The organism is Methylophaga sp. UBA3603 (assembly GCF_002375335.1).
Classification (GTDB): domain Bacteria; phylum Pseudomonadota; class Gammaproteobacteria; order Nitrosococcales; family Methylophagaceae; genus Methylophaga.
The window spans coordinates 484,543-599,885 of the sequence record NZ_DFMC01000010.1 but is presented as its reverse complement, the minus strand read 5'-3'; the positions used below and the strand labels follow the sequence as shown (position 1 = coordinate 599,885).

Sequence of the window (115,343 nt, the reverse complement as noted above, 5' to 3'; positions counted from 1 at the left end):
AATCTACCGGATGTCCGACTCATTATTGTGCGTGCCTCAGATGTTCCTACTTATGTTGAATATGGTGGTGCTGATCTGGGCGTGGCAGGTAAAGATGTCTTGATGGAACATCCGGAAGCCGAGCTTTACGAGCCGGTTGATTTGAATATCGCACGCTGCAAACTGATGACGGCCGGCAAAAAAGATGCTGAAGAACCACAGGGCCGTTTAAAAGTGGCAACCAAGTTCGTGGAAAGCACCAAGCGTTTTTATGCCGAGCAGGGCCAGCAAGTAGAGATTATCAAGCTTTATGGCTCCATGGAACTGGCACCGCTTGTGGGTATGGCGGATCGGATTGTCGATGTGGTGGATACGGGTAATACGTTACGAGCTAATGGTTTGATACCAATGGAACATATCGCGGATATTAGTTCGCGATTGGTGGTCAATAAGGCATCCATGAAAACCAAACATGCGCGGATCCAGCAATTTATTGAGCAGATCCGCAAAGCAGTAAAAGAGCAGGCAAATGATTGAAATAAGTGAATTGAATTTCCAGCAGGCTGATTTCTGGCCAATGCTTTCCGAGTTGTTGGCCTGGGAAGGTGTTTCTGATGCGGCAATAACCGACACAGTTAGAAATATTCTGGCAGATGTTAAACAGCGTGGTGATCAGGCAGTAGTTGAATACAGCCAACGATTTGATCGGGTAAAAGCAACTGCTATGGCGGAACTGGAAATTCCATTGGAACGGGCTGCAGCGGCATTGGAATCTATCCCTGCTGCACAACGTCAGGCGTTGGAAAAAGCTGCAGAACGTGTACGTCAGTACCATGAACACCAGAAACAGGAATCCTGGCATTACGTAGAGGCTGATGGCACCTTATTAGGTCAACAAGTTACGCCATTGGATCGGGCTGGGCTGTATGTGCCTGGTGGTAAAGCTGCCTATCCTTCATCTGTGTTGATGAATGCTATTCCAGCCAAAGTCGCAGGGGTTCAGGAATTAATCATGGTGGTACCTACACCGGATGATGAAGTAAATGATCTGGTTTTAGCGGCTGCAGCGATTGCTGGTGTTGATCGCATTTTTGCAATTGGTGGTGCGCAGGCTGTTGCGGCATTGGCTTATGGTACAGAAACGATTCCACAGGTCGATAAAATTGTCGGCCCGGGCAATATCTTTGTGGCGACAGCAAAAGGCATGGTGTTCGGTACTGTTGGCATCGATATGATTGCCGGACCATCAGAAATTCTGGTGATTTGTGATGGCAAGACCGATCCTGACTGGATTGCCATGGATCTGTTTTCTCAAGCTGAACATGACGAAGATGCTCAATCGATACTGATTTCTCCTGATGCAGCGTTTCTACAGAAGGTGAAAGAATCCATTGCACGTTTGCTACCTACCATGGAACGCAAGGCCATTATTGAAACGTCACTGAATAACCGTGGTGCAATGATTCTGGTCGAGGATATGCAGCAGGCGATAGAAGTCTGCAATTATATTGCGCCAGAACATTTGGAATTGTCTGTTGATGAACCGATGGAAATGGCCAAAAAAATACGTCATGCCGGTGCAATTTTTATGGGACGTTATACGCCTGAAGCATTAGGTGATTACTGTGCCGGACCAAACCATGTATTGCCGACATCCCGAACTGCCCGTTTCAGTTCTCCCCTGGGCGTCTATGACTTTCAAAAACGTTCCAGCCTGATTCAGGTCTCACCACAAGGCGCTCAAAGCCTGGGGCAAGTTGCATCGGTGCTGGCGCGCGGTGAAAGTCTGACAGCACATGCTCGCAGTGCTGAGTATCGGTTACAGGAAAAATAATGAGCCGTTTCTGGAGTGATTTTGTTCATTCATTAGAACCTTATGTGCCGGGTGAACAACCGCGCGGCCATAATCTGGTTAAGCTCAATACCAATGAAAACCCGTTTGGTCCTTCACCCAAAGTACTGGAAGCCATTCGCATGGCTACAACCGAGCGTTTACGTTTGTATCCTGTTCCTGATGGTGGCCCGTTAAAACAGGCAATTGCTGATTACCATAAGGTGCCAGCTGAAAGTGTGTTTGTTGGCAATGGTTCGGATGAAGTCTTGGCACATGTGTTTAATGCTTTTTTCAAGCATGGAAAGCCGATTTTATTTCCGGATATCACTTATAGTTTCTATCCGGTGTATTGTCAGTTATATGAGATTGATTCGGAGTTAGTGCCGTTGAATGCTGACTTTGCAATCGATATCACTGATTACGAACGAGATAACGGCGGTATTATACTGCCCAATCCCAATGCCCCGACCGGCTGTTTATTATCACTGGACGATATTCGTCGGCTGGTGGAAATGAACCGCGACACGGTGGTGGTCATTGATGAGGCGTACATCGATTTTGGTGGAGAAACAGCTATTCCGCTAACTCAGCGTTTCCCTAATCTGCTGGTCACACAAACTCTATCTAAGTCACGTTCCTTGGCAGGTATGCGTATTGGCTTTGCGGTAGGTCATCCAGAGTTGATTGAAGCACTGGTTAGGATAAAGGATAGCTTTAATTCCTATCCGCTAGATAGTCTGGCGATTGCAGCGGGCGTTGCAGCCTATCAGGATGAAACCTACTTTAAACAATGTCAGCAACAGGTTATTACCGAGCGAGAATGGCTAACCCAGTCTATGACAGAATTGGGTTTTGAGGTTTTGCCTTCGGCAGCGAATTTTGTGTTTGCCAGACATCCACAACACGATGCTGCAACAGTAGCGGCGGGCTTGCGGGAAAAAGGGGTGATTGTTCGCCACTTTAACAAGCCGAGAATTGATCAGTTTTTACGAATCAGTATTGGCAATCACACTGAAAATCAATTATTGATGAGCCAACTGGATTTGCTGGTTTAATCTTCTGCCGCGGTTCCCAACAGCTCACCCAGGCGCTGACGATCCAGTTCATATTGCATATTAAGCGTATCAATTTCAGTTTGTAACTGTTGAATGCTGGACTGATTATTATCAAGTTCCTGTTGCGCAGCTTGCAGGCGACTTTGCAGATTGGCACTGAGACCCATACCACTTAATTCATTATCGGCAGCTTGCTGTTGCACCTGCTGTAATCGTTGCTGTAAACCCTTACGCTTCTTTTTTAATATTTCGATACGTTTTTCTCGGTATTGCAGGTCTTTGTTACGTTCATTAAGCAAATCCTGTTCGGATTGATAGGCAGAAAGCAGGTTACGATCATAAATAGCCTGTTTACGCCGTTTTTCGGCTTCTATTCTGGCGGCTTCTTCAGCCTGTTTTTGTTGCTCGAGCTCCAGTTTTTTCTGTATTTCCCGCTCAGCTATTTCCGCTTCAGTCGGTGCAGGGGGAACCCGTTCAATCACCCGCATCGTTTTCTCATCCAGAATATCGTAACCTTGTTGAGCAACTTCTGCCGGTAACGTTTTGCTTATTGTGGGGATACCGTTTTCGTCAGTAAAACGGTACAGTTGAGCCGCTGATACGGTTGTGGCAATTAATAATGTTGCGCTGAGCATCGAAGCCGCTACAAAGCGTATTGAAATCATTATGTTTTCCCAGAGAGCCTTATTAAATTGAGCTTTATTGAACATTTTATTCTGTTTGTCATTTCTTTGCTGGCAAATACTTTTTCGGCATTAAGTGGTGGCGGTGCAGGATTAATCCAGTTCCCGGTTTTGATATTCCTTGGCTTGACCTTTTCTGTGGCTTTAGCCACCCATAAAGTGGCCAGTGTAGCGTTAGGGGTAGGCGCAGCGTTGCGTTACATCTCTACCAGCCGACTTGAACGTCAGTTTGTGATATTGCTCTTGGTGGCCGGCCTGCCGGGGGTAGTGATCGGCGGCAGTGTGATATTAATGGTACCAGATCGAATCGCAGAGATTGCCCTGGGCGTATTAACCGGATCATTAGGCATATATTCTTTATTTAAACCGGCTTTAGGTCAGTTATATACGCCGTTAAATCGTGAGCGCCATGGTTACCTGATTGGTGCAGTTGTATTGTTTTTTCTGGGCATTCTCAATGGCTCGCTCACTTCGGGAACCGGGCTGTTTGTGACCATATGGCTGATATTATGGTTTGGCATGGATTACCAGCGGGCCGTTGCTTACACGCTGATTCTGGTTGGATTATTTTGGAATGGTGCAGGCGCGATTACATTGGGTATTCTAGGCGAAATACAATGGGACTGGCTTCCTGCGTTACTGTTAGGATCGTTATTGGGTGGTTATCTGGGATCCCATTTGGCGTTGCGTTGGGGCAACCGCTGGATAAAACGCAGCTTTGAAATTGTGACCTTATTAATTGCTATCAGATTAATTTGGGGGCCCTAGGGTCTGTTGATCTTTCAAAGCCACCACTGCTGGAGGCTATTTTTTTTGTATCACAAGGCGGAAGGAAATGATGCGATGTAGTTGTTCTACATAAGTCATTTCCAACGCTGTGGGGCGGAAAAATAGTCCCAGCCCTTCGGGTTGTGGCTGAAAATGCACCACTCAGCGTTACTCGTTATTTATTTAGAACAACTACAAAAACGTCAGGAACGTTTTTGAGCGTAAGCCCCTTAGGGGTGAGATACATGGATGTATCTCACAAACTGCATTCCTCGCGCCTTGATTGGTGCATTTTCAGTCACAACAGAGGCGGCTATGAAAGATCAACAGACCCTAGACCCCATATCGTTCCCGATAGGCTTTTACCGCAGCTAAATGTCGTTGCAAGTCGGGATGATCCTGCAGATAGCTGAGTAAGTCATTGAGACAGATAATACTGACGACGGGGATCTTATGCGTTTGCTCTACCTGTTGAATAGCGGATAATTCGCCCTGACCACGTTCCTGACGATCGAGTGCAATAATGACACCTGCTGGTTCAGCGCCTGCTGCGCGAATGATATCGACAGATTCTCCTACGGAGGTCCCGGCGGAAATTACATCATCAATTATTAGTACCTTACCGTTAAGAGCGGCGCCGACCAGCTGTCCGCCTTCACCATGATCTTTTTTCTCTTTGCGGTTAAATACATAAGGTACATCGCGATCATGCTGATCGGCCAGTGCGATAACTGCAGTGGATGCTAACGGAATACCTTTATAGGCTGGGCCAAACAACACATCAAAATCAAGCGCGGATTCGGTTATCGCCTGTGCGTAAAAACGTCCCAGCCGGGCCAGTGTGGCACCGCTGTTAAACAAACCACTGTTAAAAAAATAAGGACTGATGCGTCCGGATTTGAGGGTAAATTCACCAAAGCGTAAAACGCCGGTTGCTAAGGCGAATTCGATAAAGTCGCGTTGATAATCTTTCATGAGTTTCCGTTATGAATCAAATAAACAGCTATCTGGCCGAACAGGTTAGGTAATAAGCGAATACCAAGCGTATCTTTATGTTCGTGATTAACGACACTGCGGCTCACCACACTAAAACCATATTGGTCACAGAGCTTTTCAAAATCTTTCAACGTACATAAATGAATATTGGGTGTATCAAACCAGGCATTTGGCAGGTTTTTGGATACCGGCATTTTACCTCGTAACCCTAGTTGAAAACGGCATTGCCAATGTCCGAAATTAGGAAAACCGATAATTCCCTGCTTGCCAACCCGCATGATTTCTCTCAGTAAAAAGTCGGGACGTTTAACGGCCTGAAGGGTTTGTGACAAAATAACAAAATCAAAGCTCTGATCACCGAACTGACTGAGACCTTCATCCAAGTCTGCTTGTATAACGTTGACACCACCGGCAATACATTCGGAAAATTTGCTGTTATCTATTTCCAGCCCATAACCGGTAACATTGCGTTGCTGCAGATGTTTTAACAAAGATCCATTGCCGCAACCCAGATCGAGCACGTGGGCATTGTCTGGGATCCAGTCACTGATAATTTGTAAATCAACCCGTAAAGTCATCAGCTATTCACCTCTTTTGCAACTTGCTGCATATAGCTGGCAAAGATTTCCATATAGCGGGGGATCGGCATTAAAAAAGCATCATGACCCTGCGTGGCTTCAATTTCGGCATAACTTACTGACTTGCCAGCACTGAGCAGGGCATCAACAATTTCCAGAGAGCGTAAAGGTGAAAACCGCCAATCACTGGTAAACGAAATAATCAACGATTTGGCCTGAATGGCTTTGACTGCTTGAGTCAGATCGTCATCAAACTCCTTGGCCGGATCAAAATAATCCAGTGCTTTGGTCATTAATAAATAAGTATTGGCATCAAAGCGTTCTACAAAGCTGGAGCTTTGATAACGTAAATAACTCTCGATCTGGAACTCAACATCATAGCCATACTGAATTTTGCCACTGCGCAGTTCACGACCGAATTTTTCGCCCATGGCTTCATCGGAAAGATAGGTGATATGGCCCAACATTCTGGCCAGTCCCAGCCCCTGTCGTGGAACAGTATCGAATTCCTGATAGCGGCCCTCATGAAATTCAGGATCAGACTTAATGGCAGTTCGGGCCACTTCATTAAACGCAATATTCTGTGCAGATAACTTTGGCGCTGCGGCGATGACCAGTGCATGACCGACCCTCTCGGGCAACGTAATTGCCCAATCCAGGGCTTGCATACCACCCAGACTTCCGCCCACCACCGCAGCCCATTTATGAATACCTAATGAGTCTGCCAGGATCGCCTGACTTTTTACCCAGTCAGCTACCGTCACAATGGGAAAGTCCGGACCATATAATTTGCCGGTTTCAGGATTAATAGTATTAGGACCTGTGGAACCTTTACAACCGCCAAGATTATTCGGACAAACGACAAAAAAATGATTGGTATCAATGGCTTTTCCTGGACCTATCGCCGTATCCCACCAGCCGGGTTTACGTTCTTCCAGAGAATTAAACCCTGCAGCATGATGATCGCCAGACAAAGCGTGGCAGATAAGAACAGCGTTGCTCTTATCGGCATTTAATGTGCCGTAGGTTTCATAAATCAAATCGAACTGTGGCAGCATCCGCCCACAATCCAGCGCCAGCGGCGTATCAATATGCAAATGTGAAGGTGTTACCAATCCGACTGAGTCAGCTGGCAGGGAGTCCGACATAATGTACTGTGTCCTATAAAATTAATACTGGGGGTACGCTGAACCGAGCAGTAAAGGCATCACCAGCATCGACAGAACCTGCAGCCCTAATATGACGACTAATGGCGATAAATCAATGCCACCCATTAACGGCATTCTTTTACGTACTGGATCCAGCAAAGGGGCATTTATTGCCTGAATCAGACTGGCGACCGGATTATATCCTTGAGGAGCCAGCCAGCTAAGCAGTACTTCGATAATAATCGTCACTGTAAACAGGCTGATAAACAGGGAAAATAATTCTGCAGCCGTCAGTAGAACCAGGCCAATAAGGGCGGGCCATGCCCCAGCCAGACTCAGTAGCAACGTCAGTTTGACTAAAGTGACCAGAATCAATAGCAGCAAAACGGCAGAATCAAATTTTCGAGTGCTAGGCATAAAACTGCGTAACGGAGCACAAAGTGGCTCGGTAATTCGGATAATGGTCTGAATCAAAGGATGGGTAAATGAAGTCCTTATCAGCGGTAACAATAACCGTATGGCAACGATATACATATAAAGCTGAAAAAGTGTTTCAATCAGAAACATCAATGGATTTGAAAAATAGCTATTAGGCATGGTCTTGTCCCAGTTCATTGGCCAGCTCTCTTGCGCGCAAAGCCGCCGCCACTAATGCGTTTTCAAATAAGCCATGTAAACCACCATCTTCCAGTTCATGAATAGCTCTTTCAGTCGTGCCGCCGGGAGAGGTGACCTGTTTACGCAAAGTGCTGGCAGATTCGCCACTTTCAAGGGCCATTTTAGCGGCTCCGAATGCGGTTTCCAAACATAACAGTCGCGCGGTTTCCTGGGGTAAGCCAAGTTCAATAGCCGCATTTTCCATCGCTTCCATCACCAGAAAGAAATAGGCCGGGCCGCTGCCGGAAACGGCAGTAACAGCATCCATGTGTTTTTCTTCTTTCAGCCAGATTGCCAAACCACAGGCACGCAAGATGGATTCCGCCAATTCATGCTGCTGGTGGCTAACATATTCATTTGCAAACAGCGCGGTAGCGCCGGCTTCCACCAACGCTGGCGTATTGGGCATTGCACGCACAATCGCAGCCTGTGGTTTATCCAGCCAACGGCTAATATCTTCAATACGGATGCCGGCGGCAATTGAAATCAGTAATTGCTTTTCTTGCCAGGAAGAATGAAGCGCTTTAACAACCTCTTGCAGTTGCTGAGGTTTGACAGCAATAATAATGACATCAGCACCTTCGATAGCATGTTGGTTGCTGGTAAACGTCTGCACAGGATATTGACGGTTAAGTGACTCAAGTGTTGCGGCATTTTTATCAGCAACGTGGATATCTTCAGCTGACATGCCATTGGCGATTAAGCCACCAATTAAACTGCGCGCCATATTTCCACCGCCGATAAAGGCGAGCTTGCAAGGTATCATTTAAACTTTCTCCATTGGGACGGACTCTTCAACACTGTAGTGTACTGGTTATTGTTTATTGGGTGTATGTCTCTCACCAAACAGCGCCGTCCCAATCCGGACCATGGTGCTGCCTTGCGAGATAGCTGGCTGCATATCAGCTGACATCCCCATTGATAAAGTATCAACGGTAGCGTGGTTGGTTTTAAGTTGAGAAAAAAGTTGCTGCGCCCGGGCAAAGGCATCGAGCTGTTGTTCAACCGTTTCTGCAATTGCCGGAATGATCATTAAACCCCGCAACCGAATATTTTTCAGTTGGCTTACTGCAGCAGCGAGTTCCATTAAACCGTCGGCATGAACACCTGCCTTGCTGGCTTCATCATCAATATTGACTTGCAGACAAATATTCAAAGGCGGTTTTTCAGTAGGTCGCTGGTCAGATAACCGTTGCGCAATTTTAAGCCTGTCCACACTCTCGACCCAATCAAAGTTGGCAGCAATGTCACGGGTTTTGTTGGATTGAACTGGGCCGATAAAATGCCATTCCAGTTGTAAATCTGCTAATTCTGCGATTTTTTGTAAGGCTTCCTGCAGGTAGTTTTCACCAAAGCGTATCTGTCCTGCTTCAGCTAGCTCACGTAGCCGGGATGCCGGCCAGGTTTTGCTTACAGCAAGCAATTTCACTGAGCCTGGGGAGCGATTAGCCTGTTGTTCTGCCAATTTGATGAAGTTCATCACAGATTGCAGACGTGTTTTTGAATTTGTCATGTTGCAAGCCAGTCTGGAGCGCGCTACCTTTAACAGTATTCGCTATGTTGTCATCGACATGTAGCCATCATTATCGAATTAAGGAATGTGCATGGATATTACTGAATTGCTGACCTTTAGTGCAAAAAACAATGCATCCGATTTGCACATCTCTTCTGGTGAGCCGCCAATGATTCGGGTTGATGGCGATATAAAACGCATCAATTTGCCTGCTATGGAACACAAAGAAGTGCATGCCATGATATATGACATCATGAATGACCGTCAGCGTAAGGATTTTGAAGAGTTTCTGGAGGCAGACTTTTCGTTTGAGATTCCCAATCTGGCGCGTTTCCGGGTCAATGTGTTTAATCAGAACCGGGGGGCAGCCGCGGTTTTCCGGACCATACCTTCAACGGTGCTGACACTGGAAGAATTGGGTGCCCCCGAGATTTTCAAACAGATTTCCGACAATAATCGCGGTATTGTGCTGGTCACTGGACCGACTGGTTCCGGTAAGTCGACCACGTTGGCTGCAATGATTAATTATCGTAATGAAAAAGATAACGAACATATACTAACCATTGAAGACCCGATTGAATTTGTACACCGCAGTAAGAAATGTCTAATCAATCAACGTGAAGTGCATCGTGACACCCATGGCTTCAGTGAGGCATTACGCAGTGCTTTGCGGGAAGATCCTGACATAATTCTGGTCGGGGAATTACGTGATCTGGAAACCATTCGTCTGGCACTGACTGCCGCGGAAACCGGTCACCTGGTATTTGGCACCCTGCATACCTCATCAGCGGCAAAAACCATAGACCGTATTATTGATGTGTTTCCGGCGGCGGAAAAGGATATGGTACGTTCCATGTTGTCAGAATCCTTACGTGCGGTTATTTCCCAGACGCTATTGAAGAAAGTCGGAGGGGGGCGCATTGCGGCACATGAAATTATGATTGGTACGCCGGCTATCCGTAATCTGATTCGTGAAGATAAAGTCCCGCAAATGTATTCTTCAATTCAAACAGGTGGTGCCTTAGGAATGCAGACATTGGATCAGTGTTTACAGGATTTGGTACGTCGTCAGCAAATTACCAAGCATGAAGCATTACCCCGTGCCGTGAACAAGGATCTGTTCCGTTAGGAGATCATGATGGAAATAGTCACTATTCTTAAAGCTGCGGTAAAACACGAAGCCTCAGATATTTTTATTACTTCAGGCCGTCCAGCCACCTTGAAAGTAAATGGCCGTATGGCAACACTTTCGCAGGAACCTTTAACTGAAGAAGAAGCCCGTGAATTGGTGTTGAGCACCATGAACGATGAACAAAAACGTACTTTTGAACGCGATAAGGAATGTAATTACGCTATCGATACCAAAGGTGCCGGCCGTTTTCGGGTCAGTGCACTGTATCAGCGCAGTCGAATCGCTATGGTCTTGCGTCTGGTAAAAGGGGAAATCCCCACCATTGAAGAACTTCATGTTCCTGAAATCATTAAAGAACTTGCAATGACCAAGCGTGGCCTGGTGATGTTTGTGGGGGCCACCGGAAGTGGTAAGTCAACCACACTGGCGGCGATGATTGGTTATCGTAATCAAAACAGTACCGGTCACATTTTAACGATTGAAGACCCGATTGAATTTGATCATAAACACGCAGGATGTGTCGTCACGCAGCGAGAAGTGGGGGTGGATACCGACTCCTACGAAGTGGCATTGAAAAATTCATTGCGACAGGCACCAGATGTCATTATGATTGGTGAAATCAGAAGTCGTGATACTATGGATTACGGTATTTCATTTGCTGAAACCGGTCACCTGTGTTTATCAACCCTTCACGCCAATAATGCCAATCAGGCGATGGAAAGGGTTATTAACTTTTTTCCGGAAGACCGGCACCAGCAATTATTTCTTGATTTGTCTCTCAACCTTAAAGCTGTTGTGGCACAACGGCTGATTCCAAAAAAAGATGGTTCAGGACGGGCGGTGGCAGTTGAAGTCCTGCTCAATACGCCATTAATTGGAGATTTGCTCGAAAAGGGTAAGGTTGCGGAAATCAAGGATGTTATGAAACGTTCTCGGGAATTGGGGATGCAAACGTTCGATCAGTCTTTATATGATTTGTATAAAGCTGGAGAAATCTCATATGAAGACGCATTGCGAAATGCTGATTCAAGTAATGAAGTAAGGTTGATGATCAAGTTAGGCTCGGAAACTGGTGAACTCCCTGTGGACGCTGGTGCCCAAGCTTTATCCCTAGAAATGGAAAGCGACCCAATGGATAGCCGCTTTTAATTTTCAGGGACATAACTAAGATTAAATATGCCTTTTTTTTAATATGTTACACTCCAAATGTAAATCGTATTATTATGATACCTGAATCTGAACACATGGATTAACCACCGTGTCAGCCAAGATATCAAGAAACGATTACCAACTAAGCAATAAATCTAAAGGAACTAAAACTATGAATATTACAGTTAAATTAACGGCAGCATTGCTGACGATTGGTTTGCTGGCTGGTTGTGCAGGTCCAAACCAGCGTGCGTATCAAGATTATACTTTGTGTTCTGCTCTTGGCGGTGCCGTTGGTGGCGCAGCAGTCGGTGCAGCGGCAAGTGGTGGCTCTGGTGCTGTAGGTGGCGCAGCAGTCGGTGCAATGTTGGCATTATTACTTTGCCCAACTGATGAAGCCCAGGCAGAAGAAGTAGCAGCAGAAAAAATGATGTGTGAGCATGAGCCAGTTCCAGGTGCATTGCTTGATGCCAATGGTTGTGCAATGGATTCAGACAATGATGGTGTTGTCGATGGTATCGATATGTGTGCTAACACACCAGCTGGTGTAACAGTTGATGATGTTGGTTGCCCAATTGATTCAGACAGAGATGGCGTAGCGGATTACAAAGATCTTTGCCCAAATACGCCAGAAGGTGTAATCGTTGACCAGGATGGATGTCCAATCGCCGGTGAAACCATTCTGTCATTGAATGACGTTCACTTTGAATTTGATAAAGCAACACTAACTCCTGAAGCTCAATCAACTCTTGATGAAGCAGTAGATGCTTTGTTGAACAGTGATGAAGTGGTTGAAGTACGTGTTGAAGGTCATACAGATAGTATTGGTACTGAAGCATATAACCAAAACTTATCACAACGTCGTGCAGAGTCAGTGGTTGACTATCTCACGTCAAGAGGTGTTAACGGCAACAACCTGATTCCAGTTGGTATGGGTGAAAATCATCCAATCGCTAACAATGAAACTGATGCAGGTCGTGCTCTTAACCGTCGTGTTGATTTTGTTGTTAACCCATAATAACTAGAACTTTAGTTGAAATGAAAAAGGCCCTTAACCGGGCCTTTTTTGTGTCTGCTGTTTTGAGTGAAGTGGTAAAGAACGTAATTTGAGTTGCAACTAAATGATTAGTTTTAAAACGCTGAAGCGTTGAAAATTTTACATTTCACCATGTTATTTCTACCACGGTTTAGTGCCTCTTTTTATTAATTCCCCAAGATTTAATAACGAAAACAAATAGATATCGTATTGGCATGATTTCTGTAACTTTCAAAGAGACTGATGTTTTGCTGAATCTGTATTGAGCTTTAGTGCATTTATTTAATGCTGAGTTCAGCAAGAGCCTTTGGTATTAAAAGACCTTAGGTGTCAGACTTTTTGAGCTATAAGGAGAAAAAAATGAATATTGATATTGCAGAAGGTAAATGGACTCAAGTTAAAGGTAAACTTCGTGAAAACTGGGGTGACTTAACGGATGATGAAATTGAACAAACAAAAGGTAATGCCCAGCAATTGGTTGGTCTCCTGCAGGAGCGATATGGCCTGGCAAAAGATCAGGCAGAAAAGGAAGTTGAAGCGCTTACCAAATAGAACGCTTTTTGCTGGATTCCACTAGCTCCAAAGACGCCGAAAGGCGTCTTTTTTGTTAAACATGAATATTTTCCTGATAAAGCTTGTAATTTATTCATGATTATTAATGTATTTAAAGTGGGGGAGTTGAGTAACCCCATGAATTTATTTGGTTTATATACTTGGCATGGTTATAGCACCTGTCTAGTGAGTGACATTAAATCAATTAGGAGATAAATGATGAAAATTAAAATGAACCATTTAGCAATTTTGACCGCAGCTACCTTAGTTACTACCCCTGTGCTAGCAAATGACTGGCAAGGTGAGGCTAATGATGCTTGGCTGGATGGCAAATTAGAAACATCATTATTGCTGAACACCGAACTGAATAATTTTAAAATTGATACGGATATTGAAAGTGGGGTTGCAGTTTTAAGTGGTGAAGTGAACAACCAGACGCAAAAAGAGCTGGCTGGTGAAATTGCAAAAAATATTGAAGGTATCTCTGAGGTTAAAAATAACCTGACGGTTGATAAAAACTATCGTAATGAAGATAACGACGATGATAAATCTTTTAGCCGTGCATGGCATGATATGACTGTAACTGCCGGACTTAAGATGGAGCTTGCTGCTCATGATGAGCTTGAAGCCACTGCCATTGAAGTCTCAACCGACAATGGCGTTGTCACATTGAAAGGTAACGTGAAAAATGAGGCCGAAAAAGATCTGGCGGTCGAAATGGCGAAAGGTTATGACAAGGTTGTTGAAGTCAAAGATGAACTCGTTGTAACAAACTGAATGTCACATGTTGAATAACAGAGATCAGCAACTTATTCAGGAGTTGAAGAGTATCTGTGCAGATGGACGCAACTTCTACGATATGACCGCAAGGAAAGTGGTCAGCAGTGAAATAAGAATGTTGTTGCGTGAAATGGCTCTGGTACGGGCTGAAATTGTTGACGATATTAACAAGCGTTTTGCCGGGCTCAAGGATACTCAGCCTTCCAGTAGTGAGTTAGCGTTAACAATGCGGGCAATCTACAAAGTTGCATATGGAACATGTGAGGATGTAATTGATAAAGATTGTCTTGCTGATTTGGAATCAATGGAAATGCATTCATTGGAAATTTTTAAAATTTATGTAAGAAGAATGCACGATCGGCAAATGTCATCTTATCTTGCAGGCCATCTGGCGAATATACAATTAAGTCAGGATCGTTTGCTAAGATTAAAAAGTGATAAACGACATCATCGCCGCATAGGTTGACTAATCAGCTATTCCATAAAAGAGGTTGAAACATTAAGTTTCAACCTCTTTATCTATGTTAAGAAATCTATAAAATCCGCATGTTAGACTCGAATTTAATTATTATTTAAAAACGGGTCTTATGCCAAAATTACTGTTAATCACAACTGATGAAATCTTATCAGCGAAATTGAGCAAACTGCTTTCTGCCTGTAACTTTAGTTTAGTTCAGGTTGCAGACTTGAGTGAGCAAGATTATCAAGCAGATTTGGTTATCTATGCCCCCCAAAAAGCCACTGAGTCTGACTATAAATTATTCGAAACACATCCTTTGCAAACTACTGCTGACTGGATTTTATTAAGTGACGGTTTACCCAATAAATGGTTGGACTTAATGATGAGTAAAGGGGGGGCTTATCATTTTCGACAGATGAGCGACTTCACCCCCCTCATTGAAGTGGCCCAGGAATTTGCTACAGAATTCAAACAGCTGAAAAAAAACCGTCAGACTGCCACACTTACCTCCACACTTGATCAATATGGCTCGCTTCTGGGCTCCTCTGCTGCTATGCATAAGCTTTATCGTTTGATACGACGTGTCAGCCAGACAGATGCCAGTGTATTTCTGATAGGCGAAAGTGGCTGTGGTAAAGAAGTTGCTGCCAGAACAATTCATGAACAAAGTGAAAGAGCTAACGAACCGATGGTTTCAGTCAATTGTGCGGCGTTGGCTGCAGATCTTATTGAAAGCGAATTATTTGGTCATGAGAAAGGTGCGTTTACCGGGGCAGTAAACCAACATATCGGCTTTTTTGAACAAGGCGGCAACGGCACGTTATTACTGGATGAAATCACTGAGATGCCTCTGGCATTACAAAGTAAACTGCTGAGAGTATTGGAAAGTGGTGAGTTTCGTCGAGTAGGAAGTGATGTGGTGCGGCAATCCAAAGTAAGGATTATTGCCGCGACCAATCGTGAACCAGAAGAAGCGATTGAAGCCGGTTTTCTGCGTGAGGATCTCTATTTTCGTCTGGCACATTTTCCCATCAAACTTCCTCCGTTACGGCAGCGGGACAATGATGTCATTGAGCTGGCCAAACATTTCCTCGCTTACCGAAATGAAGCGACAAATTCAGGCAAAGTATTTTCCGATGATGTACTGGATATTTTTGCTCAATATAGTTGGCCGGGAAATGTCAGAGAGCTTAAACATTGTGTTGAACGGGCGCATATATTGGCAGAAGATGTAATAACCGTTGATGATCTACCTGATTTTGGCAACGGCCACTCTGCAATAGAAAATGATATCGGGCCCGGTACTTCGATTAAAGATGCTGAAAAAAGCCTGATTCTGTCGACATTAGAAGCCTGTCAGCAAAATAAAACCAAGGCAGCCAAGCAGCTTGGCATTACCGTTAAGACTTTATATAACAAACTTGATCAATATGGCCAATTAGAACCCAATATTCATGCAGGGGCTGAATCAAACTGATAACGCGTGGCCAGAGAAGAGAGTTAAGTAAAAATTGGTGCGCCTGACAGGAATTGAACCTGTGACCTTCGGCTTCGGAAACCGACACTCTATCCAACTGAGCTACAGGCGCTTTGTGTGATTGCTGACAGCGCGAATTATACGGACTTTGCTTGTCTTAAACCACAGGAAAAATAGAAACCCACTGCCAATACACCTATATGGTTAATGACAGTGGGGTTTTTCTATCCGGTATCAGCTATCTGGATGTGGCGCAATTTTTTCCAGCTTCCAGATACCCTGATTGTATTCTTCCATGGTTCTGTCAGTTGAAAATTTACCGCTGTTAGCTGCATTGATAATACTCATAGCTGTCCAGCGCTCTTTATCCAGATAAGCCTGTCCGGCCTGTTTCTGAGCATCTATATAACTGCGGAAATCTGCTACGGTCATCCAGGGGTCATTTGAACTGGTAAAGGCATTAATAATGTTATCGAAGCAGCCCGGCTCAAACTGATTGAAATGGCCGCCGGTTAATAAGTCCACCACGCGTTTCAAATCAGCATCATTCTCAATAATAGACTGTGGATTATAATGCCCTCGATTTTCTGCAACTTCTTCTTCAGATAAACCAAACAGGAAAAAGTTATCATCACCAACTTCTTCGCGAATTTCGATATTTGCCCCATCCAGCGTACCAATGGTAATAGCACCATTCATCATAAATTTCATATTGCCGGTACCGGAAGCCTCTTTACCGGCTGTAGAAATCTGTTCCGATAAATCTGCTGCGGGGCAGATAACTTCCATTACAGAAACCTGATAGTTGGGGAAAAAAACAACTTTCAGCCAATCGCCCACATCTGGATCATTGTTTACAACATCAGCAACATTATTAATCAGCTTGATGATTTGTTTTGCCATGACATAACCTGGGGCTGCCTTACCACCAAATAAAACACAGCGTTTGGGTAATCCATCAGTTTTACCGCGTTTAATCTGATCGTAAAGATGAATGACATGCAAAACATTTAATAGTTGGCGTTTATATTCATGAATGCGTTTCACCTGAATATCAAACATGGCTTCCGGGTTAAACACCACGCCACATTGTTTTTCGACTAATGCCGCTAAACGTTTTTTATTCTCATATTTGGCTTCGTGCCAGGCTTTCTGAAAATCTTTGTCATGCGCCAGTGGAGCGAGGTTTTCCAGCTCAGTAAGGCGGGTAATCCATTTATCCCCAATGGTTTCGCTAATCAGTTGACTTAACACCGGATTACACCAGGCCATCCAGCGGCGTTGGGTCACACCGTTAGTTTTGTTGTTAAATTTGTCCGGCCATAACTGATAGAAGTCTGCAAACAAGCCTTTTTTCAGTAATTCAGAATGTAAGGCTGCAACACCATTGACGGAAAAACTGCCGATAATGGCCAAATGAGCCATTCGGACCTGTTGCTGGGCACCTTCTTCAATAATAGACATACGTGCCAGCCGCTCTTTATCGCCAGGCCAATGATTAGCCACTTCCCTGAGGAATCGGGCATTGATTTCGTAAATTATTTCCAGAATGCGAGGCAGTAGACGACCAAACAGGTTTGCCGGCCATCGTTCCAGTGCTTCGGGTAACAAAGTATGGTTGGTGTAGGCCATAGTTTTGGTAGTGATTTGCCAGGCTTTATCCCAGCCTAATTGATGTTCATCCATAAGCAGGCGCATCAGTTCTGCAACGGCAACAGTAGGATGAGTATCGTTCAGTTGAAAGACGTTTTTATCGGCAAAATTTTCAAAGTTGCCATCATGAGTCGTCACCCAGTAATCCAGAATATCCTGCAGACTGGCTGAGGCCAGGAAATACTGTTGGCGTAAACGTAACTCTTTACCATTTTCACTGGCATCGTTTGGGTACAAAACCATGCTGATATTTTCAGCTTCATTTTTCGCTGCAACCGCTTCTGTATACGAACCGGCATTAAAATCTTCTAGGTTAAACTCATCGGTAGCCGCTGCTTTCCACAACCGCAAACGATTGACGGTGCCATTCTGATAGCCGGGAATAGGTAAGTCATATGGAACAGCCAGTACATCATTGGTATCAACCCACTGAATTTCCATTTGACCACTACTGTTACGATGTAACTCGGTATGTCCACCAAATTTGACACGTTGAGTGTATTCAGGCCGTTCCAATTCCCATGGATTACCATCACGCAACCAGTGATCCGGCATTTCCTGTTGGCGGCCATTTTCAATTTTTTGTTGGAACATGCCGTATTCATAACGCAAGCCATATCCCGTAACCGGTAGTTGCAGGGTGGCACAGCTATCAATAAAACATGCAGCCAGACGACCTAGCCCCCCATTACCCAAACCGGCATCATGTTCAAATTCGGCAAGTTCTTCATATTCGAGTCCCAGATTGACCAGCGCTTTTTTCAACGGTTCTTCAATGCCAAGGTTTAAAGCGGCATTGCCGGTGGCGCGGCCCATTAAAAATTCCATGGACAGGTAATAAGCCTGTTTGCAGCGCGAATCGGCATAGGTGTGTTTGGTATTTTTCATTCTTTCAAACAGCCGGTCACGCAGTGTATGGGCCATAGCTGCATACAGGTAATGACCTGAAGCACAGCCCTTGTCCTGACCAAGGTAAATACCGAAATAGCGTTTGAAATCCTCAGTTAATGCAAGCGTATTCATCCCCAGTTTTGATGTCTGATAAAGTTCAGGCAGCGGGGTGGTAATCGGAGTATATCTTGGCGTCATAGCGGAATCCTTGAATGGGCATCGTTATGGAAAAAATCGGGGATAGGGAACCAGCTCTGGCAACATTGCCATTAAGCGGCAGGTTCAGCATTGAACTGGAAATGTTATGTTAGCACTGCATGTCCCAATGCCGTAAACGTTAGCAGAGAGTGATGACATCTGCCATCACCTGAAGCATAAATTTTCAGCGAACAGAAAGAAAAATATTCTATTGCTGTTCGGCGGTCGATAATTCAAACCAATTATCAAGTACCTGAATCGCTTCATCACGTCCCTGATGATTTAAAGAAGAGAATAATTGTACCGATGCTTCCAACCCAGCATCTTTTAATTCTTTACGAACCTGTTGCAGGGCATTACCCCCAGCACCGCGTCCCAATTTATCCGACTTGGTGAGTAAAATATGAATCGGCAGTTCAGCCTGTTTTGCCCAGTCCAGCATTTGTAGGTCAAAGTTTTTTAATGGATGTCGAATATCCATCATCAGCATTAATCCGCGCAACGATTGGCGCGTTTCCAGATATTTGCTCAGGGTGGCTTGCCATTTAAGCTTCATCTTTTCCGGGACTTTGGCATAACCATAACCGGGAAGATCTACCATGGCTCTTTCATCGTCCAGATGAAAAAAATTGATCATTTGTGTTCTTCCTGGTGTCTTACTTATTCGCGCCAGAGCTTTGATTCCTGTGATGGTGTTGATTGCGCTGGATTTTCCGGCATTTGAGCGGCCCGCAAAAGCTACTTCGAAACCTGAGTCAGGTGGCAGTTGAGACAATTGTGTGGCGCTGACAGTATAATGTGCGCTTCGGTATAACTCTGACATGTCAGTCTTTCCAGGTGCAAAAAAGTGCCAATAAGAGTAGCATACCGAAAGTTTTGTATCCGAAAGTTAGTAGCCAGGAACGACAATGAAAAAATTTATTTTTGCAGTGGTGTTTGGGGTGGGTGTATCGAGTTCACCACTTGTTTTTGCCACAGGAGACATTTCCGCTGGCAAAACAAAATCAGCTGTGTGCGCTGCCTGTCATGGTGCTGATGGTAACAGTCCTTCTGATATGTACCCAAAACTGGCTGGACAACATGCCAGTTACCTCTACAAACAGCTAGTCGAATTCAAAAGTGGTAAACGTAAAAACGCCATAATGGCGCCGATGGTGGCCAACCTGTCGGAACAGGATATGGCTGATTTGGCGGCTTATTTTGCCAGCAAAGAAACTGCGCCGGGCGCCGTGAGCGAAGACTTGCTGGAACTGGGAAAACAGATTTATCGTGGCGGCAATAGCGAATCCGGGGTGCCTGCCTGCATGGCATGCCATGGTCCCAATGGCAGTGGTATGCCCGCGGCGAAATGGCCGAAACTATCTGCTCAATATCGTGCCTATACAGAATCGCAATTACACGCTTTTGCAAATGGTGAACGTCATAACGATCCTAATGGAATGATGCGTGATATTGCTTCCAAGTTGACTGAGGAAGAAATTAAAGCGGTTTCCGCTTATGTATCCGGTCTGCATTAATTGCTGATAAGCTCCGGTGACAATGATTCTGATTGCACCGGAGTAACTCATCGGCTCATGTTTGAGCAATTTCATGTCTGAAGTTACCCCGAAAGATAACTCCCACAACAGCTACTCTCGCCGATTATTTTTATTTCTTGGCTCTATGGAGTTGGCAATTACGTTATTGCTGACACTTGCCATTGCCTCTGTTATCGGCACTGTTCTACAGCAAAACCAGCCCTATGCTGATTATGTCATTAAATTTGGTCCTTTCTGGTTTGAAGTATTTGAACAGCTTGGGCTTTATGATGTTTACAGTTCTATCTGGTTTATCGCCATACTTGCATTGCTTGTCATTTCCACATCGGTTTGTGTAATTCGTCATTTTCCGGCGATGGCTAAAGAAATGTGGCAGTTACGCACTAATGTGCAGAAAAAATCCTTAAAAGCTATGCATCACAGTGCTCAGTGGCAATCAAATGCAACCATGCCTTCAGTAGCAAATGATTTGCAGCAGGAATTCAAAAAACTGGGGTTCCGCAGTAGACAAACGGTTAAACAAGATGATGCTGTATTAATTTCTGCAATGCGTGGCGGTATGAACCGTCTCGGCTACCTGTTTACCCATATTGCCATTGTGGTGATCTGTGTTGGTGGTCTGTTTGATAGCAACATGCCATTAAAATTTGCCGAATGGCGCGGTGAAATCAAAATTGAGACCCGCGATCTTTCGATCCGTGAAATACCTGCAGAAAGTCGTCTTGCAGTTGGTAGTCAGGGTTTTAGGGGGAGTGTAAGTATCCCGGAAGGCAAGGCGGCAGAAGTAGTTTTTTTACCGGTTCGTGACGGTTATTTGTTGCAAGCCCTGCCTTTTCGTATTGAAGTAAAAGATTTCCGAATCGAACATTATCCCAATGGTCAGCCAAAATCTTTTGAATCGGATTTAGTGATTCACGACGATCAACTGGCGGAACCCTTTGAATCTACTATTGCGGTAAACCACCCATTAATTTATCGAGGCCACTCGATCTATCAATCCAGTTTCAGTGACGGTGGTTCTTCGCTTAGTATCGATGCATGGCCTCTTGATAGCCGTGCCGGGACTGAGCCTGTTTCTATCCAAACCAAAGTATTTGAAAATCGTCAAATGCTGTGGGGAGAAGAAACCATGCAGCTGGAAATGACCAGTTTCCGGCCGTTTAATATCAACCCTGATCCGACAGAAGAAGATGAGCGAAATTTACGTGATTTTGGTCCGAATTTTACGTTTAAGTTACGTACAGAGACTGGTGAAGCCAGAGAATACGAAAACTATATGTTTCCGGTTGAGCGTGATGGTCGCGAATACTATTTAAGTGGTGTTCGTAACAGTCCTGCAGAATCCTTTGCCTACCTCTATTTACCTGTAGATGAAGATGGAAGCTTGCAGCAGTTCTTGAATTATTCAGCGTTATTACGTGATGAAGAGCTGGTATCAGATATTGCCAATTCGATGATGAAAGAAGCGTTGGCAATGTTGCCAGAACGTGATGAAGCTCTTGAAGCCAGTTTGCAGCAAACCCTCGAAACATTGATCACCATGTTTGTCAGGGGTGGTTTTGATGAGGTCAGGGATTTCATTGATAACAATCTTCCTGACGCCGAGCGTGACAATCTGGCGCCTGCTTATCTGGGCATGTTACGGGAGATGCTGGCGCGGATTTATTTCAGCATGGATGGCATTACTCCGCAAACTGTGACCAACGACCAGTTACTGTTTTTACAGGATAGTGTGGATACAATTGGCACCTTATCACGTTACGGTTCGCCGGTCTTTTTGCAGCTGACTGATTTTGAACATGTTCAATCGACCGGCCTGCAAATTGCCAAAGCCCCAGGAAAGAATGTGGTGTATTTCGGTTGTGCGCTATTGATAATCGGTGTGTTTTTACTGTTCTATCTTCCACAGAGACGCTTATGGGCATGGGTGGAAGAGGGTGCTGAACACACGGAAATTATATTGGCAGGTTCGACAAATCGAAATGCCCGCGAGTTTAATACATTTTTCAATGAGCAACAAACTGTTTTAGCAACTAAAACCGGGAACTCCAACCTGGAGCCAGGTTCTTAATGAAAGCGTTAAAGAGTATGAGAAACCTATGACAACGAATACTGAAATCATGACAAAACCTGCTGCCCATACCTGGTGGTGGTATGCACTTTTATTACTGGCAACCATTGGTATTTTGTCTGTTTATCATGAAGTGCTGGACGTATATGAGGTCTCAATCCTGATGTTTACGGCTATTAGCATGGGCTTTGTCGGCAATCATTGGCCCGGCTTCCGCGGTCACGCTATCGCTGTTGCTATGCTCAGTCTAATTGCCTTGCAGTTATACGGTACCAATCTGGAGGCTGCTGAAACTAACGGATTGCTCAAATACATGCTGGCCAGCCAGTCAGCCATTATGTGGATGAGTGTATTTTTTATCGCCGCCACATTTACCTATTTTGGTGGGTTGATTTTCAGATCTGACTATACCGAAAAAGTTGGTAGCGTATTTACCTGGATTGCGACGACCTTTGGGATGACAGGGCTGATGGTTCGCTGGCGTGAAACGCATATGATGGGTGCTGATATTGGCTACATTCCTGTCAGCAATCTTTACGAAGTCTTTATTCTGTTTGCTGTCGTAACGGCTTTACTGTATCTGTTCTACGAACGTCGGTATCAAGTGCGTAGTCTGGGTGGATTCGTCTTGCTGGTTATCTCTGCTGCTGTGATATTTCAGCTTTGGTATGCATTTGAACGCAATGCCCACGAAATTCAGCCATTAGTCCCGGCATTACAAAGTTACTGGATGAAAATTCATGTACCAGCCAATTTTATAGGATACGGTGCGTTTGCTATGGCGGCCATGATTGGCATCGCTTATTTATTGGTCAGCTGGCGTAGTGAAAAAAATCCGGACAGTGGGTTGGTCAAAGCCATGCCGCCACTGACAATGATGGATGATCTGATGTATAAAAGCATTGCCCTGGGCTTTGCCTTTTTTACGGTGGCGACGATTCTAGGGGCTTTGTGGGCTGCTGAAGCGTGGGGCGGTTACTGGTCTTGGGATCCGAAAGAGACCTGGGCTTTGATTGTCTGGCTAAACTACGCAGCCTGGTTGCATATGCGCATGACAAAAGGATGGAATGGTAAACCAATGGCCTGGTGGGCAATTGTTGGATTGTTCGTGACCTTATTTGCCTTTCTGGGTGTCAATATGTTTCTGTCTGGCCTTCATTCTTATGGCAGTTTGTAATTAAAAAATTTAAGGATATTGAAATGACGAGATCAATTCGTGCTTTGTTACTCACCACAGCGGCATTATTAATGCCTTTTTCTGTGTCAGCTGATTCAACAAGCTACAAAGAGGGTGAACACTATAAGCCTACCACTGAGCGTATGGCGAAAAATACCTCAAATGAACACATTGAAGTCATTGAGTTGTTCTCGTACTCCTGTCCACATTGTTTTAATTTGGACTCACAAATCATGCAATGGAAAGAAACCTTGCCTGAAAATGTGAAATTTACTCAGGTACCGGCTATTTTCCGTGACAGTTGGTTGCAGTTAGCAAGAGTGTTTTATGCTGCACAAATAACGGGTGATTCTGAAAAGTTGCATAAAGCATTATTTAATGCGATTCATATTGATAAGCGTCGTCTCGATACTGAAGATCGTTTGCTCGATTTTGTTGAAGAGCAGGGGATTGATCGTGAGAAATTCGTTGAAACGATGAATTCGTTTACTGTCAAAACCAACGTAAAAAAAGCACTGATCATCAGCCAAACATCTGGCGTTCAGGGTGTTCCAGTTATTATCGTTGATGGACGTTATTTTACTGACGCACCGCTGGCAGGTGGGATGACTGAAATGCTTAATGTGGTTGAGTATTTGATTGAAAAAGTTGAAGCAGAAAAATAAAGCGAGTTTTGTTAGAGCAGGTAAGGCCGGTTAGCGAAAGCAACCGGCCTTTTTTATAATGCTGCTGGAAGTGTTTCATTAATTTCAGCGGGTGGGGTGGAAGCATTTTGATTGACTTCATCATGGTGCAACATAATATCGTAATAACGTCGGATATTACCGACGTAACGCACCGGCTCGGCGCCACGTGCATATCCATGACGTGTTTGGCTGAACCACTTCTGTTTGGCAAGTAAAGGCAGGTTTTCGCGAACATCAGCCCAGCGGTCAGGATTGCCGCCATTTTTTTCCGTCAAGACTCTTGCGTCTTCCAAATGCCCCATACCAATATTATAAGCAGCTAACGCTAACCAGGTACGATCCGGCTCAGCGATCCGCTCCGGTAAACGGGTTTTCATAATAGTCAGATAAGCTGTGCCGGCAAAGATACTCTGCACAGGATCTTCCCGCTCGCTGACGCCCATTTCATTTGCAGTGGCTTGAGTCAGCATCATCAAGCCACGTACGCCAGTACTGGAAACGGCATCTGGATTCCAGTGTGATTCCTGATAGGCAACTGCTGCGAGAAAGCGCCAATCATAACCATAGGCTAATGCAGCAGCTTTAAAAGTGGATTCATATTGAGGGAGATGCGTCTGAATACGACGGTGAATGGCACGCGAATCGACATAATCGAAACGACGGATATGACCGAAATACTTTTCAATTAATTGATCCAGATAGCCCGAACTTTCTATTTCTTCAAAAAAAGCATTTACCGCAAGTTGTAAACTCATATCATCATTGCGACGCATACCCCAGGCTAATGGCTGGGGATCCGATATATCAAAAGCCACTCTTAGTTCGGGATAAAGACTATGGCTGGCAGCCATCTCATTAGAGTCAACGATGGTGTAATCAATAAGTTCGAGCTGAACCAGCTCAAGTAACCCGCTGGTGTCTATCGTCTGGTTTTCGGTCCAAGACAACAATGGTATTTCCTGTTGAAGATTAGCAAGCTGTTCAGCATGGCTGCTATTAGCAACAATTTCTAACTGACCGGTGCTGATTTCGGTGATATCTCGCGGTTTCTGGCTGCCATGACGGTAAATAAGCTGTTGAGTGACTTCATGATAAATTGGGCCAAACCGTAATCTGTTTTGCCGGGCCCGGGTTATTGTTAAGCCCGCAGCAGCAATATCTGCCTGACCGTTTTCAATCATATCGAGGGTTTTGCTGAGGTTATCGGGAACGGTCACTTTGAGATCAACACCGAGAAAATCGGCAAACCGTTGCGCCAGTTCAAACTCAAATCCCGCCAGTTCACCACCATTATTATAATAACTGGTCAAACCATAGCGACTCACCACACGAAGTTCACCACGCTCCAGGATTTGCTCCAGTTGATTACTGGAGGAGTTGCAAGCGTTTAATACGCAGAGCATGCAAAGGAGAAAAATTAGCTTTTTCAAAACTTCACTCTGACAGTAGGGCATGAAATTATCCTACATAAGGAAGGCTTTGCACATCAAATTTCCCAAAACTTACAATTAATGAACAGGAAAATGTGATGTCTATCGCTTCCCGCGAAAGAAATCCTTCAGCAGCTTACTGCTTTCTTCAGCTAACACACCATGTTCATATTGAACACGATGGTTTAACTGACTGGTATTAAAAATATCCATACAACTGCCCGCTGCACCGGTTTTCGGTTCAGTAGCAGCGAAAACTACTCGCTCAATTCTGGCATGAACAATCGCACCAGCACACATGATGCAGGGCTCCAGCGTGATATACATTGTGGAACCGGGGAGTCTATAGTTCTGTTGGTTGAGACAGGCTGCACGTAAAGCAACAATCTCGGCATGCGCCGTGGGATCCAGTTGGCTGATAGGTTGATTCCACCCGGTACCAATGAGTTCATCCTGATGGACGATAATCGCACCAACCGGTACCTCGCCATGTTGTTCTGCCTGATGCGCCAGTAATAATGCCTGACGCATCCAATACTCATCGTTGAACATGACTGATATGAACATCAATGAGGTTGAGTAAGCGCTGGCTGGCACCTTTACTTTGTTCAATCAGGTGTTTACCCGCATCTCCCATTTCAGCGCGACGTTGAGGATCTTTTAATAACGCAATGACGGAATCCGCTAATTGTTCAGTGTTTTTTACCTCAATAGCCGCATGATGTTCGAGAAACTGTCTGGTTATTTCAAGAAAGTTAAAATAATGAGGGCCGGTGATAACGGGGCGGGAAAGCGCAGCCGGTTCTAATATATTGTGACCGCCATGATTCACCAGGCTACCCCCAACAAAAGCAACATCTGCTGTACCATAAAAAACGGATAATTCGCCCATGCTATCAACCACCAGCGCTTGAACCTGGCTACTACAAGGCTTGCCATCACTTCTGCGCAGTGTATTTAAACCAGAACGACGGCACAGTGCTGTCACCCGATCAAAGCGTTCAGGATGACGTGGAACGATGATTAATAATAAATCACGAAACTGGCCACGGATTTTGCGGGCTGCATCCAGTATTAGCTCTTCTTCGCCCTCATGGGTGCTGGCGGCAATAAATACGGATCGATTTCCCCATAATGCTCGTATTGACTCTGCACGCTCGATAACACTGGCCGGTAAACTGATTTCATATTTCAGGTTTCCCACGGCGTGGACTTTGTCTTTATGTGCACCCAGTTGAACAAAACGATCGCGGTCACTATGGGATTGTGCGGCAATGAGCGGAATGCTTTGTAACATCTGCCGTGTTAACTTGGCGACTTTCAAATATCCCCGGGCACTGCGGGCGGATAGTCTTGCGTTGGCGACTGTGAGGGGAATTGAGCGTTCAGCACAAATCAGAATCAGATTAGGCCAGAGTTCAGTTTCCATAATAATGCCGAACTGAGGCTGCATTGCGTCAAGAAAACGTCTGATAGCGAACGGTAAATCATATGGCAGATATACGTGCAGTACATTTTCTGCAAACAGGCTTTTTACCCTGGCACTACCGGTGGGGGTCATTGTAGTGATAAGAACCTGATGGTCAGGGTAACGGTCCTGTAATCCTTTAATAAGGGGCCGACAAGCCTCGACTTCCCCTACAGATACCGCATGCACCCAGATAAGATTTTGCTCGGATGCGCGGGAAGGTATATGTCCAAACCGTTCATTCCAGCGTTTAAAATAAGCTGGTGCCTTAAATCCACGCCAGATCAATCTGATCAATATGAAAGGCAGAGCAAGATAGAATAGGGTTGAATACAAAACTTTCAAATTGGACTCACTGCAGGCAGTTTTTTAAGCTTAAATTGAGTTGGGATGATAGCATAGACACTGTTTTGTATTGTTATCGAACAGATGAAAATTCTCAGTAAAAAATTCCTTCACCCGCGCTTTTGGCCAAATTGGCTTGGCCTGCTTCTTATGCGTATCTCAATTTACTTGCCAAAATCCTGGCAATTATTCGCGGGTCATAGTCTGGGCCGCTTAATGCGATTGTTTATGAAGGATCGCGAGCGTGTTGCCAGGCGAAACCTTGAATTATGCTTCCCGGAAATGAGTCAGCAAAAACGTAAAGAATTGCTCAGTGAAAATATGTTGACGATGGGCATGATGCCGATCGAGACCGCCATCAGTTGGTGGGCCAGTGACAAAAGCCTGGAAAAACGGGTGGAATATCATGGTCTCGAACATATTCACAATGCTCTGGCTAAAGGGAAAGGGGTGCTGTTACTGACCGGCCATTTTACCAGCATGGAATTGGGCGGACGGCTGATCATGTTGAAACAGCCGTGCTATGTGATGTTTCGTGAACTTAAAAGTCCGTTATTTAATGCAGTGATGCTACATCAGCGACAACGTCACAGTGAAGGGACAATTTTACAAGCAGATATGCGCGGTATGTTGAGAGCATTAAAAAAGAATAAGGTTGTATGGTATGCGCCTGATCAGGATTTTGGTCGAAGAACCAGTGTTTTTGCCAAATTTTTTGGTATAAAAGCCGCCACTATTCCAGCAACAGCTAGACTCGCCAAAATGAGTGGTGCAGCCGTTGTGCCTTATGTACCAAGACGCTTACCCAATGGAAATTATTCGATTGATATTGGACCCGCCTGGGAAAACTACCCAATAGGCGATGAACTGGCTGATGCGCAACGAGTAAATGACTGGGTAGAGGCCGAAATAAAAAAATCGCCGACGCAATATCTGTGGGTGCATCGACGATTTAAAACTCAGCCAGAAGGCAAGGGCCTATTTTACAAAAAAAACTAGCGATTAAACGGAGAAAAACTGTAGCTCAGCATTAATGATTCGGAGCCGGGATTGTTTTTTGCCAAGTCCGCATTCGACATATGATAGAGCGTTAACGCCAGCCGTGAAGATGAGCTAATACGATAACCGAGCTCTATTCCCGTACGAAATAAAAAACCGCTTCCCAAATCCTGACCATCGCCATCTTCATAGCCGACCACGGCAAGTTGTGGGGTTAAGACCCATTTTTCTCCAAGATTAATGTCATATCGACCGCCTGCATGGGCCCAATAGCCTCCATCCGAGTTGCCGCTGAGACCAATTGCTGGAATGACATTAAAGAACGTTTCCTGTGTGGCAAACCGATACTCAATACCCAGTTCCAATGAATTGTTGCTTTCGAAAACTTCAAAACTTCCTGCAGACATCGCGATTGCTGGAGATTCCGCCTGAACGCTCACACAGCCTAGTAATCCGATGATTCCGATAATGCTCTTTCTTATCATAAATTATTGCCCTTTTAGATCATCAAAATCAGTTTATTAGATAACATGATTCATCCAGTTTGAGAAGTTAAATGCAAAAAAAAACCACCCGAAGGTGGTTTTTTTGTCCAATCAACGTTGAATTAACGTTTAGAGAACTGTGGTTTCTTACGAGCTTTATGTAAACCGATTTTCTTACGTTCAACGGCACGCGCATCACGAGTGATGAATCCGGCGCTACGTAAATCAGTTTTCAATTCGCTGTTATATTCGACTAATGCGCGGCTGATACCGTGACGAATCGCACCAGCTTGACCGTTGTTACCACCACCACGAACGGTGATATTAAGGTCAACTTTGTCGGTCATTTCAACCAGTTCAAGTGGTTGGCGTACCACCATGCGAGATGTTTCGCGACCGAAGTAATCTTCAAGGGTGCGGGTGTTGATGGTAATGTTGCCGCTGCCTGGCTTCATGAATACACGAGCGGTTGAGCTTTTGCGGCGGCCTGTTGCGTAGTAAGAATCTGCCATGACGTTATCCGATTAAATTTCCAGCATTTTAGGTTGTTGAGCTGCGTGTGGATGTTCAGTACCAGCATACACTTTCAGTTTGCTGAACATAGCACGGCCCAGAGGATTTTTAGGCAACATGCCTTTCACTGCCGTCTGGATGACACGCTCAGGTGCTTTATCCAGTTGTTTTTCCAGCGAGATAGATTTGATACCACCAATGTGACCAGTGTGGTGATAATAGATTTTATCTTTCATCTTGTTGCCGGAAACACGCAGTTTTTCAGCGTTTACAACAACAATGTAATCGCCTGTATCAACGTGAGGTGTATAAATAGCTTTGTGTTTGCCGCGCAGACGGCGAGCGATTTCTGTTGCCATACGGCCCAGAGTTTTGCCATCGGCATCAATTACGAACCAGTCGCGACGAACTTCTGCTGGTTTTGCACTTAAGGTTTTCATTCCGCGGGGTGCTCCTGAAAATATACGCATGCGGTCAAATAAAGAGGGAGAATGTTACGGATTCAAGCAAAGTCTGTCAACTGCAATTAACTAAATATAAATAGCAAAAAGCCACCCAGTACTAAGCGGTAAATGACAAAAGGCCACATGCCTATCCGTTCGAGTAGTTTAAGAAACAAAAAGATACAGATGTAAGCACTGATGGCCGAGAAAACCGCGCCAGCAGTTAGGGCAAACCAGTCCGTTGCTTGATCAGCTTTGATCAGTTTAACTGTTTCCAGGCCCCCTGCCAAAAAAATAACCGGAATAGATAATAAAAATGAGAAGCGGGCAGCAGCTTCACGCGTTAATCCCAGCATCAATGCTGCGGTCATGGTGATGCCTGAGCGGGATGTGCCCGGTATTAGCGCCAAGGCCTGGGAGAAGCCAATAATAAAAATGTCTTTCCAGTTCATTTGATCTTCTTGGCGGTTTCGCTTGCCTTTCCAGTCTGCCCAACCTAGTAACAGTCCGAATAAAATTGTTGTTGCGGCAATAACCAGCGGACTACGTAAGAATAACTCGATGAAATCATCCAAAAATAATCCGGCCAGTCCAACCGGAATGGTACCGATAATGACGGCCCAGGCTAATTTACTTTCACCTACAGTTTGTTTTTGTTGCAGAGAGCGAAACCAGTCAAAGACAAGTTGTCTGATGGTTGTTCGAAAATAAAAAATAACCGCTGTCAGTGTGCCCACATGTACTGCGACATCAAATGCAAGCCCCTGATCTTCCCAGCCGGCAATAATGGGTAACAGAATCAGATGAGCAGAGCTCGAAATGGGTAAAAACTCGGTCAGGCCTTGGAGTAGGGCAAGTGCAATAATTTGTATAATTTCCATATTTTTCTCATGACATAGCCATCGCTGGCAAAAGGCTCATTATTAATGGGTCTTATAATAGCTGGCTTCGTGTTAAAATTCTCGATTGAATATTACTTCTCAATCAGGATTAGCTGACCCATTATGTCAACTCGTATAAGAGAAATTCCATATAACTACACTTCTTTCTCAGATCGTGAAATTGTCATCCGCTATCTGGGCGAACCGATGTGGGAAATTCTGCAACAGTTACGTGAACAACGCAAAACTGGGCGCAGCGCAAAAATGCTGTTTGAAGTTTTGGGTGACATGTGGGTTATCACCCGCAATCCTTATATACAGGATGATTTGATTGAAAATCGCAAACGCTGGGACTCGCTGCGCCATGCTTTGCATCATCGTCTGGATCAAATCCGTGAACGTGCTACAGAAAATGATAATCAACTGGCACTTCAGCTTGAGCAAGCAGCTCGCAAGGCAGTAGAAAAGTTTGAGCGTGAACTGCTGGCAACGGCGGATCGTCGCAAAGTGGTTATGCGTCGTCTTAGCCGTGTGACCAAAAAACACAATATCTGCTTTGATGGATTATCGCGTGTGTCACATGTGACAGATGCCACTGACTGGCGTGTTGAATATCCGCTGGCCGTTATCAAACCGGACACCGAAGAAGAAATGGCCGCTATTATTGCTGCCAGTATTGAGTTGGGTTTAACTGTCATTCCTCGTGGTGGTGGTACCGGCTATACCGGTGGGGCGATTCCTTTGACTGCGGATAGTGTCGTTATCAATACCGAAAAACTGGAAGGCTTAGGGACTGTTGTTTATCGCAAGCTTCCTGGACGTGATGATGAAGTTGCTACTGTGCGTGCCGAAGCCGGTGTTGTGACCCGTCGATTGTCTGACCTTGCCGGTAAAAATGGTTTGGTCTTTGCTGTGGATCCGACGTCTCAGGATGCCTCGACTATCGGCGGTAATGTGGCGATGAATGCCGGTGGTAAAAAAGCCGTTATGTGGGGAACTGCACTGGATAATCTGGTTTCCTGGAGAATGGTGACGCCCGATGCGACCTGGATGGAAGTGGAACGCCTAAACCACAACATGGGTAAAATCCACGATATTGAGATGGCGACTTTCAGAATCAGTCGTTATAAACCAGATGGCAAAACATTGTTGGAAGCGCCTGAAGAGATTGCTATACCTGCACAGCAGTTACGCAAGTTGGGCTTGGGTAAAGATGTAACCAACAAGTTTTTGGGTGGCTTACCTGGCATTCAGAAAGAAGGTTGCGACGGCTTGATTACCTCGGCGGTGTTTGTCCTTCACCGTATGCCACAATTTATTCGAACTGTTTGTCTCGAATTCTTTGGTAACGATTTGACCAAAGCTGTACCGGCGATTGTGGAAACCAAAAACTTCCTTGATAACAACAAAAAAGTGCTGCTCGCAGGTATGGAGCATCTGGACGAACGCTACGTTAAAGCAGTTGATTACAGCACTAAGGCACCACGTTCAGAGTTACCGAAAATGGTATTGCTGATCGATATTGTCGGCGATGATGAAAATGCAGTAGCCGAAGCCAGTTCTGAGGTTGTGCGTCTATCGAATGCCCGTGAGGGAGAAGGCTTTGTTGCGGTAAGTCCTGAGGCACGGGCCCGTTTCTGGGCTGATCGTGCGCGTACTGCAGCCATTGCCAAACACACTAACGCGTTCAAAATTAATGAAGACGTGGTCATTCCGCTTGAGCGGCTGTCTGAATATAACGACGGTATTGAGCGAATTAACATCATTCATTCTACTAAAAATAAGCTGCGAATAGTGGATGCGGTGCTGCAGTTTTTGAGCAGTCAGCCTAAAGAGCTGAAACAAACCATTAAAAAACTCGATGACAGCGCTGAAAATGATGCCATTCTGCAATCGAAAGTTGATACTGCCTGCAGTCATTTACGTGTGGTACAGACCCGCTGGCAGGAAGTTCTGGATAACCTTGATTCTGTCGCATTGAATCACAAAGAGTTGTTATCCGATGAAGTGCTCAAGTTGCTGGCTGATACCGATACCTTATTTAATGTATTGCAACGCCGGGATTTACGTATCTCTTATCGTAAAGAGGTGGAAAAACCACTGAAAGAACTGTTTCAGGGCCAATCTCTGGAAGTGTTGCGTACCAAGCTGGATGATATTCATAAAGAATTACGTTCAAGCCGACTGTTTGTTGCGACCCATATGCATGCCGGTGACGGTAATGTGCATACCAATATTCCGGTGAACTCAAACGACTATCAGATGATGCATGAAGCAGAACTGATCGTTGATGGGGTAATGAAGCTGGCGGGTGATCTGGGTGGGGTTATCTCTGGTGAGCATGGAATTGGTTTGACCAAGATGCAATATCTGGATAAAGCGACCATTGATGCATTTGCCGGTTATAAACAGAAAGTGGATCCGTTGGGCCGTTTCAATGCCGGTAAATTGCTGGCGGGTTCAGGCCTGGAAAACGCTTACACACCGTCGTTGAGACTATTGCAACAGGAAGCGTTAATTCTTGAAGCCAGTGATTTGGGTGAGATTAACAACGATATCAAGGACTGTCTGCGTTGCGGTAAATGTAAACCGGAATGTACCACCCATGTGCCGCGTGCCAATTTGTATTATTCACCACGCGACAAGATCCTGGGCACCGGTCTGATTATGGAAGCGTTTCTCTATGAGGAACAGACCCGCCGCGGTATTTCGGTACGACATTTTGAAGAAATGAATGATGTGGCCGATCACTGCACGGTATGTCATCGCTGTCTGAATCCATGTCCTGTCAATATCGACTTTGGTGACGTGTCAATGAAGCTGCGTGCCGTGTTGAAGAAACAAGGTAAACGCCATGTGAATCTGGGTACCTGGTCTTCGATGGCTTATCTGAATGCGACGGATCCTTTTACCGTTAAAATCATGCATAAAACCATGATTCAAATGGGGTTCAAAGCCCAGCGCCTGGCGCACTCGGCAGCTAAGTATCTGGGGCTTCTGGCCAACAAAAAGAAAAAGCCACCATTACCTACGACGGGTAAAACACCCTTACGTGAACAGGTGGTGCATTTTGTTAAAAAACCGATGCCGGGCAATCTGCCGACGCGAACCACGCGTGGCATGCTGGGTCTGGAAGATGACAAAATGGTACCGATTCTGCGGGATCCAAACAAAGTCAGCGAAGATTCCGATGCGGTATTTTATTTTCCGGGTTGTGGCTCAGAGCGTCTGTTCAGTCAGGTAGGGCTGGCAACTCTGGCGATGTTATATGAAGTAGGTACTGAAACGGTACTACCACCAGGCTATTTATGTTGTGGTTATCCTCAGGCTTCTACCGGTGATGATGACAAGGCCACGGCGATTTCAACCAGTAACCGGGTGTTGTTCCATCGCGTCGCCAATACGCTGAACTATATGGATATCAAGACCGTTATCGTGTCTTGCGGAACCTGTATGGATCAGTTACTTAAATATGAATTTGAAGCGATTTTCCCGGGCTGCCGTTTATTGGATATTCATGAGTACCTGATGGAAAAAGGTGTGAAAATGCAGGGTGTCGACGGTATTCAGTATATGTATCACGATCCCTGCCATACACCGATGAAAACCTATAAACCAACGTCAGTGGCCGCCAGTCTGTTGGGTCAGGATGTCACCTTGAATGATCGTTGCTGTGGTGAAGCAGGTTCGTTTGCCGTTGCACGTCCTGATATTGCCACGCAGGTTCGGTTCCGTAAGGAAGAAGAGATCACCAAGGGCATCCAAGAATTAACTGGCCAGGACAAAGCGGTTAAAGGCAATGTGAAAATGCTGACGTCCTGCCCAGCCTGTCAGCAGGGGCTGTCACGCTACAACGAAGATACCGGTATTGAAACCGATTACATTGTGGTGGAAGTGGCGAAACACGTGCTAGGTGAACAGTGGCATACACAGTTTATTGATAATGTGAAAGCCGGTGGTATTGAGCGGGTACTGCTCTAATAAATAGAATGATCCCGGACGCAGTATTCTGCGTTCGGGATTTTTTTATGAAAGGCTATCAGTGCAGAGGCGTTAACGCTTCACCGTTGAAACTGACACGATCCCAGCCATAACGCAGAAAGTTACGGATATTCTGATGGTCTTCACCTTTGGGATTCAGCAAAACATCGCTTCGGTAATAACGCCCAAAACAGGCTAAGGTCTGTGACTCTCCCAATTCATGCAAAATACCAAAAAACAGAATTTTGCATGATCCATTATTCTCTCCAGCATCATTATGCAGCTCACCGTTATGAAATGCGGTGGGGGTGAACTGATAATTGGTATCAATCACTGCAATGGTATCTTCGAAATCAATTGCGGACGGATTATCAGTCAACGTGCTGAGAAAGGTCGCTAAATCCATAGTAAAACTCCAAAATTAATAAAAAAAGCGGGTAAATTCGGCCACTGGTTCACGAGCAGTGCGGTATTTATTAACCGCAGCATGAGTATCTTCATAACCTATTGCCATACCGCACACCAGAATAGTGTCGGCAGGATACTCCAGAATTTTTTTAACATTTTCAGGGTATTCCGCTAGAGCCGCCTGCGGACAGGTGGCCAGACCTTTATTCTGCGCGACCAGCATCAGATTTTGTATAAACATACCCAAATCCAGAAAGGATCCGGTCTGCATCTCTGCATCCATAAAAAATAGCATCATCACTGGTGCGTCAAACGCCCGATAATTGGCTTCCCATTGTTTCCGTTGGGCGTGTTTGTCTTTGCGGTCAATCTGCAAACTCTGATAAAGCTGTAAACCACAGGCACGGCGACGATCTATATACGGCGACTGCCAGGTTTCGGGGTAATAAGCATAGTCTGGTCTGGACGCATGACCTTCTCTGAAAGCGTGAATCAGACTCTCCGAGAGTTGTTGTTTGGTGTTGCCGGTCACGACTGCTACCTGCCAGGGCTGGGTATTGGCGCCTGAAGGTGCATGACGGGCGATATCGAGTATTTCATGAATAAGTTTATCGCTTACCGTTTTATCCAGAAATGCCCTGGTGCAGTGACGTTGTTTAATTACTTCATCAATCTTCATATTTGGGCTCTGCTTCTTTTAATCTCAGCACAAACCCTATCATTACCGCCGCTAGGCCCAATAGCATCAATTGCAATTCAATATGTCCCCATAACAACGTGATTGAAAAGCCAAAGGCGATGACCAGCATAACAAGTGCCTGGATTTTGGTACGGCGCCGTACTGTTTTGGTTTGATCCCATTGTCTTAATGGGGCCCCTATCCAGCGGTTATTCAGCAACATGGCGTGAAACCGTGGTGAAGTCTCGGCAAAACAGCCCAAGGCGAGAATCATAAACGGCGTAGTTGGCATTACGGGCAAAAATGCGCCAATTATTCCTAAAATGACGCATAACCAGCCAAAGCTGAAAATTAAAAAATGTTTGATTCTTTTTCTCATATTGAAAAAAAAGTTACCTGAATGTCAGAGTTTATTACCAGGTTTTGTTTATTTTTCAGCATCACTACTGCTGGAGGCCCATATCGTCCAACAAGGCAGCTGTTAAAGATAAACAGTCCCAAAGGGTTGGCATTCGCGACAGCTAAAATGTTTAATGTCATTATCAAACCGTGATTATACGTGCTGGCAACTAATGCTGAGGTTTCAATTGCCATAAAAGTCGAAAAACCAAAGCTTGTTCTAAGAAAGCATGACTCAGTTGTGACAAGCTTGGGGTATTAATTATCTTTTTAGATAAAGATCTACATCGCCAAAGAGGGTCAGCATGCAACAGCAAAATAAAACATTTCAGCTACCAATCCGCACCGCAGTAGTTGCAGGGTTAATGCTTTCCAGCTTGCTGGTCGCTGTAGTCATCATTGCATTGCAATATTACTTCAATAAGAACCTGGCAGAGAAAACACTGCATTCTCGTTATCAGCAAACAAAGGCCAGTGTGAATGAGTATCTGGAATCCATTGATAATCGTGCCACGAATGAAATAAATGAACTAAAACAGTTACCCAGATTGCTCGAAAATCCACAGATAAATGGTGAAGTCGGTCAGTTGTTGGTTGCCGTTATGCAACGTAATCCGTTATTTCAATCGGTTTATCTTGGTCAACAAAATGGTGAGGTAGAACAACTCATCAACTTACAGGCCACGCCAGCCCTGCGCCAGCATTTGCGTGCAGAGGAGGCAGATCGTTGGCTGTTAATCAAAATTTTCAATGAAGATGGTCAGCAACATCGACGCCTTGAATATTATGATCGTAATTTTACCCTTCGTCATGCCTGGCAGCATCAAAGTGATTTTGATATCACTACCCATTCCTGGTTTTCAGAGGCTACCGTCGATGAAGTGAGCAAAACTCAATCCTATCTGCTCGCCGAAATGCATTCTCCAGCACAAACCTACTCAGTCAAATTGCCAGACAGTGATGCCGTTTTATCGATCACCGTAGAATTGACAGGATTGTCTACTTTGCTGGAAAACCGTCATCGAGACAATGAAACGGAAATATTTTTCTATCCACAAACCGGTGGAGTTATTGCCTCCAACCAACCTGCAGAACAGATAACCTCATTGCCAGAAGCGCCAAGACTGGAACTGACCAACGAGCAACTGGCAATCATTGAAGAAAACCCGATAGTACGGGTGAGTAGTGAGAAAGACTGGCCGCCATTAAATTTTTCCAGTAACGGTGTTCCCATGGGGTATGCCGTAGATGTGCTGAATTACATTTCACGGATGAGCGGGTTGGAAATGCAGTTTATTACTGGAGACAATTGGCAACAGTTGGCCACACAGTTTGTTGATGGTGAGCTGGAAATCATGCAGCCGGTTTTTTACAGTGAGTTTCGTAACTTTATGGGTGAAATGACCATTCCGTTTGTCGATGTTCCTTACGGCATTATCACCTCTTCCGAGTCGCCTGTTACACGTATTACAGAGCTGAACGGTAAAACGGTTGCCATCCCTGAGGGCTGGTCCTTAACCGGCAGGTTGCAAGCTGAGTTTCCAGATATCAACATTATTGAAGTGGAAACGACTCGTGAAGTTTTTGAAGCCGTTATCAGCGGGGAGGCTGATGCCGGAATGGATACGGCAATTACGTTGCAATATATCACTGCCCAGGAATATTCCGATGAAATAACGGTGCATCAGGGGGTAGATTTCTCGCCAGCAGAATTGCCAACCGGGCTACATTTTATGGTGAATCGACAAAATACGGGGCTTACTGACGTTCTTAACCGGGCACTGGAAAATTTATCGGATAGTCATCATCAGGCCTTAGTTGATAAATGGTTTAATTCCATAGATACCGACGGTAACCCCCAGGCATTTCGTCTGGAGCGCTTTAAAAATGATGCGCTACAGGTTTCCGATAAACTTCAATCGATAAGACTTAATGAGCAGGATTATTATGTCTATCATCAGGCTATAGCCATCAATGATGTTGAACCCCAGTACCTCACCATCATGTCACCGCAGAATACTGTGATGAGTCAGGTGTGGAGCAAAACTCAAAATGCCATGCTGGTTGCCGGCTTGATGTTGTTATTCCTATTGCCGTTCAGTTGGTGGTTTGCCTCGCTAATATTATCTGCCGTGAAAAAACTTCAGCTAAATATTGAGCATATTCAACAGCGTCAATTTTCTGCGGTAGACGTTCCATCTCATCACTTATTGGAATTCAGTGCGTTAAGCGAAAAATTACTTGAACTGTCACAGACAAGTCGAGCTTATCAACAAGCACAACAGCAATGGACCGATTCGTTGATTGCATCAGTAGCCCATGCGATTGATGCAAAATCATCTTATCCAACACATCATTGTGTGCTGGTACCCGAGTTGTCGATGTTATTGGCAAACGAAGCGGATAAATCAAACGAGCAGATTTTTAAATATTTCAAGTTGGATGATGAAGACAAGCAGCGGGAATTCCGTTTGGCAGCCTGGTTACATAGCTTTGGAAAAATCACCACGCCGGAATATCTGGTTGATAAACGTACCAAACTGGAAATGCTCTATAACCGGATTCATGAGATCCGTATGCGCTTTGAGGTGTTATGGCGTGATGCCGAAATAGAGTTCTGGCAACAAACCCTGCAACGGCCCGAAAATCGTGCAATGAATGAAGAAGCTTTAAAGGTAAAGCAACTGCAGCTAAAAGATGATTTTGCTTTTATTGCTCAATGCAATATTGGTACAGAATTTATGGATCAGAATACCAATGAACGATTGAAACGACTGGCAAAAATCACTTGGGAACGACATTTTGATGATCAATTAGGGCTATCTCCCGTTGAGCTGGATCAGCAGACTGATGCGACAACGACTCTTCCGGTCACTGAACAGTTGCTGGCAGATAAAGCGGAACATATTATTCCTCGCAATCAGAAAGCAGCTGAGGATGCCCGGGCAGGGGAGAATCTCAACCAACCGGAATACGGTTTTAATCATGGTGAACTGTACAACCTGACCATTGAATCCGGCACCCTGACTAAGGAAGAGCGTTTCAGAATCAATGAACACATTCTGACCACTATCAAAATGCTTGAATCCCTGCCGTATCCTGATGAGCTTTCAAATATCCCACGTTATGCAACAACTCATTTGGAAACAATGAATGGTACTGGCTATCCGCGGGGGCTCACTGCTGATGATTTATCGGTGCCTGAACGCATCATTATGCTGGCCAATGTTTTTGAAGCCCTGACGGCAGCAGATCGCCCGTATAAAAAAGCCAAAACCTTGAGCGTGGCAATTTTCATTTTGCATCAGCTGGTTGAGCAGGAGTTGATGGATAGGGATGTGTTTGAATTATTCCTCACCAGTGGGGTTTACAAACACTACGCTGAAAAGTTTATGGCACAAGAACAAATTGATGAAGTTGATATCAACAAGTTTCTGAGAGAAGAAGAACGTTATATTTAGCTTAGGCGGTATAATGGATAAACCAATTCTGGTGTTTGTAGTGAGTTTTTAATGGCGATTCAGTGGTTTCCCGGACATATGCATAAAGCCGGGCTGGAGATGAAAAAAATCCTGCCGCAGATGGATTTGATTATCGAAGTGCTGGATGCCCGACTTCCGTACAGCAGTTCCAATCCCATGCTGGCGGCTATTCGAGGTGATAAGCCCTGCCTTAAGGTGCTGAACAAGGCCGATCTGGCTGATCCGCAACTGACTGAAATCTGGCAACAATATCTTGAGCAGGAGCAGGGAATCAAAACACTGGTTCTGTCTGCCAATGAGACAACGCGTGGCAAAGAATTAATTGCGATGTGCCAAAAACTGGTACCGCATAAAGCCAGCAGTGTGAAAAAAATTCAGGCACTGATAATGGGTATTCCCAATGTTGGTAAATCGACATTGATAAATGCACTGGCCGGGCGACAGATTGCCAAAACGGGTAATGAACCTGCAGTGACCAAGGTTCAGCAACGCATTATCGTTGATGATGTGGTGGTATTACATGATACGCCGGGAGTGTTATGGCCTAATGTGGAAAATCATGACAGTGGGTATCGTTTGGCCATTACCCATGCCATTAAAGAAACTGCTTTTGAGAATCATGATATTGCCTTATACGCCGTCAAGTATCTTATGCAGCAATATCCTCAAGCTTTGTTAAGTCGATTTCATGTCGATGGCATCACTGACCATGAGCAAACGATGTTGGAAAAAATGGCCCAGAAGCGTGGTTGTATTAAAGCCGGTGGCGTGGCCGATATTGAGCGGATCAGTAAAATTCTGCTGACTGAATTACGCAATGGTCAACTTGGTAGGCTGACGCTGGAAACACCCGAGATGACTGAACGTGAGTGGTTGCAGGTAATACAGAGACGTGAAGAAAAAGCGGCCAAAAAAGCTGCACGTAAAAATAAGCGATGATCCTCTTCAACAGAATAAATTTATTTCTGTAACATCTGTGGTCTGAAACTGTCTGTTGAGTAACGGTTGTGGAGAATTTGTTATGCGAATCTTAACGGTATTACTAATGTTTTTGCTGGCAGGCTGTGCGGCGACACAACCCTCGATATACGCAAAATCTCATAATGACATCCCTTATGAAGAGGTGCTGCAGAATTTTGAATCCTATGAGCAGCAAACAGTACGCTGGGGTGGAATGATTGCTCACGTAGCGAATTATGAGAATTTTTCTGAATTGACCATCGTGCAGTTTCCATTGACGCGGTATGGCGTTCCCATCTCAACCGAAAAAAGTGCTGGCCGGTTTATTGTTCGCAGTGAAAGTTTTCTCGATCCAATGATTTATTCCCCAGAGAAACTGGCTACTTTTATCGGTACCGTTAACTCACTACAACTGCAAAAAGTCGATCAAAAAATGTTATCGCTACCGTTGATTACACTCGAGGAAAGTCACGTGTGGCCACAAAAAGATCCTGAGTCCTCACGGCCCTATAATCCAAAGCATGATGCGCCATTTTTAGGCTATGGCTATTATGGAACAGGCTCCTACTCTCCATAAAAACGACTACTCGCACCACTTTATTAATCTAAATAATAATTATTTGCATTTAGATTAATCAGTCCTTATACTGCGTTTAACCTTATCAATATTGCTGAGGTATACGAGATGCAGTCATCAAAAAATTATTTTCCGAAACAAAAAGCAATACATGTGGCGTTTAGTCCTGATCGACTAGAAGCATTAATCTGTCAGGGCAAACTACATGCCGCTGACTTTAACTGTCTGGATAAAAAATCCAAACGAACAGTGTGGAGCATGCTGCTGGCAGCGGCAGCTCACAGATTGAGTTAATCATGAATGTAAACAGAGCAGAGAGAGCAGAAACCTGGTGCGAAGCTGTCATTTTAGCCGCCAATGAACAATTGGAATTGATGTACCGCCAACACGCTTCAGCATGTATTGCGTTACAGATTTCAAGAAATTATCGGTTATTACTAACCCATAACGAGCACCCTTTAAAGAAACAGCACTGGCGAGCCTTATCGCAGCGCTGGTTACTCAGTTATCAACTTCATCGAGGCCAACAGCGTGGATTACCCGATATGTTGGAAAGTCTCTGAATCTTCAAATTTAAAATAAGGATCTTTAATCATGGCTTCAAATACCTGCCAGCCGGAAAACGTCTTTTCTTCCAGTACCTGTGATATCCAATTTTGCCCTGATTGTCAGATGGTGCACGTCAATATGGGGGCTATCACCATTCGCATGACGGAGCAGCATTTTGCGACTTATGCGATTGATATCAGCAAAGCATTGTTTCATATGCGCCAACGTGAAATACATCAGGCCGATATGCGGATAATGATGTAATACACCTTTCACACGATTATTCTTGATCAACACCAAATCTGACGAAGGGTCTCTTTATCTTTAGAGCCTAAGGTCAACAGACCCTACAGTTCTTTCGTTAAAATGCTGGTGGTCAGTGAAAAAAGGGAGCTCTGCTCCCTTTTTTTGTCTGAAATTTATGGCAAGATAAAATTCTGCTGCTGTTTTCAGCTATGCTTGTAGCTGCACTGAAAAAATTATTTGGGACTAGGTAAATGCTGAAAGGGATAAAAGTCACAGCGATTGTGATCATTTCTGTGCTGATGCTTATTTGGCTGACCTGTACTTTGCTGCTGAACCATGCACGAGATCTCAAGCTGGACCAATACAAACTGACCAATCCCTGGTTGCTTGAACATTATCAACGGACGGATGTGCCGGTAGAACATGGATGGCGTCTGGCTGAACAGCTGTTTATGGAAATCGAGTCACAACTTTATGTGAATGCCGAACCTAAACTGCTTCTTAACCGTCCATTGTTAGGTGGTATTTTACTGGAGGATCTCATTGTTCTGGCAACAGATGACAATCTGATTCTGTTTGATACCGAAGGCGGGTATATCGGCACACTTGGGGCTGCAGAACTTATACCGGCCGAGATCCAGAATATTGGCTTACATCATGGTCTTCCGGTGCTGCAAACCCGAAGTGGGATGTGGCAAGGGAATTCGATTCTGGATGATTGGCAATTGATATCGTTGCAGGGAGTTTCATGGAGCGAATCCATCCCTATCCCGGAATCCACTAAAAATGAACTTAGGCAGCAACTTGAAGCTCATAACATCAAGCTGACAACACTACTTGAAGGTATCTGTAACGGGCGTTTTTTTGGTGAACAGGGGCGTTGGCTGATTGATGCATTATTACTGTTGATAATGGTTCTTGCATTACGCGGCATGTTTGGATTAACAGACAAGTCATAATGGCGCGGTTATGCCACTATAAAATTTATTTCGGGAGGTAGGTTTTTGAGACAGACAGGGTTTCCGTTTCTGCCCAAAGACTTCATTGAAACTGAAGATGGATTGATATTTGCCGTAGTCAGCTATCACTCACATGATCAGAAAGTGGGCTGCTTTTTACGTTATGTGCAGGATCAACATGGTTGGCATAAAGTGGATACTGAACAGGCTAACCGTTTACTGGAACGCCATCATCCAGAGTTTTTATTTTATTCCAGCCAGTTTGATGCAGCCTTTCATGCGGTTCCGGTGAACAGCATTATTCATCATCACCGTCCCGAGCAACGATTGCAGCAATTACTTAAACAACCAGCTGAAGATCCGCTGCAGCATAAACTACATAAATTGATAGCCATTTTGCAGCAATATTCAGTGGATATTGATGCCATGGGGCTCACCGGATCAATGCTGATTAATCAGCAAAAAGCGACATCCGATATTGATCTGGTCATATACGGACGTGAGGCGTTTCATCAATGTCGCTCTGCCGTTAAAAAAGCAATTGCAGATAATCTGCTTCAGAAGCTGGATATAACTCAAATGCAGGAAAACTATCAGCGACGGGATAGTGAGCTGGATTTTGACACCTTTAGCTGGCATGAATACCGGAAATGCAATAAAGCGATGATTGATGGCAGTAAATTCGATATAGGAATGGTCTGTCTATCAGATGAGCTTGATATCGAACATCGGCATTTCCTCAAACAAGGCATTAAAACCATCCAATGTCGGGTGACCGATGACAGTCGTGCATTTGATTTCCCTGCACGATACCGAGTGGATAATGCACTGACTCCTGAAATTATTTCCTTTACCCATACCTATGTTGGACAAGTGGAAAAAGGAGAATTCATTGAGGTTTGCGGTGCATTGGAATGTGATGCTTCCGGAACCTGCCGAATTGTGGTCGGTTCTACACGAGAAGCCCGAGGCGAATATATAAAGGTGATTGAACAAAAATGAGTGAACTTATTCAAAATACAAAAGCAGATATAGGCGTAGTAGGTTTAGCCGTGATGGGACAGAACCTGGTGCTCAACATGAATGACAAAGGCTTTAAGGTAGCGGTTTATAACCGGACCACCTCCAAAGTCGATGAGTTTCTGGAGGGGCCAGCAAAAGATACCAATATTATCGGTTGCCATGATCTGAAAAAATTTGTCGAAAGCCTGCAAATGCCTCGTCGGGTCATGTTGATGGTGAAAGCGGGTCCCGTGGTTGATTCTTTTATTGAGCAACTGGTTACCTATCTGGATAAAGGTGACATCATTATTGATGGCGGTAACTCACTGTTTAATGACAGTGACAGACGTACCCATGAACTGCATAAAAAAGGCATTCTGTTTGTCGGCAGCGGTGTTTCAGGTGGTGAGGAAGGCGCACGTTTCGGACCTTCTCTAATGCCTGGTGGTAATAATGCCGCATGGCCTGCGATTAAACCCATTTTTCAGGCCATTGCTGCACAGGTTGATGGGGAAGCCTGCTGTGACTGGGTCGGTAATGACGGCGCTGGCCATTATGTAAAAATGGTGCATAACGGCATTGAGTACGGTGATATGCAACTGATTTGTGAAGCGTATCAAATGATGCGCGAAGGCCTGGGCATGTCCGGTGATGAAATTCAGCAGGTATTTGCTGAATGGAACGAAGGGGTTTTGGACTCCTATCTGATCGAGATTACCCGCGATATCCTGGCGGTGAAAGAACCTGATGGCAGTTTGCTGATTGATCATATTCTGGATACTGCCGGTCAAAAAGGAACGGGTAAATGGACTGGTATCAATGCACTGGAGTTAGGCATTCCATTAACGCTGATTGGAGAGGCCGTATTTTCCCGCTGTTTATCTGCTCTGAAAGATGAACGGGTGACGGCCTCTAGTGTTTTGCCTGCAGAAGCAGGTGAATTTTCCGGCGATAAAGCTGAAATGGTTAACGCAATTCGTGATGCCTTATATGCTTCAAAAATTATTTCCTACGCCCAAGGTTACATGCTAATGCGTGAAGCAGCCAAAACCTATGGCTGGGAGCTCAATTATGGTGGTATTGCGTTGATGTGGAGAGGCGGCTGTATTATTCGCAGTCGCTTCCTGGGCAATATTCGCGATGCTTTTGAGCGGAATCCCCAACTGGGAAATCTGTTACTGGATGATTTCTTCATTGATGCTATTACTGAGGCCTTACCGGGTTGGCGTAAAGCCGTAGGCTGTGCCATCAGTCTTGGGGTTCCGGTACCTGCATTCAGCAGTGCATTATCTTTCTATGATGGTTATCGCAGTGAACGCTTACCTGCCAATTTATTGCAGGCCCAGCGGGATTATTTTGGTGCCCACACCTATGAACGGCTGGATAAGCCTCGCGGTGAATATTTCCATACCAACTGGACCGGCAGAGGCGGTAATGTTTCAGCATCAACCTATGAAGCGTAAATCAAGGTAAATGAAACACTGAAGAGGGCGGGAAACCGCCCTTTTTAATGTCCAAAATTTACAATGGTGTCGTTCTTCTCAGCACCATAAACTGGTTAGGTTCGCCAACAACATAGATATTACCCTCAGCATCGGTTGTAACCCCTTCAGGCTGGCTCATTTTAGGCCAAAGACGATAAGGACCACTGCCTAATCTGATTCGTGATATTTCCTCTCCCGACAAATCAATTACGTGCAGGCTGTGTGAGTCATCACTTAAAACCAGTAATCTTTCTTCCGGGCCCTGCAACAAGGTAAGACCCGAGAAGTCATCGACCTCCAGACGCAGGTTTTTCATTACATCAAACTGCTTGGTCTGCTCATCATTTTCCAATGCAAAATGCATTATCCGGGCCGGCATCTCTTGCACAAAAAACACGCCGTGTCGCGGTGAAAAGGCAATCCCCTCAATGCCTTTATTATTTTTTTCAGGGGGAAGCAGGGCAAGGGTTTTGACATCAGAATAGTGAACTTCTGTCGTTGTATCGAGTATGTCAACAAAGCTAATGGTCTGCTGCCGCTCTTCGCTGATAATAAATCGATTGCCTTCTACATAATCAATACTTTCAGTATCAGAAAAACCTATTAAATCAATTTTTCTCAGCAATTGACCATTTTTACTGATGACAACGATCTGCTCAGGATTATTAATAATGCCATAAAGATTTCCAGAATCAGGATGATAGGTTATGCCTGATAAGTTATCTTCTATACCATCAATCATCAGCGTTTTACTGAGCAGATAGTGATTAAGATCCCAGACTTCACTGGTTTTAGTTGTGGCAGAACTCACGGTGCTGAACCAGAGGCAGCCACTTAAAATCGTGCTGAGCAGTAATACAATAAGTAGTAATCTCGATCGGGTTTTATCCGAGAAAAGAGCCATGCGTTTATCCTTCAACTTGGTTACTCTACCAATGCCAGACATTGATATGACTTAAAGAAGAACGATAATCCTCGAGGCTTAATTCAAACTGAAAATTAGTGTTGGATCAGGAAAATTTTTATGGCTTACTCATCGACATCATCCATATCGGCTTGACCTGATAAGCGACGCCGTATGTGCGACCATGACATTCCCACTGCGAGCACAGTAGCGATAAGAAATAAAATGATATAGGTAAAAGCGGCATGATGAAGGAATTCCAGAATACCTAAATCAAATAACCACCAGATAATAATGGCAAAAAAGGCAAACGCGAGGATAAGACCAAATCCACCTAATGATCGGAATGTTGCTCTGAGATAAACCGTCCAGCCAATCAGGATAATAACGGTGGCCATGGCAAATGGTGGGGTAATATTCATACCAGCGTTACCAAACAGAGCGTCATTGGCCCAATGATAATAGCTATAACCACTCGGGTTATAACTGATAAATACCAGCAAAACGGCAAACAACAAACGTAATAAAAAGCCTTTACTATTAAAACGTTGTGCCATGACCGTCTCCTTAAATATTTATTGGACTAACGAATCTCAAACAGGCTAAATTCGCCAGTAGCGGTTAGTTTTTCCAGGCTGATATCAGTGACCTGTGCAAAATTCGGTCCTTGCCAGGCCCATTCGAGTAATTGTTCCAGTTGAGCGGGTTCACCTTCTGCGACCATCTCAACCTGCCCACTGCGCAGATTTCGCACCCAGCCTGTTACGCCTATTTTCTGCGCTGCGATTTGTGCTGACATACGATAGCTGACACCTTGCACGCGACCTTCAATTACAAAGTGATACCGCTTTATTCCCATTCGATAGTAGCAGGTGGTTTACCAGAGATATCGTAGACTACTCTTGAGATACCATTGATTTCATTAATAATCCGACGTGACACCAGATCCAGAAACTCATAAGGCAGGTGTGCCCAGCGAGCGGTCATAAAATCAATGGTTTCGACTGCACGCAATGCAACTACATAGTCATAGCGACGACCATCACCCATTACACCAACTGATTTAACGGGTAAAAATACTGCAAACGCCTGGCTGGTTTTATCATACAAATCATGCGCGCGCAGTTCTTCGATAAAGATGTTATCGGCTTTACGCAATAAGTCGGCATATTCTTTTCTGACTTCGCCCAGAATACGTACGCCAAGGCCTGGGCCAGGGAATGGGTGGCGATAGACCATATCGCTTGGCAAGCCTAATTCAACGCCCAGTTTACGCACTTCATCTTTAAACAATTCGCGTAAAGGCTCAATTAATTTGAGTTTCATGTGCTCCGGTAAGCCGCCGACATTGTGATGCGTTTTAATCACATGGGCTTTACCGGTTTTAGAAGCAGCAGATTCGATTACATCAGGATATATAGTGCCTTGAGCCAGCCATTGCACATTTGTCAGTTTGGAAGCTTCTTCATCAAATACTTCAACAAACTCACGGCCAATGATTTTACGTTTGGCTTCCGGATCATTTTCACCGGCCAATGCAGAGAGAAAACGATCTTCAGCATCGACGCGAATCACTCTGATGCCCATATGTTTGGCAAACATCGCCATCACCTGGTCGCCTTCGTTTTCACGCAACAGGCCATTATTTACAAACACACAAATCAGCTGATCGCCAATTGCACGGTGCAGTAAAGCTGCCACTACCGAGGAATCAACACCACCTGATAAACCCAGCAATACTTCATCTTTGCCAACTTGCTGGCGGATGGTTTCAATGCTGTCTTCAATAATATTGGCGGAGGTCCATAAGGTTTCACAACCACAGATTTCGCTGATAAAACGTGAAATCATCCGTTGTCCCTGAGTGGTGTGGGTGACTTCAGGATGGAACTGGACGCCGTAGAACTGTCGTTCTTCATCTGCCATACCAGCAATGGGCGCACTGTCAGTGCTGGCAATGACTTTAAATCCCTCTGGCAACTGGCTGACCCGATCACCATGACTCATCCATACATCCAGCATGCCAAAGCCTTCTGGGGTTGTATGGTCTTCAATATCTTTCAAAAACGCAGAATGACCATGAGCACGAATTTTAGCGTAGCCAAATTCCCGGTGAGATGACGATTCGACCTTGCCCCCAAGTTGTGTGGCCATGGTTTGCATGCCGTAGCAGATACCCAGCACGGGCACATTCATTTCAAATACGCAGTGTGGTGCAGCTGGTGCAGACTCACCAATCGTTGAATCAGGGCCGCCGGAAAGAATGATACCTTTTGGAGCAAATTCACGAATTTCTGCTTCGCTGATATCCGGGTTGCGTAACTCACAATACACACCGGCTTCGCGCACTCGGCGGGCAATAAGTTGGGTATATTGTGACCCGAAATCAAGGATTAGAATGCGGTGGTCGTGAATATGGCTGCTCATGAATCTCTCTTACAGTCAGATAAAAAATACCGGCTTCCGGGGAGAAGCCGGCATTATTCAAAAATTAATTAACCCGGTAATTCGGTGCTTCTTTGGTAATAGTCACGTCATGGACATGGCTTTCATTCATACCAGCAGAAGTCACACGAACAAACTCAGGTTTGGTCCGCATTTCTTCAATAGTACGGCTACCGGTATAGCCCATGGAAGCCCGAACACCGCCCATCAACTGATGGATAACCGGACTCAGATTCCCTTTGAAGGGCACTCGACCTTCAATGCCTTCCGGAACAAGTTTGTCAGGTTCACTAGACTCTTGGAAGTAACGATCACTGGATCCTTGCTTCTGTTGCATGGCACCCATGGATCCCATACCACGATACGATTTATAAGCACGACCTTGGAATAATTCCACTTCGCCAGGAGCTTCTTCTGTACCGGCAAACATTCCACCAATCATAATGGCATGTGCGCCGGCTACAATGGCTTTGGCAATATCACCCGAATAGCGTACGCCACCATCAGCAATTAAGGGTATACCGGTTCCAGCCAGTGCTGCCGCGACATTACTGATAGCGCTGATTTGTGGTACACCTACACCGGCGACGATACGTGTGGTACAGATAGAGCCGGGACCGATACCGACTTTTACCGCATCTGCACCGGCTTCAACTAAAGCTTTGGCTGCAGCAGCAGTCGCGATATTACCGCCGATGACTTGAACTTGAGGATAGTGTTTTTTGACCCAACGCACCTGATCCAAAACGCCTTGAGAGTGGCCGTGTGCCGTATCAACAACAATCACATCCACTCCAGCAGCTACCAGAGCATCCACGCGCGCTTCACTCTCGGAACCAATTCCTACCGCAGCACCAACCCGTAAACGCTCCTGTGCATCTTTTGATGCCAGTGGGTTATCCGTTTGTTTTTGAATATCTTTTACTGTGATCATGCCCTGCAAGTGGAAGTTATCATCGACAACCAGGACTTTTTCAATGCGGTTGGTATGCAATAAATGCAGCACCTCTTCACGGGTGGCATTTTCGCCTACAGTGACCAATTTATCTTTGCCGGTCATGATCGATGAGACTGGACTATCAAAATGTTTTTCAAAACGTAAATCACGGCTGGTCACGATGCCCACCAAATCATCGCCATCGACAACCGGGACGCCGGAGATATTATGAGCACGAGTAAGTTCAACGACAGCGCCAATAGAGGTATTAGGACTAACGGTAATGGGATCCCGTACCACACCGCTTTCAAATTTTTTCACTTTGCGAACTTCATCTGCCTGTTGTTCGATGGTCATATTTTTATGCAAAATACCCAGACCACCTTCCTGTGCCATAGTGATCGCCAACCGGCTTTCAGTGACGGTGTCCATGGCAGAAGAAAGCAGTGGAATATTAATGGTGATATCACGTGTCAATTGAGTTGACAAACTGACATCACGCGGCAGAACATTTGAATAGGCGGGGAGTAATAAAACGTCATCAAATGTCAGGGCTTCTTGCGCAATTCTCATGAGGCGGGTTCCCGAATTTACTGTAATATGATCGATAAATTATATCAGGAACTTAGTGGTTTATGGCATCACTTATGACATCGGATTCGCAAGTAAAACTCGCTGCCCGTGCTGTCAAGGATGTATATCCGGTTTCGCGATTGGTCAGAGAAGTCCGGCTGATGCTGGATGGTTCGTTTCCGCTTTTGTGGGTGGAAGGGGAAATCTCCAATTTGGCAATGCCGGCGTCAGGGCACATTTATTTCACGTTAAAAGACTCAGCTGCGCAAGTACGCTGTGCAATGTTTCGTGGACGCAATCAACAATTACGCTTTACACCGGAAAATGGCATGCAGGTATTACTGCGCGTCAAAGTCACCCTTTATGAAGGTCGTGGCGAATTTCAGCTGGTTGTTGAGCATATGGAAGAAGCGGGTAGCGGCGCATTGCAACGCGCTTATGAAGCATTAAAAGCCCGACTGGGTCAGGAAGGTTTATTCGATACCGCTCATAAAAAACCGTTACCGTCGTTGCCGCAAACCATCGGTATTGTGTCTTCACCGGATGGAGCAGCGGTTCACGATATTTTGCATGTTTTGAAACGGCGTTTTCCGGCAATCAAAGTGATTCTGTATCCCGTTGCCGTACAAGGTGAAACAGCGCCACGGCAGATTGCTAATGCTATTCAAACTGCTGATCAGCGACAGGAATGTGATTTGCTGATAGTAGGGCGGGGTGGTGGCTCACTGGAAGATCTGTGGAGCTTCAATGATGAGTTGGTTGCCAGAGCTTTGTTTGCCTGTCAGATACCGACCATCAGCGCGGTAGGCCATGAAATTGATTTTACCATTGCCGATTTTGTTGCAGATGTCAGGGCTCCAACGCCTTCGGCTGCGGCTGAACTGGCGGTACCTGAAGCGCGCCAATTAGCCTTAAATCTTCGCGGTTTGTTGCAAAATCTGGGCAGTCGTATTCAGCAAAAACTTGCCAATGAACAACGGCATATTCGGCATCTGTCTCAACGTCTGCCCCGCCCGCAGCAACAAATTAAACTCCAGCAGCAACAGTTAAAACGTCTGCAAACGCAACTTGATTACAGTATCCAGCGGCGGTTACAAGGCAAGCAACAACAACTTGATTATCTGTCAGTAAGATTGCCTCATCCAAAGTTGCGAATCAGCTGGCGACAAACCCGACTGCAGGATTTAACACAGCGGTTTGAAAAAGCCTTTTCGGTACAGCAGCAACAATTCAGGTTACAAAGCCAGAATCTGAATGATCGCTTAAAGCGATTGTTACCGGTCTCCCGTTTGAAGCAACAGCAGCAGCATGTAGAGGCACTCTCTTCACAATTAAACCGTTTGACCGGTCAACAAATCACCGATCAAAAAAAGCAGCTGGCCCAGTTGATGCGTACCTTATCGGTGGTTAGCCCTCTCAACACACTGGAGCGCGGTTACAGCATCACCAGTGATTCACAGACTGGTAATGTTATTTACCGATCTGATGAAGTAACAATCGGACAATCCCTGCAAATTCGTTTATTTGAAGGTCAATTGGACTGTGAAGTTCGTCGTAAGAAATGATGTATAGATTGTGCTATTGGCTGGTTCTATTAGTCTGTTCACCTGCCTGGGCTTTACCACAACAATTACCAGTACCAGGTGGTGTCGTCATTTTGCCTTTGGAAATCGAGGGAAATGTAGCACCTGAGGTGACCTATCAAAAACAACAGGTGCTAGTGGTAAAACAAGATTCACAATGGCAGGCTGTAGTTGGCATTCCGCTGGCAGCCGAGTCGGGGAATCACAAAATTCTGGTGGAAAGTCAGGGTGCGTTAAGCAGCATTATGTTTGAGGTCAAAGATAAAGCTTATCCCACTCAACGGATAAATGTTCCTGACGATCGTAAGGTCAATCCCTATGCGGAAGATATGGAGCGCATCGAAGCCGAAACAGCCAAAATAAATAAAGCCTTACGTCATTGGCGTGCCAGCGACAATGTGCCGTTTAATTTTGTCTGGCCCATTGAAGGAAGGGTCAGTGGTTTATTTGGCCGTCGTCGTGTGTTTAATGGCGAAGAGCGTAATCCACACAGCGGTATTGATATTGCAGCGGCAACAGGTACTGAAATTATGGCACCGGCCAACGGAATAGTGACGGATACCGACGATTACTTTTTCAATGGCAATACAGTAATGATTGACCATGGTCAGGGTCTCGTGACCATGTTTTGTCATCTGGATCGGATTGATGTCAAAGCAGGACAAAAAATTCAACAGGGCGAGATTATCGGCACGGTTGGCGCCACTGGCCGTGTTACCGGTCCACACCTGCACCTTGGTGTGAGTTTGAATAATGCCCGTGTTGAGCCCTTGTTATTTTTTCCAGAGCGGGAAGGTTATCCTTCAGTTCAATAAACCTCTGGCTTACTGTATTTATTTAATAATTCCGTCAGCAGAATAAAATTAACCGGTTTGGTGAGATAGGCAGTAAACAGGCCTTCTGCCTGCTGCAAATCATAAGGCATGGCGGCAGCGGTAACCGCGATCACCGGAATGTGCCGGAGTTTCGGATTAGCCATGATCTGCTCGGTAGCCTGTAAGCCGCTGATTCCGGGGAGATTGATATCCATCAATATCACGGCTGGCATATTACTTTCCAGCCAGTCCAGTCCTGCCTCAGCTGTTTTGCAAATATGCAACGTGTATTGGGGCAGACGATCAAAAAATGCTTCCATCAATTTGATATTGGCCGGATTATCTTCTATATGCAGAATGAGAGTCGAAGCAGAGGAGTTAAATGGATTTTCGGCTTTAATTGATTCAGCCTGCTGATGCACTTCATCATTCTGGTTATTGTTGTCTGTTATGGGTAACTCTACCCAGAATCGAGTGCCTTGATTTTCTGTGCTTTCAAAACCAATATGCCCGTCCATGGCTTTTATCAGTCTCTTGGTCACAATCAATCCGACTCCGGTTCCTTCAATGTCCGAGTTTTCCTGACCCAGACGATCAAATGCCGTAAACAGATAGGCCTGCTTATCCCGTGGAATTCCCATGCCTGTATCCTGAATAGTGATACGCAAGCGCTTAGTGGAATCAATTACCTCACCGCTAATAATAACTTTGCCATCAGGGCGATTATATTTGATGGCATTACTGACCAGATTTATCAGCACCTGTTTGAGTTTTGTTAAATCAGCGAGTACCAGCTGTTCAGGAATGTCATCAGTATGAATGATCACACGATAGCGAGCCGCCAGGTTTTTCAGCATGGGCAAACAATGATTAATTGCGACACTGACATTCACCGGCTCAATCGATACGTCCACTGAACCCGTCTCAATTTTAGCCAGCTCCAGCACATCATTAATTAACTTGAGCAAGTGCTCACCACTGTGAATGATGAGCTTTAAACTATCTTGCTGGGTTTCTGTGAGTGGCGCATCATTGTCACTTTGCAGTAACTGGGCAAACCCCAGAATCGCATTTAAAGGCGTGCGTAATTCATGGCTCATTGCCGACAGGAATTCCGATTTTGCCTGGTTGGCTTTTTCAGCTTCTTCCTTGGCAGCGATTAATGCCAGATGTTCAGCTTTTTGAAGAGAAATATCTCGGACGATACCCGTAAAAAAATAATGGCCTTCCCATTGAAATGCGCTCAGCGTCAGTTCGATGGGAATGATTTGCCCACTTTTGTGTAATGCTTCCAACTCAACTGGCTGGCCAATTATGGTGGATTGCTCACTAATGAGGAATCGCGACATCCCATGTTCGTGATTTTTACGATGCTGGGCTGGCATCAGCTGGGTAATATTCTGCCCGATAATTTCTTCTGGCTGATAACCGAACAGGCGAACTGAAGCGACATTAAAATTCTGGATAATGCCCGTTTCATCAATGGTAATAACGCCTTCAAGGGTATGGTTAAGCAAGGTTTGTAAACGATCACTTTCACGTTTAGCTCTCTGCTCAAGTGCCTTACCTTTTTTCAGTTCTGCTTCCAGCGCTGCTGTTTGTATCGCAATCTGGTTACTGAGTATTTTGGCATGATGGCGTTTGATGAAATAGCCAATCATTGTTAACAAGGCTAATATGCCAAGTGAAACCACCAGCCATTTAAACCAGATGGACACACCTGGCGTTGTGTCATAGATAAAGCCGTTAAGCGCCTGGTCATCATTAACCAAGCCTAAATGCTGATAATGTTCAGCAATTTTTTGCCAACGCTCAATCGTCATATGGCCCAGTGAAACTGTAGGGTACAAACTGAGCTCACTAAGCTTTTCAGCTTCAAATTCCAGATGTGCACGCGTTTTATTTTGCGTGTTGTAGTTTTTTAAAATCAGATCAACCATTTCATAAGGGTGTTCCAGAGCATATTGCCAACCACGCAAGGTTGCACTGTGAAAGGCTTCTACATCTCCTGGCTGACGTTTTAAATAACGTTCAGAGGTAAAGATGATATCGCTGTAAAAGTTGATGTTGTATTCATGGGGTGACAATGTCCGATAATCCACGCCGCGACTTAACATCTGGAAGGGTTCATTGGAAATATATGCGGTCAGCGCATCTACTTTTCCGTCAATTAAATTATCAATATCCTCGGGCGAGGGATCGACAATATTGAGCTGTGAAGGATCTATCCCAAATCGTAGCAACATGGCAGATAAATCATCAGCATAAGACTGACGAGTGACTGTTTTACCGACAAAATCAGTGGGTTGTGTTATCGATGAGTCTGCTCTGACCAACCAGGTATAGGGACTGCTTTGAAAAATCGCCGCGAGCGCTACAAAAGGGCGCCCTTTAAGTCTTTCTACCACCAATCCAGCACCGGAAATTCCAAATTCAACATTGCCGGCTTCCACATCGTTGAAAGGTGCTTTTTGCCCGGTAAGTATGGTTACTGCCAGCCCGGCATCCTGATAATAGCCTTGTTCTTTTGCAGCGTAGATACCCGCAAATTGAAATTGATGCTGCCAGTGAAGTTTGATTGAGACAGGGGTGAGTTTTTGACTTGCCTCTTCAGCTAGGGATGAGCTGGTAATTAACAACAGGGCAAGCGCAATCAATCGACACATAAAAAGTACTCAAACAGAGTTCAATTCATCTTACTCCAACAGAAGCGTATTGTGGAAATTGCCTGCTAGTAATTTATAGGCGAAAGTCCCGTCCCAGATAAACACTTAAAACATGCTTATCCTGAAGGATTTCATCTGGACTGCCTTTTGCGATCACCTCACCCTCGTTGAATATATAGGCACGCTCACAAACGCTCAGTGTTTCACGTACATTATGATCGGTGATTAATATGCCGATACCTCTCGCAGCCAGTGCCTTGATAATACCCTGTATATCCAGAACAGAAATCGGATCAACACCGGCGAAGGGTTCATCCAGCAGGATAAATTGTGGATCCATGGCTAAGGCGCGGGCTATTTCCACACGACGTCTTTCACCACCGGACAATGCCATGCCTAATGATTTGCGGATGTGACCAATATGGAATTCTTCGAGTAATTTTTCCAGCAACTGTTTTTTGGCAATGATACTGAGGTTTTTCCGGGTTTCGATAATAGCGTAAAGATTGTCTTCAACGGACAATTTACGGAATACCGAGGCTTCCTGTGGCAGATATCCTATCCCCAATTGTGCCCGGGTATGGATAGGTTCGTGGGTAAGTTCGCGTTGATTGAGAAAAATACTGCCGTGATCAACTGGAATCAATCCGACAATCATGTAAAAACTGGTCGTTTTACCCGCCCCATTGGGACCAAGCAAGCCCACAATCTCACCACTGTTTACTTCAAGGGAAATATTTTTAACAACCAACCGATCGCCAAATTGCTTGGCGAGCGACCTTGCAGAAAGCTGACTCATTTAAATTCCGTGATTATTCAGGATTCATTTGCAGGTAGCGTGCACTGACCCAACCAATAATGGCTTTATCCCCACTCATACCTCTGACTTGTACCCATTCAGGCTGACGGGTCAGCACGATCACTTCAGTGTTTTCGACAAACGCCCCAAGTCGTTCATATTGAGTCCCGGGACCGGTTCTGACATTCAAAGTGGTCTGAGTTACCGCAGTAGGGTAGCTCATGTCCGATTGCTGTTCAGGAGCCTCAGTTAACGGTTGAGGCGCTTCAACAGCAGGTTCTGCCGGTTTACTTTTATTTTTTTCGCGTTGACCAGGCGGCTGGATGGTGATGTGAACGCGACCACTGGACTGTTGCTGTCCATCGACTTCGACCGGTCTTGAGTTGGCAATAACAATATTTCTGTCGATATCGTATTCGATATGATTGCCACGGAATTCATCGCCTGACTGCCAAACATAACCCTGGCCGACCAGAAAGATACGTTGTTTGCTGGCATGGTATTCCATCTGCAGGGCTTTTGCTTTAACCGGTTTATCCCCTTCCTTATGTACTTGTTCATAAGTGGCAAGGTTACCTTCAGCAATAGCTTTTTCCAGTTCGCGGTTTTCGTCATAGAAAAAAGTAATGACATCACCTTCGATACGTAAAGTGCCCTGTGTCAGTATGGCATCGCCTTTATATTGCGTGACACCGGTTTCATCATCAAGCTGCGCGTGATCTGCTTCAATATTTATCGGTTGCTCGCGATCACTTGGTAAGGCGAGGGCAATGGATGGGATGATGGTCATTCCCCAAAGCAGATTAATTAACAGGTGGCGCATTATATTGTCCTCTCACCCTAGAGTGCAGATTAATAGTTTCTTCTTGTAAAGCGGCATGAAAACCCACTGAATGGGTATCGCCATGAGGCGATTTCATGGTCACCGGCTGATCGGTATACGCCGTGTTGTTGACAGTATCCAGATTCAGAACTTCAGTTAATAACTGTATTTCCGGTTGATCTTTGTTGGTAATAATAACATTGCCGGTGAGAAGAATGTTCTCGCCTTCACCCTGAGTTTCAGCATGATCTGACTCAATGATCCAATCATTGTTTTCCGGCGCAATAAACAGGGTGTTTGGACTGAAAATTTCAGTACGGTCATTCTCCGGATAGTGATACAGCGTTTCTCCGGTAATTACCCGCGATGGTTTGCCATTGATATCCATTACCGTCATCTTGAAATCGGTCATTCCAAAATCGATACTGTAGTGCACGGCGCGTTCAGTTTTTGGTGCCTCAGGTTTGCTAAGCAACATCCACAGACTGATCCCCGCGACTAGCAGTAAAGCAATTTTGATATAAATTGGAATATTAAAAATGGCGTTCAATTTGGTCCTGCAGGGTTCCCTGTCCTTCCATTATTAATTCACATACATCACGGGCAGCACCTCTACCACCCATGGACGGAGTGATCCAGTGCGCATGTTTTTTCACCACAGCATCAGCATCCTGAACGGCTATCGCTAAACCGACTCTGCTCATGATGGACAAGTCCACCCAGTCATCACCGACATAAGCACATTGTTCCGGTTTCAGCTTAAGGGTTTTTAACAGTTCCTCAAAGGCTGGCAGCTTTACTTTTTGTCCCTGGTAAACCAGATTAATTCCAAGACTTTGCATACGATGTTCAACCACTCTGGAGGTGCGTCCAGTGATAATAGCAATATCGACACCGGTGTATTGCAGCAGTTTCATGCCGTGGCCATCACGCGAATTAAATGCCTTATGTTCCTCACCATCATCACCAATAATGATACTGCCATCAGTCAGTACACCATCGACATCAAAAATAACCAGTTTAATTTGTTTGGCGCGAGCCGTTATATCTTGCATTGATCTGTCCTGAAAATTAGACCACACCGGCACGTAATAAGTCGTGCATATTCAGTGCGCCTGTTAAGTTATGGTTTTTATCGGTAATCAACAGGCCGTTGATTTTATATTGCTGCATCATCTGTAATGCTTCTGCGGCAAGCATCTCTGCATGCCCCGTTTTACAATGTTGTGTCATATGTTCCTGCAGCGGGGCGGTTAAAATATTTACTTCCTGTGCCAGGACTCGACGTAAATCACCATCGGTGAAAATCCCCACCAATTTGTCATCATTATCGACCACGGCGGTCATGCCCAAACTTTTGTCGGACATTTCAATCAGCGCTTCGCGCAGCAATGCCTTTTCATTTACTTTAGGGATGGCTGCGCCGATATGCATGATGTCGCTGACACGTAATAACAATCGTCTACCAAGATTGCCACCCGGGTGAGAAAGGGCAAAATCTTCAGCGGTAAAGCCACGAGCTTCCAATAACGCAATGGCCAGTGCATCCCCCATCACTAATGCGACGGTAGTACTGGATGTTGGGGCCAGTCCCAATGGGCAGGCTTCTTTTTTAACACTGACGTTGATAGTTGCATCAGCACATAACGAAAGTGTTGAGTCCATACGACCACTCATAGTGATTAATGGTACGCCCAGTCGTTTAATCAACGGCAATATGGTCAGAATCTCGGCAGTTTCACCGGAGTTGGATAATGCCAGAACCACATCTTTGTCGGTGATCATACCTAAATCACCATGACTGGCTTCTCCGGGATGAACAAAAAATGCCGGACTGCCGGTGCTGGCCAACGTAGCAGCGATTTTACTGCCGATATGGCCTGATTTACCCATGCCAATCACCACAATACGACCCTGACATTGCAGCAGATACTCACATGCTCGAACAAAATCATCATCCACTCTATCGCGGAGCAACATGACAGACTCCAGCTCGGTATCGATGACTGCCAGCGCCAATTGTTTTAATTTATCCGAATCTATTTTCATATACCGTTATGCACACCTTGATACGCCAGCAAACTTATATAGCCTGCATAAACCAGTAGTAATAATAAACCAACCGGGCGTCCCAATCGGCCTTTTAAACAAAATCTTGCAAACAGATAAAGCACGATTGTCAGGCCAATCATAAAGCTAAAATCGCGGGTTAGCAGTAGCGAATCTACTTTCGTTGGGTGAATCAGACCCGGCATGGCAAGAACAGCAAGCAGATTAAAGATATTTGAACCAAGAATATTGCCAACGGCAATATCATGTTCATTTTTCAGAGCAGATGAAATACAGGCGGCTAACTCTGGCAGACTGGTGCCAATGGCAACGACGGTTAAGCCAATCACTAAATCACTTATGCCCAACAATTGCGCGACACCAGTTGCTCCCCAGACTAAGAGTTTGGCTCCCCCCAGTAAGGCAATTAATCCTGTCAAAAACAGTACGATGGATTTTTTCAGTGAGCGTTTTGGCTGCTGATATTCCTGAGTAAATTCAATTTTCAGCGGATCGTCCTTAGCACTTTTAACAGCCAGCCATGCCATGCCTCCTAGCGTCAATATAAAGCCTGTAAACAGAACCAGGCCATCAATCCGATCCAGTTGCATATCCCAGAGCAATAACAACAGGGAGAGGAACATGATAAAGACTAATACCGGAAATTCTCTTCTCAGGGTAATGGAGTGAATCGCCAGAGGAGTGACCAGAATCGTGACGCCCAAAACCAGTCCAATATTGGTGATATTGGAGCCAATGGCATTGCCAATACCCAGGGCAGGAGCACCATCAAATGCAGCGAATGCTGAAACTATCATTTCTGGAGCAGAGGTACCAAAACCAACGATAGTTAAGCCGACAATTAAGGGAGCAACCCCCAGGTTCGATGCAATGCCTGCCGCACCATCAATAAATTTATCCGCTCCCCAGATCAATAGGACCAACCCACTGATAATGGCGCTTATAAATAGAAAAGAAGTCATTTAATAACCGATGATGGAACCTTAAAAATAAAAAGAGCCGGACTAAATCCGGCTCTTTTTATTATAACGGTGGAGAATTGTTATGTCGCGATGTATTACTGGTCATCGAACAAATCAAAATCATCATCATCTGGCGGGTTACCATCGTAAACCAGATATTGACGACGCTGCAGATAGGCATTTCTTACGTATGCATATTCGTCATCCGTAGCTTCATCCAAAACCCGTTCTGACTTAAGCAGATTGGCACGGGTATCCACTAAACGTGTTCCTGCAAAGGCATTACGTGCGCCCGGACCCTCAACATACATCACCGGGTCAGTAAACATATCGCCCACTAAACCAAATGAGTCACGCACAGTGCGGGGACCAAAAAACGGTAATACGATGTATGCGCCGGGTTCAGCACCCCAGGCTCCCAGTGTCTGGCCGAAATCTTCGTTACGTTTCTTGTTGCCAGCATGACCGGCAACATCAAAGATACCTGCCACACCAACGGTGCTGTTTAACAGAAAACGACCTGTATCATCAGCTGCCTGGCTGAATTTACCTTGCAACAGGCTGTTGATGGCGACTGTAATATCATTCAGATTACTGAAGAAATTGCTGACGCCCCAGCTGATCGCATCAGGAACAACAACATCGTAACCCTTGGCAACAGGCTTTAACACGGCACGATCTACAGTATCGTTAAATTGATACATTGCACGGTTATAGCTTTCATATGGATCACGTTCATCAGATGATTGTACGGTGGCACAACCTGTGAACAGAACCAATAAACCGAGCAGGCTGAGCCTGGAAAAAACTTTTAGATCGAACATTGTGGCATTCCCTGAAACAAATTTAACGAGAATAATCTCACGGCAGTTCCAGGCTAATCAAGTGATCTGTTGTACCAATACCAAGAAAGTATGATGGTGTTGTCACTTTGCAACATCAAAAGAATGTTTCATCCGCTTTTCTGGCCCAGCATTTGCGCAGTTTTAACCTGTGATTCTGGATGGTTGTTATACATATAACCGGAAAATACTTCGCTGCATTTGTGCCAGCTATTTTCATGTGCATAAGCAATACAATCGGTTTTTTGCAGATTCAGCGCATTTAACGCCGCCTTATGCAAATCCCAATCCAGCTCGCCGGTTTTGCCCTGAATAATAATATCTTTAGGCCCGGTGACCGGATAAGCGGCTACAGGCAGACCGCAAGCCATCGCTTCCAGAATTACCAAGCCGAAGGTATCGGTTTGACTCGGAAAAACAAAAACATCTCCTCCGGCCAGATAGGCAGCGAGTTCTTCAGCAAATTTGGCACCGGTAAAGATCACATCAGGATAGCGTTTTTTCAACATCTCCAGATCAGGACCATCGCCAATCACTACTTTACTGCCTGGTAAATCCAAATCCAAAAATGCTTCAATGTTTTTTTCGACTGCAACCCGGCCCATATTGATAAAAACCGGGCGGGGTAAGTCATAATTTTTGGCATTATCTTTCGTGAATATATCGGTATCGACACCTCGTCCCCATACATAAACATCTTGAAATCCATATTCTTGCAAGCGTCGCTGTTGTGAAATGGTAGGTACCAGTGTTCTCACCGCCGGGCGATGAAAACGCCTTAACCATGCATAGCTCCAACTAAGCGGAATCGGTAAACGCAAACGCAGATATTCTGGAAACTGAGTATGAAATGACGTGGTGAAATGGATATTATGACGCAGACACCAACGTCTGGCGGCCATGCCTAATGGACCCTCAGTGGCAATATGCACTGCATCGGCTTGCAGATTGTCGAGCATATTTGCCAGTTTTCGGTAAGGCAGTAATGCCAGACGAATTGAGGGATAACTGGGACAGGGAATCGTTTTAAAATTCAGCGGCGTGAGCATGGTAACGTCATAGCCCATTTCCTGCAGATGGTCACGGGTTTTCCCCAGAGTGCGCACAACCCCGTTGACCTGTGGCTCCCAGGCATCGGTAATAATCGCCAGTTTCATCAAGCGGCTTTGGCAATCAAAACGTGCTGATTAAATACTTCAGCCCAAGGGATGATTTCCATCTGACCATCTGGATGTTCAACCAATGCTGTGCAGCTCTCTACCCAGTCGCCACAATTATAGTAATCGATATCATGTATGCGCGTTATTTCCGCACGGTGAATATGGCCGCAGACCACACCATCCACCCCTTGTTTAGAAGCTTCATGCGCCACAGCTTCTTCAAAATTACTGATGTACTGGACCGCATTTTTCACTTTGTGTTTCAAAAACGCTGCCAGTGACCAGTAAGAGAAGCCCATCTTACGGCGGAAATAATTCACCCAGCGATTAGCTCTAAGTAAAAATTCATACAAACGGCTGCCGATTTTGGCCAGCATCGGCGAAATTTTCACTACGCTATCGAATTGATCGCCGTGAATGATTAACAACTTACGTTTATCGGCTGTGGTATGAATGATTTCGTTATGGATCTGCACATTACCGAACACCGCACCATCATAATCCCGCAGAATCTCATCGTGATTACCGGGAACAAAGATGACCTTGGTATTGTGCTTGGCTTTACCGAGCAGGGTTCGGACTACGTTATTATGTTCTTGAGGCCAGTACATGCGTTTTTTCATTTCCCAGACGTCGATAATATCGCCGACCAGATAAAGATATTCGCATTCCACATTATGTAAAAAGTTAAGGAGGAGCTCGGCACTGCAGCCTCGGAAGCCAAGATGGATATCCGAAATGAACACGGTGCGAACTTTCAGCTTTTGCTTGTGACTTAGTTGTGTTTGCATAAGGCACTCATTCACTTAAAATTCTGAGCAAACCTTATCTATTAGATATTGCAGTGTGATGACCGTTTTGTTGCGTTACCATGACAATAACTTCACGCGCTACACTGCGGGCGATACCGAACCTAATCAGGACACTATTATGAGCAACCCATTATTGGAAAATCACCGTTTACCGCCATTTTCCGCAATAAAAGCCGAACATGTTGAGCCCGCAATTGATCATGCGTTGAGCACAGCACGCAATAAAATTGACACTATTTTGAGCACACTTTCAGAGCCAACATGGGACACATTGGTACAGCCAATGGAAGATATGGATGCCCTGATTGACAGTGTCTGGTCGCCAGTAAGTCATATGAATTCGGTGGTCAACTCGGAAGAGCTGCGTCAGGCCTATAACGCTTGTTTGCCTAAACTCAGCGAGTTTTCGACTGAGTTGGGCCAGAATGAAATGCTGTATCAGGCCTATAAAGCCATTGCCGAAGGCGCTGAGTATCAGAAATTGGATACGGCACAGAAAAAAGTCATTGATAATGCGGTCCGTGATTTTCGTCTGTCGGGCGTTGAGCTGGATCAGCAACAACGTGATGAATTCAAAAAGCTGTCACAGCAAATGACTGAACGCACCGCCAAGTTTGAAGAAAATTTGCTGGATGCCACTCACGCCTGGCGTAAGTTGATTACCGACGAGTCATTATTATCGGGTTTACCACCATCCACTATTGAAATGGCCGAGCAAATGGCCAAGCGAGAAGGCGAGGAAGGTTGGTTGTTTACCCTGGATTTCCCATCGTATATGCCGGTGATGTCCTACGCTGATAATCGTGAATTGCGTGAAGAAATGTATACCGCGTTTGCCACTAAAGCCTCAGACCAAGGTCCGAATGCGGGCAAATGGGATAACACTGAAGTGATGCTGGATATTCTGAATCTGCGTCATCAACTGGCAAATCTGCTGGGGTTTGCCAATCATGCCGAACGTTCTTTGGCCACCAAAATGGCGCAATCACCGCAACAGGTTCTGGACTTTCTGCAGGATCTGGCCAAGCGCTCAAAACCGATTGCCGAGCAGGAATATGCAGAATTACGCGCCTTTGCCAAATCCACTGCCGACCAGGATCAACTCGAAGCCTGGGATGTCACCTATTTTGCTGAAAAACTACGTCAGCAGCGTTATTCAATTTCACAGGAAGAATTAAAGCCGTACTTTCCGGAAGACAAAGTAGTGAATGGGCTGTTTGCCGTGGTCAATCGTTTATACGGACTGGATATTCGGGAACGCAAGGATGTTGACGTCTGGCACAAAGACGTGCGCTTTTTCGAAATTGTCGCCGAGGATGGCAGCGTACGTGCTCAGTTCTATCTGGATTTATATGCCCGTCAGCATAAACGTGGTGGCGCATGGATGGATGAATGTAAAGCACGCCGTCGTACTGCCGAAGGAATCGAAATTCCAGTGGCGTTTCTGACCTGCAACTTTTCTGAACCCGTCGGCGATAAACCGGCTCTGTTCACCCATGATGAAGTGACCACTTTATTCCATGAATTTGGTCATGGTCTGCATCATATGTTGACCAAAATTGAATATGCCGGTGTGTCTGGTATTAATGGTGTGGCCTGGGATGCAGTCGAGCTGCCAAGTCAGTTTATGGAAAACTGGTGCTGGGAGCGTGAAGCTTTGGATTTGATTTCCGGCCATTACCAAACGGGTGAAAAATTGCCTGATGATTTGTTCGACAAAATGCTTGCCGCACGTAACTTCCAATCGGCAATGATGATGTTACGTCAGCTGGAATTCTCGTTATTTGATTTCCGGTTACATCTGGAATTTAACCCGAATGAACCGAATCAAGTCGATAAGATTCTGGAACAGGTGCGTAATGAAGTCACCGTGGTGAAACCGCCCAAATTCAACCGTTTTGCGCACAGCTTCGCTCATATCTTTGCTGGCGGTTATGCCGCCGGTTATTACAGCTATAAATGGGCAGAAGTGCTGTCAGCCGATGCGTTCTCCAAGTTTGAAGAGAAAGGGATCTTTGATCGGCAGACTGGTCTGGAATTTCTGGAAGCGATTCTGGAGCAGGGTGGTTCCCGTGAGCCAATGGAACTGTTCATCGAATTCCGTGGCCGTGAACCGCAGATTGATGCGTTATTAAGACATACCGGTATTGCCGCGTAAACAAAAAAGGGCCGAAAGGCCCTTTTTTATAAGTAAGTATTCTGATTTTATGAATTCATACAAATTTGCGCGGATTCCTGTGCAATTTGAATCATCATCGCCGCCTTATCTTTAGATAGGTTGCCTGCTTCGATATCCTGCAACATCTGTTGATTCAAATCATGCGTGGTCTGTGCGATATCTGCTCCCTGAGCTACCGGCATAATGGCTTTTTCACTATATTCCTCAGAGAACTGGAGCAACGCATCCAGTTGGCAACTGGCCATTTTAGTCACATAGGCATTTGCCTCATCATCGATTGCACGGGCTGACATTTCAGGTCTATCAGCACTCAACTTTTGTACAACTAACGGTTTCAATTGCTTGGTGTAGTTTGTTTTATAGTTTTCTTTATCCTGATCATCAATTGCCAGAGCTTGCTGTGCAGCGAAAATAAAAGGTAACGCCAGTAATAATTTTTTCATTTTATATTTCTCAAATTGGTAGCCAGATAAACATCAGACTTTCTATGAATGACTTTAAAGTGGCCGGTATCAAATTGTTGTGAATTGCTGGAGTGAATCCACAGTACAGCTTTACATAGTTGAATACTGAAAAGCAAAAGAGCACTTCAGTGCTCTTTTGACCGCTTATTAAATACGAGATTTAGCGTAGCTGACTATCCTTACTGCCTCGCCGATTAAACAGATTGAACGCCTTGTTTTCCTTATCAATAATTTCCTGACATTTCACACACAGTCGAACACCGGGAACCGCCTCACGTCTTGCTTGGGGAATTTCCTTCTCACACTCTTCGCAATGCGTCAGACTTTCACCCTTTGGTAAACGAGAACGAGCCTGTTGAATACCATCTTCAACACTGGCATCAATCTGATCCTGCACCGCACCATCTTTAGACCATCCTCCAGCCATAACAACCTCCAACTGACTGAGTTAACAGCTTTATTTAAGCATATTAAACCTATATTGGGGTGGATGCGATAAAACGCAAGATGATAAATATGAATTGTATTTCAAGGGTCGGTTGGGTTGAGCTGGCGAAACCAAACAATCTCAATTTTAAAGCAGGAACCTAATTGTTGAGATGAGCACCAATTATCCCCTTTTGTGTTGACGAGTAGCGGCTTTTTGTCAGGATTAGAGACTTACCTGTTTGAGCGAAGCGAGTTTGGTGAGTCTCCCTGACAAAAAATGCAACGCAGTGGAGCCGCAGGCCAACACAAGGGGTGCCCTGGGGTTGTTAGGGGAATGGGCACGCATTCCCCTTACTCGACAGGAAGTCGAAACAAAATAGTTCTATAAAAAGCGAAATGTGTGTTTCGTAAATTCAAAAACTTCATTGAGTTAATGACTTGGAACGCTGCCGCGGGGCGTTCATTTCTTTTGTTTGCCCAAAAGAAACGAACCAAAGAAAAAGGCACCCCATGTGTTGGCCTGCGGCTCCCCGATAAAAATGGTTATCCCAGGGAAATCGAAAAAACTCGCTGTGCTCAGACATTCCGATTTCTAATCCTGAGATAACCATTTTTATCGGCAACACAAAAGGGGGATCCACTAGCCTCACGTTTTGGGACCTTCCCTAAATGCCCTTATACGAAGCCGAGCATCGCAGAGCTGGTCGGATCAGCATGACGGCTGTTTGACCGAAGGGACAAATTTGTCTGGAACAAATTTGGACGCCGAAGATGCCCGAAGGGTGAGTGGCAGGGATGCCACGAATCAATTTCCGTCATGCCCGACCAGATCGAGAAGCGCAGGGAACCCGCAGGGCGAGTATGGGCTGGCCTTTTTTGGTTCGTTTTTTGACCACGCAAAAAATGAACAGTGGGCTTTAGTCCATAATTAAAAATCAAGTTTTCGTAAAATTACATTGATAACAATTGCTTATGCTCAAGGTTTGGTGCTCACAGTACTAAGGTGCTCATTGTGCTCACCATTCTCATGGAGAGGAGGGGATAAAATGTACGATGAAAACTTTAGAAAATTATTACTGGAATAGTCGATAAGTTTCAGTCTCTCAATGGCGAATTAATCCAAAATAATTCAATAGAGATAGCTGCTAAGCCAAATCATGTCCTAAGCTGGTAAGCTACAACATTACTTTTCACAAATCATATCTCATGAAATACACCGACCTAAGAGACTTCATCACCAACCTGGAAAAACAGGGCGAACTAAAACGCATTACCACCGAAGTAGATCCCCATATGGAGATGACGGAGATTTGTGATCGGGTGTTGCGTGCCGGTGGTCCGGCGATTCTGTTTGAGAACCCGAAGGGCAGCAAGATTCCTGTGTTGGCCAATTTGTTTGGTACGCCGAAACGCGTTGCCTTGGGGATGGGTGAGGATTCGGTTGAAGCGCTTCGGGAAGTTGGCAAGTTGTTGGCATTTCTGAAAGAGCCTGAGCCGCCGAAAGGTATGAAAGACGCTTGGGATAAGTTGCCGATCTTTCGTCAGGTGTTGAATATGGGCCCGAAGGTGGTGAAAAAAGCCCCTTGTCAGGAGCAGGTGATTGAAGGACATGCCATTGATCTGAGTGAATATCCGATTCAACTCTGCTGGCCGGAAGATGCTGCACCGTTAATTACCTGGGGCTTGGTCGTCACTAAAGGTCCACATAAAACCCGACAGAATTTAGGCATTTATCGCCAACAAGTCATCGGTAAAAATCGGGTGATTATGCGTTGGTTATCGCATCGTGGTGGGGCACTGGATTTTAAGGAGTGGCAGCAAACGCATCCGGGTGAACCATTTCCGATCGCTGTGGTGTTGGGCTGTGATCCAGCCACTATTTTAGGTGCTGTAACACCGGTGCCGGACACACTGTCCGAATATGCGTTTGCTGGATTGCTACGCGGTAGTAAAACCGAATTAGTGAAATGTATCGGCAGTGATCTGCAGGTGCCTGCTCAATCTGAGATTGTCCTGGAAGGTTTTATCTATCCGGATGATATGGCACCGGAAGGACCATACGGTGATCACACCGGTTATTACAATGAAATCGACAGCTTTCCGGTATTTACCATTGAGCGAATTACTCAGCGTAAAAATCCGATTTATCACAGCACGTATACCGGTCGCCCACCCGACGAACCGGCGATTCTGGGCGTGGCGTTAAACGAAGTATTTGTGCCGATTCTGCAGAAGCAGTTTCCGGAAATTGTCGATTTTTACCTGCCACCTGAGGGCTGCTCGTATCGGATGGCCGTGGTCAGCATGAAAAAACAATATGCCGGTCATGCCAAGCGAGTGATGATGGGGGTTTGGTCGTTTTTAAGGCAGTTTATGTATACAAAATTCGTGATCGTTGTCGATGATGATGTGAACGTGCGTGATTGGCAGGATGTGATCTGGGCCATTACCACGCGAATGGATCCGGCGCGCGATACGGTTTTAATTGAAAATACGCCGATTGATTATCTGGATTTTGCTTCACCGGTATCAGGTCTTGGCTCAAAAATGGGCATGGATGCTACCAATAAATTGCCTGGCGAAACTAACCGCGAGTGGGGTAGACCGATTGAGAAAGATCCGGCGATTGTCGCTCGGGTTGATGCGATTTGGTCAGAGTTGGGATTGGATGACGACGACTCAGCCCGGTAATTGAATACCGACAAAAGCCAACAGATTCAACACTGCCATAATTATCAGCAGCCAGATGGTGAATTGCATACCAATAATCCGGCGAGTAATGATGGCTTTGCTGACGCCATTGGCATGAATCAGTCGACCAATAATAAACAGGCTGCCCAGTAAATGAATTAGCCAGGCGGGGCCCTGACTGAGTTCTAATAGTAATAACAACAGCAAACCAATCGGTAGATATTCCACAGCATTGGCATGAGCACGAATTGCAGCAAGTAAATCCTGTTGGCCACCATCGCCTAAAGCTACTTTATGTTGCCGCCGCAGACTAATGACTTTTCGTGCTAGGGCGACAATCATCAGAGCGGCCAAAGCGGCATACATTCCTGTAATCATTGTCAGTACCTATAAACCATCAGTATTGGACTCTACCCAGCGTTCGCCACTCTGGTTCTGTTCTTTTTTCCAAAACGGCGCTTTATATTTCAGCTCTTCGATTAGCCAGTTGCATGCATCCAAAGCCGCACGGCGATGGGCCGACCAGCAACCGATTAATACAATTGCTTCACCGGGAAATACTTCGCCGACGCGATGCACGATAAGGCAATCATTTAATGGCCAGTCGGTTTTAGCCTGTTTTTCTAATTGTTCGAGATAACGTTGAGTCATGGCGGGATAATGTTCCAGCGTCATGGTTCTGACGGTGGCATCATCGTTATAATCACGCATGGTTCCGATAAAGCTGGCAGCTGCACCATCTCTGCCTGCAGGCATCTGCTGGGAAAACTCACTGAGCCATTGATAAGGCTGAAAGTCTTCATCGAGAATATGCGTGGCCATGATTAACCTCCGGTGACGGGGGGGAAGAAAGCGACTTCATCACCATCATTCACCTGACTTTGCATATTGGCATAGTCAAGATTGACGGCGACCAGTAGGTTGTTTGGTGGCGTGGCTGATTGCGTCGCCAAATCCCAAACCTCGGTCACAGTGGAAGCCTGTTCTACTGTGGTCTCACTCTGTCCCAGACTTTCTCGCAGGCTGGCAAAAAATTTGACTTGAATAGACATCTGGTTAATTGTTTCCTGGATCAAAACATAAGGATAACACCCAAAATGGCAGAATTAACGCATTTTAATCAGGCTGGCGAAGCACACATGGTCGATGTCGGTGATAAGGCAGTGACGCAGCGCAAGGCCGTCGCCAGCGGAAGGATTATCATGTTGCCGGAAACGCTGAAACTGATTGAGCAGGGCAATCATAAAAAAGGGGATGTGTTGGGCATTGCCCGCATCGCCGGCATTATGGCGGCCAAACGTACCTCGGATTTAATTCCGCTATGTCATCCGCTGGCATTAAGCAAAGTCACAGTCGAATTTGAAATTGATGCAGCCAATAATGCTGTAAATTGTCAGGCTGAAGTCGCTACATCGGGCCAAACCGGTGTGGAAATGGAAGCACTTACCTCGGTACAGGTTGCGTTGCTGACTATCTACGATATGTGTAAAGCGGTCGATCGCGGCATGGTGATCTCCGACGTCTGTCTGCAGGAAAAAGCTGGTGGAAAATCAGGTCACTGGCAACGTTCTATATAAAGAAAAAATTCTTCAATCCACTTCTTTATTCACAAAATTAAGTTTGAATTCAGCAACCGTTGCCTAAACTGAGAAATAGGATTTTTTCCTATGTGCTCGGGTAATGATTTTCTCGAAGCCCGCAACCTAACGCTGAGTTATTCAATGTCCAATTTTGTTTCAAAACTGCTGTTTGTTTTATTTCTCGTATTACCCATGGCGAGCCACGCATCTGAATTGCGTTTATTGATTGATATGCTGCATGAGAATGGCATGGTCAGCGAAGAACAGTATGGTCATTTGTTGGCTGAGCTGGAGCAGAACCAACAGAAAACGGCAAAAGAAAAACAGGAAATAACCGAAAAACTTGAATTAGCCACTCAGCCGCCTGAAGTGGAAGTCACCACTAAAGGTGGGCTTCGCGTTAGAACGACTGATGGTCAATTTGAAACCCGCCTGCGGGGGCGTTTAATGATCGATGCCGCCGATTATGATGGTGCGCCTCAAATTGCCGATGGAACCAATATTCGTCGTGCTCGCCTCGCCTGGTCTGGCCGGATATTCAGTGATTGGATATACAAGGTAGATTACGATTTCACGGATGGCGGTGAATTAAAAGATTCGTATATTGGTTACACCGGTTTTCCTCAAGCTCGTTTAAGAATGGGGCTTATGGAAATTCCTTTAGGCCTGCAATATCGCAGCAGTTCGGCCAATTCTCAGTTGATTGAACGCAGCCTACTTGGAGCATTTGGTGGGGATCGTTATATCGGTTTGATGGCCGATACCAAGCGTCAGCATTGGAGTGCCGCCGCTGGGGTTTTTGGTGATGATGCCAATGAACAGCGCGAACGAAATGATGAGGGTTGGGGGGTTGGTGCACGCCTCACGATTTCACCCATCAATCATAACAATAAGGTTTTACATTTTGGATTGGCATCTTTTTACCGGCATTTAAATGATCAGGCGACATTGAGATTTGATGAGCAGCCCGAAGCCCGGGTGGCCGGTTTTGATATTGTTGATACCGGCATTATTCCTGGAGCTCGAACCTATATCCGAAGCGGAGTGGAATGGGCAGCAGTACGAAATCGCTGGTCTGCTCAAGCTGAGTACATGGTGACCGATGTACGTCGAACAGTGTGGCAGGATGTTGGATTTTCTGGGGGGCATATTCAAAGCGGTTTTTTCCTGACCGATGATTCGTTGAATTATGAAAATGGTGATTTCGGTAGTCCGTATCCAAATCATCTTGTGGGCGAGGGCGGTTTCGGAGCTTGGGAACTGGTTGCGCGATACAGCACACTGGATTTAACCGATGAAGATATTATTGGTGGCGAAATAGACAGTCTCACTTTTGGTCTGAATTGGTATCCGGTGCCAATGCTACGATTTTCTGCCAATTACATTAATGTTCTGAATGTTGATGGTGGACCAAATGCAGGACAAGAACCGCGTATTTTTCTGGTACGCAGCCAATGGGCGTTTTAGCTGAAATATTACAATTACGATAAGTGATTTTCGAAGTTACATAATTATCTGGAGATTAAATTAATAAAATCTGTAATGCCCAGCGTTTCACCATTAACAAAACAGCTAACTAAGAGTTGGAAAAAATGTTTAAAGACGGGGTTAATCGCTAATTTTTGTGCAGGGTTTTTGATAAATTAGAACTTCATCACAATAGCAAAAGATTACTATTTTCTTGGATAAGAAATATTAATGCTGGTTCCAAATATGTCGATAATATTACAGAAAATTTTCGACCATAAAAAAGGAACAAACTTATGCTATTCAAAAAACACCTGCTGACAGCTGCCATCGGCCTGTCTCTCAGCTTTTCGGTTCAGGCATCGGAACTGGAAACATTGATTAATATGCTGCATGAAAATGGCATGGTTACTGATGAACAGTACGGCCGGCTGATGGGTGAGCTTGCTGAAAACAAAGCCACTAAAGAGCAGGAAAAAGCAGAGATAAATGAAAAGCTGGCTGAAGCAACCAAACCCTCAGATATTGAAATATCTACTAATGGCGGTTTATCACTAAAAACCCGAGATGGTCAGTTTTCTACAAAAGTTGGTGGACGGCTACAGGTTGATGCCGCCGCTTACGGTGGTTCACCTGATATGGGAGATGGAACTGATATTCGTCGTGCCCGTTTGTATATCTCCGGTGAGCTGTATCGCGATTGGGGTTATAAGCTGGAATACGAGTTTGATAACGACAGTATTACCGATGCCTTTATTTCATATGATGGTTTTGAAAACTACCAAATTATGGCGGGTCATTTCAAAGATCCATTCAGTCTTGATTATATGATCAGCGCCAACAACACCATGTTTATGGAGCGGGCATTACCCACTGCGTTTAATGCTGGACGACATATGGGATTGATGGGAGCTCGTAACAGTCAGTATTGGACTTTGGCGGCCGGTTTATTTGGCGATACTGTCGGAAATACTGGTGGTGCTGAGGATGAAGGCTGGGGCTGGAGTTCGCGTGGAACCCTGTCTCCGGTCAATGAACCTGGTAAAGTCGTACATATTGGTCTGGGTTTGAATTATCGCGATTTGCAACCTAGTAATGAGGTACGTTTCAGTCAAGCTCCCGAATCGGGTGTCTCTGGTGTGCGCATTGTGGATACTTCTACATTAACCAATGCCGACACGATGCTGAAAACCGGTCTGGAATTTGCCACTGTCATGGGACCGTTTACCGCTCAGGCAGAATATATCCGTACATCCGTGGAACGTGACAATATCAGCGATGCTGACTTTGATGGCTGGTATCTTCAAAGCAGCTATTTCCTTACCGGTGAATCGCGTCCATATAAAAACGGCGTGTTTGGAGGAATAAAACCCGATCGCAGAGTTGGTGACGGTGGTATTGGTGCATGGGAAGTCGCGATGCGTTATAGCTCGCTGGATTTCAATGATGGTGCGATTGAAGGTGGTGAAGCAGATTCAATGACCTTGGGGCTGAACTGGTATCCAGTGCCGATGTTACGTTTCTCAGCCAATTATGTGCATGTCCTGGATGTCGATGGCGGAACGTTTGATGGCCAGGAACCTGATGTATTCCAGGTTCGCAGTCAGTGGGCATTCTAATTCAGATATTCAGTTAAAAACTGTATAGAAAAGCCGCTGTTATCTTGAGCTAACAGCGGCTTTTTTGTTTATCTGGTAAGGATTATTCGGTTTCAGGTAGTGCGGTGAAAAACAATTGCTGATTATTCACCATGAAGCTATCGATAATCTGCTTACCAGATTCACCTGTCACAAAATCAATGTACTGCTTTGCCATGTCTGTTTGAACATGAGGGTGTTTTTCGGGATTAACCGCCATAATGTGGTATGGATTGGATAACTTTGCATCGCCTTCAAACAGCAGTTTTAACTGCATTTTTTCCTGATAGGCTATCTGTGTACCCCGATCTGTTAAGGCATAACCCGACATTTCATCGGCGATTTTCAGTACCGCCCCCATACCTTGACCGGCTTGCACATACCAGTCGCCAGAGGGATTGATATCGGCAGTTTTCCAGAGTTGGAGTTCTTTTTTATGGGTACCGGAATCATCTCCTCTGGAAACAAAGCGACTACCTGATTGAGCAATTTTTTGCATGGCTTCAGTGATGGTTTTAGCGAAAGTAATCCCCGCAGGATCATTCACTGGACCAACTAATACAAAGTCGTTATACATGACGTAGCGACGATCAATGAAATAACCCTCCTCGACATATTCAAGCTCAGCTTTTGGGGCGTGCACTAATGCCACATCGACATCGCCATTAGCACCAAGCTTCAATGCCTGGCCGGTGCCAACCGCAATTACCGCAACATTAATATCAGTAGATTCGGTAAAAGCTTTATTTAATAAAGCTAACAAGCCAGTGTTATCGGTGCTCGTTGTTGTAGAGAGTTTGAGCAATTGTTCGGCATGAACCGTAGTGCTCAGCAGTAAGCTGAGAAATAACAGAATAAATAACCGTTTCATCATGAAATATCTCGACAGAAAAAAATCAATATATTCCATCATATATATCGATGGGAGTAAACGTGTTTTTCCAAATGCTATCTAGGAGTGGCTAAAGGCTGTGTGGGTGAGAAGTTTTTTTATTTATTAGTCTATCGATTGTGGACATATTGTCAGGTTGTCGATGTTGATGAGCCTCTTTGCCAGCTTCCTGATTTTGAATCATTACGACTGGCCACATTAACCCTTTTGGCAGAGCGTTCATCATCGTTTAATGAATCCTATCCGGGGTAAGGGCAGGCCCATGGCAGAACTGCAGTTAAATAAGACTATAGTGAATAAAGGCAATGAGTTAAGCGGCTTTTGCCTGTCAAAGCGCTTTTTTTACCGCTATCTGCAACACACCTCTATTGAGTTTTCAGAATACCGTGCCATGGGAACCTGTTTGCAAGAGCCCCCCACAGTTACTGGTTAACCTTGTTCAAGTAATCGCCGTAGATCAATCATTGCGGCATTGGCTCTGGAAACATACGACGCCATAACCAATGAATGATTGGCAAACAGGCCAAAACCACTACCATTAAGAATGATCGGGCTCCAAACAGTAGCCTGAGTGGCTTCGAGTTCACGAATGATTTGGCGCAGACTGATTAGCGCGTTTTTCTTTTGCAAGACATCGGCAAAATCATGTTCTGCCGCTTTAAGCAGATGAATCATTGCCCAGATTGAACCGCGGGCTTCATAAAATACATCATCTATTTCCAACCAGGGTGTTTTGGTGACTCGTTCAGGTGAAGTCAAGGTTGATTGATGGGCCTCAGGATCACCTGCCAATGCGGTATTAATCTGAACTTGTCCTACACTGGCGCTGAGCCGTTGTGAGAGACTACCCAGGCGTTTTTCAGCCATACCCAGCCACGCGGCCAGATTATCGGCACGTGCATAAAACTGTGCTTCGTCCCGCTGCGGATCCGCCAGACGGGCCAGATAGCTTTCCAATGCCTTGATGCCGTCTCGATACTCACTTTCTGTGGGAGGAAACAGCCATGAATCCGAATTGAAATTAAATTGCGGTTCGGCAATGATCAGGTCTTTATCTTCTGCAGATTGCGATTGTGAGCGACTAATATCGTTACGTAGCGATCGTGAGTAGTCACGAATCTGCACCAGCACACCGAACTCCCAATTGGGCATATTATCCATCCACACGGATGGGGGCATCACGTCGTTGGTCAAATAACCACCCGGCTTATCAAGCAAGGTATTGGCAATAGTGATCAAGGTGGCGGTAGATGTGTAACCAGTGACCATATCGTGTTGTTTTTCGCTGGCGATTTCGCGAGCGTTTACCTCAGGATCAAAGGCACTGGGTGGATTACTCCACCACAACATGATGACGATAAAAAAAACCAGAATGACGGCGATCGCTATCATTAGCGCTTTGGATATCTGCCGACGGCTGTCAGGATCGCGGAAGGAATCAATAAAATTCCACCATAACTGACGACTGCGCTGAAAAAAAGAGTTTGCGGGCATAAAACATCCAGAAAGATTAATTGTCAGATTTCACCATAGCGTATTTTTGACAGCAAAAAAATGTTTAGGGTCTGTTTATTTTTCAAAGCTGTCACTATTTTTGAAAGATAAACAGACCCTAAGTCCTGCCGGGAGAGCTTTCCCGTTATTGTGCGGGATAATTTCCTGAAAAGTTTACGGTATTAAGCTTGACGTATGGCCTGATTGAGCTGAATAATGGCCGGTTTGAAGATGCTTTTGATGAAGCGGGGGACGCTTTAAGTATGACACTCAGAGTTGAGATAGAAGATCTGGCCAAGCATTTTGGCGAGATACGGGCTGTGGATGGTGTGACATTCTCAGTCAGTAAAGGCGAAGTTCTTGGATTTCTGGGCCCGAACGGCGCAGGTAAATCCACCACAATGAAGATGATAACCGGCTTTCTGGCGCCCACTCGCGGTACAGTCAGAGTCTGTGGTTATGATGTTTTAACGGATCCGATTTCGGTAAAAGCGAATCTGGGATATTTACCTGAAGGTGCGCCAGCTTATGCTGATATGACGCCGGACAGCTTCCTCAAGTTTATTGCTGATATTCGTGGATTGTCCGGAGCGGCTAAAAAACGTGCAGTAGCTTCCGCTGCAGAACGTGCTCGAGTCCTGAATGTGATGTATCAACCGATTGAAACCTTGTCTAAAGGTTACAAACGTCGGGTGGGGCTGGCACAGGCGATTCTGCATAACCCACCCGTATTGATTATGGATGAACCGACTGACGGTTTAGATCCGAATCAAAAGCATGAAGTACGGACGCTGATCAATGAAATGGCAGAAGATAAAGCCATTATTATCTCAACGCATATTCTGGAAGAAGTAAATGCTTTGTGTACACGTAATGTGGTGATCGCCAGCGGTAAAGTTGTGTTTGATGGAACGCCTGCCGAATTGGAGCAAAAATCACGCTACCACAATGCGGTCGTACTGTCGGTCAACGAAATTGATAACACCAAACTGTTGCAGTATGTCGCCGAATTGGATTTTGTTGCGGAAACTGAATTATTGATGGCGGGTAACGGTATCCGGGTGTTCCCAAAAGACAGCGCTCATATCACTATCGCCCTGTCAGAAAAAATTCGTGAACAGGGTTGGGAAATTGCTTCGCTTTATGCTGAGAGCGGTCGCCTTGATGAGGTTTTCCGCAGTATTACTTTGCCTAGAACTGCAGGAGTTAAATGATGAATGTGCTGAATATCTGGTTCATCATGAAACGTGAATTCGGTGGTTACTTCGCCACCCCGGTTGCCTATGTTTTCATTATAATATTTTTGTTGCTGGCAGGTTTTTCGACGTTTTATGTGGGCAATTTCTTTGCTCGTGGCGAAGCCGATTTATATCCCTTCTTCTCCTTACATCCCTGGTTATACATTTTGTTGATCCCTGCAATTTCGATGCGTTTATGGGCCGAAGAACGTAAAAGTGGATCGATTGAGCTGTTAATGACCTTGCCGGTGTCGGTATTTGAGGCTGTTCTGGGCAAATTCTTTGCTGCGTGGGCGTTTACCGGTCTGGCATTAATTCTCAATTTCCCGCTTTGGATCACGGTGAATTATCTGGGTAATCCAGATAACGGCGTGATTTTTACCGGTTTTATCGGCAGCTTCCTGATGGCGGGTGGTTTTCTGGCCATTGGTTCCTGTGTTTCAGCCTCCACTAAAAATCAGGTTATTGCGTTTGTGCTTAGCTTGATTGTCAGCCTGATATTTGTGCTGGCGGGCTATGGCATTGTGTTGGATTTCTTTAGTAGCTGGGCTCCACAACCTCTGGTTGATGCGATCAGTTCATTCAGTTTTCTGACCCACTTTGATGCGATTTCCAAAGGGGTAATTGATTTACGTGACATATTGTATTTCGCAGCGCTTATCACTATCTGGTTGTTTGCCAACGCCCTGATAGTGAATGCACGTAAAGCCGATTAGGAGCACCAGTCAGCAATGAATAAACAATTATTATCCAAAACCGGTTTGATTCTGGCCGTTATTCTTTTTATTGCCTTTATTATTGTGGTAAATGGCAATTTTAAATCTGCTCGGGTCGATTTGACTGAAGACAAACTGTATACCTTATCGGAAGGTACGCTGAACATTCTGTCTTCGTTACAGCAGCCTATAACGTTAAGGTTCTACTATTCCGAGCAGGTAGCTCAGGCTTTGCCATCATTGAAAGCCTATGCTCAACGCGTTCAGGAGCTGTTGATGGAATATCAACGCGCCTCAGACGGCATGATTCAGGTCAAAATTATTAATCCAAAACCTTTCACCGATCATGAGCAGCGAGCAAAGCAATATGGTCTGCAATCGATTCCCATCGAAGGTGAGCCGGATCCACTATTTTTCGGTGTAGCCGGTACCAATATTCTGGATGGTCTGGAACGTATCCGTTTCTTTCAACCGGAAATGGAAGATGTTTTGGAATACGATCTGACCAGAATGGTTTATCAACTATCTGACGTAGAGCGTAAAAATGTGGCAGTAATGAGTTCATTGCCAATTGATGGGGAAGATTACGATCCCCTTAAAGGACAGCTGGATACCGAAGGTGGTGCTAAACCCTGGGCGGTAATGGGTAAATTGCGTGAGATGTTTAATGTTTCGGTCTTACCGGAAGACATTCGTCGTATTCCATCATCAGTTGATTTGCTAATGGTTGTGCATCCCAAGGAATTACCTGAACAAACCTTATATGCCATAGACCAATATGTGTTGCAGGGTGGAAAATTAATTACCTTTGTGGATCCATATGCTGAAGTTGATGTACCGGAGAAAGATCCTGATAACCCGATGGCAGCAATGGTCGCAAACCGTAGCTCAAATATGCCTGAGTTGCTGAATACTTGGGGCGTTGAACGTGATGCTTCTGATGTGGTTGCGGATAGAAAAACAGCTCGGGAAGTGGATTTTGGGGCACAAAGTAATAATCAGCCGATTGAATATGTCTTGTGGAATGCTTTGACCCAGGAAAACATGAATTCTGAGCAGCGTATAACTTCAAAGTTACGTAAGCTCAATGTGGCAACTGCAGGTCATTTTAAAATTCTGGATGACAAGACTACTGAAGTAACCCCTCTATTGAGTTCCAGTGATGAGGCTATGCTGGTGGATAAAAGGGTGGTGCAGTTCCGTAATGATCCAGTGGCTTTATTAACTAAGTACCAGCAAGGAACAATCAGCTATCCGTTAGCAGTTCGTATTCAAGGCAAGTCGCGTTCGGCGTTTCCTGATGGTGTCAAAGCCGATGGTGGCAAGATGGTGAAAATGCCTGATCATGTGAATGAATCCCAAAATGGTATTGATGTGATTGCAATTGCTGATGTGGATATGCTGGATGATCGTTTCTGGGTCATTATGCAGGATTTCTATGGTGAGGATTTAGCCTTTAATACCTCCAATAACATCGACTTTGTACATAACGCTATCGAAGAGTTAACAGGCGCTGAGGGACTGATCAGTGTACGTTCCCGTACTGGTTTCACTCGTCCATTTGTCCGTGTCGAAGCTTTACAACGTGAAGCTGAGAGACTCTACCGGGCGAAAGAACGCGAACTTGAAAACAAATTACAGCAAACCCGTCAGCGTATCGCTCGCATGCAGGTGGAGCGGAATGGTTCTGGTGCCGAAATCATGACGCCAGAGCAACAGAAAGAAATTGCTGAATTCAGGGCGATTGCCGATCGTACCGAATTAGAATTGCGGGCGGTAAAAGGTAACCTGCGTAAAGATATCGATCAGTTGGAAACGTTGGTCAAGTTCATCAATATCGGATTGATTCCGATTGTGGTGGCCATACTGGCACTGATTACCGGCTGGTTAAGAGTGCGTAAGCGTACTCGAGGCCGTTTCCAATCGTAAATTCTGCATGCGTTAAATGACGCTTGTATCAAACTGAACAGACAGGTTCTACAGATGCTGAAAAAACTTAATAGTCTTTCAATCCTCGCCATCCTCACTGCGGTGATGGTGGTGTGGATGTTAATCACCATATATAAAGCCGAAGATACCAGTGATGACTTTTCATTACTGTTTCCTGAATTATTTGAACAGCTAAGTGATGTGGATAAAATCACATTTAAAAGTGAGCAGGATGAATTCAGCCTGAGCCGTGATGATAAGCAATGGTTCATTGCGGATTATCATAACTATCCAGCCGATGAAGATTTGGTTAGAAGGATGCTGGTTGATTTGGCCGATGCCCGAATTCTTGAGCTGAAAACGGATGATCCTGAGCTGTATCCAGTATTGGGCGTGGAAGGTGCAGAAGATGGTGGCAGTTCATTTGTCATTAAATTATTCAAAGACCAGCTGGAAGTGGCCGGTCTGGTTCTAGGGGAAGCACGCGATTTAAGTGCGAACACCTCTGGTCCACAACAGTTCTATCTGCGCCGAGTTAATGAGGAGCGCAGTTATCTGGTTGAGGGGTACTTTCAGTTCAGTCCGATGATGCTCAACTGGATTGATGCGCTGATTATGGACATTGCACGTGAACGGGTTGCCAGAGTAGATATCATTCAGCCAAATGGCGATACTGCAACCTTAGTGAACTTAGGTCAGAAAGATAAATTTGGCACGCCGGAAGATCGTGAAGATACCGTATTTCGTTATGAACAGCTTGGCTATGATATTGCCGGGTCATTATTCCAAATGCGTCTGGAAGATGTTCAGCCAGTTGATGGCTTTTCCCGTGGTGATGCTGAGATTGTTAGAGCAGAATTTCTTACTTATGATGGCTTAAAGGTGATTGCTCAGACATCGTTTAATGATGGTTTTTACTTTTCCACGTTCAAAGCTGAATATGCCCCGGATGCTGTGCCTGAAGTACCGGAAGCCATAGCAAGCCTTGATGTGTTAAAAACGCCTGAGCAAGTACAGCAGGAAGTTGCAGAAATTAATGACAAAGTTGAACCCTGGGTTTATCGCTTGGGTGGGTTTGTTGGCAACAACCTGATGCGTGCCAAGGCCGATATGGTGACCGAAAAGGATCAGGTTATTCCAATGCCTGCCGGTGGTTTTGGTCCGTAAGCCGCTATTTTGGAAGTCATAAAAAAGCCCCTTAAACGGGGCTTTTTTATATGTGTACAACCTTACTCTGCTGCGGCCTTATCCTTATCCCGCCATTCTTCCAGTAACGCTTGAACGGTGATTGCGAGATCATCGGGGGCGAATTTGGCAATAAATTTATCGGCGCCAACCTTTTCAACTAATGCATTGTTAAAGGTGCCACTCATTGAGGTATGCAGCAAAATACGAATATCTTTCAGATTTGGGTCTTGGCGGATAGCCGTTGTAAGGGTGTAACCATCCATTTCTGGCATTTCAATATCGGAAATCAACATAGCGATATGCTTGCTGACATCAATGCCCTCGGCCGCCCATGCTTTTAATTGATCCAATGCCTGTTTGCCATCATTTACGATGGTACAACTGACTCCAATCTGCTCCATGGTGCGACGTATCTGATTGCGGGCAACACTGGAGTCATCTGCCACAAGAATGTGATGTTTATGGTCAGCATTGGCTTCTGCAAAACGAGTCACCAAATCAGCTGAAACCGTGTCATCAATGCCCAATACTTCTGACATGACTTTTTCCACGTCAATTATCTGGATCAGTTCATTGTCAATTTTGGTGACTGCAGTCATGTAATGCGATGAACCTGAAGCACTGGGAGGAGGCAAGATATCTTTCCAACTGACGTTGACGATGCGATCCACCTCACTGACAAGAAAGCCCTGCACGTTGCGATTATATTCAGTGATAATGACAAAATGCTCATGAGGATTCACGACGGGCCTTTTGCCTATACCCTGAGATAAATCAAAGATACTGATGGTTTTATCACGGATGCGCGCGGCACCCCGAACGACTGGGTGTGAATGTGGCATTTGCGTTAACGGAGGACAAGCAATAGCCTCGCGGACCTTAAATACATTTATACCGTAACGCTGGGTGCCTCCCAGCTTGAACAATAAGAGCTCTAACCGGTTCTGACCGGCTAGTTGAGTGCGTTGGTCAATACCATCGATCATGCTTGCCATAAATTTCTCCTGATTACTGCAAGAGTATAACGGCAGTAACGTTCATTTCTGAACCGTAATTATCGGAATGAAATTTGCAGGTCATCAAAGTGAGTTCATTTGCCGTGCATATTGCCGGAGGATTTTGATGTATAAATTATTATGTAGTGTATGTTTAGTGTTAAGTGTCAATTTGTTGACACTTACTGCCCAGGCTGACAATTTACAATCTTTGGCTGATGTGGAGCACACCGCATTCACTTATACTTTAGCCCAGGCGCAGACACGATTTAACAATCCCCAGGTTAGTGTGACACCATTAGATAAACGGTTACGCTTGCAGCATTGTGAAAAAGGGCTGGAGGCATTCAGTAATCGCAATATTGCAACTGCCGGTAATGTGACCGTGGGTGTGCGTTGTCAGGAGCCTGTGGCCTGGACAGTTTATATCCCCTTGCAAATCAAAGTAATGCGACCCATGGTGGTGATTGCCCGGCCCGTTTCAGCGAACCATGTTTTAACAGAACAGGATTTGCGGATTGAACAGCATGATATTGGCAAGCTTCGGCAAGGCTATATGGCAAATATTGCCGCTGTGGTGGGACAGCAAGCGAAATATTCACTGGGCTTGGGCACCGTTATTCAGAAAAATCATTTGCGGCCGCTGAATATCGTAAAAAGAGGTGAGTCAATTGTTCTGGTGGCTAGTGCAGGAACAATGGAAGTCAGAATGCAGGGCACAGCGATGTCTGATGCCAGCCTGGGGGATCGCGTTCGTGTGAAAAACCTCTCCTCAGAGAGAGTGGTCGAAGGTGTAGTAGATGGTCCAGGGGTGGTACGCGTTACAATGTGAAGAAAACTCTGGATCGAATCACATTATATTAAAGTTTTTTCAATTCGATCCGATAAACATTATAGAACCAATATGGAGACATTTTTATGTCGGATATTAATAATATAAAACCACCAACACAGGGTGGTGGAATCAACTCGACGCGAAACGTCAATGTTGAAGATAAACGTACAGAAAACGTATCAAATCAGGTCAAATCGAGTGGTAATAGCTCAACAGACAAGATCAGTTTGACAACCACGGCAACACAACTGCAATCTCTGCAACAGGAAATTGCCGCTTTGCCTGTGGTGGATGAACAAAAAGTGGCTGCTTTACGTGCGGCTATTGAAGATGGAAGCTATCAGGTTGATAGTCAAAAGTTGGCACGGAACATGATTGATTTTGAGGGTAACCTATAAAAAAGGAACCCTCCCATGGCTATGTCACCCGGACAACAATTGCACAGCGTTTTACAGTCTGAACTCAATATTGCCAAACAGTTAGCCGAGTTACTAGTCGCGGAGCGTCAAGCCCTTGCTCTATCGGATATCGTGACCATTACCGATATCAACAATAAAAAACAGCCGTTAATCATGAAGCTCGAACAGTTTAGCCGTCAACGTGATGCGGTATTAATTTCTACAGGCTTCCCTACCGGTAAACAAGGCCTTGAAGCGTTCATTGATAATCAAACGGAAGATGACGCATTGGCGTTAACGCTGTTGATAAAAAATCTAAAAGCAGTTGCCAAAGTCTGCCAGCAAAAAAATCAGGTAAATGGCGGCATCGTCAGTATTAACCGTCAGTATCTGCAGCGCGCTATCTCCGTTCTTCGAGGACGTGATCCAGAGTCGAGTGCTTATGGTCCGGGTGGTGAATATACCAGTGCAGTTGTTCGTCAACCACTAATTGGACGTGTCTGATCCTAGGTGGATATGAAAAATTAATAAGCCCTAAGGCGTTTCACACCACTGGGCTAACAGATCAACCCATACTGGATCATCGTTAAGGCATGGTATCAATTTTAATGAACGACCACCTGCCTCGATAAACACTTCCTCAGCTCTAATCGCAATTTCTTCAAGCGTTTCCAGGCAGTCCGTCACAAATGCAGGACACATGACCAGCACGTTTTTTGTGCCGTTTTGTGCCAGTTCAATCAAACGATCTTCAGTGTTAGGCCCCAGCCATTTGGCTCGGCCCAGTCGGGACTGAAAAGCGACTGAGTAATTGTCCGGATTGAGTTGGGCTTTTTCGGCAAAAGCAGCTGTGGTCGTCATAACCTGATGTCGGTAACAAGTGGCATGAGCCACATGTGGCTTACTGCAACAATCAGCCTGTTGCAGACAATGTTGGCCACTAGGGTCACGTTTCAAAATGTGCGATTCTGGTAAGCCATGATAGCTGAAGAGCAAATGGTCATGTTCTTCCATCAAATAAGGACGGGTTTGCTCAACCAATGCATTGATATAACCTTCTTCCTGATAGAAAGGTGGTTTGATCGTTAAGACAATATCCAGTTTATGCTTGGCGATGACCTGTTTGGCCATTTCAATACAGGTGGTTACGGTGCTATCAGCAAAATGCGGATACAAAGGAACGAAGAAAATCTCTTTAACGCCATCAATCCTGGCAAGCTTTAGCAAACCCGCTTCAATACTGGGGTTTCCATATCGCATAGCCAGCTCTACCGGCATATCAACCTGCTGTTGAACAGCTTTATGTAATTTTTCAGATAATACAATCAACGGTGAGCCAGTATCGGTCCATACACTCCGATAAGCTTCAGCAGAGGCTTTTGGGCGGCTAGGCAGAACAAAGGCACTGACAATAAAGCGCCTTAGCAACCAGGGTAGTTGAATAACATAGGGGTCCATCAGAAACTGATTTAAGTAGCGCCTTACGGAGGGTGTATCAGGCTGATCCGGTGAACCTAGATTTACTAATAAAACGGCACGTTGCGTCATAATAATTATTATTTTGAGTCAGAAGATTTAAGTACGTCGTTAAGCGCACTCTGGATATCAGTATAGAGAAATTCAAAGCCGGCAGCTTGAGCTTTTTCCGGGATTGCACGTTGCCCGCCCAGTAATAAATCAGCCATTTCTCCCATAGATGCTTTCAAAACACTGGACGGCACTCGAAAGAAAGCCGGACGGTTTAGCGCTTGGGCAAGTGCTTTGCTGAATTGCTGATTGGTAACAGGTCGAGGAGCTGCGCCATTATAAACACCTGTAAGCGAACGATTTTCAGCCAGAAATAAAAATAACCGACAGATATCATCGAGATGAATCCATGGCATATATTGCTGGCCGTCACTTATTGGTCCACCCAATCCCATTTTGAAGGGCAGCGTCATTTTGCTCAGAAAACCACCATTTGGTGCCACTACTAATCCAGTGCGAACGATAGCGACCCGGATTCCAAGAGATTCTGCAGACAAAGCGGCTTGTTCCCATTGTTCGCATAATTCATGACTGAACTCTGGTTTGAAACTACTACTTTCGGTAACAATCGTATCGTCCTGGTTTCCATACCAGCCTACTGCTGAGCCACTGATAAAACTATGGGGGAGGCTGGAGCGTTTGGACAATTTATCTATCAGGTTCCGTGTATAGTCGACCCGGCTTTTCAATAATATTTGCTTACGGGCATCGGTCCAGCGTTTATCAACAATCGGTGCACCGGCCAGATTAATGACTACATCGATATGATGATCTAGCGGTATTGAATCGACGGATTCGAAACACTGCACCTGGGAACCAAGTATTTTGGCTGCTTTCTGACAATTACGACTTAATGCAAAAACAGTCTCGCCATTGTTTAAAAGTCTTTGACACAGCGCTTGGCCGATGAGTCCTGTAGCACCGGTTATTAAAAAAGCCGCCATGATAAATTCCTTTGAATAGTTATGATTATTCCTTGTATAGAGTCATAACAGCTGGCAAAGTTTACCAAGGGCCTGCTGATTTTTCATAACCACCACTGCTGGAGGCTATTTTTTTCGGCCAACAAGGCGGAAATGATGCGATGTAGGTGTTCTACATAAGTCATTTCCAACACCGTAGGACGGAAAAATAGTCACAACCCAAAGGGCTGGGAAACATCGACAGACCCTGAGTAAAGATAAAACCAAATATTTAGTATTTAACGAGTAATTGATGGGAATTAAAGTCGGAATCAGTAGCTGTTTACTGGGGGAATCCGTGCGATTTGATGGCGGACATAAACATATGCGTCTATGTACCGACAGTTTGTCGCGTTTTTTTGATTTTGTTGCGGAATGTCCTGAAGTGGGTATTGGTATGGGAATTCCTCGCAAACCCATTCGTCTGGTTGGTGATGTGGATGCACCACAGGCAGTAGCCGTGCATGATTATAATTTGAATTACACAGAAAAGTTGACGGCTTTTGGCCAGCAAAAAGCCCATGAACACAATGATTTATGTGGTTATATTTTTATGAAAAACTCACCGAGTTGTGGGTTGTTTCGAGTCAAGGTGTATCAGGGTAATGGTTATCCGGCGGCTGAAACAGGACGAGGGTTATATGCTGATGCATTAAAGAAAGCCCATCCATTGATGCCAATGGAAGAATCCGGCAGATTGAATGATCCATTATTACGCGAAAATTTTATCACTCGGGTGTTCGCCTATTATGACTGGCAGCAACTGGTTCGCAGTGGGTTAACCCACCATAAATTGATCAGCTTTCATTCACGTTATAAATATTCCTTAATGGCTCATTCACCGACATACTATGCTGAACTTGGACGGATGCTGGCTGATGCTGGAAATCATGAGATCGAAACTCTGGCAGAACGTTATTTCACTGAGCTTATGACGGTTTTATCAAAAATTGCCTCCCGGAAAACACATACAAATGTATTAATGCATTTGCAAGGCTATCTAAAGAAAAAGCTCTCAAGCTCTGAGAAGCAGGAACTTGCCGACATTATTAACCGTTACCGTACGGCAGAGTTACCACTGATAGTGCCGATCACATTATTAAAACATCATTTCAATAATCATCCAGATGCATATATTGCCAAACAGGCCTATCTGCAGCCATATCCTGATGCGTTGAGTCTGAGAAATACGATATAAATTGTGTACGAAAACTGGAAATCACAGTAAATTGAAATGATTACATGTCATTAATGATAGCGTCGTAAATCCGGTATTAGAAAAAACGCTTTTAAAAGAAGTAGCAGTAGGAATGTATGGTGAAGCGAAGTTGTATCATTTTCTAAAAATAGCTGAGATTGAAGCCAGTTCGGGATATCAGATATGCAGCGTAGGGATTTATTAAAACTCGGTTTATTAAGTACCGTTAGCAGCAAAACTTCAGCAATAAGCCAAACGGCATTGACGGGTCTGGTGTTGGATCCTGGTTTTGCCAAACATCATATTATGCCTCAACACCCAGAGTCTCCTGCAAGATATGAGCGTTTGCGGGATGAGCTGGAAGTCAGTGAGCTGCTATCCAAGGTCACATTGTTAAAACCCAAAAGCAATATTGAATCTGAATTATCGCTTATTCATTCAGCCAATCATGTAGCGTCAATAAAACGTCACGATCCCGAAGCGCATCAAGCTGCAATGTTGGCCACAGGAGGCGTACTGGTAGCGGTTGACGCGGTCTGTAAAGGTTTGCTGGATAATGCTTTTTGTGCTTCAAGGCCACCAGGGCATCACGCAACCAACACCGGAAAGGAAGAAGGGTTCTGCTATTACAATCATGTTGCTATAGCGGCAAGATATGCTCAAAAACGCTATAAGTTAAAACGAATTTTAATTGTGGACTGGGATTATCACCATGGAAATGGCACTGAATGGGCTTTTTATCATGATCCCTCGGTATTGTTTTTTTCAACGCATGACGCCGAAGCTTATCCTGGTACGGGGTCACCAGAGAAAACCGGCACTGGTTCCGGCAAGGGCTTTAATATAAATGTGCATTTGCCCTGTGGTTCCGGGGATGCAGAAATCATCGCTGCATTCGAAGAAAAACTGATTCCAGCGGTAACTGAATTTAACCCCGATTTGATTCTGATATCAGCCGGGTTTGATAGTCGGGAAGACGATTTGTTGGGATGTTATAAAGTTTCCGATCAGGGCTTTATCCAACTGACGGAGATCATGATGCGACTTGCCAAACAGCACTGTGATGGCAGACTCGTTTCGGTACTGGAAGGGGGCTACAACCTGACAGGTAATGCCAAGGCCAGTGTGGCGCATTTAAAAACCTTGATGCAGATAGTTTCATCTGCTGAATAATTTTTGTGATTAACGGCACAGTTCGTGCTAATCCTTAATTGAAACATTTTAGTGACAAATATCAGTCACTTGTTGATTGGCAGCCCAAGCCCTTTTAAGGAGAAAATGATGAACGCTGTTGTTAAACTCAGAGATGAGAACGAGGCTGGTCTTGACCAGAATCAAGGAAAGCAATATCAACATCTGAATACCTATTATGACCCGACCTATAAGATTGGCTGGTTCATGATGAATGCCGCTCCCAGGCCATGTTTTACCCCTACCTTGCTGAATGAACTTTCGGATTATCTGGCGAATGTAAAAGCTGAGATGCAACAGAGTAATCATGAAAAATATGATTATCTGGTCGTTGGTTCCAGTGTTGATGGTGTGTTTAATCTGGGCGGTGATTTAAACCTGTTTACCTCACTAATTGAAAAACGTGACCGTGAAGCATTGCTGGCCTATGCCATTCATTGTGTTGATATCCTCTACGACAATATGTTCCATTTTGATTGTGACCTGACCACCGTCAGTCTGATTCAGGGTGATGCATTGGGAGGTGGGTTTGAAGCGGCATTATCGAGTAATATTATTATTGCTGAGCGAGGCGTGAAGTTGGGTCTGCCAGAAGTGTTGTTTAATCTGTTCCCGGGAATGGGGGCTTATACATTGTTATCCCGAAAAGTCGGGGCGGCCAATGCTGAAAAAATGATTCTGTCGGGTGCTTTATATACCGCAGATGAGCTTTATGAAATGGGCGCGATCGATATTCTGGCCGAAAAAGGTGAAGGTGAGCTGGCTTTATACAAATACATTAAAGCCGCCAAAAAATCTCCAAACAGCTATAAAGCGATGTCACGTATTAAAGATTTATGTAACACCGTGAGCTATGAAGAGCTTGTAGCAATAGCCAATATCTGGGCGGATGCGGCTTTAAATCTGACCAGTAAGGATATCCGGATGATGACGCGATTGGTGAATCGTCAGACTGCCAAATCAAACAGCGAAGTGTAACCTGACTTCACCATCACTGCTGTTTGGCGAGATACATCGAGGTGTCTCGTTGCTTTAAGTTTGCTTCAAAAAACGATTAGTAAGCTATCAGTCATTACTCAGGCTGGGAACACAGCCTAGTGATGAAAAATAAACAGGTCTTAATGATCCGCTTTTTGTGATTGCCCTTGAAGCTTAAGGGCAACTTCTAATTCGGTTAGCGTTTGTGTAAAAGCATGCTCCAGTTTTTCGGTCAGGCGAAGTAATTCAGCTGAGCCAATATCGAAAGGTTTAAATGATTCTCCCTGACGACAAAGCTCAGCAACTTTATTCGCACCTAATTCAGAAGATGAACCTTTCAAAGCATGCAGGCTTTCACGATAGGTCAGATAATCATCATGTGCTGATTGAAGAATCAATTGCAGGTGTTTGGTACCGTCTTCTTTATAACCATTTAGCAGAAGCTGTAAAAAGGCTTCACCGCCCCCTAGCTCAGAAAGTTCGAGCAAAACCTGATGGTCACACCATTGTTCTGATGAAACGGTCGATCGACCGTTAACTTTGCCGGGTTTTACATTGATTTGATGCTCCAGAGCCAGACGGGCAATGGATTCCAGCAATGAACGGGAATCTATTGGTTTGGTCAGAAACTCATTTGCTCCGGCTTCCAGACAACGTTGTTTAGCCTGAGGTGTTGCATCAGCTGTCAGAATGATAATAGGGATATCATGTCCAGTATCCATATAGCGCATGGCGCGGATAACTTCGGTTCCGCTGTAATCTGGCATATTCATATCCAGAATCAGCATTTCAATACTGTCAATTTGTTGACTTAGAACATCCAGCGCCTGTTCGCCACTACTGGCCAGAATTACCTGATGTCCTGCATGGCGAAGTATACCCTCCAACACCTGCTGATTGACTAGGTTATCTTCGGCGATAAGAATATTTAAAGATTTAGCATAGGATTGAGCTGCATAATGTTGAGCCAGGGTGATGACTTTTTCATCCTGAATGGCATGATTGCTCTGTGCTGCGTGGATGGCATTAAATAGAACAGGTTTTTCCTTAACATCATGCACAATCGAAATAAAGTGATGACGCAGTCTTGGATCCTGTTTACTGAAGTCTGATGGATTCAACAGGATCAGCGCGGTATTGGCGAGTAAAGGTTCACCATGGATCATATTGGCAAATTGAATCGGATCGATTTCATGCATACAATCCTGATCAATCATCACGGTTTGATAAGGCGATTGATTCTCTGCTGCTCGAATCAATACTGAAAATGCTTTGGCGGTGGTGTCGACATGTTGGTAATTCACTGACCAGTCATTGATAACAGGTTTAATAAGGTCATGCAGTGAATCGGTGCTTAAAATCAGCATAGGGCTCTCAGATAAAGTTAATTCATTTGGCTCATTGGCAGTGAAGGGCATTTCAAACCAGAACAGGGTTCCTTCACCCACTTCGCTGGTTACCCCAATTTCACCTCCCATCAACTCAACCAGCTCTTTGGCGATAGTAGTGCCTAAACCGGTTCCGCCTTTATTTAATGTATCAGGTGAGATCTGCGTAAAGTCATCAAAGATTCGTTGCAGAGCTTCCTGTGGAATCCCTATCCCGGTATCACTTACTTCAAAGCGAATCCACAAATTTTGATTTGATTTGCGAGTGATTGGTTGAGCTGAAAGTTTAACGGCACCCTGATCAGTAAATTTAATACTATTACCGATAAGATTGATTAAAACTTGGCGTAGATGTTGTAAATCACCATTTATCGAAAAGGGCAGAGCGGGGTCAATATAGCAATTAATGTGTAAGCCTTTACTGATTGCCATTGGCTTTTGCATGCCAATCACACTGTTTAACAGTTGGTGTAAATCAAAACTTTTATCGCTGATTAAAATCTTACCAGCTTCGATTTTGGAGATATCCAAAACATTTTCAATCAGGCTGAGCAGCGTATGTGCTGACGTTTTCATGATTTTAACAAAATCATGTTGTTGTTTATCCAGCTGGGTCTCCGCCATCAGATCTGCAATACCAATTACACCGTTAAGTGGCGTACGTAATTCGTGAGACATATTGGCCAGAAATCGACTTTTTGCTTCATTTGCCTGCTTTGACAAAGCAATTGCAACATGCAGTTTTTTGATCAGAAAAGCTGAATAAAGCGGAATGATAAGTAACAAAAACATCAGACTGTAACCAAATGGTTCATGCTGAGAGTGCTGCCAGTATTCACCATTGATAATGGCAAAGGAAAAACCGATGATGCCCACTATGAGGGAGATGTATAGGTAATTCACGCCATAACGGAAACCATTACCCAAAATCACCCAGAGATATAAAACGAACAAAAAGACACTCTGCTCACCCGCGATCAACATAACAATTGATAGCGCAGTCAAATCCAGCAAAATACCACAGACCCTTCTGATGGGGGATGGCCTCGGGTTGAGAATCAAAGCTACTGCAATGACGACTGCCAGTAAGTAATAGGCCAACGTAATCAGACTTGGCAGGCTGACAATATTTTCTGAGAAGGTTCTGTCAGCGCCCCATGGCAAACAAAAATAAATTAATAAAGCGATACCCAGAGTGAGTCGGATTTTGATCGCTTGTTCCGGTTCGCTGTCACCCGTTTTGGGTATTTTATCTAAAAATCGCCCAAGCAGATTTCTTTCCTGTGGCTGTGCATAACGATCATTCATTGCTGGAGATTTAATCAGCATACTCGGCTTGAATTTGCTGGATTGCCTCTATCCGATCAAAAAACGCCTGAACACATCTAGGGTCGAGTTGTGTACCCGCACTTTGCTCAATGTAACGACAGGCATCTTCGTTTGACCAGGCTTTTTTATAGGGCCGTTCCGAAACCAATGCATCATAGATATCGGCGACAGAAACGACTCTGGCAATAAGTGGAATTTCTTCGCCCTTTAACTGAGAAGGATAGCCTTTTCCGTCATAACGTTCGTGATGGTGCAATGCGATGATTGCACCAATATGCATGTATTTCGATTGACTATCAGAGAGTATTTCATGACCGATAGTGGTGTGCGTTTTCATGACTTCCCATTCTTCCGGATCCAGCTTGCCAGGCTTTAGCAGAATATTATCAGGAATCCCGATTTTACCGATGTCATGCATGGGAGCGGCATATTCAAGATCTTCGCATTGCTGTTCATCGAAAACGCCTAATGCTTCAGCAATAAAACGGGAGTATTTCGCCATACGAATAACGTGATTCCCCGTCCCTTCATCACGGTATTCACCCGCCTTGGCCAGACGAATAATGGTCTCTTTTTCACGCAGAATAATCTGTTCAGTGGCAATTTCTACCTGGCGTGCCAACCAATTGGCACGGTCTTCAATGATCAGGTGTTGCTCGTGCATCTGTAAAAGATTACGACAACTGGTACGACATTCAATTTGATCAATGGGGCGGGTTAGGAAGGCAGTAGCCCCGGCATCCAGTGCGTCATAACGCACGGCTTTTTCGCTGACGACGGTAATCATCATGATGGGAACGCTTTGCAAAGCAGGCATCTGGCGCACACGACGAATAAATTCGATGCCATCAATTTCCGGCATACGATAATCCGTTACAATTAAATCGGCCTCATGTTGACTCAGCCATTCAAGTGCCTCAGTAGAGTTACTTAACGCCGTGACGTGAATATTTTCACCAATTTGCTGGACTATCTTTTCTAAAATAGTTCTGCCGGTTGATTGATCATCAATGATCAATACCTCTTTGGTCTTCTTAAGAATGCTCAGTCTCCTTGCTGATTCATAAGGTTTTAAATTGCCAGGACGACCATATTGGTTTGCCAAGACACTTTCCTCATCAAGCTTGCCCTTCCGTCACATCCCTGCTTTGGCAGTTTTATTAACAGAAGTCATATCCTTGAATCCGTGTCTGTTATTTTGTTTAAATACAATCGTTTCTTATTTCCGCATTATGCTGACAGAGTTCGTAGCTGTCCATTCTATTTACGTTTCGAGCGTTCTTAAATGCTTTTTGATGCTCCTCAACAACGACTGGATAGTGTTTTGAATGACGCTCAATTAATTTCAAAGATAATTAATTCTGGCGAGACCGTTTAAACTTTTCACGCATAATTCACATTCAAAAACGGACTATATGTTGATGAAAGCATTATTACTTATTGCCCATGGCAGTCGACGCCAGCGTTCAAATGATGAAGTTATTGCGCTGGCTGAAAAACTAAAAACGGAATGTGCCGAACATTACGATATCGTGCAAGCCGCATTTCTGGAACTTGCCGATACATTGATAGCGGATGGGATTGAAAACTGCGTGCGTGATGGCGCCAGCCAGATAACCGTCTTACCTTATTTTCTAAATTCCGGACGTCATGTAACCGAAGACATTCCTCATGATGTAGATGCAGTTCGTGCTGACTTTCCGAATGTAGACATTCAAATTGCTCAACATATTGGCGCATCAACGGCCATGATCGATATGTTAAAAACTGCTGCGGTAAATCGAGTCTGATATTAGCTAACGTAATGAGGATAAAGCTTTGCCTGAGTTATCTATGGCAATCAAGGTTTTAAGAACCTGGAAGCAATAATCATCGAATCTTCAGATCTCTCACGCTCAACCTGCCAGCCTTGAGCCAGAATATAGTCCAATGCCTGCTGATGACTAGCAAACTGCTTATCTAACGTCTGCCGTTCACCATCAATATTCTGATGAATGATAAAAAAAGGTTCGCTTTCAGAACCAGCTCTTTCAATGCGGCATTGTGGAATGGATGACATGTTATCGCTCCAGTACTCGTCATAATTAAAATCAGTGATCACATTAATATTCTATGAGAACCAGTATAGGCTTTCTGCAAAACTGGTACATCAGCCTTTCTTGTAAACACAAAAGCCCATTCAAAGGGGGCTTTATGTTAAAGCGGATGGCGATTAGTGAGTGCAAACACACACATCACTTCAAAGCCGCAACGCATAGCTAAATTGTCGGGTTGGGTCCACATGTTAATAATTCTTTAGGTGAAAAAAGTGATTATTACACTACGCATCCTACTCTGCGCTCATACTATTCAATAGTGAATCATGCTCTTAGAATCTCGGTATTTTCCTTGTTTATGAGATATTGCATAGGGTCAATTAATAAAAGTCGTTTGTCGTTTTTTGGCTGGTGCTAAAGCATGAATTTTTTTTAATTTCTTTTGAAATAATTACAAAAATGATTAATAAGGTCATTTTCGATAGTCTGTTTTTATAAAGGAAGGCATCAAACTTATATAAGTAACGTATTGAATTTTAAGTATAAAAGTTTTTAAAAATAAATCTTTATCAGCTTGGTATAGTACTTGCGTTATCTACAGTGAAGTACATTGAAACGTTAAAACGTTTTAATTTGAGCTAATTTATTAGCCGAACTTGGATAAATAAAAGGAGAATGAAATGTTTAAAAAACTATTTCTTTCAACTGCAGTTGTCACTGCGTTTGCTGCGACCCCTGTTTTAGCAGGTAATCAAAATGATACTAACCCGAATGATCCTGAATGGGAGAGAAAGGGCGACCGAGTCGTCAATACTAATCGGGATCAGAATGGAACCAATCAAAAAAATAATGATAAACGCAACAAACAAGATGGAACCACCAAAAATTATGATGATGTCAGTCATGGTGATAAAAAGGTGACCCCCGATCGCAAAGCGTATGACAAAGAAAACCACAATAAAGATAGTATTAAAAATCAGCAGCACCCTGCACATGAAATGGGTGAAGGGGACGAAACTCCCTATGAAGGTCAGTGATTCAAATCTGACCTTGTTCAAATTAAGAGACAATCTTTCAGAAAAATAAGATTAAGCCCAAGGATTACGATTTATCGATTTTCCCTTATTTCAAAGGAATTTCGATATTTATAACGCCTTAAAAGTGCGCTGCAATGGCGAACATGGTTAGGCTTATCATTGCCGTTAACAGCGTTACTTTCTATATTTTTGAGTTTTTCTGATGTATATCTTGGAGGTATTCGATGAAAAATATAAATTTCCTAACATTCACAGCTTTTTCTTTATTGGCAACTCCTGTCATCGCAGAAAACCCTTATGCCAAAGACGATAATAGTTGGATCAGTATTAATGGGGAGGTAACTTCTGTTTCGGCGGATGAGTTTGAGCTGGATTATGGTGATGGAACGATTACGGTCGAAATGGATGATGGTGACCGAGATGCTGATGGCTACAAGCTTTTAAGAGGTGATGAGGTCAGGGTTTCAGGACTTATCGAGGATAGCTTCTTTGAAACTACGACTATAGATGCCAGTAGCGTTTACGTAAAAAATATTGATACGTATTTCTATGCCAGTGCAATTGATGATGAATATTACGGTTATGACGTGATATCGCCGCTAACCACCGATACCTTTGTAGAAGGTACTATCACTAGCGTAAGCGTTGATGATGAACAATTTACTTTAGACACTGGCCTTCAGATGCTGACCGTTGAGGTAGATGAACTTCTTTCCAACCCACTAGATAATGAAGGCTATCAGCAATTAGAAATGGGTGAAAGAGTCAGGGTCAACGGTGAGATTGATTATGACTTTTTCCAAGGTCGTGTTTTTGAAGCAGATTACGTCACTAATATTTAATTGACTACTTCTTAAACAATTAAAAAATACGAAGGTTGGATTGTCATAACAATGTTATGGCCATCCTCTTCGTCATTACCTTATAGCCCTTTCTTATATTTTTAATTTTAAAAACTATTACCCATCACAGTATTAAATACTGTCGAAAAAATAGTGTGATTACTTTAAATATTTAAAGCATTTTATATCTTGAAAAACAGAAATTAATTTAAAGGAGTTAGCTTATGAAAATTTCAAATAAACTAACATTTATTGCGTTTACCTTGTTTTCAGCTTCCGCTTTCGCTCAAAATCCATATGCAAAACCGGACAATAGCTGGATTAGTATTCATGGCACAGTGACCTCCGTATCTGCGGATGAATTTGAGCTTGATTATGGTGATGGACTGATTTCAGTAGAAATGGATGATGGCGATCGTGATGCTGATGGCTACAAGCTGGTTAAAGGTGATGAGGTAAGAGTTTCAGGCACAATTGATGATGACTTCTACAAGCTCACCACGATCGAAGCTGGCAGCGTATATGTCAAAAATATCGATACGTACTTTTATGCCAGTCCGATTAATGAAGAAAACTTTGGCTATGATGTGATTTCACCTAGCGTTAAAGACACGGTTATTAAAGGCACTATTACCAGTGTCGACGTAGGTGGTGATGAGTTTATGCTTGATACTGGTTTTCAGGAATTAACTGTAGAAGTTGATGAGCTAGTTTTGAATCCTCTAGATGACGAGGGATATCGTCAACTAGACGTAGGTGACCGAGTGAGTGTGAACGGTCAAATTGATAACGACTTATTTGAAGGACGGGTATTCGAAGCCGATTATGTAACCACACTTCAAAGCGCTTCATAACTACCCTTCCATTACTGGGATTGTCATTATGACAATCCCTTTTTTATATGTAATTTGCAATTTAGTTCATTGTTATTGATCACAGTAGATTCAGAGGCTGAGTAAAAGAATCTCATCGTATATGTAAATTTTGAAAACGATAGAATTTTTCAAAGTCTGCTGAAAGCGAGATATGTCCTTTTTGTGGCGTAAATGATTAAGAGACTAATGAAAAAATTAAGCACTTATTTAAAAAATATTTGAATGAATATCAAGGGGAGATGTTATGAAAAATAGCCACATTACGACTCTCGCAGTCTTTGCTCTATTAAGTGCTTCGGCTGTCGCGGAAAATCCCTACGCAAAAGAAAACAATAGTTGGATCAGTATCAACGGAGAAGTGGATTCTGTTTCTACCGACCAATTTGAGCTTGATTATGGTGAGGGTAATATCACAGTAGTAATGGAGGACGATGACCGAAAAGGTTACCAGCTGAAAAAAGGGGATGAAGTCAGAGTATCAGGTCTTATGGATGATAATTTTTATAACGACTCTGTTATCGAAGCGGGGAGTGTGCACATCAAAAATGCTAATACCTATTTTTATGCTGGAGCAATGGACGAACAAGACGTCGATTTTACCGTCATGTCTCCTATCCTAAGAGATACAGTTATTAAAGGTAATATCACCCACGTCAGCTTAAAAGACGAGGAATTTACCCTTGATACTGGCATACAGATGTTAACGGTAGAAGTGGATGAGATGCTCTCTAATCCATTAGACAATGAAGGATATCTGCAATTAAGCGTGGGTGATCGAGTGAGTGTTAACGGCAAAATCGATAATGACTTATTTGAAGGTCGAGTATTTGAAGCGGTTTCCGTAACAAAGATTTAGTTTTTCAGCCGAAGGTTATTGTCGTTTTACTCAGTCTACCAGGCTAATTTATAGCCATTCTGCCCATTAAAATCGATAAATATGATGAGGTATAAAGTAACAAATAACTTTTGAATTAATCATATATTACAAAAATTAAGGAGTGACCGATGACAGACTCTACTCTTCATACTGGACCTTATGTCTCCAACCATTCCACCTTGACAGCCATCATTGCTGGCACGGTGGTGGCACTTGGACTAATGGTAATGTTTACTCTCCTCGGCCTGTCACTAGGCATCGCTAGTCTAGAGGCGATCGGAGATGGGCTGGGTATTGGCGCAGCAATTTATATTGTTGTGACCCAACTAATTTCGCTGGCTGTGGGTGGGTTTGCAGCAGCCCGCTTTATGACAACATTTGATACGAATTCAGCTGCGTTGGCCGGCTTGGCGGTTTGGGCGTTAACCACGCTTAGTGTCGCGTATATGGGCCTTAGTGCTGGGACATCAGCCATCAGCACGTCATCATCTCTTGTGGCACAAACAGTTGAAACATCAGCCGGTGCCGTAAAAGCGATAACACCGGAAGATATTTCGTTGCCGGACATGTCAGAGATCTCCGGTTCAATTTCAATGGCCGATTTGCCACCTCAGCTTCAGCAAGCTTTGCAGGAAGCTGGCGTGACTCCCTCACAACTTCGTGCTGAGGCACGAGAAGCATTTCGAAATGTGATTAGTCAACAGGAAATGAACCGGGCGCGATCGCTGGTCACCGCCACACTGTCTGATATCGTGGCGCAGCCCCACACATTCTCGGAAGAAATGAACAATTTACTGGATCGGTTAGTGATTGGTGAAAATGCCGTATTCAATGAAGAAGATCTAAACCAAGCCCAAAATACGTTGGAAATGCGACTCGGGATCACACCTGCACAAGCCCAAGAATTAGTAAACGAAGTGCAGGAGCTTTATAACTCAGCTGTGGAAACTTTGCGTCAAACTGTTTCTGAATTACAGGAACAAATAATTGCCGAGGCTAAAGATATTCAGGATGCGGTCGCTGCGGCTGCGTTGTGGCTTTTTATTGCATCTCTTCTCGGTCTTGGAGCGGCAACTGCTGCAGGTGTGTTTGGTCGCCGTTCTGTAGTATAAAATTGTGTCACGTGGACTATTCAAAGATTTGCTGTGCACCAAAATGACTAATGCAAAATAGTTAGTCGGATCCTTCTAACCCACTGCACAAATGTGCAGTGGGTTTTGTTTTTTTAGCGTTTTAGAAATTTCGGTTTATCGTTTTCGAAGATAACGAGACTCATAAATTTTTATCGGTAACTGCCCCTTCAGATGCTGAAGAGACGGTTTTGGCATATTTAGCTAAAACTCCTCGGGTATAGCGGGGTGGAATTGGTTTCCATGCCATACGTCTTTTTTCGATATCGCTGTCGCTCAGATGAAGGGTGATTTCAGCCGTTTCAGCATCAATTGTAATTTGATCACCATTTTCAATCAGTGCAATCGGGCCGCCATCAAAAGCTTCAGGAGTTATGTGTCCGACTACAAAGCCGTGACTTCCACCGGAGAAACGACCATCGGTTATTAAGGCAACATCATTACCAAGACCTTTGCCGATAACGGCTGAAGTAGGGCTAAGCATTTCCCGCATGCCGGGACCGCCTTTCGGGCCCTCATAACGGATAACGATGACATCACCTTTCACCACGGTGCCATTCAAAATATCCTGCTGTGCCTCTTCTTCAGAATGAAACACCCGGGCTTTACCGGTAAAACGTAACCCTTCCTTACCGGTGATTTTAGCGACAGCACCCTCTGGGGCTAAATTACCTTTAAGAATGACCAGATGGCTGTCTTTTTTGATGGGCCGGTCAAATGGGCGGATGATGTCCTGACCGGCAGGATAGGATGCTACATCAGCCAGATTTTCCGCCAGGGTTTTACCTGTTACGGTCAAGCAATCGCCATGTAACAAGCCACGATCCAAAAGCTCTTTCATCAACGGCTGAATTCCCCCGATGGCAATCAGTTCGGACATCATGTATTTGCCGCTGGGGCGCAGGTCAGCCAGTACCGGGACTTGACTGCCGATCCGGGCGAAATCATCTAATGTGAGCTCAACATCCACCGCATGGGCCATCGCCAACATATGTAAAACGGCATTTGTCGAACCTCCCAGCGCAATAAGTGTAGTAATGGCATTTTCGAAGGCCTGGCGGGTCATGATGTCGGTGGGTTTAATGTCGTGTTCGAGCATATACATCACTGCAGCGCCTGCCCGGCGGCAATCCTCTGTTTTGGACAGAGACACAGCTTCTTGTGCCGAACTGTTTGGCAGACTCATACCCAATGCTTCAATTGCTGAAGCCATGGTGTTGGCCGTGTACATACCGCCACATGAACCCGCGCCGGGAATAGCCGTTTTTTCAACTTGCTGCAAATCAGCAGACGTCATATCTCCCCGGGCATGTTGCCCAACTGCCTCAAATACAGAAACAATATCGGTATGACCAGCACCGGGTTGTATCGTACCACCATAGACAAATACTGCCGGTCGATTGAGGCGAGCAAGGCCAATCAGACAGCCCGGCATGTTTTTATCGCAACCGCCAATTGCGATCAGTCCATCAAATCCCTGGCAGCCAGCGACGGCTTCGATCGAATCAGCAATAACTTCACGGGAAACCAATGAATATTTCATGCCAATAGTGCCATTAGCAATGCCATCAGAAATGGTAATGGTGTTGAATATAACCCCTTTACCGCCTGCTTCGTCCGCTCCCTGGCAGGCTAAATCGGCCAGTTGATTAATGTGCATATTACAGGGCGTGACCATGCTCCAGGTGGAGGCGATACCTATCTGTGGTTTTTTGAAGTCCGCATCATTGAAACCCACGGCACGTAACATCGCTCTGGCAGGAGATTTGCCAGTACCGTCTACCACTATTGATGAATATTTGCGTGTATCTGTCATTGCCTGACCTTTTAAAACGGTTAATAGATAAAACTGACTCTCATCCAATATGAGGAGAGCCCATCACGGAAAATGAAATCCACTTTCATATGATTCAACTTAGCGAAAGACCTTATCAGTTCCTGCTCTAAACAGACAGTTAGAAACTATTCAGATTCACAATGAAGCCATCACTCAACTTCGCATCAAAGCATAGCCAATATTAAGAGAAATGAACTTAGGTTAACAAAAAGGTGGGCGCAAATTACATTGTCAGTGTGCGAAAGCGCACAGACACTTCACCATGAATAAGAGCATGCTGATTCGTGCTTCGAACGTCCAAGCAAGCACCACGCCGAGGCCGCAGCACCCGGTATGTTAAGCCGGACGAGACAGGAACCTGAAAATGAAATCTACAATGAAAAATAACGACATCTCCAGCGAACCGCGCACCATTATGCGGACCTTGAAAGACTATCGCACACCACGTATCGCCCGCAGTATCATTGAACTGCTGGTTACATTGGTCCCTTTTGCTCTTCTCTGGACGCTATCCTGGGCGACACTGAGTGCCGGACACTGGCTTGGTCTTCTGATCACTATTCCTGCCGCGGGATTTCTTGTTAGGTTATTCATGATCAAACATGACTGCAGCCACGGTGCCTTTTTTTCTTCAAAAGGGGCCAATGAATGGGTTGGACGGATAATCGGCGTGTTGAACCTGACTCCCTTTGACTTCTGGCGTCACACCCACAGGCACCATCATGCGCATTCCGGTAATCTCGATCGTCCGCGTATTGGTGGCATCGATACCCTAACGGTTGAGGAATTTCGAGCTTTGCCTCGCAACAAGCGACAACGTTACCGATTCTATCGTCATCCTTTGGTACTGTTCGCTCTCGGCCCAGCGTACCTATTTCTGCTCGACAATCGACTGCCAGTAGGTTTCATGCGTGCAGGGTGGATGCCATGGCTGAGTACCATGACCACCAATGTGGCGATTCTGGTCATTGTTGCCACGATGATGTGGCTGGTTGGTATCGGCCCCTTCCTCATGGTGCAGTTGCCAATCACGCTGATTGCAGCAACGATAGGCGTCTGGCTCTTCTATGTTCAGCACCAATTCGAGCACACCTACTGGGAGCACGAATCCAACTGGACTTTACAAGAGGCCGCACTGCACGGTAGTTCACACTACGATCTGCCTCGCATTCTGCGCTGGTTCACTGCCAACATCGGGATTCACCATATTCATCACCTCAGCAGTCGAATTCCCTTCTATCGTCTGCCCGAAGTCCTGCGTGATTATCCCGAACTGCGTGAAATGGGTCGCATTACCCTTAGGCAGAGCTTCGCTGCTGTGCGTCTGGTCCTGTGGGACGAGGAGAAGCAGCGACTTGTCAGCTTCAGAGAGGCAAAGGCCTAATCTGACGGGAATACGCTTTGCGCGTAGGGTAGATATGTTAGGTTCGAACTTGCATTTAGGCGTGGTCGGGCTTCGAGTTTATTGGATATTCACCTATCATATTGCTGACACCGAAATATTGCTATAAACCTTTAACCTAAGCGTTAAAGCCAAATCTAAGGTTTATACTGGATGTGCCCCTGTTATAATTGCTGCCAATTTCCCTATAGCTCAGATGGATAGAGCGTCCCACCTCCTCCAAAAAATATTCCGCGTCATGTCTATGGTGCCGTTATGCATCGTAAAACTATAAAGTTATTAGGTGCTTAGCGTAAAGTCCAGCTAGGCTGCTTGAATGACTGATCATAGTTCAACAACACACTTAATTTCCTGCGCTAACAAAAACTCAGAAAACGAACGCAATGAAATACAAACTTTTGAATACATGTATGTGTCTGTCACTTGGTTGTGTGATCTAATTGCGTGTAACCAACGTTAATAGGATACGATTAATCTTTAAGTAGGAGCCATTATGTGGTTTAGTTCGAAAGTAAATCGAAAAGAGTTGGCAGAACAATTAGTTATCACACATCAAACAGCAGCTGTTGTGGTTGATAGTGATCGTAATCTTATCGCTTCCAATCCGGCATTTAGCGAAATAGGCCGTAAACTTAACGGTTTAGACCGCAATGGTGTCTTAAAGTCCTTGATTGATCATTATGATAAAGCTAATAAAACCATTGCTTTTGATGATTTTCATCTACGCCAGCATATTTTCTCGTTGACAATTAAAGGTCTCGAGTCTTGCTCACTTTATCTTTTTGAACCTTTACCTGAGAAACTCTTAGGTGAACAAGCTTGGCAACAACTATTAGCTTTTAGTGAAAATATTTATGCTGTTTTTGATAATCACAATAATTTAGTCACATCCAATATAGATTCGGTTGATGCTGATGAGATGTATTCTGTTTTCGATAGTCCGCAATTGTTGAAGGCTTTGCAAAACGCCATCAAGATTACAGATCGAAAACTTCGCTTATCTGAGAATGATGATTTTTATTATCAAGTAACCCACTCCACTCTTGATTCTGATAGCGGCCCGTTATCAGCTTTCTTATTATCTAAACAAACGCAACTTGCAGACTACAAGCAGTTCGAAATGTTATCCAAAGTAGTAAGTAACACAAGTACAAGTGTATTGATCACTGATAAAAATGGGTTTGTCGAATATGTTAATCCCGGTTTTGAAAAGCTTTCAGGATTAACACTTGCAGAAGTAAAAGGTAAAAAGCCTGGAGTTTTATTACAGCGTGAACAAACTGATACAGACACAATTAAGCGGATTTCTCAAAAACTTAAAGCACGAGAGCCGTTTTATGAAGAGATTTTAAACTTTACCAAAGAGGGTGTGCCCTATTGGATAGTGTTGTCAGTGAACCCAATTTTCAATGAAAAGGGGGAACATACTGGGTTTGTTGGCGTGAGTTCTGATGTACGTGAAATTAAACGTCTGGTCTTAGAGCAAATCAACCAAAAAGATGCTATTAGCAGTCATTCGGCGGTGATGGAGTTTAATCAAAGTGGGCAGTTCATTTCAGCTAATCAGTTTACTTATGAACAATTAAACATTGTCGACGAAGTGCAAATGCAGTCTTTACTGGGAAATTTGAAAGATCATTTAGATGAGCCTCGCAAACAATTGATCGAAAAAGGTGAACCCACCGCGGTGATGATTAAACTGGCTCATCAAGGTGGTGAAGTAATTTTAGAGTGCATAATCTCAGCAATAACAGATTTAAACGGCAATATTTCTAAGTACATTGTGTTTGGTAGCAATGTCTCTTCTCGAAATAAGCTGGTGGCTGAAACTCATCTTTCTATGTCGAATGTGTTAAGTAAAATTCAAGCCACAGTAAAGACAATAAATGCAGTAGCCGATCAAACTAATCTGTTAGCGCTTAATGCAGCCATTGAGGCAGCAAGAGCTGGTGAAGCTGGACGAGGATTTGCGGTAGTGGCCGATGAAGTTCGCAACCTTTCGAAAAAATCGAATGAAGCAGCGGTTCAAATTGGTCAACTGATTAACGAAACTCAGTCGCATGTTGACGAGCTGGCTTCTTTTTTAAGTGAGTAATGTTTCTATACCGAAGAATAGTGTTAGCGTCAGCGCAAAGTTTATTCGTTCTCAGCTCAAATGCTTGTCCGACCCGTTAGGCAGGTGATCAAACACTCTAACGCTAGTGCAAATGACGTTTCAATTCAGATTAGGAAATCTCAAAAGCTATACCTAAATCCCTAATACTAATAGTTGAAACCCTGACGATTATAATTGCCGACAATGACCCTTTAGCTCAGATGAATTAGAGTGTACTCAAGCCGATTAGCTAAAGATCATTTTCAAGGGTCCAGTTTTTTAGTTCTTCAAGTATAGTCAGGGCATTCAATCCTCTAGCCGCAATTTTGTATTGGACCGCGACAGGTTTGCTTGAGATCACATCTCTGGTGATCAGTTTATTTTCTTCCATTGCCTTCAACCTCTCTGCCAGGACTTTTTTACTGGCCCCGGCAAGTTGTCTCGCAATTTCATTAAAACGCATGGGCTGATCTTTCAGGTGCCACAAAATGGAGCCTGTCCATTTATTACCGATAATTCTCATTCCCCTCTCAACTGGGCAAGGTTTATAACAAGTCTGGTCGTTTTCTCTCATAGTTATTTGTAGGTTACAAAAAGTTAACTGGTTGACTATTGTAACCTGAATGTTAGTTTGTATGTTTAGACAAACTAGAGAGCAGACATGAAAGGTAAATCAATTTTCGTCGAAGCGGGTGGTGGCTTTGATAAAGTTAGCGTAGAAGAAACAGAAACAATCTCGCCAGGTGACAGCGAAATTCTGGTCAGACTTCATGCTAACTCGCTTAATTATCACGATTATGCGGTCGTCAAGGGGCTCTGGCCTGCATCAGAGAAAAGAATACCTATGGCTGATGGTGCCGGTGAAGTAATAGAGGTGGGGCCAAACGTGACCGAATTTAAGGTCGGTGATAGCGTTGTGAGTACGTTTTTCCCTTCTTGGTTAAGCGGTGAACCAGTCGTTGATGGTTTCTCAACTGTTCCTGGCGATGGAGTAGATGGTTACGCAAGAGAATATGTCACGGCAAAGGCTGAAGCTTTCACCAAGTCACCCTCAGGTTGGTCTCATACAGAATCTGCGACGTTGACTACAGCAGCCTTGACAGCATGGCGGGCTTTGTTCGATTTTAATCAGCTCAAATCAGGTGATACCGTTCTTCTTCAAGGGACTGGTGGTGTATCCATTTTCGCTTTACAGTTTGCCAAAATGGCAGGCGCCAAAGTGATTGCCACTTCATCCAGTGATCAAAAACTCACTAGGTTGAAGGAGCTGGGAGCAGATCATGTGATCAATTATAAAAAAGAACCTAAATGGGGCTTTTTAGCCAGAGAACTTAATGATGGAAAAGGTGTTGACCACGTCGTTGAAATTGGTGGTGCTGAAACATTGGAGCAGTCTCTAAACGCTGTACGTATCGCTGGCCAAATTTCGTTAATCGGTATTCTTTCTGGACAGACTTGCGATATAAATATTGTGAAGACTTTTGTGAAACAGGTTAGGCTTCAGGGCGTCCTTGTTGGTAGTAGAGTCCATCAGCAGGAGATGATTAAAGCTATCGAGGTTAATCAGCTAAAACCAATTATTGATCGTACTTTTGCTTTAAAGGACATTGTCAAAGCATTTGAGTACCAAGAAACGAATCAGCATTTTGGTAAAATTTGTTTAGAGTTTTAAATGAAATAAAAAAGCCCCTGATGAGGGGCTTTTTTAATTTATTAGCCGCTCAATCCCCGACAGAATGCTTCAGAATTCGTCGGTCTAAAATAGCCCTGCTATAATTGTGGCCGATGTCCCTGTAGCTCAGATGGATAGAGCGTTGAACATTTATCTGTCCAAAATGAGAAGGATAGGGCTGGGATTACATTATTAGCTCTAATAATTAACATCAAAGATTTATTAATTAGTACTAAAGTACAATACTTTTTAATAAAATTTAGTGTAAGTTCGAAAGAGTGATCTAATCACGCTATTTATTATGCCAAACTTGGCGTGAGCCTTGGACGGAAAATTACAGCTGTGCTTTTAAGTAAAGGTATCAGGGCTGGGTTGCATACTTTAAGGAGTTCACCGATGAATAAGATGATAGCTACGATAATCTTCTCATTATTTTCTTTATCTGCTTTTGCCGCTACAGTCGACATTGATTTGAGTGGGGCTACCACTTCCACCCTTATTGATGCTGATGGGGCAAGTTTCTCACAAACTTTCACAGGTCAGACTGCATCTGGCTCAGCAATTTCAGGTTCCCCTACAGGGCCATTATCACTAACACCAAGTGGAACAATAAGAGTTGTCTCTTTTGATCCAGGTTGCACAGGTTGTGATTCTGGCAATTCACTTCTTACACCCTCAAGTTTTCAGGGCCCATTGTCGATTTTGTTTGATTTTAATGCCGACAGTTTTTCATGGGTGATGGGAAGCTCTGTTGCAGGATCCAATGTTGCTGCAGATTTATTTTCAAATAGTGGTAGTTTAATCAACACAGTACTAATCAGCATGCTGGAAGGGTACAACAAATACTCTATCTCCGGCTTGGGTGCTTTTGCAGGAATTACTTTTAGAGACAATAACGACCCAGCTGGAGTACGTTACATGGACATGTCTTACAATAGTGTTGTCGGAGTCTCTGAAGTTCCAATCCCTGCCGCCGCTTTCATGTTTGCGCCTGCATTGCTTGGACTCATGGGATTACGTCGAAGAGCAAAAAATAAAGTCGCTTAACTTTATTTCTTTCAGAAAGCCGTGATGATTAATTTCATCACGGCTTTTTTATTTGTATAACTTCCGTTCAACCGCCAATTGGTTTGTTTCGAAGTGAAGCCGATCAGCTTGACTGATATAATTGCGGCCGATGTCCCTGTAGCTCAGATGGATAGAGCGTCCCCCTCCTAAGGGGAAGGCCACAGGTTCGACTCCTGTCAGGGACACCAATAATAATCAATAGATTATTTTTGACTGGAAATGAATAATAGCGGGATAGTCATTCGCATACTCCCCATCAACTTTTAGAACCTTCATTTTTTCTGTAACAAATTTATCGATTTGTATTAGGTTTATCAGATTCAGAAAGTTGAGGTTGGGAAAGGAATAAATATCCCACTGGGTAATGGATACGGCGCAACTAAGAAAGTAATGACAATTCTTTACCAGTTGCCTTGTGAAAAATTATTTTTCAACAATGATTTTTGGTTGATGGCTTTCTGTTTCACTATCTGAAAGTCCTGCGGTCAGGATCCAGCGCATCGTGTCTTCATTCGACATTTCCAAAGACCGAACCTGATCTCGTGAAACGCAAATTGTATAGCCACCAACTTGATAGCTCATTGGCAGGTATATGGCGACCAGATTATTTTCCTGATCCTCCATGCCTAAAACATGGCTAACGTTATCCTTCACCAGAAAGCCAATCAGCTGAACCCCACCGATGGTGACAGCAACAGCATTGCTGAGACTTTCCTGCTGTTTCTCGCGAGAGAAAAAACGCGTGAAATCTCGTAATGCACCATGAATCGATTTCACCAGCGGAATGCGATCCAGGATGGATTCACCCATATCAAACAGTCGTTTGACCAGCCAGGCATTAACGGCAATTCCAATCACAAAAATTAACCCTATAGCCGCTAATAACCCAAGCCCTGGCCAATAAAAATCATAGGGTAAAATGGCAATCATTATCGGACGTAATGCACGCTCTGCTGTAACAGCCAACCAATAAATAAGATAAAGCGTCAGGGTGACGGGTAACGCTGTCGCCAAACCTTTTAAAAAAGTCTTCCAGACAAATTGCATAAAGCTGTTCCTATTCCAAACCGAATACGGTTATTCAGATGTATAAAGTTATATCGGCTTCGCTGGCAAATTCCAGAAAGGTGGCAGCGCCTCCATGACTGATTCCATCGATAAAATCTGAATTTTTAAAATCAAACAAATCGACAGTCATTTGGCAGGCAATTAATTCAACATCTGACTCCAGACAAATCTCACGTAATTCAGCAACACTGGCAACACCTTTCTTTTTCAATTTGCGTTGCATCATCCAGGTAGCAAAGGCTTCAAGCCCTGGAATAATTTGCACGATACTGGGGACCGGAACAGGCATGGGCATAGCAGGGTTGCCTAAAGGAGAGACTTTAAGAGACATATCTTTCTTAAGCAATTGCAAACCGTAAAAGGTAAAAAATATTTTGGCTTCAAACCCTAGCGCCGCTGCTGTGGAGGCCAGTAGAAATGGTGGATATGCACCATCTAAAGTACCTTTACTTGCAATTATGGCGAGTTTTTTGGCCATGCAGTCATACCCCTTTTTCGATGATGAAATACAATTTTCCGTCGACTTCTTCACTACTGAGTAGCGGATTACCAGTCATTTTGCAGAAGGCCGGAATATCTTTTAGCGCGCCAGTATCGGTACATATGAGTCGCAGTCGCTGAGAGGCTGACATTTCATTGAGCATCTTACGCGCTTTAAGCACTGGAAGTGGACAGTTTAAACCTGATGTATCAATTTCTGTATCAAAATCTGACATACTGATTTCCTTTAAAATATCCGTTCACATGATAAACGCAAGCGGCGTTTTTGTCTTTGTGGAACCGGTCTTAATGAGCCAAGGTCTATAGGCGTTATGAAATATCTTATCGCTACAGTTATATTTTTGATGAGCAATCAAGGCATTGCCCAGGCAAACCTGGATATTGCGTTGCCAGAAATGGGGGACAGTGCGGGTGCTCTGGTTTCGCCTGTGGAAGAGTATCAGGTCGGCCAGTCTTTTTACTGGAGCCTGCAGCAATCAGTGACCCTGGTTGATGACCCGGAAGTGAATAGTTATATCAACTCACTTGGACATCGTCTGGTGACCAATAGTGATGATCCCGGTCGTTCTTTCACTTTTTTTGTGGTACCTGACAATTCTGTTAACGCTTTTGCCGCGCCAGGCGGTTTTATTGGCATTCATACCGGACTGATGCTGACGAGCGAAGCAGAAAGTGAGCTGGCATCGGTCATGGCGCATGAGATAGCGCACGTTACCCAACGGCATATTCTGCGTAATTTCGAACGTTCTAAACGCATGAGTATTCCGATGACCGCTGCGATGATTGCTGCGGCTTTATTGGGGGTGGCTGACCCGAGTGCAGGTTCGGCTGCTATCATGGCGGTACAGGCTGGGAATGTGCAAATGCAACTGGATTACAGTCGGGCACATGAAGCTGAAGCCGATAATTTGGGCATGCAAACTCTGGTAAATGCAGGCTTTGACCCAAATGCGATGCCACGTTTTTTTGAGCGGTTGCAGATTGCAGGTCGCTTCTACGGTGGCGACCAGATTCCGGAATTTCTCAGAACTCACCCAATCACCGTGTCCCGTATTGCAGATGCCCGTGGACGTGCTGCCAATCTTGAACCACGGCCCCAGATAAGAGATACCAAAAAGTTTTATCTGATGCGTGAAAAAGTGCGTGTCATGACATCTGCAAATCTGCGTGAATTGATCAAAACCTATGAAGATAAGCTGAAAGAAAATACAACAGAAGATCAGTCTGTCACTCGATATGGTTATGCCCTGGCATTATTGAAAAATAGCAACTATACCCAGGCTCGTGATGAAATTAATGACTTAATCGATTTGGATGATAATCAGTTAAGCTATCATCTGGTGCTGGCGGATATCGAAATTGCGTTGGGAAGAATGGATGCAGCACTGGCAATTTATAATGATTTTCAGCGGGTTTATCCGGATGATTGGGCGCTTTCTATCAAGCAAGTTCAAGCCTTGTTGAGAGCCAATGAACCACGTAAAGCGATTACTATTTTGCAACGTCAATTAGATGTCGGTGAATCTTCTGCGGATTTATACAGATTATTGGCCAAAGCTTATGGTGATATGGGACAGAAAAGTAAATCTCATGTCTGGCTGGCTGAGCATTATCATAGTTCTGGTCAGTTGATGCAGGCTGCAGATCAGCTCAGAATTGCAGCAGACTATGCCCGAGGTGATGAATTTGAACTCGCTAAAATCAGCTCACGTTTGAGACAGGTTGAAACGGATATCGCAATGATGGAAGAAATTCGATGAATGATAATTTAGATAAATATCGTCGAAAATTACTAAAGCAATCCATCTCTGCTTCAACGCTGGCTTTGGTAGCGGCTAGTGGTTTAATGGCTCCAAGAATTCTATTAGCACATTGGCCTCAGGATGCTTTCAATGCAGAAACATTGGAAGATGCGATATTAACGTTTCTGGGAGAGGCTGAAGAGGTTAATGAAGAAGCCATTCAATTCACAATTGGTTCTCCTCCTACCTATGCTGTGAATGGGGCCAGTGTTCCGGTTGAAATCAGCAGTAGTCTGGAAAATATTCAGCGAGTGGCATTATTGGTGGAGAAAAACCCTTTCCCTCTGGCAATGGCCCTTGAACCCACTTCTGTAGTCAGCTTTCCCTTTAAAACAATGCTTAAAGTCGCCGAAGATTCGGAGATAATTGCCATGGTCAGGGCGGATGGTAAGCTTTACCGAACCAGTCGTTATGTGGAAATTGATATTGGTGGGTGTGCCTGATGACAACAAATTCCAGAGATAGAATACGGGCCAAATTGCTGGAGGGTAATACGCTAATCAGAATTTTACTGTCCCATCCAATGCATACAGGGCGGGGTAAAAACGAGCAGGAAGAGCTGATTCCGGCTGAATTCATTCAGGACATTCGCTGCTGGCGTAACCAGGAAGAAGTGTTAACGGTGAAATGTGGTACGGCAACTTCACGTAATCCTTACTTTGCCTTTCAACTCAAAGGAGGGGAAATCGGAGATACGATCAGTCTTCGCTGGGTGGATAATCTTGGTGGCAAGGGAACAACGGAAACCAAAGTGGTATGAGCCTGAAACTTCGCGCCAATTTATTTTTTGCCATCTTGCTACTGTTATCCATGCTGGGCAGTGCCGTAATTCTTATAACCAACGCTAAACGTTCTGTTGAAGCAGAAGTTATTTCAACCATGGATGCAACAGCACACATTATCACCGTCACGCTGGCGGGCGGTACGCTTACTCGCAATACCAGTGTCAGTGAGCACATGCATGAATTAGTGCGTGCATTAAGTGAAATTCGCAGTCTGCATATTTTGTTGTTTGATCGCCAAGGACTGCTTTTTGAAGGCACACCGGAAAAAGAGTTGTCAGTCCAGCCTCCTGCCTGGTTTGTAAAGTTATTGTTCCCAGATCTCACGCCACTTTCCAAACGTTTTGGTACCGGCCATATGGTTATCTATCCTGCTCCCATGCAGGAAATCAGTGAACGCTGGCAGGATATTCGCGCCATTATGGCGCTGGGTATGATTATTTTTGTGGTGGTTGCCTTTTTCATCTATTGGGGTGTGGGCTGGGTAATCAGACCATTACAACGATTGTTGGATGCATTGGCTGGGTTTGAGCGCGGTGATCTGCACATGCGATTACCCCGTTTTTCGCTGAAAGAAATGGATCAGATTAGCCAAAATTTTAATCGGGTCGGCGATGCTTTGGAACAAAGCACGAACGAAAATCGCCGCTTAGCGATGCTGGTGAAACAATCCGGTGATGCGATACTTTCCTTGGATCATGCCGGTTACATCACCTTTTGTAATGCTGCAGCCGAAAGGCTATTTGCTGATGTACCAAATTTATTGGGTGAATCATTGGCCTCCATGCCCTTTCAGCAAGATCGAAACAGTATTATTGCTGTTTTTAATGGCTTTCAATCAGTGGAAAACCTGGAAACGACACTTGAGCGGCGTGATGGTGAACAGCTTTCACTATTAATATCGACCGTACCATTAACTGAAAATGATGGTTGTGTCGCCGGTATGATTTGTACATTGCGTGATATTACGGAGCATAAACAGGCCGAAAAAGCCCGTGCCCAACTTTATGAAACTCGGCTATTAACCAAGCACATGGATCAGGTGCAGGAAGCTGAACGACGGCATTTAGCCCGTGAACTGCATGACGAACTGGGACAATGTTTGACGGCAATTAAAACCGATGCGGTATTAATTCGTAACCGCTCGGAAGAAACAGATAGGAAAATTTATCAAAGTGCCCAGGCAATTATAGATACCGCCAGTCATATATATGATGTGGTTCATAACATGATAACGCGTCTGCGGCCGAGTCCGTTGGATGATCTAGGGCTGGTGGCTACCTTGCAGGAGAGCATCAGCAAATGGCAACAGCGTCAGCCCGAGATTGCCTTTAATCTAATTACTGAAGGCCAGTTAAATGGCTTTGATGAAGCAACAAATATGACGGTGTTCCGTGTCGTGCAGGAAGCATTGACTAATGCCGTTCGGCACGCTGACGCAGAAAATATTATGGTGAAAGTCATACGCGATAAAACCGAAAATTCAGATCAGTTAAAGATTAATATTCGCGATGATGGAAAAGGCATGGTCGTCAATGATTTTCATTCTGACGTCGATTTTGGCTTGCTAGGCATGCGGGAAAGAGCGCAAAGTCTGGGAGGAAGTTTTGATTTGGAAAGTCAGTTAGGTGCAGGAGTCAACCTGACTATTACCATACCACTGGGGGTAAACGTTCACCATGAGTCTTAATAAAATAACGGTTTTATTGGTTGATGATCATGAATTGGTTCGCGCAGGTTTTCGTCGTTTACTTGAAGATGGTGACAAATTTGACGTAGTAGCTGAAGCGGGTTCCGGGGAACAGGCGGTTCAGGATTTTGCCAAATATCACCCGAATGTGGTGGTAATGGATATTTCCATGCCGGGCATTGGCGGTGTCGGTGCAATTGAACGGATTATTGCCCGTGAACCTTCAGCCAAAATTCTGGTGCTTAGCGTACATGAAGATAGTGTATTTACCACTCGTGCCATGCAGGCCGGTGCATTAGGATTTATCCCTAAACGCAGCGCGCCTGAAGCCATGTTAAAAGCTGTTGAAATGGTTTCTATGGGTAGAACCTGTATTGCTCCGGAAATTGCTCAACAACTGGCAATGCAAAAGTTAACCGGATCAGAAAATCCTCTGGATGTTCTCAGCCAGCGCGAGTTCGAGGTCTTTCGCCTATTAGCCGAAGGTAAGACTGTTAACGAAATTGCCGATATTTTGAATCTAAGCCCTAAAACAGTGGGAACTCACCACACCAATATTAAACAAAAACTCAATGTTTCAAACTCTGCCGAATTAGCCAGACTGGCTATTCGTAGTGGGTTGCTGGAAGCCTGACTGACCGCATTCATTAGACTTATTGCTCACCAATCTGCTGTCGATGAAATAGCGTCTGGATGCTTAATATATCAATTCAGACAGTGCGTTATGAGTTCTCTGTCACATCAATAATGAGTTTTAGGCTGCAGTTCGTTGCCCGCATACTATAATCTTATGGTCTGATGATCTTTCATAGCCTCCAGCAGTGATGGCTCTGAATGATCAACAGAATATTTTCTGTGGTTTTAACGAAGCATTATTATATGGACTTTAGCTTGTGAACCTGATTCTCCAGGTGAATCTCATCATTGTGATGGTATTTGTCATAATGTGCAGTATTGGTGTCAAAAGTACACTTGATGACCTTCGCCTGAGAGTTGACCATGAACTTGAAGTGTCCAATGAGGTTGCAAAATATGCAATAGATGCACAGCTTGCCCGTTTGGAAGCGGACTTATCACAGAAAAACATTCCAATCTCACAATGGACTTCACGGTTTCATTTGGAAGATCTCAAACAATTACAGCACGTCGATATTGAATTAATCGCAAGTGATGGCGAATTACTTGATTCAAACCACCCCCTCACCAGTAATTTACTAACCGGTTTACCTTTATGGCTGGAAAACAGCCTGAAAGATTATCTTGGGCATACTGAAATCATCACGACGCCGATTATGTTTGCTAAGCAGCATATCGGGGATATTGTTATTCGGCCTAATTTCAGTGCCGAATGGGATGATATTAGAACCTATATCAGGAAGTCATTAATGCCATTAATTCTGACTTTTTTGGTTGGAAGTATACTCATTGCAATAATTGCTTCGATAATCCTATTGCCTGTTTCAGAAATGTTGCCTAAGAAAAATAAACAGGCACAACCGTCACGAAGACCATTTGCTTTGCTTCGATTAAATCAATTATTGGCCGTTAATAAGCAACTGAAACTTTTAAAACAACGTTATCTGGATACCGATCAAAAAATTGATGTGTTGAATCAACAGTTAATCACAATTCAAGAAGCTGAACGAAAGCGGTTATCGGCTGAATTACATGATGAGATAGGCCAACATTTGACTGCTATCCAATTCGATTTAAATACGATTAAACACTCTGCTTCTCTGGATGAAGCAAAAAACAGTGCAGCAGCCATTGATTCCGTTCACCGTCGGATGACAACTATTGTTCGTTCGATGTTGCAACGTTTACGGCCACCGGAATTAACGGCTTTAGGGATACATGGTGCTATTTCAGAGTTATTTAATGATTGGGTGATTCGCCATCCACAGCATCATGCGAAACTCAGTATAGAAGGGAATTTCAATGAGCTTGATGAAACCCGGCAATTGACCATATATCGTATTGTTCAGGAATGTTTAACCAATATTAGTCGTCACGCCGGAGCTGAAAATGTTGAAGTAAAAGTCAGTTTAAGTTGCAATAACGATTTAATAGATATAAGTGTAAATGATAACGGAAACGGTTATCATCCGAATAGTTCGAATAAAGGTTATGGTTTAACTGGAATGCGAGAACGAGTAGAAGCGTTGTCAGGAAGTTTTCATATTACGTCAGCACATGGTGATGGATTTACGCTTTCTGCGACTTTTCCAACCCAAGGTAATGCTGAATGAAGAACGAGATCCGAGTTTTACTGGCAGATGATCACGAAGTAGTTAGGTCTGGCCTTGCAAGAATGCTTGAGCGTAATGATGATATGCACATTGTTGGTGAAGCAACCAGCGGTGAACAGGCCTATCAAATGTACACGGAACTTGATCCTGATATCCTTATTATGGATATGAGCATGCCGGGAATTGGGGGGTTGGAAGCGCTTAGACGTATTCTGGTGCGTTATACCAAAGCAAAAGTGATAATGTTTTCCATGCATGAAAACGTTACATTGGCGGTTCAGTCGATGAGTGCTGGAGCTGCAGCTTATTTAGCCAAATCGGGTGACTCTGAGGATATCGTTAAAGCAATTCGCCAGGTGATGGATGGGAAAAGTTACCTAAGTTCAGAAATGGCACAACGTATTGCGCTGCAAAGTGTTTCCGGTTCAGAAGACCCGATACAGCGTTTGACAGTAAGAGAATTTGAAGTATTCCGGTTACTGGCGGAGGGCCATGCATTGGAATATATTGCGGAAACGTTGAATTTAGGTCAGAAAACTGTCGCGAATTATCAAACGATGCTAAAACAGAAGCTCGGATTTCATTCATCTGTAGAGTTAGTGCGGCTTGCAATCAAGTATAACGTCATAAAAAGTCATTAAATTTTCAGTCCTCTACAGGCACTAAACTGAGGAATAATGGGAAGAACTTCCCTGTTCGGGAAAAAATCCCGATATCAGAGTGACTGCTTCCTAATGATTCTCAGGCAAAATCGGCATAAAGTCACAACCTCATGAAAGAACAGCGACGCTGACATCATGAACGATAAAAACTATAGAGGACAACTTTATGAAGCTGAAAACATTATCAATCGCAATGATGGGTTTAGTAGCACCAGGTCTGGTCGCTGCTGATGAACTCATCGATATGCAGAAAAATGCTAATAACTGGGTTATGCCAGCAGGTAACTATGCTAACCAGCGTTACAGCGAACTGACTCAAAT

The 115,343-nt window shown here is 44.5% G+C and carries 112 protein-coding genes, 2 tRNA genes, 1 pseudogene and 1 riboswitch (1 of these 116 running past the window's edge); of the genes and pseudogenes, 62 read left to right on the top strand and 53 right to left on the bottom strand.

Going from position 1 to position 115,343, the window contains the following annotated elements:
* The 3 genes in view from hisG to hisC are tightly spaced (each overlapping or abutting the next) and all read left to right on the top strand, a layout consistent with a single transcriptional unit that may run on beyond the window.
* Positions 1-516, top strand: partial view of an ATP phosphoribosyltransferase gene (gene hisG / locus B4F66_RS13740; protein WP_292356543.1) — the 3' portion only. 129 nt of this gene lie to the left of the window's left edge; only the last 516 of its 645 coding nucleotides appear in the window; the start codon falls outside the window, past its left edge; the stop codon is at positions 514-516.
* The gene (hisD, locus tag B4F66_RS13735) at positions 509-1,813 is read left to right on the top strand and encodes a histidinol dehydrogenase (protein ID WP_292356541.1); all 1,305 of its coding nucleotides are present in this window, start codon (positions 509-511) and stop codon (positions 1,811-1,813) included. The genes hisG and hisD overlap by 8 nt, the downstream gene beginning before the upstream one ends.
* Positions 1,813-2,868, top strand: coding sequence for a histidinol-phosphate transaminase (hisC, locus tag B4F66_RS13730; RefSeq protein ID WP_292356539.1), 1,056 nt, complete (start codon positions 1,813-1,815; stop codon positions 2,866-2,868). The genes hisD and hisC overlap by 1 nt, the downstream gene beginning before the upstream one ends.
* Here hisC and B4F66_RS13725 read toward each other — a convergent pair.
* Complete coding sequence (locus B4F66_RS13725; protein ID WP_292356537.1) at positions 2,865-3,533, bottom strand: DUF4124 domain-containing protein; 669 nt, start codon at positions 3,531-3,533, stop codon at positions 2,865-2,867. The two genes, hisC and B4F66_RS13725, sit on opposite strands and share 4 nt — an antisense overlap.
* Before the next feature lie 27 nt (positions 3,534-3,560).
* On the opposite strand from B4F66_RS13725, the gene B4F66_RS13720 reads away from it, so the two are divergent.
* Positions 3,561-4,319, top strand: coding sequence for a sulfite exporter TauE/SafE family protein (locus tag B4F66_RS13720; protein WP_292356535.1), 759 nt, complete (start codon positions 3,561-3,563; stop codon positions 4,317-4,319).
* A gap of 333 nt (positions 4,320-4,652) precedes the next feature.
* Here B4F66_RS13720 and pyrE read toward each other — a convergent pair whose 3' ends face one another.
* The 6 genes from pyrE to B4F66_RS13690 are packed head-to-tail and all read right to left on the bottom strand — an operon-like array spanning position 4,653 to position 9,211.
* On the bottom strand, positions 4,653-5,294 hold the full coding sequence (gene pyrE, locus B4F66_RS13715; RefSeq protein WP_292356533.1) for an orotate phosphoribosyltransferase: 642 nt from the start codon (positions 5,292-5,294) through the stop codon (positions 4,653-4,655).
* Complete coding sequence (gene metW, locus B4F66_RS13710) at positions 5,291-5,893, bottom strand: methionine biosynthesis protein MetW (RefSeq protein WP_292356531.1); 603 nt, start codon at positions 5,891-5,893, stop codon at positions 5,291-5,293. Before metW ends, pyrE begins: the two co-directional genes overlap by 4 nt.
* Complete coding sequence (gene metX / locus B4F66_RS13705; RefSeq protein ID WP_292356529.1) at positions 5,893-7,041, bottom strand: homoserine O-succinyltransferase MetX; 1,149 nt, start codon at positions 7,039-7,041, stop codon at positions 5,893-5,895. Before metX ends, metW begins: the two co-directional genes overlap by 1 nt.
* 21 nt (positions 7,042-7,062) lie before the next feature.
* Entirely contained in the window at positions 7,063-7,638 is a 576-nt protein-coding gene (locus B4F66_RS13700) for a YggT family protein (protein ID WP_292356527.1), read from the bottom strand.
* On the bottom strand, positions 7,631-8,464 hold the full coding sequence (gene proC, locus B4F66_RS13695; RefSeq protein ID WP_292356525.1) for a pyrroline-5-carboxylate reductase: 834 nt from the start codon (positions 8,462-8,464) through the stop codon (positions 7,631-7,633). The genes B4F66_RS13700 and proC overlap by 8 nt, the downstream gene beginning before the upstream one ends.
* A gap of 48 nt (positions 8,465-8,512) precedes the next feature.
* A complete protein-coding gene (locus B4F66_RS13690; protein ID WP_292356523.1) occupies positions 8,513-9,211 on the bottom strand; it encodes a YggS family pyridoxal phosphate-dependent enzyme in 699 nt (232 codons plus the stop codon).
* A gap of 91 nt (positions 9,212-9,302) precedes the next feature.
* Here B4F66_RS13690 and B4F66_RS13685 point away from each other — a divergent pair, with 91 nt between their 5' ends.
* From B4F66_RS13685 to B4F66_RS13655, 7 genes are all read left to right on the top strand, one after another.
* The gene (locus tag B4F66_RS13685; protein ID WP_292356521.1) at positions 9,303-10,340 is read left to right on the top strand and encodes a type IV pilus twitching motility protein PilT; all 1,038 of its coding nucleotides are present in this window, start codon (positions 9,303-9,305) and stop codon (positions 10,338-10,340) included.
* A gap of 9 nt (positions 10,341-10,349) precedes the next feature.
* Positions 10,350-11,492, top strand: a complete 1,143-nt coding sequence (locus B4F66_RS13680; protein WP_292356520.1) for a PilT/PilU family type 4a pilus ATPase — start codon at positions 10,350-10,352, stop codon at positions 11,490-11,492.
* A 172-nt stretch (positions 11,493-11,664) separates the two neighbouring features.
* Complete coding sequence (locus tag B4F66_RS13675) at positions 11,665-12,510, top strand: OmpA family protein (protein WP_292356519.1); 846 nt, start codon at positions 11,665-11,667, stop codon at positions 12,508-12,510.
* Positions 12,511-12,888: 378 nt separating this feature from the next.
* Positions 12,889-13,080: a CsbD family protein gene (locus B4F66_RS13670; RefSeq protein ID WP_292356518.1), complete on the top strand. Its 192-nt coding sequence runs from the start codon at positions 12,889-12,891 to the stop codon at positions 13,078-13,080.
* Between the two features lie 216 nt (positions 13,081-13,296).
* A complete protein-coding gene (locus tag B4F66_RS13665; protein WP_292411278.1) occupies positions 13,297-13,857 on the top strand; it encodes a BON domain-containing protein in 561 nt (186 codons plus the stop codon).
* A gap of 7 nt (positions 13,858-13,864) precedes the next feature.
* Positions 13,865-14,326: a hypothetical protein gene (locus B4F66_RS13660; RefSeq protein WP_292356514.1), complete on the top strand. Its 462-nt coding sequence runs from the start codon at positions 13,865-13,867 to the stop codon at positions 14,324-14,326.
* A 220-nt stretch (positions 14,327-14,546) separates the two neighbouring features.
* Entirely contained in the window at positions 14,547-15,797 is a 1,251-nt protein-coding gene (locus tag B4F66_RS13655; protein ID WP_292401231.1) for a sigma-54 interaction domain-containing protein, read from the top strand.
* A 35-nt stretch (positions 15,798-15,832) separates the two neighbouring features.
* Here the strand turns inward: B4F66_RS13655 and B4F66_RS13650 are convergent.
* The 3 genes from B4F66_RS13650 to yihA form a co-directional block, all read right to left on the bottom strand.
* A tRNA-Arg gene (locus B4F66_RS13650) sits at positions 15,833-15,909 on the bottom strand.
* A 122-nt stretch (positions 15,910-16,031) separates the two neighbouring features.
* Positions 16,032-18,539: a glycogen/starch/alpha-glucan phosphorylase gene (locus B4F66_RS13645; RefSeq protein WP_292356510.1), complete on the bottom strand. Its 2,508-nt coding sequence runs from the start codon at positions 18,537-18,539 to the stop codon at positions 16,032-16,034.
* A 208-nt stretch (positions 18,540-18,747) separates the two neighbouring features.
* The gene (gene yihA, locus B4F66_RS13640) at positions 18,748-19,362 is read right to left on the bottom strand and encodes a ribosome biogenesis GTP-binding protein YihA/YsxC (protein ID WP_292356508.1); all 615 of its coding nucleotides are present in this window, start codon (positions 19,360-19,362) and stop codon (positions 18,748-18,750) included.
* A gap of 85 nt (positions 19,363-19,447) precedes the next feature.
* Between yihA and B4F66_RS13635 the strand changes: the two genes are divergently transcribed.
* The 4 genes from B4F66_RS13635 to B4F66_RS13620 all read left to right on the top strand — a co-directional run bounded on the left by B4F66_RS13635 (position 19,448) and on the right by B4F66_RS13620 (position 23,990).
* A complete protein-coding gene (locus tag B4F66_RS13635; RefSeq protein WP_292356505.1) occupies positions 19,448-20,056 on the top strand; it encodes a c-type cytochrome in 609 nt (202 codons plus the stop codon).
* Between the two features lie 73 nt (positions 20,057-20,129).
* Positions 20,130-22,148: a cytochrome c biogenesis protein ResB gene (gene resB, locus B4F66_RS13630; RefSeq protein ID WP_292356504.1), complete on the top strand. Its 2,019-nt coding sequence runs from the start codon at positions 20,130-20,132 to the stop codon at positions 22,146-22,148.
* Positions 22,149-22,176: 28 nt separating this feature from the next.
* Positions 22,177-23,325 (top strand): c-type cytochrome biogenesis protein CcsB, encoded by a 1,149-nt coding sequence (gene ccsB, locus B4F66_RS13625; RefSeq protein ID WP_292356503.1) that lies wholly within the window; start codon positions 22,177-22,179, stop codon positions 23,323-23,325.
* Between the two features lie 23 nt (positions 23,326-23,348).
* Positions 23,349-23,990, top strand: a complete 642-nt coding sequence (locus B4F66_RS13620; RefSeq protein ID WP_292356501.1) for a thiol:disulfide interchange protein DsbA/DsbL — start codon at positions 23,349-23,351, stop codon at positions 23,988-23,990.
* A gap of 53 nt (positions 23,991-24,043) precedes the next feature.
* Here the strand turns inward: B4F66_RS13620 and mltF are convergent, their stop codons facing one another.
* The 3 genes from mltF to waaA form a co-directional block, all read right to left on the bottom strand.
* Positions 24,044-25,465 (bottom strand): membrane-bound lytic murein transglycosylase MltF, encoded by a 1,422-nt coding sequence (mltF, locus tag B4F66_RS13615; protein ID WP_292356499.1) that lies wholly within the window; start codon positions 25,463-25,465, stop codon positions 24,044-24,046.
* A 78-nt stretch (positions 25,466-25,543) separates the two neighbouring features.
* A complete protein-coding gene (tadA, locus tag B4F66_RS13610; protein ID WP_292411275.1) occupies positions 25,544-25,972 on the bottom strand; it encodes a tRNA adenosine(34) deaminase TadA in 429 nt (142 codons plus the stop codon).
* Between the two features lie 7 nt (positions 25,973-25,979).
* On the bottom strand, positions 25,980-27,206 hold the full coding sequence (gene waaA, locus B4F66_RS13605) for a lipid IV(A) 3-deoxy-D-manno-octulosonic acid transferase (RefSeq protein ID WP_292356496.1): 1,227 nt from the start codon (positions 27,204-27,206) through the stop codon (positions 25,980-25,982).
* A gap of 198 nt (positions 27,207-27,404) precedes the next feature.
* Between waaA and lpxL the strand changes: the two genes are divergently transcribed.
* Positions 27,405-28,253, top strand: a complete 849-nt coding sequence (gene lpxL, locus B4F66_RS13600; protein WP_292356494.1) for an LpxL/LpxP family Kdo(2)-lipid IV(A) lauroyl/palmitoleoyl acyltransferase — start codon at positions 27,405-27,407, stop codon at positions 28,251-28,253.
* Here lpxL and B4F66_RS13595 read toward each other — a convergent pair.
* The 4 genes from B4F66_RS13595 to B4F66_RS13580 form a co-directional block, all read right to left on the bottom strand.
* Entirely contained in the window at positions 28,250-28,738 is a 489-nt protein-coding gene (locus B4F66_RS13595; RefSeq protein ID WP_292356492.1) for an acyloxyacyl hydrolase, read from the bottom strand. The two genes, lpxL and B4F66_RS13595, sit on opposite strands and share 4 nt — an antisense overlap.
* Before the next feature lie 122 nt (positions 28,739-28,860).
* Positions 28,861-29,250, bottom strand: a complete 390-nt coding sequence (rpsI, locus tag B4F66_RS13590) for a 30S ribosomal protein S9 (protein ID WP_292356490.1) — start codon at positions 29,248-29,250, stop codon at positions 28,861-28,863.
* A 12-nt stretch (positions 29,251-29,262) separates the two neighbouring features.
* On the bottom strand, positions 29,263-29,691 hold the full coding sequence (gene rplM / locus B4F66_RS13585) for a 50S ribosomal protein L13 (protein ID WP_014705973.1): 429 nt from the start codon (positions 29,689-29,691) through the stop codon (positions 29,263-29,265).
* Positions 29,692-29,777: 86 nt separating this feature from the next.
* The gene (locus tag B4F66_RS13580; RefSeq protein ID WP_292356484.1) at positions 29,778-30,575 is read right to left on the bottom strand and encodes an undecaprenyl-diphosphate phosphatase; all 798 of its coding nucleotides are present in this window, start codon (positions 30,573-30,575) and stop codon (positions 29,778-29,780) included.
* 123 nt (positions 30,576-30,698) lie between these two features.
* Between B4F66_RS13580 and B4F66_RS13575 the strand changes: the two genes are divergently transcribed.
* Positions 30,699-34,556 (top strand): DUF3683 domain-containing protein, encoded by a 3,858-nt coding sequence (locus B4F66_RS13575; RefSeq protein ID WP_292356482.1) that lies wholly within the window; start codon positions 30,699-30,701, stop codon positions 34,554-34,556.
* A 58-nt stretch (positions 34,557-34,614) separates the two neighbouring features.
* Here B4F66_RS13575 and B4F66_RS13570 read toward each other — a convergent pair whose 3' ends face one another.
* From B4F66_RS13570 to B4F66_RS13560, 3 genes are read right to left on the bottom strand one after another with little or no spacing between them, the layout of a single operon-like run.
* On the bottom strand, positions 34,615-34,962 hold the full coding sequence (locus B4F66_RS13570; protein ID WP_292356481.1) for a HopJ type III effector protein: 348 nt from the start codon (positions 34,960-34,962) through the stop codon (positions 34,615-34,617).
* 15 nt (positions 34,963-34,977) lie between these two features.
* The gene (locus tag B4F66_RS13565; RefSeq protein ID WP_292356479.1) at positions 34,978-35,643 is read right to left on the bottom strand and encodes a nitroreductase; all 666 of its coding nucleotides are present in this window, start codon (positions 35,641-35,643) and stop codon (positions 34,978-34,980) included.
* Positions 35,633-36,022 carry a YbaN family protein gene (locus B4F66_RS13560; protein WP_292356477.1) on the bottom strand — a complete coding sequence of 130 codons (390 nt, stop codon included), beginning with the start codon at positions 36,020-36,022 and terminating at the stop codon, positions 35,633-35,635. The genes B4F66_RS13565 and B4F66_RS13560 overlap by 11 nt, the downstream gene beginning before the upstream one ends.
* A gap of 325 nt (positions 36,023-36,347) precedes the next feature.
* On the opposite strand from B4F66_RS13560, the gene B4F66_RS13555 reads away from it, so the two are divergent.
* From B4F66_RS13555 to gnd, 9 genes are all read left to right on the top strand, one after another.
* Positions 36,348-39,503, top strand: coding sequence for an HD domain-containing phosphohydrolase (locus tag B4F66_RS13555; protein ID WP_292356475.1), 3,156 nt, complete (start codon positions 36,348-36,350; stop codon positions 39,501-39,503).
* Between the two features lie 51 nt (positions 39,504-39,554).
* Positions 39,555-40,463 (top strand): ribosome biogenesis GTPase YlqF, encoded by a 909-nt coding sequence (ylqF, locus tag B4F66_RS13550; protein WP_292356473.1) that lies wholly within the window; start codon positions 39,555-39,557, stop codon positions 40,461-40,463.
* Between the two features lie 82 nt (positions 40,464-40,545).
* Positions 40,546-41,061 carry a Slp family lipoprotein gene (locus B4F66_RS13545; protein WP_292356471.1) on the top strand — a complete coding sequence of 172 codons (516 nt, stop codon included), beginning with the start codon at positions 40,546-40,548 and terminating at the stop codon, positions 41,059-41,061.
* Positions 41,062-41,169: 108 nt separating this feature from the next.
* Positions 41,170-41,355, top strand: a complete 186-nt coding sequence (locus B4F66_RS13540) for a hypothetical protein (protein ID WP_292356469.1) — start codon at positions 41,170-41,172, stop codon at positions 41,353-41,355.
* A 2-nt stretch (positions 41,356-41,357) separates the two neighbouring features.
* Positions 41,358-41,624, top strand: coding sequence for a hypothetical protein (locus B4F66_RS13535; protein WP_292356467.1), 267 nt, complete (start codon positions 41,358-41,360; stop codon positions 41,622-41,624).
* 31 nt (positions 41,625-41,655) lie between these two features.
* Positions 41,656-41,874 (top strand): hypothetical protein, encoded by a 219-nt coding sequence (locus tag B4F66_RS13530; RefSeq protein ID WP_292356465.1) that lies wholly within the window; start codon positions 41,656-41,658, stop codon positions 41,872-41,874.
* Positions 41,875-42,107: 233 nt separating this feature from the next.
* On the top strand, positions 42,108-42,815 hold the full coding sequence (locus tag B4F66_RS13525; RefSeq protein ID WP_292356464.1) for a peptidase: 708 nt from the start codon (positions 42,108-42,110) through the stop codon (positions 42,813-42,815).
* A gap of 45 nt (positions 42,816-42,860) precedes the next feature.
* Positions 42,861-43,817 (top strand): hypothetical protein, encoded by a 957-nt coding sequence (locus tag B4F66_RS13520; RefSeq protein ID WP_292356462.1) that lies wholly within the window; start codon positions 42,861-42,863, stop codon positions 43,815-43,817.
* Positions 43,814-45,280: a decarboxylating NADP(+)-dependent phosphogluconate dehydrogenase gene (gene gnd, locus B4F66_RS13515; protein WP_292356461.1), complete on the top strand. Its 1,467-nt coding sequence runs from the start codon at positions 43,814-43,816 to the stop codon at positions 45,278-45,280. The genes B4F66_RS13520 and gnd overlap by 4 nt, the downstream gene beginning before the upstream one ends.
* Before the next feature lie 58 nt (positions 45,281-45,338).
* Here gnd and B4F66_RS13510 read toward each other — a convergent pair whose 3' ends face one another.
* The 5 genes from B4F66_RS13510 to guaB all read right to left on the bottom strand — a co-directional run bounded on the left by B4F66_RS13510 (position 45,339) and on the right by guaB (position 50,160).
* Positions 45,339-46,205: an SdiA-regulated domain-containing protein gene (locus B4F66_RS13510; RefSeq protein WP_292356459.1), complete on the bottom strand. Its 867-nt coding sequence runs from the start codon at positions 46,203-46,205 to the stop codon at positions 45,339-45,341.
* Between the two features lie 125 nt (positions 46,206-46,330).
* A complete protein-coding gene (locus B4F66_RS13505) occupies positions 46,331-46,762 on the bottom strand; it encodes a DUF6524 family protein (RefSeq protein WP_292356457.1) in 432 nt (143 codons plus the stop codon).
* A gap of 26 nt (positions 46,763-46,788) precedes the next feature.
* Complete coding sequence (locus tag B4F66_RS13500) at positions 46,789-47,064, bottom strand: acylphosphatase (protein WP_292356456.1); 276 nt, start codon at positions 47,062-47,064, stop codon at positions 46,789-46,791.
* Positions 47,055-48,632, bottom strand: a complete 1,578-nt coding sequence (gene guaA / locus B4F66_RS13495; protein ID WP_292356454.1) for a glutamine-hydrolyzing GMP synthase — start codon at positions 48,630-48,632, stop codon at positions 47,055-47,057. The genes B4F66_RS13500 and guaA overlap by 10 nt, the downstream gene beginning before the upstream one ends.
* A gap of 64 nt (positions 48,633-48,696) precedes the next feature.
* Entirely contained in the window at positions 48,697-50,160 is a 1,464-nt protein-coding gene (gene guaB / locus B4F66_RS13490; protein WP_292356453.1) for an IMP dehydrogenase, read from the bottom strand.
* Positions 50,161-50,222: 62 nt separating this feature from the next.
* Here guaB and xseA point away from each other — a divergent pair, with 62 nt between their 5' ends.
* Positions 50,223-51,725, top strand: coding sequence for an exodeoxyribonuclease VII large subunit (gene xseA / locus B4F66_RS13485; RefSeq protein ID WP_292356451.1), 1,503 nt, complete (start codon positions 50,223-50,225; stop codon positions 51,723-51,725).
* Entirely contained in the window at positions 51,722-52,558 is an 837-nt protein-coding gene (locus tag B4F66_RS13480; RefSeq protein ID WP_292411644.1) for a M23 family metallopeptidase, read from the top strand. The genes xseA and B4F66_RS13480 overlap by 4 nt, the downstream gene beginning before the upstream one ends.
* On the opposite strand, the gene B4F66_RS13475 is transcribed toward B4F66_RS13480, so the two are convergent.
* From B4F66_RS13475 to B4F66_RS13430, 10 genes are all read right to left on the bottom strand, one after another.
* Positions 52,552-55,224: an ABC transporter substrate-binding protein gene (locus tag B4F66_RS13475; RefSeq protein ID WP_292356448.1), complete on the bottom strand. Its 2,673-nt coding sequence runs from the start codon at positions 55,222-55,224 to the stop codon at positions 52,552-52,554. The two genes, B4F66_RS13480 and B4F66_RS13475, sit on opposite strands and share 7 nt — an antisense overlap.
* A 73-nt stretch (positions 55,225-55,297) precedes the next feature.
* Positions 55,298-56,023: an LPS export ABC transporter ATP-binding protein gene (gene lptB / locus B4F66_RS13470; RefSeq protein ID WP_292356447.1), complete on the bottom strand. Its 726-nt coding sequence runs from the start codon at positions 56,021-56,023 to the stop codon at positions 55,298-55,300.
* A gap of 13 nt (positions 56,024-56,036) precedes the next feature.
* Positions 56,037-56,846 (bottom strand): lipopolysaccharide transport periplasmic protein LptA, encoded by an 810-nt coding sequence (gene lptA / locus B4F66_RS13465; RefSeq protein ID WP_292356446.1) that lies wholly within the window; start codon positions 56,844-56,846, stop codon positions 56,037-56,039.
* Positions 56,827-57,396: an LPS export ABC transporter periplasmic protein LptC gene (lptC, locus tag B4F66_RS13460; protein ID WP_292356444.1), complete on the bottom strand. Its 570-nt coding sequence runs from the start codon at positions 57,394-57,396 to the stop codon at positions 56,827-56,829. Before lptC ends, lptA begins: the two co-directional genes overlap by 20 nt.
* Positions 57,380-57,901, bottom strand: a complete 522-nt coding sequence (kdsC, locus tag B4F66_RS13455) for a 3-deoxy-manno-octulosonate-8-phosphatase KdsC (RefSeq protein ID WP_292356442.1) — start codon at positions 57,899-57,901, stop codon at positions 57,380-57,382. Before kdsC ends, lptC begins: the two co-directional genes overlap by 17 nt.
* Positions 57,902-57,917: 16 nt before the next feature.
* Positions 57,918-58,895, bottom strand: coding sequence for a KpsF/GutQ family sugar-phosphate isomerase (locus B4F66_RS13450; protein WP_292356440.1), 978 nt, complete (start codon positions 58,893-58,895; stop codon positions 57,918-57,920).
* Positions 58,892-59,878, bottom strand: coding sequence for a calcium/sodium antiporter (locus tag B4F66_RS13445; RefSeq protein ID WP_292356439.1), 987 nt, complete (start codon positions 59,876-59,878; stop codon positions 58,892-58,894). Before B4F66_RS13445 ends, B4F66_RS13450 begins: the two co-directional genes overlap by 4 nt.
* 95 nt (positions 59,879-59,973) lie before the next feature.
* A complete protein-coding gene (locus B4F66_RS13440; protein WP_292356437.1) occupies positions 59,974-60,702 on the bottom strand; it encodes an MlaA family lipoprotein in 729 nt (242 codons plus the stop codon).
* Between the two features lie 128 nt (positions 60,703-60,830).
* Positions 60,831-61,877, bottom strand: a complete 1,047-nt coding sequence (locus tag B4F66_RS13435; RefSeq protein ID WP_292356436.1) for a glycosyltransferase family 4 protein — start codon at positions 61,875-61,877, stop codon at positions 60,831-60,833.
* On the bottom strand, positions 61,877-62,671 hold the full coding sequence (locus tag B4F66_RS13430; protein WP_292356434.1) for a UDP-2,3-diacylglucosamine diphosphatase: 795 nt from the start codon (positions 62,669-62,671) through the stop codon (positions 61,877-61,879). Before B4F66_RS13430 ends, B4F66_RS13435 begins: the two co-directional genes overlap by 1 nt.
* A 139-nt stretch (positions 62,672-62,810) precedes the next feature.
* On the opposite strand from B4F66_RS13430, the gene prlC reads away from it, so the two are divergent.
* On the top strand, positions 62,811-64,850 hold the full coding sequence (gene prlC / locus B4F66_RS13425) for an oligopeptidase A (protein WP_292356713.1): 2,040 nt from the start codon (positions 62,811-62,813) through the stop codon (positions 64,848-64,850).
* A gap of 47 nt (positions 64,851-64,897) precedes the next feature.
* Here prlC and B4F66_RS13420 read toward each other — a convergent pair whose 3' ends face one another.
* Together B4F66_RS13420 and B4F66_RS13415 are read right to left on the bottom strand one after the other, a co-directional pair.
* Positions 64,898-65,314, bottom strand: a complete 417-nt coding sequence (locus B4F66_RS13420; RefSeq protein ID WP_292356432.1) for a hypothetical protein — start codon at positions 65,312-65,314, stop codon at positions 64,898-64,900.
* Positions 65,315-65,495: 181 nt separating this feature from the next.
* Positions 65,496-65,762, bottom strand: a complete 267-nt coding sequence (locus B4F66_RS13415) for a DksA/TraR family C4-type zinc finger protein (RefSeq protein ID WP_292356430.1) — start codon at positions 65,760-65,762, stop codon at positions 65,496-65,498.
* A gap of 1,208 nt (positions 65,763-66,970) precedes the next feature.
* Here B4F66_RS13415 and ubiD point away from each other — a divergent pair.
* On the top strand, positions 66,971-68,455 hold the full coding sequence (gene ubiD / locus B4F66_RS13410; RefSeq protein ID WP_292356428.1) for a 4-hydroxy-3-polyprenylbenzoate decarboxylase: 1,485 nt from the start codon (positions 66,971-66,973) through the stop codon (positions 68,453-68,455).
* On the opposite strand, the gene B4F66_RS13405 is transcribed toward ubiD, so the two are convergent.
* From B4F66_RS13405 to moaD, 3 genes are read right to left on the bottom strand one after another with little or no spacing between them, the layout of a single operon-like run.
* Positions 68,444-68,833 carry an MAPEG family protein gene (locus B4F66_RS13405; protein ID WP_292356426.1) on the bottom strand — a complete coding sequence of 130 codons (390 nt, stop codon included), beginning with the start codon at positions 68,831-68,833 and terminating at the stop codon, positions 68,444-68,446. The two genes, ubiD and B4F66_RS13405, sit on opposite strands and share 12 nt — an antisense overlap.
* 9 nt (positions 68,834-68,842) lie before the next feature.
* The gene (locus B4F66_RS13400) at positions 68,843-69,277 is read right to left on the bottom strand and encodes a molybdenum cofactor biosynthesis protein MoaE (RefSeq protein WP_136554095.1); all 435 of its coding nucleotides are present in this window, start codon (positions 69,275-69,277) and stop codon (positions 68,843-68,845) included.
* A 2-nt stretch (positions 69,278-69,279) separates the two neighbouring features.
* Positions 69,280-69,507: a molybdopterin converting factor subunit 1 gene (gene moaD, locus B4F66_RS13395; RefSeq protein WP_292356421.1), complete on the bottom strand. Its 228-nt coding sequence runs from the start codon at positions 69,505-69,507 to the stop codon at positions 69,280-69,282.
* A 45-nt stretch (positions 69,508-69,552) separates the two neighbouring features.
* On the opposite strand from moaD, the gene moaC reads away from it, so the two are divergent.
* From moaC to B4F66_RS13380, 3 genes are all read left to right on the top strand, one after another.
* Entirely contained in the window at positions 69,553-70,032 is a 480-nt protein-coding gene (moaC, locus tag B4F66_RS13390) for a cyclic pyranopterin monophosphate synthase MoaC (protein ID WP_292356419.1), read from the top strand.
* A gap of 90 nt (positions 70,033-70,122) precedes the next feature.
* Complete coding sequence (locus B4F66_RS13385) at positions 70,123-71,502, top strand: porin (protein ID WP_292356417.1); 1,380 nt, start codon at positions 70,123-70,125, stop codon at positions 71,500-71,502.
* Positions 71,503-71,798: 296 nt separating this feature from the next.
* On the top strand, positions 71,799-73,121 hold the full coding sequence (locus B4F66_RS13380; RefSeq protein WP_292356415.1) for an OprO/OprP family phosphate-selective porin: 1,323 nt from the start codon (positions 71,799-71,801) through the stop codon (positions 73,119-73,121).
* Positions 73,122-73,203: 82 nt separating this feature from the next.
* Here B4F66_RS13380 and B4F66_RS13375 read toward each other — a convergent pair whose 3' ends face one another.
* A complete protein-coding gene (locus tag B4F66_RS13375) occupies positions 73,204-74,013 on the bottom strand; it encodes an ABC transporter substrate-binding protein (RefSeq protein WP_292411630.1) in 810 nt (269 codons plus the stop codon).
* A 99-nt stretch (positions 74,014-74,112) separates the two neighbouring features.
* Between B4F66_RS13375 and B4F66_RS13370 the strand changes: the two genes are divergently transcribed.
* Positions 74,113-74,283, top strand: coding sequence for a hypothetical protein (locus B4F66_RS13370; RefSeq protein ID WP_292356411.1), 171 nt, complete (start codon positions 74,113-74,115; stop codon positions 74,281-74,283).
* A gap of 177 nt (positions 74,284-74,460) precedes the next feature.
* Here the strand turns inward: B4F66_RS13370 and B4F66_RS13365 are convergent, their stop codons facing one another.
* Positions 74,461-75,525 carry a DUF2333 family protein gene (locus B4F66_RS13365; RefSeq protein WP_292356407.1) on the bottom strand — a complete coding sequence of 355 codons (1,065 nt, stop codon included), beginning with the start codon at positions 75,523-75,525 and terminating at the stop codon, positions 74,461-74,463.
* Between the two features lie 263 nt (positions 75,526-75,788).
* Here B4F66_RS13365 and B4F66_RS13360 point away from each other — a divergent pair, with 263 nt between their 5' ends.
* Genes B4F66_RS13360 through B4F66_RS13345 form a run of 4 tightly spaced genes read left to right on the top strand, consistent with a single transcriptional unit; the run spans position 75,789 to position 80,575 of the window.
* Positions 75,789-76,739 carry an ABC transporter ATP-binding protein gene (locus B4F66_RS13360; RefSeq protein WP_292356711.1) on the top strand — a complete coding sequence of 317 codons (951 nt, stop codon included), beginning with the start codon at positions 75,789-75,791 and terminating at the stop codon, positions 76,737-76,739.
* Positions 76,739-77,479, top strand: coding sequence for an ABC transporter permease subunit (locus tag B4F66_RS13355; RefSeq protein ID WP_292356405.1), 741 nt, complete (start codon positions 76,739-76,741; stop codon positions 77,477-77,479). Before B4F66_RS13360 ends, B4F66_RS13355 begins: the two co-directional genes overlap by 1 nt.
* Positions 77,480-77,494: 15 nt before the next feature.
* Entirely contained in the window at positions 77,495-79,408 is a 1,914-nt protein-coding gene (locus B4F66_RS13350) for a Gldg family protein (protein WP_292356404.1), read from the top strand.
* A gap of 54 nt (positions 79,409-79,462) precedes the next feature.
* Positions 79,463-80,575, top strand: a complete 1,113-nt coding sequence (locus tag B4F66_RS13345; protein ID WP_292356402.1) for a DUF4340 domain-containing protein — start codon at positions 79,463-79,465, stop codon at positions 80,573-80,575.
* Positions 80,576-80,637: 62 nt separating this feature from the next.
* On the opposite strand, the gene B4F66_RS13340 is transcribed toward B4F66_RS13345, so the two are convergent.
* Positions 80,638-81,591, bottom strand: coding sequence for a chemotaxis protein CheV (locus tag B4F66_RS13340; RefSeq protein WP_292356400.1), 954 nt, complete (start codon positions 81,589-81,591; stop codon positions 80,638-80,640).
* Between the two features lie 127 nt (positions 81,592-81,718).
* Between B4F66_RS13340 and flgA the strand changes: the two genes are divergently transcribed.
* The 3 genes from flgA (at position 81,719) to B4F66_RS13325 (ending at position 83,328) form a co-directional block, all read left to right on the top strand.
* The gene (gene flgA, locus B4F66_RS13335; protein WP_292356398.1) at positions 81,719-82,423 is read left to right on the top strand and encodes a flagellar basal body P-ring formation chaperone FlgA; all 705 of its coding nucleotides are present in this window, start codon (positions 81,719-81,721) and stop codon (positions 82,421-82,423) included.
* An 86-nt stretch (positions 82,424-82,509) separates the two neighbouring features.
* Complete coding sequence (flgM, locus tag B4F66_RS13330; protein WP_292356397.1) at positions 82,510-82,824, top strand: flagellar biosynthesis anti-sigma factor FlgM; 315 nt, start codon at positions 82,510-82,512, stop codon at positions 82,822-82,824.
* A 15-nt stretch (positions 82,825-82,839) separates the two neighbouring features.
* The gene (locus B4F66_RS13325) at positions 82,840-83,328 is read left to right on the top strand and encodes a flagellar protein FlgN (RefSeq protein WP_292356395.1); all 489 of its coding nucleotides are present in this window, start codon (positions 82,840-82,842) and stop codon (positions 83,326-83,328) included.
* 30 nt (positions 83,329-83,358) lie between these two features.
* Here the strand turns inward: B4F66_RS13325 and hemH are convergent, their stop codons facing one another.
* Together hemH and B4F66_RS13315 are read right to left on the bottom strand one after the other, a co-directional pair.
* Entirely contained in the window at positions 83,359-84,372 is a 1,014-nt protein-coding gene (hemH, locus tag B4F66_RS13320) for a ferrochelatase (protein WP_292356393.1), read from the bottom strand.
* Positions 84,373-84,380: 8 nt separating this feature from the next.
* Positions 84,381-85,295, bottom strand: coding sequence for a TIGR01777 family oxidoreductase (locus tag B4F66_RS13315; protein WP_292356391.1), 915 nt, complete (start codon positions 85,293-85,295; stop codon positions 84,381-84,383).
* A gap of 271 nt (positions 85,296-85,566) precedes the next feature.
* On the opposite strand from B4F66_RS13315, the gene B4F66_RS13310 reads away from it, so the two are divergent.
* From B4F66_RS13310 to B4F66_RS13300, 3 genes are all read left to right on the top strand, one after another.
* The gene (locus B4F66_RS13310; protein ID WP_292356389.1) at positions 85,567-86,511 is read left to right on the top strand and encodes a YbgA family protein; all 945 of its coding nucleotides are present in this window, start codon (positions 85,567-85,569) and stop codon (positions 86,509-86,511) included.
* Positions 86,512-86,694: 183 nt separating this feature from the next.
* Positions 86,695-87,684: a histone deacetylase family protein gene (locus B4F66_RS13305; RefSeq protein ID WP_292356387.1), complete on the top strand. Its 990-nt coding sequence runs from the start codon at positions 86,695-86,697 to the stop codon at positions 87,682-87,684.
* A gap of 105 nt (positions 87,685-87,789) precedes the next feature.
* Positions 87,790-88,680, top strand: coding sequence for a crotonase/enoyl-CoA hydratase family protein (locus B4F66_RS13300; RefSeq protein WP_292411629.1), 891 nt, complete (start codon positions 87,790-87,792; stop codon positions 88,678-88,680).
* A gap of 140 nt (positions 88,681-88,820) precedes the next feature.
* Here the strand turns inward: B4F66_RS13300 and B4F66_RS13295 are convergent, their stop codons facing one another.
* A complete protein-coding gene (locus B4F66_RS13295; RefSeq protein WP_292356383.1) occupies positions 88,821-91,397 on the bottom strand; it encodes an ATP-binding protein in 2,577 nt (858 codons plus the stop codon).
* A complete protein-coding gene (locus B4F66_RS13290; protein ID WP_292356381.1) occupies positions 91,387-92,502 on the bottom strand; it encodes an HD domain-containing phosphohydrolase in 1,116 nt (371 codons plus the stop codon). The genes B4F66_RS13295 and B4F66_RS13290 overlap by 11 nt, the downstream gene beginning before the upstream one ends.
* Positions 92,503-92,818: 316 nt before the next feature.
* Between B4F66_RS13290 and B4F66_RS13285 the strand changes: the two genes are divergently transcribed.
* The gene (locus tag B4F66_RS13285; RefSeq protein WP_292356379.1) at positions 92,819-93,187 is read left to right on the top strand and encodes a sirohydrochlorin chelatase; all 369 of its coding nucleotides are present in this window, start codon (positions 92,819-92,821) and stop codon (positions 93,185-93,187) included.
* A gap of 50 nt (positions 93,188-93,237) precedes the next feature.
* On the opposite strand, the gene B4F66_RS13280 is transcribed toward B4F66_RS13285, so the two are convergent.
* The gene (locus B4F66_RS13280) at positions 93,238-93,456 is read right to left on the bottom strand and encodes a hypothetical protein (RefSeq protein ID WP_292356377.1); all 219 of its coding nucleotides are present in this window, start codon (positions 93,454-93,456) and stop codon (positions 93,238-93,240) included.
* Between the two features lie 657 nt (positions 93,457-94,113).
* Here B4F66_RS13280 and B4F66_RS13275 point away from each other — a divergent pair.
* The 5 genes from B4F66_RS13275 to B4F66_RS13255 all read left to right on the top strand — a co-directional run bounded on the left by B4F66_RS13275 (position 94,114) and on the right by B4F66_RS13255 (position 98,176).
* Positions 94,114-94,470: a hypothetical protein gene (locus B4F66_RS13275; RefSeq protein ID WP_292356376.1), complete on the top strand. Its 357-nt coding sequence runs from the start codon at positions 94,114-94,116 to the stop codon at positions 94,468-94,470.
* 224 nt (positions 94,471-94,694) lie between these two features.
* On the top strand, positions 94,695-95,312 hold the full coding sequence (locus B4F66_RS13270; protein WP_292356374.1) for a hypothetical protein: 618 nt from the start codon (positions 94,695-94,697) through the stop codon (positions 95,310-95,312).
* A 224-nt stretch (positions 95,313-95,536) separates the two neighbouring features.
* The gene (locus B4F66_RS13265) at positions 95,537-96,166 is read left to right on the top strand and encodes a single stranded DNA-binding domain-containing protein (protein ID WP_292356372.1); all 630 of its coding nucleotides are present in this window, start codon (positions 95,537-95,539) and stop codon (positions 96,164-96,166) included.
* Between the two features lie 265 nt (positions 96,167-96,431).
* Complete coding sequence (locus tag B4F66_RS13260) at positions 96,432-97,043, top strand: hypothetical protein (protein WP_292356370.1); 612 nt, start codon at positions 96,432-96,434, stop codon at positions 97,041-97,043.
* A 149-nt stretch (positions 97,044-97,192) separates the two neighbouring features.
* On the top strand, positions 97,193-98,176 hold the full coding sequence (locus tag B4F66_RS13255; RefSeq protein ID WP_292356369.1) for a hypothetical protein: 984 nt from the start codon (positions 97,193-97,195) through the stop codon (positions 98,174-98,176).
* A 160-nt stretch (positions 98,177-98,336) separates the two neighbouring features.
* On the opposite strand, the gene ilvD is transcribed toward B4F66_RS13255, so the two are convergent.
* Complete coding sequence (gene ilvD, locus B4F66_RS13250) at positions 98,337-100,010, bottom strand: dihydroxy-acid dehydratase (RefSeq protein WP_292356367.1); 1,674 nt, start codon at positions 100,008-100,010, stop codon at positions 98,337-98,339.
* Between the two features lie 385 nt (positions 100,011-100,395).
* Here ilvD and B4F66_RS13245 point away from each other — a divergent pair, with 385 nt between their 5' ends.
* On the top strand, positions 100,396-101,415 hold the full coding sequence (locus B4F66_RS13245; RefSeq protein ID WP_292356365.1) for a fatty acid desaturase: 1,020 nt from the start codon (positions 100,396-100,398) through the stop codon (positions 101,413-101,415).
* A 511-nt stretch (positions 101,416-101,926) separates the two neighbouring features.
* Positions 101,927-103,456, top strand: a pseudogene (locus B4F66_RS13240) (PAS domain-containing protein); the annotation flags it as partial.
* Positions 103,457-103,778: 322 nt separating this feature from the next.
* On the opposite strand, the gene B4F66_RS13235 reads toward B4F66_RS13240, so the two are convergent.
* On the bottom strand, positions 103,779-104,051 hold the full coding sequence (locus B4F66_RS13235; protein WP_292356362.1) for a winged helix-turn-helix transcriptional regulator: 273 nt from the start codon (positions 104,049-104,051) through the stop codon (positions 103,779-103,781).
* 138 nt (positions 104,052-104,189) lie between these two features.
* On the opposite strand from B4F66_RS13235, the gene B4F66_RS13230 reads away from it, so the two are divergent.
* The 3 genes from B4F66_RS13230 (at position 104,190) to B4F66_RS13220 (ending at position 106,456) form a co-directional block, all read left to right on the top strand.
* Positions 104,190-105,200: a zinc-dependent alcohol dehydrogenase family protein gene (locus tag B4F66_RS13230; RefSeq protein WP_292356360.1), complete on the top strand. Its 1,011-nt coding sequence runs from the start codon at positions 104,190-104,192 to the stop codon at positions 105,198-105,200.
* Between the two features lie 293 nt (positions 105,201-105,493).
* Positions 105,494-105,580: riboswitch (cyclic di-GMP riboswitch) on the top strand.
* 16 nt (positions 105,581-105,596) lie between these two features.
* Complete coding sequence (locus tag B4F66_RS13225) at positions 105,597-106,247, top strand: hypothetical protein (protein ID WP_292356358.1); 651 nt, start codon at positions 105,597-105,599, stop codon at positions 106,245-106,247.
* 132 nt (positions 106,248-106,379) lie between these two features.
* Positions 106,380-106,456 (top strand) — tRNA-Arg (locus B4F66_RS13220).
* A gap of 235 nt (positions 106,457-106,691) precedes the next feature.
* Here the strand turns inward: B4F66_RS13220 and B4F66_RS13215 are convergent.
* From B4F66_RS13215 to B4F66_RS13205, 3 genes are read right to left on the bottom strand one after another with little or no spacing between them, the layout of a single operon-like run.
* On the bottom strand, positions 106,692-107,315 hold the full coding sequence (locus B4F66_RS13215) for a DUF502 domain-containing protein (RefSeq protein WP_292356356.1): 624 nt from the start codon (positions 107,313-107,315) through the stop codon (positions 106,692-106,694).
* A 34-nt stretch (positions 107,316-107,349) separates the two neighbouring features.
* Positions 107,350-107,814 (bottom strand): sulfur carrier protein DsrE2, encoded by a 465-nt coding sequence (gene dsrE2 / locus B4F66_RS13210; RefSeq protein ID WP_292356354.1) that lies wholly within the window; start codon positions 107,812-107,814, stop codon positions 107,350-107,352.
* Between the two features lie 4 nt (positions 107,815-107,818).
* Positions 107,819-108,052, bottom strand: coding sequence for a sulfurtransferase TusA family protein (locus B4F66_RS13205; RefSeq protein ID WP_292356353.1), 234 nt, complete (start codon positions 108,050-108,052; stop codon positions 107,819-107,821).
* 96 nt (positions 108,053-108,148) lie between these two features.
* On the opposite strand from B4F66_RS13205, the gene B4F66_RS13200 reads away from it, so the two are divergent.
* From B4F66_RS13200 to B4F66_RS13170, 7 genes are all read left to right on the top strand, one after another.
* The gene (locus tag B4F66_RS13200) at positions 108,149-109,597 is read left to right on the top strand and encodes a beta-barrel assembly-enhancing protease (protein ID WP_292356352.1); all 1,449 of its coding nucleotides are present in this window, start codon (positions 108,149-108,151) and stop codon (positions 109,595-109,597) included.
* Positions 109,594-110,082, top strand: a complete 489-nt coding sequence (locus tag B4F66_RS13195; RefSeq protein WP_292356350.1) for a thiosulfate oxidation carrier protein SoxY — start codon at positions 109,594-109,596, stop codon at positions 110,080-110,082. Before B4F66_RS13200 ends, B4F66_RS13195 begins: the two co-directional genes overlap by 4 nt.
* A complete protein-coding gene (gene soxZ / locus B4F66_RS13190; RefSeq protein ID WP_292356348.1) occupies positions 110,082-110,399 on the top strand; it encodes a thiosulfate oxidation carrier complex protein SoxZ in 318 nt (105 codons plus the stop codon). Before B4F66_RS13195 ends, soxZ begins: the two co-directional genes overlap by 1 nt.
* Positions 110,396-112,111, top strand: coding sequence for a histidine kinase (locus B4F66_RS13185; protein WP_292356346.1), 1,716 nt, complete (start codon positions 110,396-110,398; stop codon positions 112,109-112,111). The genes soxZ and B4F66_RS13185 overlap by 4 nt, the downstream gene beginning before the upstream one ends.
* Positions 112,101-112,745 carry a response regulator gene (locus tag B4F66_RS13180; protein ID WP_292356344.1) on the top strand — a complete coding sequence of 215 codons (645 nt, stop codon included), beginning with the start codon at positions 112,101-112,103 and terminating at the stop codon, positions 112,743-112,745. Before B4F66_RS13185 ends, B4F66_RS13180 begins: the two co-directional genes overlap by 11 nt.
* Positions 112,746-113,004: 259 nt before the next feature.
* Complete coding sequence (locus B4F66_RS13175; protein ID WP_292356342.1) at positions 113,005-114,360, top strand: histidine kinase; 1,356 nt, start codon at positions 113,005-113,007, stop codon at positions 114,358-114,360.
* Positions 114,357-115,001, top strand: a complete 645-nt coding sequence (locus B4F66_RS13170) for a response regulator (RefSeq protein WP_292356340.1) — start codon at positions 114,357-114,359, stop codon at positions 114,999-115,001. The genes B4F66_RS13175 and B4F66_RS13170 overlap by 4 nt, the downstream gene beginning before the upstream one ends.
* Positions 115,002-115,343 lie beyond the last annotated feature (342 nt).

Excerpts from the sequence above, each read along its gene's own strand:
- kdsC (WP_292356442.1), bottom strand. The coding sequence starts at position 57,901 with ATGCAAGATATAACGGCTCGCGCCAAACAAATTAAACTGGTTATTTTT.
- moaC (WP_292356419.1), top strand. The coding sequence starts at position 69,553 with ATGGCAGAATTAACGCATTTTAATCAGGCTGGCGAAGCACACATGGTC.
- rplM (WP_014705973.1), bottom strand. The coding sequence starts at position 29,691 with ATGAAAACCTTAAGTGCAAAACCAGCAGAAGTTCGTCGCGACTGGTTC.
- B4F66_RS13245 (WP_292356365.1), top strand. The coding sequence starts at position 100,396 with ATGAAATCTACAATGAAAAATAACGACATCTCCAGCGAACCGCGCACC.
- B4F66_RS13225 (WP_292356358.1), top strand. The coding sequence starts at position 105,597 with ATGAATAAGATGATAGCTACGATAATCTTCTCATTATTTTCTTTATCT.
- B4F66_RS13450 (WP_292356440.1), bottom strand. The coding sequence starts at position 58,895 with ATGAAAATAGATTCGGATAAATTAAAACAATTGGCGCTGGCAGTCATC.
- B4F66_RS13195 (WP_292356350.1), top strand. The coding sequence starts at position 109,594 with ATGAATGATAATTTAGATAAATATCGTCGAAAATTACTAAAGCAATCC.
- B4F66_RS13170 (WP_292356340.1), top strand. The coding sequence starts at position 114,357 with ATGAAGAACGAGATCCGAGTTTTACTGGCAGATGATCACGAAGTAGTT.
- B4F66_RS13700 (WP_292356527.1), bottom strand. The coding sequence starts at position 7,638 with ATGCCTAATAGCTATTTTTCAAATCCATTGATGTTTCTGATTGAAACA.
- B4F66_RS13360 (WP_292356711.1), top strand. The coding sequence starts at position 75,789 with ATGACACTCAGAGTTGAGATAGAAGATCTGGCCAAGCATTTTGGCGAG.
- B4F66_RS13340 (WP_292356400.1), bottom strand. The coding sequence starts at position 81,591 with ATGGCAAGCATGATCGATGGTATTGACCAACGCACTCAACTAGCCGGT.
- B4F66_RS13440 (WP_292356437.1), bottom strand. The coding sequence starts at position 60,702 with ATGTTCGATCTAAAAGTTTTTTCCAGGCTCAGCCTGCTCGGTTTATTG.
- B4F66_RS13565 (WP_292356479.1), bottom strand. The coding sequence starts at position 35,643 with ATGAAGATTGATGAAGTAATTAAACAACGTCACTGCACCAGGGCATTT.
- B4F66_RS13185 (WP_292356346.1), top strand. The coding sequence starts at position 110,396 with ATGAGCCTGAAACTTCGCGCCAATTTATTTTTTGCCATCTTGCTACTG.
- resB (WP_292356504.1), top strand. The coding sequence starts at position 20,130 with ATGTCTGAAGTTACCCCGAAAGATAACTCCCACAACAGCTACTCTCGC.
- B4F66_RS13620 (WP_292356501.1), top strand. The coding sequence starts at position 23,349 with ATGACGAGATCAATTCGTGCTTTGTTACTCACCACAGCGGCATTATTA.
- moaD (WP_292356421.1), bottom strand. The coding sequence starts at position 69,507 with ATGTCTATTCAAGTCAAATTTTTTGCCAGCCTGCGAGAAAGTCTGGGA.
- lptA (WP_292356446.1), bottom strand. The coding sequence starts at position 56,846 with ATGCGCCACCTGTTAATTAATCTGCTTTGGGGAATGACCATCATCCCA.
- B4F66_RS13595 (WP_292356492.1), bottom strand. The coding sequence starts at position 28,738 with ATGATAAGAAAGAGCATTATCGGAATCATCGGATTACTAGGCTGTGTG.
- B4F66_RS13430 (WP_292356434.1), bottom strand. The coding sequence starts at position 62,671 with ATGCAAACACAACTAAGTCACAAGCAAAAGCTGAAAGTTCGCACCGTG.
- B4F66_RS13420 (WP_292356432.1), bottom strand. The coding sequence starts at position 65,314 with ATGAAAAAATTATTACTGGCGTTACCTTTTATTTTCGCTGCACAGCAA.
- B4F66_RS13275 (WP_292356376.1), top strand. The coding sequence starts at position 94,114 with ATGTTTAAAAAACTATTTCTTTCAACTGCAGTTGTCACTGCGTTTGCT.
- mltF (WP_292356499.1), bottom strand. The coding sequence starts at position 25,465 with ATGCCCTACTGTCAGAGTGAAGTTTTGAAAAAGCTAATTTTTCTCCTT.
- metW (WP_292356531.1), bottom strand. The coding sequence starts at position 5,893 with ATGACTTTACGGGTTGATTTACAAATTATCAGTGACTGGATCCCAGAC.
- B4F66_RS13300 (WP_292411629.1), top strand. The coding sequence starts at position 87,790 with ATGATGAACGCTGTTGTTAAACTCAGAGATGAGAACGAGGCTGGTCTT.
- B4F66_RS13665 (WP_292411278.1), top strand. The coding sequence starts at position 13,297 with ATGATGAAAATTAAAATGAACCATTTAGCAATTTTGACCGCAGCTACC.
- tadA (WP_292411275.1), bottom strand. The coding sequence starts at position 25,972 with ATGCGTCAGGCATTATTACTGGCGCATCAGGCAGAACAACATGGCGAG.
- B4F66_RS13530 (WP_292356465.1), top strand. The coding sequence starts at position 41,656 with ATGGCTTCAAATACCTGCCAGCCGGAAAACGTCTTTTCTTCCAGTACC.
- B4F66_RS13350 (WP_292356404.1), top strand. The coding sequence starts at position 77,495 with ATGAATAAACAATTATTATCCAAAACCGGTTTGATTCTGGCCGTTATT.
- B4F66_RS13555 (WP_292356475.1), top strand. The coding sequence starts at position 36,348 with ATGCAACAGCAAAATAAAACATTTCAGCTACCAATCCGCACCGCAGTA.
- B4F66_RS13510 (WP_292356459.1), bottom strand. The coding sequence starts at position 46,205 with ATGGCTCTTTTCTCGGATAAAACCCGATCGAGATTACTACTTATTGTA.
- flgA (WP_292356398.1), top strand. The coding sequence starts at position 81,719 with ATGTATAAATTATTATGTAGTGTATGTTTAGTGTTAAGTGTCAATTTG.
- B4F66_RS13385 (WP_292356417.1), top strand. The coding sequence starts at position 70,123 with ATGTGCTCGGGTAATGATTTTCTCGAAGCCCGCAACCTAACGCTGAGT.
- B4F66_RS13200 (WP_292356352.1), top strand. The coding sequence starts at position 108,149 with ATGAAATATCTTATCGCTACAGTTATATTTTTGATGAGCAATCAAGGC.
- B4F66_RS13690 (WP_292356523.1), bottom strand. The coding sequence starts at position 9,211 with ATGACAAATTCAAAAACACGTCTGCAATCTGTGATGAACTTCATCAAA.
- metX (WP_292356529.1), bottom strand. The coding sequence starts at position 7,041 with ATGTCGGACTCCCTGCCAGCTGACTCAGTCGGATTGGTAACACCTTCA.
- soxZ (WP_292356348.1), top strand. The coding sequence starts at position 110,082 with ATGACAACAAATTCCAGAGATAGAATACGGGCCAAATTGCTGGAGGGT.
- ccsB (WP_292356503.1), top strand. The coding sequence starts at position 22,177 with ATGACAACGAATACTGAAATCATGACAAAACCTGCTGCCCATACCTGG.
- B4F66_RS13675 (WP_292356519.1), top strand. The coding sequence starts at position 11,665 with ATGAATATTACAGTTAAATTAACGGCAGCATTGCTGACGATTGGTTTG.
- B4F66_RS13525 (WP_292356464.1), top strand. The coding sequence starts at position 42,108 with ATGCTGAAAGGGATAAAAGTCACAGCGATTGTGATCATTTCTGTGCTG.
- guaB (WP_292356453.1), bottom strand. The coding sequence starts at position 50,160 with ATGAGAATTGCGCAAGAAGCCCTGACATTTGATGACGTTTTATTACTC.
- B4F66_RS13295 (WP_292356383.1), bottom strand. The coding sequence starts at position 91,397 with ATGCTGATTAAATCTCCAGCAATGAATGATCGTTATGCACAGCCACAG.
- hisD (WP_292356541.1), top strand. The coding sequence starts at position 509 with ATGATTGAAATAAGTGAATTGAATTTCCAGCAGGCTGATTTCTGGCCA.
- ubiD (WP_292356428.1), top strand. The coding sequence starts at position 66,971 with ATGAAATACACCGACCTAAGAGACTTCATCACCAACCTGGAAAAACAG.
- B4F66_RS13635 (WP_292356505.1), top strand. The coding sequence starts at position 19,448 with ATGAAAAAATTTATTTTTGCAGTGGTGTTTGGGGTGGGTGTATCGAGT.
- yihA (WP_292356508.1), bottom strand. The coding sequence starts at position 19,362 with ATGTCAGAGTTATACCGAAGCGCACATTATACTGTCAGCGCCACACAA.
- B4F66_RS13280 (WP_292356377.1), bottom strand. The coding sequence starts at position 93,456 with ATGTCATCCATTCCACAATGCCGCATTGAAAGAGCTGGTTCTGAAAGC.
- B4F66_RS13415 (WP_292356430.1), bottom strand. The coding sequence starts at position 65,762 with ATGGCTGGAGGATGGTCTAAAGATGGTGCGGTGCAGGATCAGATTGAT.
- B4F66_RS13540 (WP_292356469.1), top strand. The coding sequence starts at position 41,170 with ATGCAGTCATCAAAAAATTATTTTCCGAAACAAAAAGCAATACATGTG.
- B4F66_RS13380 (WP_292356415.1), top strand. The coding sequence starts at position 71,799 with ATGCTATTCAAAAAACACCTGCTGACAGCTGCCATCGGCCTGTCTCTC.
- B4F66_RS13660 (WP_292356514.1), top strand. The coding sequence starts at position 13,865 with ATGTTGAATAACAGAGATCAGCAACTTATTCAGGAGTTGAAGAGTATC.
- xseA (WP_292356451.1), top strand. The coding sequence starts at position 50,223 with ATGGCATCACTTATGACATCGGATTCGCAAGTAAAACTCGCTGCCCGT.
- B4F66_RS13310 (WP_292356389.1), top strand. The coding sequence starts at position 85,567 with ATGGGAATTAAAGTCGGAATCAGTAGCTGTTTACTGGGGGAATCCGTG.
- B4F66_RS13285 (WP_292356379.1), top strand. The coding sequence starts at position 92,819 with ATGAAAGCATTATTACTTATTGCCCATGGCAGTCGACGCCAGCGTTCA.
- B4F66_RS13505 (WP_292356457.1), bottom strand. The coding sequence starts at position 46,762 with ATGGCACAACGTTTTAATAGTAAAGGCTTTTTATTACGTTTGTTGTTT.
- B4F66_RS13205 (WP_292356353.1), bottom strand. The coding sequence starts at position 108,052 with ATGTCAGATTTTGATACAGAAATTGATACATCAGGTTTAAACTGTCCA.
- ylqF (WP_292356473.1), top strand. The coding sequence starts at position 39,555 with ATGGCGATTCAGTGGTTTCCCGGACATATGCATAAAGCCGGGCTGGAG.
- proC (WP_292356525.1), bottom strand. The coding sequence starts at position 8,464 with ATGATACCTTGCAAGCTCGCCTTTATCGGCGGTGGAAATATGGCGCGC.
- B4F66_RS13580 (WP_292356484.1), bottom strand. The coding sequence starts at position 30,575 with ATGGAAATTATACAAATTATTGCACTTGCCCTACTCCAAGGCCTGACC.
- B4F66_RS13305 (WP_292356387.1), top strand. The coding sequence starts at position 86,695 with ATGCAGCGTAGGGATTTATTAAAACTCGGTTTATTAAGTACCGTTAGC.
- B4F66_RS13480 (WP_292411644.1), top strand. The coding sequence starts at position 51,722 with ATGATGTATAGATTGTGCTATTGGCTGGTTCTATTAGTCTGTTCACCT.
- B4F66_RS13445 (WP_292356439.1), bottom strand. The coding sequence starts at position 59,878 with ATGACTTCTTTTCTATTTATAAGCGCCATTATCAGTGGGTTGGTCCTA.
- B4F66_RS13235 (WP_292356362.1), bottom strand. The coding sequence starts at position 104,051 with ATGAGAATTATCGGTAATAAATGGACAGGCTCCATTTTGTGGCACCTG.
- pyrE (WP_292356533.1), bottom strand. The coding sequence starts at position 5,294 with ATGAAAGATTATCAACGCGACTTTATCGAATTCGCCTTAGCAACCGGC.
- B4F66_RS13670 (WP_292356518.1), top strand. The coding sequence starts at position 12,889 with ATGAATATTGATATTGCAGAAGGTAAATGGACTCAAGTTAAAGGTAAA.
- B4F66_RS13260 (WP_292356370.1), top strand. The coding sequence starts at position 96,432 with ATGAAAAATAGCCACATTACGACTCTCGCAGTCTTTGCTCTATTAAGT.
- B4F66_RS13475 (WP_292356448.1), bottom strand. The coding sequence starts at position 55,224 with ATGTGTCGATTGATTGCGCTTGCCCTGTTGTTAATTACCAGCTCATCC.
- ilvD (WP_292356367.1), bottom strand. The coding sequence starts at position 100,010 with ATGACAGATACACGCAAATATTCATCAATAGTGGTAGACGGTACTGGC.
- B4F66_RS13725 (WP_292356537.1), bottom strand. The coding sequence starts at position 3,533 with ATGATTTCAATACGCTTTGTAGCGGCTTCGATGCTCAGCGCAACATTA.
- B4F66_RS13255 (WP_292356369.1), top strand. The coding sequence starts at position 97,193 with ATGACAGACTCTACTCTTCATACTGGACCTTATGTCTCCAACCATTCC.
- B4F66_RS13215 (WP_292356356.1), bottom strand. The coding sequence starts at position 107,315 with ATGCAATTTGTCTGGAAGACTTTTTTAAAAGGTTTGGCGACAGCGTTA.
- B4F66_RS13400 (WP_136554095.1), bottom strand. The coding sequence starts at position 69,277 with ATGGCCACGCATATTCTCGATGAAGACTTTCAGCCTTATCAATGGCTC.
- B4F66_RS13645 (WP_292356510.1), bottom strand. The coding sequence starts at position 18,539 with ATGACGCCAAGATATACTCCGATTACCACCCCGCTGCCTGAACTTTAT.
- B4F66_RS13435 (WP_292356436.1), bottom strand. The coding sequence starts at position 61,877 with ATGAAACTGGCGATTATTACCGATGCCTGGGAGCCACAGGTCAACGGG.
- rpsI (WP_292356490.1), bottom strand. The coding sequence starts at position 29,250 with ATGGCAGATTCTTACTACGCAACAGGCCGCCGCAAAAGCTCAACCGCT.
- B4F66_RS13375 (WP_292411630.1), bottom strand. The coding sequence starts at position 74,013 with ATGATGAAACGGTTATTTATTCTGTTATTTCTCAGCTTACTGCTGAGC.
- flgM (WP_292356397.1), top strand. The coding sequence starts at position 82,510 with ATGTCGGATATTAATAATATAAAACCACCAACACAGGGTGGTGGAATC.
- B4F66_RS13545 (WP_292356471.1), top strand. The coding sequence starts at position 40,546 with ATGCGAATCTTAACGGTATTACTAATGTTTTTGCTGGCAGGCTGTGCG.
- prlC (WP_292356713.1), top strand. The coding sequence starts at position 62,811 with ATGAGCAACCCATTATTGGAAAATCACCGTTTACCGCCATTTTCCGCA.
- B4F66_RS13325 (WP_292356395.1), top strand. The coding sequence starts at position 82,840 with ATGGCTATGTCACCCGGACAACAATTGCACAGCGTTTTACAGTCTGAA.
- B4F66_RS13570 (WP_292356481.1), bottom strand. The coding sequence starts at position 34,962 with ATGGATTTAGCGACCTTTCTCAGCACGTTGACTGATAATCCGTCCGCA.
- B4F66_RS13535 (WP_292356467.1), top strand. The coding sequence starts at position 41,358 with ATGAATGTAAACAGAGCAGAGAGAGCAGAAACCTGGTGCGAAGCTGTC.
- B4F66_RS13365 (WP_292356407.1), bottom strand. The coding sequence starts at position 75,525 with ATGCCCGCAAACTCTTTTTTTCAGCGCAGTCGTCAGTTATGGTGGAAT.
- B4F66_RS13500 (WP_292356456.1), bottom strand. The coding sequence starts at position 47,064 with ATGGGAATAAAGCGGTATCACTTTGTAATTGAAGGTCGCGTGCAAGGT.
- B4F66_RS13230 (WP_292356360.1), top strand. The coding sequence starts at position 104,190 with ATGAAAGGTAAATCAATTTTCGTCGAAGCGGGTGGTGGCTTTGATAAA.
- B4F66_RS13405 (WP_292356426.1), bottom strand. The coding sequence starts at position 68,833 with ATGATTACAGGAATGTATGCCGCTTTGGCCGCTCTGATGATTGTCGCC.
- B4F66_RS13355 (WP_292356405.1), top strand. The coding sequence starts at position 76,739 with ATGAATGTGCTGAATATCTGGTTCATCATGAAACGTGAATTCGGTGGT.
- B4F66_RS13265 (WP_292356372.1), top strand. The coding sequence starts at position 95,537 with ATGAAAATTTCAAATAAACTAACATTTATTGCGTTTACCTTGTTTTCA.
- lpxL (WP_292356494.1), top strand. The coding sequence starts at position 27,405 with ATGCGTATCTCAATTTACTTGCCAAAATCCTGGCAATTATTCGCGGGT.
- B4F66_RS13560 (WP_292356477.1), bottom strand. The coding sequence starts at position 36,022 with ATGAGAAAAAGAATCAAACATTTTTTAATTTTCAGCTTTGGCTGGTTA.
- B4F66_RS13680 (WP_292356520.1), top strand. The coding sequence starts at position 10,350 with ATGGAAATAGTCACTATTCTTAAAGCTGCGGTAAAACACGAAGCCTCA.
- B4F66_RS13575 (WP_292356482.1), top strand. The coding sequence starts at position 30,699 with ATGTCAACTCGTATAAGAGAAATTCCATATAACTACACTTCTTTCTCA.
- B4F66_RS13315 (WP_292356391.1), bottom strand. The coding sequence starts at position 85,295 with ATGGCGGCTTTTTTAATAACCGGTGCTACAGGACTCATCGGCCAAGCG.
- gnd (WP_292356461.1), top strand. The coding sequence starts at position 43,814 with ATGAGTGAACTTATTCAAAATACAAAAGCAGATATAGGCGTAGTAGGT.
- lptB (WP_292356447.1), bottom strand. The coding sequence starts at position 56,023 with ATGAGTCAGCTTTCTGCAAGGTCGCTCGCCAAGCAATTTGGCGATCGG.
- hisC (WP_292356539.1), top strand. The coding sequence starts at position 1,813 with ATGAGCCGTTTCTGGAGTGATTTTGTTCATTCATTAGAACCTTATGTG.
- dsrE2 (WP_292356354.1), bottom strand. The coding sequence starts at position 107,814 with ATGGCCAAAAAACTCGCCATAATTGCAAGTAAAGGTACTTTAGATGGT.
- B4F66_RS13180 (WP_292356344.1), top strand. The coding sequence starts at position 112,101 with ATGAGTCTTAATAAAATAACGGTTTTATTGGTTGATGATCATGAATTG.
- guaA (WP_292356454.1), bottom strand. The coding sequence starts at position 48,632 with ATGAGCAGCCATATTCACGACCACCGCATTCTAATCCTTGATTTCGGG.
- hemH (WP_292356393.1), bottom strand. The coding sequence starts at position 84,372 with ATGACGCAACGTGCCGTTTTATTAGTAAATCTAGGTTCACCGGATCAG.
- B4F66_RS13270 (WP_292356374.1), top strand. The coding sequence starts at position 94,695 with ATGAAAAATATAAATTTCCTAACATTCACAGCTTTTTCTTTATTGGCA.
- B4F66_RS13685 (WP_292356521.1), top strand. The coding sequence starts at position 9,303 with ATGGATATTACTGAATTGCTGACCTTTAGTGCAAAAAACAATGCATCC.
- B4F66_RS13345 (WP_292356402.1), top strand. The coding sequence starts at position 79,463 with ATGCTGAAAAAACTTAATAGTCTTTCAATCCTCGCCATCCTCACTGCG.